The sequence below is a fragment of the Martinezella miluonensis genome (assembly GCF_900094545.1).
Lineage (GTDB): Bacteria > Pseudomonadota > Alphaproteobacteria > Rhizobiales > Rhizobiaceae > Rhizobium > Rhizobium miluonense.
The window spans coordinates 1-111,423 of record NZ_FMAH01000016.1 but is presented as its reverse complement, the minus strand read 5'-3'; the positions used below and the strand labels follow the sequence as shown (position 1 = coordinate 111,423).

At 61.1% G+C, this 111,423-nt stretch carries 113 protein-coding genes (1 of these 113 only partly in view); 42 read left to right on the top strand and 71 right to left on the bottom strand.

The window, feature by feature from the left end; translation table 11 throughout:
• The 6 genes from fdhF to GA0061102_RS15205 all read right to left on the bottom strand — a co-directional run.
• On the bottom strand, window positions 1-1,970 hold the 5' portion of the coding sequence (gene fdhF, locus GA0061102_RS15230; RefSeq protein WP_092849912.1) for a formate dehydrogenase subunit alpha. 910 nt of this gene lie to the left of the window's left edge; 1,970 of the gene's 2,880 nt are visible here — the first part of the coding sequence; its start codon is at window positions 1,968-1,970; its stop codon lies off the left edge, out of view.
• A 5-nt stretch (window positions 1,971-1,975) separates the two neighbouring features.
• Window positions 1,976-3,532, bottom strand: coding sequence for a formate dehydrogenase beta subunit (locus GA0061102_RS15225; RefSeq protein WP_092849904.1), 1,557 nt, complete (start codon window positions 3,530-3,532; stop codon window positions 1,976-1,978).
• Window positions 3,529-3,948 carry a formate dehydrogenase subunit gamma gene (locus GA0061102_RS15220; RefSeq protein ID WP_425348533.1) on the bottom strand — a complete coding sequence of 140 codons (420 nt, stop codon included), beginning with the start codon at window positions 3,946-3,948 and terminating at the stop codon, window positions 3,529-3,531. Before GA0061102_RS15220 ends, GA0061102_RS15225 begins: the two co-directional genes overlap by 4 nt.
• Window positions 3,949-4,170: 222 nt before the next feature.
• Window positions 4,171-5,064, bottom strand: coding sequence for a LysR family transcriptional regulator (locus tag GA0061102_RS15215; protein ID WP_092849890.1), 894 nt, complete (start codon window positions 5,062-5,064; stop codon window positions 4,171-4,173).
• A gap of 63 nt (window positions 5,065-5,127) precedes the next feature.
• Entirely contained in the window at window positions 5,128-5,472 is a 345-nt protein-coding gene (locus GA0061102_RS15210) for an ArsR/SmtB family transcription factor (RefSeq protein ID WP_092849882.1), read from the bottom strand.
• Window positions 5,473-5,574: 102 nt separating this feature from the next.
• A complete protein-coding gene (locus GA0061102_RS15205) occupies window positions 5,575-6,345 on the bottom strand; it encodes an SDR family NAD(P)-dependent oxidoreductase (protein ID WP_092849876.1) in 771 nt (256 codons plus the stop codon).
• Window positions 6,346-6,442: 97 nt separating this feature from the next.
• Between GA0061102_RS15205 and GA0061102_RS15200 the strand changes: the two genes are divergently transcribed.
• Together GA0061102_RS15200 and glpD are read left to right on the top strand one after the other, a co-directional pair.
• Window positions 6,443-7,216 carry a DeoR/GlpR family DNA-binding transcription regulator gene (locus GA0061102_RS15200; protein ID WP_092849869.1) on the top strand — a complete coding sequence of 258 codons (774 nt, stop codon included), beginning with the start codon at window positions 6,443-6,445 and terminating at the stop codon, window positions 7,214-7,216.
• A 115-nt stretch (window positions 7,217-7,331) separates the two neighbouring features.
• Window positions 7,332-8,843: a glycerol-3-phosphate dehydrogenase gene (gene glpD / locus GA0061102_RS15195; RefSeq protein ID WP_092849861.1), complete on the top strand. Its 1,512-nt coding sequence runs from the start codon at window positions 7,332-7,334 to the stop codon at window positions 8,841-8,843.
• Between the two features lie 10 nt (window positions 8,844-8,853).
• Here glpD and soxR read toward each other — a convergent pair whose 3' ends face one another.
• A complete protein-coding gene (soxR, locus tag GA0061102_RS15190; protein WP_092849856.1) occupies window positions 8,854-9,318 on the bottom strand; it encodes a redox-sensitive transcriptional activator SoxR in 465 nt (154 codons plus the stop codon).
• A 73-nt stretch (window positions 9,319-9,391) separates the two neighbouring features.
• Between soxR and GA0061102_RS15185 the strand changes: the two genes are divergently transcribed.
• A complete protein-coding gene (locus GA0061102_RS15185; protein WP_092849853.1) occupies window positions 9,392-9,967 on the top strand; it encodes an NADPH-dependent FMN reductase in 576 nt (191 codons plus the stop codon).
• Window positions 9,968-10,137: 170 nt separating this feature from the next.
• Window positions 10,138-11,349, top strand: a complete 1,212-nt coding sequence (locus GA0061102_RS15180) for an acyltransferase family protein (RefSeq protein WP_092849845.1) — start codon at window positions 10,138-10,140, stop codon at window positions 11,347-11,349.
• A gap of 35 nt (window positions 11,350-11,384) precedes the next feature.
• Here GA0061102_RS15180 and GA0061102_RS15175 read toward each other — a convergent pair whose 3' ends face one another.
• Genes GA0061102_RS15175 through GA0061102_RS15165 form a run of 3 tightly spaced genes read right to left on the bottom strand, consistent with a single transcriptional unit; the run spans window position 11,385 to window position 15,212 of the window.
• Window positions 11,385-12,506: a mandelate racemase/muconate lactonizing enzyme family protein gene (locus GA0061102_RS15175; RefSeq protein WP_092849835.1), complete on the bottom strand. Its 1,122-nt coding sequence runs from the start codon at window positions 12,504-12,506 to the stop codon at window positions 11,385-11,387.
• 59 nt (window positions 12,507-12,565) lie between these two features.
• Complete coding sequence (locus tag GA0061102_RS15170) at window positions 12,566-14,065, bottom strand: aldehyde dehydrogenase (protein WP_092849830.1); 1,500 nt, start codon at window positions 14,063-14,065, stop codon at window positions 12,566-12,568.
• Between the two features lies 1 nt (window position 14,066).
• Window positions 14,067-15,212 carry an iron-containing alcohol dehydrogenase gene (locus tag GA0061102_RS15165; RefSeq protein ID WP_092849821.1) on the bottom strand — a complete coding sequence of 382 codons (1,146 nt, stop codon included), beginning with the start codon at window positions 15,210-15,212 and terminating at the stop codon, window positions 14,067-14,069.
• A gap of 117 nt (window positions 15,213-15,329) precedes the next feature.
• On the opposite strand from GA0061102_RS15165, the gene GA0061102_RS15160 reads away from it, so the two are divergent.
• Window positions 15,330-16,235: a LysR substrate-binding domain-containing protein gene (locus tag GA0061102_RS15160; protein WP_092849812.1), complete on the top strand. Its 906-nt coding sequence runs from the start codon at window positions 15,330-15,332 to the stop codon at window positions 16,233-16,235.
• 288 nt (window positions 16,236-16,523) lie between these two features.
• Here the strand turns inward: GA0061102_RS15160 and GA0061102_RS15155 are convergent, their stop codons facing one another.
• The 9 genes from GA0061102_RS15155 to GA0061102_RS15115 all read right to left on the bottom strand — a co-directional run bounded on the left by GA0061102_RS15155 (window position 16,524) and on the right by GA0061102_RS15115 (window position 26,622).
• The gene (locus GA0061102_RS15155; protein WP_092849805.1) at window positions 16,524-16,931 is read right to left on the bottom strand and encodes a F0F1 ATP synthase subunit epsilon; all 408 of its coding nucleotides are present in this window, start codon (window positions 16,929-16,931) and stop codon (window positions 16,524-16,526) included.
• Between the two features lie 77 nt (window positions 16,932-17,008).
• On the bottom strand, window positions 17,009-18,439 hold the full coding sequence (gene atpD / locus GA0061102_RS15150) for a F0F1 ATP synthase subunit beta (RefSeq protein WP_092849798.1): 1,431 nt from the start codon (window positions 18,437-18,439) through the stop codon (window positions 17,009-17,011).
• A 23-nt stretch (window positions 18,440-18,462) separates the two neighbouring features.
• A complete protein-coding gene (locus GA0061102_RS15145) occupies window positions 18,463-19,347 on the bottom strand; it encodes a F0F1 ATP synthase subunit gamma (protein ID WP_092849795.1) in 885 nt (294 codons plus the stop codon).
• Between the two features lie 28 nt (window positions 19,348-19,375).
• Window positions 19,376-20,905 carry a F0F1 ATP synthase subunit alpha gene (atpA, locus tag GA0061102_RS15140; RefSeq protein WP_092849793.1) on the bottom strand — a complete coding sequence of 510 codons (1,530 nt, stop codon included), beginning with the start codon at window positions 20,903-20,905 and terminating at the stop codon, window positions 19,376-19,378.
• Complete coding sequence (locus GA0061102_RS15135) at window positions 20,905-21,471, bottom strand: F0F1 ATP synthase subunit delta (protein WP_092849790.1); 567 nt, start codon at window positions 21,469-21,471, stop codon at window positions 20,905-20,907. The genes atpA and GA0061102_RS15135 overlap by 1 nt, the downstream gene beginning before the upstream one ends.
• Window positions 21,472-21,732: 261 nt before the next feature.
• A complete protein-coding gene (locus GA0061102_RS15130) occupies window positions 21,733-22,116 on the bottom strand; it encodes an AGROH133_08824 family phage infection protein (RefSeq protein WP_092849788.1) in 384 nt (127 codons plus the stop codon).
• 109 nt (window positions 22,117-22,225) lie between these two features.
• Complete coding sequence (locus GA0061102_RS15125) at window positions 22,226-24,457, bottom strand: primosomal protein N' (RefSeq protein ID WP_092849785.1); 2,232 nt, start codon at window positions 24,455-24,457, stop codon at window positions 22,226-22,228.
• Window positions 24,458-24,514: 57 nt separating this feature from the next.
• On the bottom strand, window positions 24,515-25,651 hold the full coding sequence (locus GA0061102_RS15120; RefSeq protein ID WP_092849779.1) for an AAA family ATPase: 1,137 nt from the start codon (window positions 25,649-25,651) through the stop codon (window positions 24,515-24,517).
• A gap of 26 nt (window positions 25,652-25,677) precedes the next feature.
• Window positions 25,678-26,622, bottom strand: a complete 945-nt coding sequence (locus tag GA0061102_RS15115; RefSeq protein ID WP_092849771.1) for a GNAT family N-acetyltransferase — start codon at window positions 26,620-26,622, stop codon at window positions 25,678-25,680.
• Between the two features lie 243 nt (window positions 26,623-26,865).
• On the opposite strand from GA0061102_RS15115, the gene GA0061102_RS15110 reads away from it, so the two are divergent.
• Both GA0061102_RS15110 and GA0061102_RS15105 read left to right on the top strand, forming a co-directional pair.
• Window positions 26,866-27,801 carry a tyrosine recombinase XerC gene (locus GA0061102_RS15110; RefSeq protein WP_092849993.1) on the top strand — a complete coding sequence of 312 codons (936 nt, stop codon included), beginning with the start codon at window positions 26,866-26,868 and terminating at the stop codon, window positions 27,799-27,801.
• Window positions 27,802-27,931: 130 nt separating this feature from the next.
• On the top strand, window positions 27,932-29,113 hold the full coding sequence (locus GA0061102_RS15105) for a TraB/GumN family protein (RefSeq protein ID WP_092849764.1): 1,182 nt from the start codon (window positions 27,932-27,934) through the stop codon (window positions 29,111-29,113).
• On the opposite strand, the gene GA0061102_RS15100 is transcribed toward GA0061102_RS15105, so the two are convergent.
• From GA0061102_RS15100 to sdhC, 19 genes are all read right to left on the bottom strand, one after another.
• Complete coding sequence (locus tag GA0061102_RS15100; RefSeq protein WP_092849990.1) at window positions 29,091-29,603, bottom strand: DUF2867 domain-containing protein; 513 nt, start codon at window positions 29,601-29,603, stop codon at window positions 29,091-29,093. The genes GA0061102_RS15105 and GA0061102_RS15100 overlap by 23 nt on opposite strands.
• A gap of 99 nt (window positions 29,604-29,702) precedes the next feature.
• Window positions 29,703-32,564, bottom strand: coding sequence for a M16 family metallopeptidase (locus tag GA0061102_RS15095; RefSeq protein WP_208858654.1), 2,862 nt, complete (start codon window positions 32,562-32,564; stop codon window positions 29,703-29,705).
• Window positions 32,565-32,679: 115 nt separating this feature from the next.
• Complete coding sequence (gene lpdA / locus GA0061102_RS15090) at window positions 32,680-34,086, bottom strand: dihydrolipoyl dehydrogenase (RefSeq protein ID WP_092849756.1); 1,407 nt, start codon at window positions 34,084-34,086, stop codon at window positions 32,680-32,682.
• 28 nt (window positions 34,087-34,114) lie between these two features.
• Complete coding sequence (locus GA0061102_RS15085) at window positions 34,115-34,753, bottom strand: LysE family translocator (protein ID WP_092849748.1); 639 nt, start codon at window positions 34,751-34,753, stop codon at window positions 34,115-34,117.
• 18 nt (window positions 34,754-34,771) lie between these two features.
• Window positions 34,772-35,527 carry an SDR family oxidoreductase gene (locus GA0061102_RS15080; RefSeq protein WP_092849745.1) on the bottom strand — a complete coding sequence of 252 codons (756 nt, stop codon included), beginning with the start codon at window positions 35,525-35,527 and terminating at the stop codon, window positions 34,772-34,774.
• Window positions 35,524-36,051 (bottom strand): hypothetical protein, encoded by a 528-nt coding sequence (locus tag GA0061102_RS15075; protein WP_092849743.1) that lies wholly within the window; start codon window positions 36,049-36,051, stop codon window positions 35,524-35,526. The genes GA0061102_RS15080 and GA0061102_RS15075 overlap by 4 nt, the downstream gene beginning before the upstream one ends.
• A complete protein-coding gene (locus GA0061102_RS15070; RefSeq protein ID WP_092849740.1) occupies window positions 36,048-36,797 on the bottom strand; it encodes a DUF4241 domain-containing protein in 750 nt (249 codons plus the stop codon). Before GA0061102_RS15070 ends, GA0061102_RS15075 begins: the two co-directional genes overlap by 4 nt.
• A gap of 15 nt (window positions 36,798-36,812) precedes the next feature.
• Complete coding sequence (gene odhB / locus GA0061102_RS15065) at window positions 36,813-38,048, bottom strand: 2-oxoglutarate dehydrogenase complex dihydrolipoyllysine-residue succinyltransferase (RefSeq protein WP_092849737.1); 1,236 nt, start codon at window positions 38,046-38,048, stop codon at window positions 36,813-36,815.
• A 243-nt stretch (window positions 38,049-38,291) separates the two neighbouring features.
• On the bottom strand, window positions 38,292-41,276 hold the full coding sequence (locus GA0061102_RS15060; RefSeq protein ID WP_092849987.1) for a 2-oxoglutarate dehydrogenase E1 component: 2,985 nt from the start codon (window positions 41,274-41,276) through the stop codon (window positions 38,292-38,294).
• 173 nt (window positions 41,277-41,449) lie between these two features.
• The gene (gene sucD, locus GA0061102_RS15055) at window positions 41,450-42,352 is read right to left on the bottom strand and encodes a succinate--CoA ligase subunit alpha (protein WP_092849735.1); all 903 of its coding nucleotides are present in this window, start codon (window positions 42,350-42,352) and stop codon (window positions 41,450-41,452) included.
• Window positions 42,353-42,364: 12 nt separating this feature from the next.
• A complete protein-coding gene (locus GA0061102_RS15050) occupies window positions 42,365-42,856 on the bottom strand; it encodes a DUF1579 family protein (RefSeq protein WP_092849730.1) in 492 nt (163 codons plus the stop codon).
• A 5-nt stretch (window positions 42,857-42,861) separates the two neighbouring features.
• Window positions 42,862-44,055 carry an ADP-forming succinate--CoA ligase subunit beta gene (gene sucC / locus GA0061102_RS15045; RefSeq protein ID WP_092849724.1) on the bottom strand — a complete coding sequence of 398 codons (1,194 nt, stop codon included), beginning with the start codon at window positions 44,053-44,055 and terminating at the stop codon, window positions 42,862-42,864.
• Window positions 44,056-44,082: 27 nt separating this feature from the next.
• Window positions 44,083-45,045, bottom strand: coding sequence for a malate dehydrogenase (gene mdh, locus GA0061102_RS15040; protein WP_092849721.1), 963 nt, complete (start codon window positions 45,043-45,045; stop codon window positions 44,083-44,085).
• Window positions 45,046-45,225: 180 nt separating this feature from the next.
• Window positions 45,226-46,389, bottom strand: a complete 1,164-nt coding sequence (gene zapE / locus GA0061102_RS15035) for a cell division protein ZapE (protein WP_092849720.1) — start codon at window positions 46,387-46,389, stop codon at window positions 45,226-45,228.
• Window positions 46,390-46,451: 62 nt separating this feature from the next.
• Window positions 46,452-46,973, bottom strand: a complete 522-nt coding sequence (locus GA0061102_RS15030; RefSeq protein ID WP_092849983.1) for a protease inhibitor Inh/omp19 family protein — start codon at window positions 46,971-46,973, stop codon at window positions 46,452-46,454.
• Window positions 46,974-47,264: 291 nt separating this feature from the next.
• A complete protein-coding gene (locus GA0061102_RS15025) occupies window positions 47,265-48,044 on the bottom strand; it encodes a succinate dehydrogenase iron-sulfur subunit (protein WP_092849717.1) in 780 nt (259 codons plus the stop codon).
• 17 nt (window positions 48,045-48,061) lie between these two features.
• Window positions 48,062-49,918: a succinate dehydrogenase flavoprotein subunit gene (gene sdhA, locus GA0061102_RS15020; protein WP_092849712.1), complete on the bottom strand. Its 1,857-nt coding sequence runs from the start codon at window positions 49,916-49,918 to the stop codon at window positions 48,062-48,064.
• A gap of 7 nt (window positions 49,919-49,925) precedes the next feature.
• Window positions 49,926-50,306, bottom strand: a complete 381-nt coding sequence (gene sdhD, locus GA0061102_RS15015) for a succinate dehydrogenase, hydrophobic membrane anchor protein (protein ID WP_092849709.1) — start codon at window positions 50,304-50,306, stop codon at window positions 49,926-49,928.
• A 66-nt stretch (window positions 50,307-50,372) separates the two neighbouring features.
• Window positions 50,373-50,771 carry a succinate dehydrogenase, cytochrome b556 subunit gene (sdhC, locus tag GA0061102_RS15010; protein WP_092849701.1) on the bottom strand — a complete coding sequence of 133 codons (399 nt, stop codon included), beginning with the start codon at window positions 50,769-50,771 and terminating at the stop codon, window positions 50,373-50,375.
• 302 nt (window positions 50,772-51,073) lie between these two features.
• Here sdhC and GA0061102_RS15005 point away from each other — a divergent pair, with 302 nt between their 5' ends.
• Complete coding sequence (locus GA0061102_RS15005; protein WP_092849698.1) at window positions 51,074-51,475, top strand: hypothetical protein; 402 nt, start codon at window positions 51,074-51,076, stop codon at window positions 51,473-51,475.
• Between the two features lie 84 nt (window positions 51,476-51,559).
• Here GA0061102_RS15005 and GA0061102_RS15000 read toward each other — a convergent pair whose 3' ends face one another.
• From GA0061102_RS15000 to tsaD, 7 genes are all read right to left on the bottom strand, one after another.
• Entirely contained in the window at window positions 51,560-52,210 is a 651-nt protein-coding gene (locus GA0061102_RS15000; protein WP_092849695.1) for a class I SAM-dependent methyltransferase, read from the bottom strand.
• A 17-nt stretch (window positions 52,211-52,227) separates the two neighbouring features.
• The gene (locus GA0061102_RS14995; protein WP_092849691.1) at window positions 52,228-52,659 is read right to left on the bottom strand and encodes an EVE domain-containing protein; all 432 of its coding nucleotides are present in this window, start codon (window positions 52,657-52,659) and stop codon (window positions 52,228-52,230) included.
• A gap of 3 nt (window positions 52,660-52,662) precedes the next feature.
• Window positions 52,663-52,956, bottom strand: a complete 294-nt coding sequence (locus GA0061102_RS14990) for a YciI-like protein (protein ID WP_092849682.1) — start codon at window positions 52,954-52,956, stop codon at window positions 52,663-52,665.
• Window positions 52,957-53,025: 69 nt separating this feature from the next.
• Entirely contained in the window at window positions 53,026-53,457 is a 432-nt protein-coding gene (locus GA0061102_RS14985; protein WP_092849676.1) for a PIN domain-containing protein, read from the bottom strand.
• Entirely contained in the window at window positions 53,454-53,753 is a 300-nt protein-coding gene (locus GA0061102_RS14980; protein WP_092849974.1) for a hypothetical protein, read from the bottom strand. The genes GA0061102_RS14985 and GA0061102_RS14980 overlap by 4 nt, the downstream gene beginning before the upstream one ends.
• Window positions 53,754-53,805: 52 nt before the next feature.
• Window positions 53,806-54,795, bottom strand: coding sequence for an NAD(P)H-dependent glycerol-3-phosphate dehydrogenase (locus tag GA0061102_RS14975; protein WP_092849667.1), 990 nt, complete (start codon window positions 54,793-54,795; stop codon window positions 53,806-53,808).
• On the bottom strand, window positions 54,792-55,889 hold the full coding sequence (tsaD, locus tag GA0061102_RS14970) for a tRNA (adenosine(37)-N6)-threonylcarbamoyltransferase complex transferase subunit TsaD (protein ID WP_092849658.1): 1,098 nt from the start codon (window positions 55,887-55,889) through the stop codon (window positions 54,792-54,794). Before tsaD ends, GA0061102_RS14975 begins: the two co-directional genes overlap by 4 nt.
• A gap of 84 nt (window positions 55,890-55,973) precedes the next feature.
• Between tsaD and hemC the strand changes: the two genes are divergently transcribed.
• The 6 genes from hemC (at window position 55,974) to GA0061102_RS14940 (ending at window position 61,866) form a co-directional block, all read left to right on the top strand.
• Window positions 55,974-56,903, top strand: a complete 930-nt coding sequence (gene hemC, locus GA0061102_RS14965) for a hydroxymethylbilane synthase (protein ID WP_092849655.1) — start codon at window positions 55,974-55,976, stop codon at window positions 56,901-56,903.
• 6 nt (window positions 56,904-56,909) lie between these two features.
• The gene (locus GA0061102_RS14960) at window positions 56,910-57,638 is read left to right on the top strand and encodes a uroporphyrinogen-III synthase (RefSeq protein ID WP_092849649.1); all 729 of its coding nucleotides are present in this window, start codon (window positions 56,910-56,912) and stop codon (window positions 57,636-57,638) included.
• Window positions 57,639-57,717: 79 nt separating this feature from the next.
• Window positions 57,718-58,995, top strand: a complete 1,278-nt coding sequence (locus GA0061102_RS14955; protein ID WP_092849647.1) for a COG4223 family protein — start codon at window positions 57,718-57,720, stop codon at window positions 58,993-58,995.
• A 15-nt stretch (window positions 58,996-59,010) separates the two neighbouring features.
• Window positions 59,011-60,612 (top strand): heme biosynthesis protein HemY, encoded by a 1,602-nt coding sequence (locus GA0061102_RS14950; protein WP_092849644.1) that lies wholly within the window; start codon window positions 59,011-59,013, stop codon window positions 60,610-60,612.
• Between the two features lie 50 nt (window positions 60,613-60,662).
• Window positions 60,663-61,148, top strand: coding sequence for a tellurite resistance TerB family protein (locus GA0061102_RS14945; protein WP_092849640.1), 486 nt, complete (start codon window positions 60,663-60,665; stop codon window positions 61,146-61,148).
• Entirely contained in the window at window positions 61,141-61,866 is a 726-nt protein-coding gene (locus GA0061102_RS14940; RefSeq protein WP_092849966.1) for a glutamine amidotransferase, read from the top strand. The genes GA0061102_RS14945 and GA0061102_RS14940 overlap by 8 nt, the downstream gene beginning before the upstream one ends.
• A gap of 42 nt (window positions 61,867-61,908) precedes the next feature.
• Here the strand turns inward: GA0061102_RS14940 and GA0061102_RS14935 are convergent, their stop codons facing one another.
• Window positions 61,909-63,165 (bottom strand): MFS transporter, encoded by a 1,257-nt coding sequence (locus tag GA0061102_RS14935; protein WP_092849632.1) that lies wholly within the window; start codon window positions 63,163-63,165, stop codon window positions 61,909-61,911.
• A 112-nt stretch (window positions 63,166-63,277) separates the two neighbouring features.
• Between GA0061102_RS14935 and GA0061102_RS14930 the strand changes: the two genes are divergently transcribed.
• The gene (locus tag GA0061102_RS14930) at window positions 63,278-63,601 is read left to right on the top strand and encodes a YggT family protein (RefSeq protein WP_092849629.1); all 324 of its coding nucleotides are present in this window, start codon (window positions 63,278-63,280) and stop codon (window positions 63,599-63,601) included.
• Window positions 63,598-63,912: a DUF167 domain-containing protein gene (locus GA0061102_RS14925; RefSeq protein WP_092849626.1), complete on the top strand. Its 315-nt coding sequence runs from the start codon at window positions 63,598-63,600 to the stop codon at window positions 63,910-63,912. The genes GA0061102_RS14930 and GA0061102_RS14925 overlap by 4 nt, the downstream gene beginning before the upstream one ends.
• On the opposite strand, the gene ppa is transcribed toward GA0061102_RS14925, so the two are convergent.
• From ppa to GA0061102_RS14900, 5 genes are all read right to left on the bottom strand, one after another.
• On the bottom strand, window positions 63,913-64,449 hold the full coding sequence (ppa, locus tag GA0061102_RS14920) for an inorganic diphosphatase (RefSeq protein ID WP_092849624.1): 537 nt from the start codon (window positions 64,447-64,449) through the stop codon (window positions 63,913-63,915).
• 97 nt (window positions 64,450-64,546) lie between these two features.
• On the bottom strand, window positions 64,547-65,053 hold the full coding sequence (locus tag GA0061102_RS14915) for a GNAT family N-acetyltransferase (RefSeq protein ID WP_092849621.1): 507 nt from the start codon (window positions 65,051-65,053) through the stop codon (window positions 64,547-64,549).
• 201 nt (window positions 65,054-65,254) lie between these two features.
• On the bottom strand, window positions 65,255-67,072 hold the full coding sequence (gene typA, locus GA0061102_RS14910) for a translational GTPase TypA (RefSeq protein WP_092849619.1): 1,818 nt from the start codon (window positions 67,070-67,072) through the stop codon (window positions 65,255-65,257).
• Window positions 67,073-67,245: 173 nt separating this feature from the next.
• On the bottom strand, window positions 67,246-69,309 hold the full coding sequence (locus GA0061102_RS14905; RefSeq protein ID WP_092849611.1) for a M3 family metallopeptidase: 2,064 nt from the start codon (window positions 69,307-69,309) through the stop codon (window positions 67,246-67,248).
• A gap of 99 nt (window positions 69,310-69,408) precedes the next feature.
• Window positions 69,409-70,050, bottom strand: coding sequence for a LysE family translocator (locus GA0061102_RS14900; RefSeq protein WP_092849604.1), 642 nt, complete (start codon window positions 70,048-70,050; stop codon window positions 69,409-69,411).
• 161 nt (window positions 70,051-70,211) lie between these two features.
• Between GA0061102_RS14900 and GA0061102_RS14895 the strand changes: the two genes are divergently transcribed.
• Window positions 70,212-70,694, top strand: a complete 483-nt coding sequence (locus GA0061102_RS14895) for a MarR family winged helix-turn-helix transcriptional regulator (protein ID WP_092849601.1) — start codon at window positions 70,212-70,214, stop codon at window positions 70,692-70,694.
• A 79-nt stretch (window positions 70,695-70,773) separates the two neighbouring features.
• Here the strand turns inward: GA0061102_RS14895 and GA0061102_RS14890 are convergent, their stop codons facing one another.
• Window positions 70,774-71,997 (bottom strand): argininosuccinate synthase, encoded by a 1,224-nt coding sequence (locus GA0061102_RS14890; protein ID WP_092849592.1) that lies wholly within the window; start codon window positions 71,995-71,997, stop codon window positions 70,774-70,776.
• A 180-nt stretch (window positions 71,998-72,177) separates the two neighbouring features.
• Between GA0061102_RS14890 and GA0061102_RS14885 the strand changes: the two genes are divergently transcribed.
• Together GA0061102_RS14885 and GA0061102_RS14880 are read left to right on the top strand one after the other, a co-directional pair.
• Window positions 72,178-73,032: an SDR family NAD(P)-dependent oxidoreductase gene (locus GA0061102_RS14885; RefSeq protein WP_092849587.1), complete on the top strand. Its 855-nt coding sequence runs from the start codon at window positions 72,178-72,180 to the stop codon at window positions 73,030-73,032.
• Window positions 73,033-73,095: 63 nt separating this feature from the next.
• Window positions 73,096-73,737: a LysE family translocator gene (locus tag GA0061102_RS14880; RefSeq protein WP_092849584.1), complete on the top strand. Its 642-nt coding sequence runs from the start codon at window positions 73,096-73,098 to the stop codon at window positions 73,735-73,737.
• Here GA0061102_RS14880 and GA0061102_RS14875 read toward each other — a convergent pair.
• The 5 genes from GA0061102_RS14875 to GA0061102_RS14855 form a co-directional block, all read right to left on the bottom strand.
• Window positions 73,721-74,149 (bottom strand): hypothetical protein, encoded by a 429-nt coding sequence (locus GA0061102_RS14875; RefSeq protein WP_092849581.1) that lies wholly within the window; start codon window positions 74,147-74,149, stop codon window positions 73,721-73,723. The genes GA0061102_RS14880 and GA0061102_RS14875 overlap by 17 nt on opposite strands.
• Window positions 74,150-74,154: 5 nt before the next feature.
• The gene (rlmN, locus tag GA0061102_RS14870) at window positions 74,155-75,390 is read right to left on the bottom strand and encodes a dual-specificity RNA methyltransferase RlmN (RefSeq protein WP_092849572.1); all 1,236 of its coding nucleotides are present in this window, start codon (window positions 75,388-75,390) and stop codon (window positions 74,155-74,157) included.
• 289 nt (window positions 75,391-75,679) lie between these two features.
• Window positions 75,680-76,234: an invasion associated locus B family protein gene (locus GA0061102_RS14865; RefSeq protein WP_092849472.1), complete on the bottom strand. Its 555-nt coding sequence runs from the start codon at window positions 76,232-76,234 to the stop codon at window positions 75,680-75,682.
• A 333-nt stretch (window positions 76,235-76,567) separates the two neighbouring features.
• A complete protein-coding gene (locus tag GA0061102_RS14860; RefSeq protein WP_092849469.1) occupies window positions 76,568-76,957 on the bottom strand; it encodes a YkvA family protein in 390 nt (129 codons plus the stop codon).
• Between the two features lie 66 nt (window positions 76,958-77,023).
• Window positions 77,024-77,329 (bottom strand): 4a-hydroxytetrahydrobiopterin dehydratase, encoded by a 306-nt coding sequence (locus GA0061102_RS14855; protein WP_092849467.1) that lies wholly within the window; start codon window positions 77,327-77,329, stop codon window positions 77,024-77,026.
• A 35-nt stretch (window positions 77,330-77,364) separates the two neighbouring features.
• Between GA0061102_RS14855 and GA0061102_RS14850 the strand changes: the two genes are divergently transcribed.
• Window positions 77,365-77,847, top strand: a complete 483-nt coding sequence (locus tag GA0061102_RS14850; protein ID WP_092849464.1) for a low molecular weight protein-tyrosine-phosphatase — start codon at window positions 77,365-77,367, stop codon at window positions 77,845-77,847.
• Here the strand turns inward: GA0061102_RS14850 and thpR are convergent.
• Window positions 77,778-78,374 (bottom strand): RNA 2',3'-cyclic phosphodiesterase, encoded by a 597-nt coding sequence (thpR, locus tag GA0061102_RS14845; protein ID WP_092849461.1) that lies wholly within the window; start codon window positions 78,372-78,374, stop codon window positions 77,778-77,780. The two genes, GA0061102_RS14850 and thpR, sit on opposite strands and share 70 nt — an antisense overlap.
• Before the next feature lie 68 nt (window positions 78,375-78,442).
• Window positions 78,443-79,093: an arylesterase gene (locus tag GA0061102_RS14840; protein WP_092849458.1), complete on the bottom strand. Its 651-nt coding sequence runs from the start codon at window positions 79,091-79,093 to the stop codon at window positions 78,443-78,445.
• Between the two features lie 81 nt (window positions 79,094-79,174).
• Here GA0061102_RS14840 and GA0061102_RS14835 point away from each other — a divergent pair, with 81 nt between their 5' ends.
• The 4 genes from GA0061102_RS14835 to GA0061102_RS14820 all read left to right on the top strand — a co-directional run bounded on the left by GA0061102_RS14835 (window position 79,175) and on the right by GA0061102_RS14820 (window position 84,043).
• Window positions 79,175-79,885, top strand: a complete 711-nt coding sequence (locus GA0061102_RS14835; RefSeq protein WP_092849455.1) for an ABC transporter ATP-binding protein — start codon at window positions 79,175-79,177, stop codon at window positions 79,883-79,885.
• Complete coding sequence (locus GA0061102_RS14830) at window positions 79,882-82,431, top strand: ABC transporter permease (protein WP_092849453.1); 2,550 nt, start codon at window positions 79,882-79,884, stop codon at window positions 82,429-82,431. Before GA0061102_RS14835 ends, GA0061102_RS14830 begins: the two co-directional genes overlap by 4 nt.
• 195 nt (window positions 82,432-82,626) lie before the next feature.
• Window positions 82,627-83,367 carry a Bax inhibitor-1/YccA family protein gene (locus GA0061102_RS14825; protein WP_092849450.1) on the top strand — a complete coding sequence of 247 codons (741 nt, stop codon included), beginning with the start codon at window positions 82,627-82,629 and terminating at the stop codon, window positions 83,365-83,367.
• 118 nt (window positions 83,368-83,485) lie between these two features.
• A complete protein-coding gene (locus GA0061102_RS14820) occupies window positions 83,486-84,043 on the top strand; it encodes a GNAT family N-acetyltransferase (RefSeq protein WP_092849447.1) in 558 nt (185 codons plus the stop codon).
• A gap of 66 nt (window positions 84,044-84,109) precedes the next feature.
• Here GA0061102_RS14820 and GA0061102_RS14815 read toward each other — a convergent pair whose 3' ends face one another.
• The 3 genes from GA0061102_RS14815 to acnA all read right to left on the bottom strand — a co-directional run bounded on the left by GA0061102_RS14815 (window position 84,110) and on the right by acnA (window position 88,559).
• Complete coding sequence (locus tag GA0061102_RS14815; RefSeq protein WP_092849444.1) at window positions 84,110-84,511, bottom strand: DUF2794 domain-containing protein; 402 nt, start codon at window positions 84,509-84,511, stop codon at window positions 84,110-84,112.
• A gap of 358 nt (window positions 84,512-84,869) precedes the next feature.
• Entirely contained in the window at window positions 84,870-85,613 is a 744-nt protein-coding gene (locus GA0061102_RS14810) for a DUF1223 domain-containing protein (protein WP_092849441.1), read from the bottom strand.
• Window positions 85,614-85,868: 255 nt separating this feature from the next.
• Window positions 85,869-88,559, bottom strand: coding sequence for an aconitate hydratase AcnA (gene acnA / locus GA0061102_RS14805; protein WP_092849438.1), 2,691 nt, complete (start codon window positions 88,557-88,559; stop codon window positions 85,869-85,871).
• Window positions 88,560-88,822: 263 nt separating this feature from the next.
• Between acnA and ccmA the strand changes: the two genes are divergently transcribed.
• The 5 genes from ccmA to GA0061102_RS14780 all read left to right on the top strand — a co-directional run bounded on the left by ccmA (window position 88,823) and on the right by GA0061102_RS14780 (window position 92,115).
• Entirely contained in the window at window positions 88,823-89,470 is a 648-nt protein-coding gene (gene ccmA / locus GA0061102_RS14800; RefSeq protein ID WP_092849434.1) for a heme ABC exporter ATP-binding protein CcmA, read from the top strand.
• A 361-nt stretch (window positions 89,471-89,831) separates the two neighbouring features.
• Window positions 89,832-90,491: a heme exporter protein CcmB gene (gene ccmB / locus GA0061102_RS14795; protein ID WP_092849431.1), complete on the top strand. Its 660-nt coding sequence runs from the start codon at window positions 89,832-89,834 to the stop codon at window positions 90,489-90,491.
• Between the two features lie 79 nt (window positions 90,492-90,570).
• Window positions 90,571-91,332: a heme ABC transporter permease gene (locus GA0061102_RS14790; RefSeq protein WP_092849429.1), complete on the top strand. Its 762-nt coding sequence runs from the start codon at window positions 90,571-90,573 to the stop codon at window positions 91,330-91,332.
• A gap of 1 nt (window position 91,333) precedes the next feature.
• Complete coding sequence (gene ccmD / locus GA0061102_RS14785; protein WP_092849426.1) at window positions 91,334-91,507, top strand: heme exporter protein CcmD; 174 nt, start codon at window positions 91,334-91,336, stop codon at window positions 91,505-91,507.
• Complete coding sequence (locus tag GA0061102_RS14780) at window positions 91,504-92,115, top strand: DsbE family thiol:disulfide interchange protein (protein ID WP_092849423.1); 612 nt, start codon at window positions 91,504-91,506, stop codon at window positions 92,113-92,115. The genes ccmD and GA0061102_RS14780 overlap by 4 nt, the downstream gene beginning before the upstream one ends.
• A gap of 40 nt (window positions 92,116-92,155) precedes the next feature.
• On the opposite strand, the gene GA0061102_RS14775 is transcribed toward GA0061102_RS14780, so the two are convergent.
• From GA0061102_RS14775 to GA0061102_RS14745, 7 genes are all read right to left on the bottom strand, one after another.
• On the bottom strand, window positions 92,156-92,551 hold the full coding sequence (locus tag GA0061102_RS14775; RefSeq protein WP_092849420.1) for a Rap1a/Tai family immunity protein: 396 nt from the start codon (window positions 92,549-92,551) through the stop codon (window positions 92,156-92,158).
• A gap of 124 nt (window positions 92,552-92,675) precedes the next feature.
• Complete coding sequence (locus GA0061102_RS14770; RefSeq protein WP_092849417.1) at window positions 92,676-93,266, bottom strand: DUF2585 domain-containing protein; 591 nt, start codon at window positions 93,264-93,266, stop codon at window positions 92,676-92,678.
• Window positions 93,263-93,982, bottom strand: a complete 720-nt coding sequence (locus GA0061102_RS14765; RefSeq protein ID WP_092849414.1) for a septation protein A — start codon at window positions 93,980-93,982, stop codon at window positions 93,263-93,265. Before GA0061102_RS14765 ends, GA0061102_RS14770 begins: the two co-directional genes overlap by 4 nt.
• Window positions 93,979-95,463: a signal recognition particle-docking protein FtsY gene (gene ftsY, locus GA0061102_RS14760; protein ID WP_092849411.1), complete on the bottom strand. Its 1,485-nt coding sequence runs from the start codon at window positions 95,461-95,463 to the stop codon at window positions 93,979-93,981. The genes GA0061102_RS14765 and ftsY overlap by 4 nt, the downstream gene beginning before the upstream one ends.
• 18 nt (window positions 95,464-95,481) lie before the next feature.
• Entirely contained in the window at window positions 95,482-96,756 is a 1,275-nt protein-coding gene (gene mtaB, locus GA0061102_RS14755; protein ID WP_092849408.1) for a tRNA (N(6)-L-threonylcarbamoyladenosine(37)-C(2))-methylthiotransferase MtaB, read from the bottom strand.
• Complete coding sequence (gene dapF / locus GA0061102_RS14750) at window positions 96,753-97,658, bottom strand: diaminopimelate epimerase (protein ID WP_092849405.1); 906 nt, start codon at window positions 97,656-97,658, stop codon at window positions 96,753-96,755. The genes mtaB and dapF overlap by 4 nt, the downstream gene beginning before the upstream one ends.
• 216 nt (window positions 97,659-97,874) lie before the next feature.
• On the bottom strand, window positions 97,875-98,327 hold the full coding sequence (locus GA0061102_RS14745; protein WP_092849402.1) for a PACE efflux transporter: 453 nt from the start codon (window positions 98,325-98,327) through the stop codon (window positions 97,875-97,877).
• Window positions 98,328-98,414: 87 nt separating this feature from the next.
• Between GA0061102_RS14745 and GA0061102_RS14740 the strand changes: the two genes are divergently transcribed.
• Complete coding sequence (locus GA0061102_RS14740) at window positions 98,415-99,329, top strand: LysR family transcriptional regulator (RefSeq protein ID WP_092849399.1); 915 nt, start codon at window positions 98,415-98,417, stop codon at window positions 99,327-99,329.
• A gap of 202 nt (window positions 99,330-99,531) precedes the next feature.
• The gene (locus GA0061102_RS14735; RefSeq protein WP_092849396.1) at window positions 99,532-99,975 is read left to right on the top strand and encodes an SRPBCC family protein; all 444 of its coding nucleotides are present in this window, start codon (window positions 99,532-99,534) and stop codon (window positions 99,973-99,975) included.
• Window positions 99,976-100,058: 83 nt separating this feature from the next.
• Here GA0061102_RS14735 and GA0061102_RS14730 read toward each other — a convergent pair whose 3' ends face one another.
• Together GA0061102_RS14730 and GA0061102_RS14725 are read right to left on the bottom strand one after the other, a co-directional pair.
• Complete coding sequence (locus GA0061102_RS14730) at window positions 100,059-101,066, bottom strand: MBL fold metallo-hydrolase (RefSeq protein WP_092849393.1); 1,008 nt, start codon at window positions 101,064-101,066, stop codon at window positions 100,059-100,061.
• Complete coding sequence (locus GA0061102_RS14725; protein WP_092849390.1) at window positions 101,063-102,040, bottom strand: hypothetical protein; 978 nt, start codon at window positions 102,038-102,040, stop codon at window positions 101,063-101,065. Before GA0061102_RS14725 ends, GA0061102_RS14730 begins: the two co-directional genes overlap by 4 nt.
• A gap of 375 nt (window positions 102,041-102,415) precedes the next feature.
• Here GA0061102_RS14725 and ffh point away from each other — a divergent pair, with 375 nt between their 5' ends.
• The 11 genes from ffh to leuC all read left to right on the top strand — a co-directional run bounded on the left by ffh (window position 102,416) and on the right by leuC (window position 111,293).
• Window positions 102,416-103,984, top strand: coding sequence for a signal recognition particle protein (gene ffh, locus GA0061102_RS14720; RefSeq protein WP_092849959.1), 1,569 nt, complete (start codon window positions 102,416-102,418; stop codon window positions 103,982-103,984).
• A gap of 19 nt (window positions 103,985-104,003) precedes the next feature.
• Window positions 104,004-104,306 (top strand): chorismate mutase, encoded by a 303-nt coding sequence (locus GA0061102_RS14715; RefSeq protein ID WP_004107967.1) that lies wholly within the window; start codon window positions 104,004-104,006, stop codon window positions 104,304-104,306.
• Between the two features lie 108 nt (window positions 104,307-104,414).
• Window positions 104,415-104,774 (top strand): 30S ribosomal protein S16, encoded by a 360-nt coding sequence (gene rpsP, locus GA0061102_RS14710; protein WP_092849387.1) that lies wholly within the window; start codon window positions 104,415-104,417, stop codon window positions 104,772-104,774.
• A gap of 222 nt (window positions 104,775-104,996) precedes the next feature.
• Complete coding sequence (gene rimM / locus GA0061102_RS14705) at window positions 104,997-105,569, top strand: ribosome maturation factor RimM (protein WP_092849951.1); 573 nt, start codon at window positions 104,997-104,999, stop codon at window positions 105,567-105,569.
• A gap of 24 nt (window positions 105,570-105,593) precedes the next feature.
• Window positions 105,594-106,286: a tRNA (guanosine(37)-N1)-methyltransferase TrmD gene (gene trmD, locus GA0061102_RS14700; protein ID WP_092849384.1), complete on the top strand. Its 693-nt coding sequence runs from the start codon at window positions 105,594-105,596 to the stop codon at window positions 106,284-106,286.
• Window positions 106,287-106,445: 159 nt separating this feature from the next.
• Window positions 106,446-106,865, top strand: a complete 420-nt coding sequence (locus tag GA0061102_RS14695; protein WP_092849380.1) for a DUF1801 domain-containing protein — start codon at window positions 106,446-106,448, stop codon at window positions 106,863-106,865.
• Window positions 106,866-107,140: 275 nt separating this feature from the next.
• Complete coding sequence (gene rplS / locus GA0061102_RS14690) at window positions 107,141-107,686, top strand: 50S ribosomal protein L19 (RefSeq protein WP_092849372.1); 546 nt, start codon at window positions 107,141-107,143, stop codon at window positions 107,684-107,686.
• A 211-nt stretch (window positions 107,687-107,897) separates the two neighbouring features.
• A complete protein-coding gene (locus GA0061102_RS14685; RefSeq protein WP_092849363.1) occupies window positions 107,898-108,695 on the top strand; it encodes a basic amino acid ABC transporter substrate-binding protein in 798 nt (265 codons plus the stop codon).
• 34 nt (window positions 108,696-108,729) lie between these two features.
• Entirely contained in the window at window positions 108,730-109,608 is an 879-nt protein-coding gene (locus GA0061102_RS14680) for an amino acid ABC transporter permease (RefSeq protein ID WP_092849354.1), read from the top strand.
• 83 nt (window positions 109,609-109,691) lie between these two features.
• Complete coding sequence (locus GA0061102_RS33890; protein ID WP_280949825.1) at window positions 109,692-109,814, top strand: hypothetical protein; 123 nt, start codon at window positions 109,692-109,694, stop codon at window positions 109,812-109,814.
• Between the two features lie 69 nt (window positions 109,815-109,883).
• Complete coding sequence (gene leuC / locus GA0061102_RS14675) at window positions 109,884-111,293, top strand: 3-isopropylmalate dehydratase large subunit (protein WP_092849344.1); 1,410 nt, start codon at window positions 109,884-109,886, stop codon at window positions 111,291-111,293.
• Window positions 111,294-111,423: the final 130 nt, after the last annotated feature.

Genomic DNA, 111,423 nt, shown 5'->3' with positions numbered 1-111,423 from the left:
TGGAGTATATCCTCGCCCTGGATATAGAGACCCTTGAAGCTGCCGTCGACGGCAGCATCGAGCATGTTCGGGATGCGCAGACCCGGCTCGTTGTTGAGCTTCACGCCCCAGAGCTTTTCGAAGATATCGCGGGTCGCATCGTCGGAGATGTGGCGATAGCCCGGCAGCTCGTGCGGGAAGGAACCCATGTCGCAGGAGCCCTGCACGTTGTTCTGGCCGCGCAGCGGGTTCACGCCGACACCCGGACGGCCGATATTGCCCGTGACCATGGCGAGGTTGGCGATCGCCATGACGGTGGTCGAACCCTGGCTGTGTTCGGTAACGCCAAGACCGTAATAGATGGCGCCATTGCCGCCCTTGGCAAAGAGACGAGCGGCACCCCGTACGAGCTCCGGAGAAACACCGGTATATTTCTCGGTTTCTTCCGGGCTGTGCTGCGGCTCGGCGACGAAGGCTGCCCAATCCTCGAACTCGGACCAGTCGCAGCGCTCGCGGATGAACTTTTCGTCGAACAGGCCTTCGGTGACGATGACATGGGCGAGCGCCGTCATCATAGCGACGTTGGTGCCCGGCTTCAGCGGCAGATGATAGCTGGCCTCGACATGCGGCGTGCGCACCAGATCGATGCGGCGCGGATCGATGACAATGAGCTTGGCGCCCTGGCGCAACCGCTTCTTCAGGCGCGAACCGAAGACCGGGTGTCCATCCGTCGGATTGGCGCCGATCACGATGACGACATCGGAATGCTCGATGCTATCGAAATTCTGCGTGCCGGCCGAGGTGCCAAAGGCCTGGCCGAGCCCGTAGCCGGTGGGCGAATGGCAGACGCGGGCACAGGTATCGACATTGTTGTTGCCGAAGCCGGCGCGCACCAGCTTCTGCACCAGGTAGGTCTCTTCATTGGTGCAACGCGACGAGGTGATGCCGCCAACGGAATCGCGACCATATTGGTACTGCAGCCGCTTGAACTCGGTGGCGATATGGGCAAAGGCCTCGTCCCAGGTCACTTCGCGCCAGGGGTCGCTGATCTTCTCGCGGATCATCGGATTGAGGATGCGGTCCTTATGGGTCGAATAGCCATAGGCGAAGCGACCCTTGACGCAGGAATGACCGCGATTGGCCTGGCCGTCCTTCCAGGGCACCATGCGTACCAGCTCCTCGCCGCGCATCTCCGCCTTGAAGGAACAGCCGACGCCGCAATAGGCACAGGTGGTGACGACCGAATGTTCCGGCTGGCCGATCGAGATCACCGATTTTTCGGTCAGCGTCGCGGTCGGGCAAGCCTGCACGCAAGCGCCACAGGAGACGCACTCGCTATCGATGAAATTCTCGTGCATGCCGGCCGACACGCGCGAGTCGAAGCCGCGACCTTCAATGGTCAGCGCGAAGGTGCCCTGCACTTCCTCGCAGGCGCGCACGCAGCGCGAGCAGACGATGCACTTCGAGGAATCAAACGTGAAATAGGGATTGGACTCGTCTTTCGGCGTCCATTTCAGATTGATGTCGCCGTTGTTGCGCGCCTTGACGTGATTGTCGCCCTCATAGCCGTAGCGCACGTCACGCAGGCCGACCGCGCCGGCCATGTCCTGCAATTCGCAATCGCCATTGGCCGCGCAGGTCAGACAGTCGAGCGGATGGTCGGAGATATAGAGCTCCATCACGCCGCGGCGGATGTCCTTCAGCCGGCCCGTCTGCGTGTGCACGACGATGCCGGGCGCGACGGGCGTCGTGCACGAGGCCGGCGTGCCGTTGCGGCCTTCGATTTCGACGAGGCAGAGCCGGCAGGAGCCGAAGGCATCGATCATGTCGGTGGCGCAGAGCTTCGGCACTTCAATGCCTGCTTCCATTGAGGCACGCATAATCGACGTGCCTTCCGGCACAGTAATCTGCTGCCCGTCGATGGTCAGCGTCACCATTGTTTCGGACTGGGAGGCCGGCGTACCGTAATCGATTTCTGGAACGAGGAACATGGCTCTTACTCCGCCGCTTCAATCAAGGGAGCCGGAGAAAAGTCCTCCGGGAAATGGGTCATTGCGCTCATGACGGGATAGGGCGTGAAGCCGCCGAGCGCGCAGAGCGAACCGAACTTCATCGTATTGCAGAGATCGGCTAGCAGCTCTCTGTTTTTCTCCGGCTCGATGCCGCGCGCGATCTTGTCGGCCGTCTCGACGCCGCGCGTCGAGCCGATGCGGCAGGGCGTGCACTTGCCGCAGCTTTCGACCGCACAGAATTCCATCGCGAAACGCGCTTGTTTCAGCATGTCGGCAGTATCATCGAAGACGACCAGGCCGGCATGGCCGATCAGGCCGTCCTTGGCCGCGAAGGCTTCATAGTCGAATGGAGTGTCGAACAAGGCGCGTGGGAAATAGGCGCCGAGCGGCCCACCCACCTGCACCGCCTTGACCGGCCGCCCGGTCGCCGTGCCGCCGCCGATCTTGTCGACGATATCGCCGAGCGACAGGCCGAAGGCCGTCTCATAAAGACCGGCATGTTTGACATTGCCGGCGATCTGCAGCGGGATCGTGCCCCGCGAACGGCCCATGCCGAAATCGCGGTAGAAGGCAGCGCCCTTGTCCATGATGACGGGAACGGAGGCGAGCGAAATCACGTTGTTGATGACGGTCGGACGGTCGAACAGGCCCTTATGCGCCGGCAGCGGCGGCTTGGCGCGCACGACGCCGCGCTTGCCCTCGAGGCTGTTCAGGAGCGCCGTTTCCTCGCCGCAGACATAGGCGCCGGCGCCGGTGCGGATCTCCATATCGAAAGCCTTGCCGGAACCGAGCACCGAGGCTCCGAGAATGCCGGCCTTGCGCGCGATTTCGACCGCTTCGGTCATCGCCGCGATCGCATGCGGATATTCCGAGCGTGTATAGACGAAACCCTTGGTCGCCCCCGTCGCAAGGCCGGCAATCACCATGCCTTCGATCAGCACGAAGGGATCGCCTTCCATGATCATCCGGTCGGCGAAAGTGCCACTGTCGCCCTCGTCGGCATTGCAAACGATGTATTTGCGGTCACCCGGCGCATCGAGCACCGTCTTCCATTTGATGCCGGTCGGAAAGCCCGCACCACCACGGCCGCGAAGGCCGGAATCGGTGACTTCCTTGACGATATCGCTGGCCGCTATGCCAATGGCACGGCGCAGCCCCTTGAGGCCTCCATGCGCTTCATAATCGTGCAGCGAAAGAGGATCGGTAATGCCGCAGCGGGCAAAGGTCAGGCGCGTCTGTTCCTTGAGGAAGGGGAGGTTTTCGACCTCCCCAAGACAGAGCGGATGCCCGCCGCCTTCAGCGAGCCCGGCATCGAACAAAGCCGACACATCCTTTGCCTTCACCGGCCCATAGCCGATGCGCTTGCCTTCGATCTCGACTTCGACCAGGGGCTCGAGCCAGAACATGCCGCGCGAGCCGTTGCGCACGATGCGCGCATCGAGACCGCGTTTGGCAATTTCCTGCGCGACTGATTTCGCCACCTTCTCCGCACCCAGCGAAAGGGCGGCAGCATCGCGGGGGATATAGATGGTCAGGGTCATTGGCGCGCCTCCTTCACGAGGTCTTCGGCGCTCTCAGCATCCAGCCGGCCATGAAGCTCTCCATCCAGCATCGCGGCCGGAGAGCAAGCACAGAGGCCGAGGCAGTAGACAGGCTCGAGCGTAACGCTGCCATCGAGCGTCGTCTGATGAAAATCGATGCCCAGCAGCTGCTTGACGCGCTCTGCTATCGCATCGCCGCCCATCGACTGACAGGCCTCGGCGCGACAGAGCTTCAGGACATGGCGACCGGCGGGGTGGTCGCGATAGTCATGATAGAAGGTCATGACGCCATGCACTTCGGCGCGCGACAGGTTCAGAGCCTTGGCGATCACCGGCAGCGCGTCCGGCGGCACATAGCCGAATTCCTCCTGAATCCCGTGCAGGATCGGCAAAAGCGGCCCTTCCATCGATTTCATGCTATCGATGATGGTGCCGGCACGGGCTGCAATCTCGCCCGCACCCAGATTCAAACTCATATACAGCCTCCCACGCATAATCCGGCAATCGCTGCAGCAATCCCGGAAAGGCTTATGCGGCATCTCCACTGGGTGCGCGATCGGCGCACACCTGGAACAAGCGTCGCAGGCGAGAGGCAAAGGATCAATAAGGCAGTCCCGTCGCTTGATAGAAAATTTCTATCAAGCATGAGCGCCTTCCGCAAGCAATCGTGCCTCATGCAGCAGGGCGGAGACGAGCGGCGTGAAGGGCTCGCGGTGCGTGGCAACCAGCCCGACCAGATGCTCGGCATCCGGCTCCGTAATGGGAATCTTGCGGATATCTGCCGGAAAACCGAAGGAATCGGCAATATTCTTCGGCATAATGCTCGCCCAGCGGCCGGTCTGGACGTGAGAAAACAGCACGATCATCGAATTGGATTCGAGCGTCGGCTTTGCGACGACCTCGGCTTCGGCCAGATGCCGGTTGATGATTCGGCGATTTTGCATGTCCGCCGTTAATAGGCAAAGCCGAAGAGCGCCGACTTCCTTCCAGGTCACGCTCGCACGCTCCGAGAGCGGGCTGCCTGCTGCGGTGATGAGGTGGTAGCGTTCGGCATAGAGCGGTACGCTGGTGACGCGGCCGAGCGGCTCGTTTTCCAGATAGGTAATGCCGGCATCGATCTCGAGATTTTCGAGCAGGCTCAGAACCTGGAGCGAGTTGCGTGATAAAATGGAAAAGGTGACGTCCGGATGCCGTTCCTGGAAAGGCGTGGTGATCTTCTGCACCATGGCAAGCGCCGTCGGAATGGCAGCGATCCGGATGTGGCCGGCAAGGCCCTTGCGGGCCGCCCGCATCTCCTCGCGCATCGTCCGGCTGTCGCCAACGATGCGCCTGGCCCATTCCAGCACGCGCTGCCCTTCCGGCGTCAGCCCCTGGAAGCGCGAACCGCGGCTGACGAGCATGACGCCGAGCTGATCTTCCAATTGCCTGATGGCGGCCGACAATGTCGGCTGCGTCACGCCACATTCCTCGGCGGCGCGGCCAAAATGCTTCTGATTCGCAAGCGCGATGAAGAATTCCAGCTTATCGATCATGCTACTCTCCCGACACGAAAGAGTTAGACCGGCAACTTTGCGAGCGCAACATGCAAACCTGCTTCAAGCCTCAACAATCGCCGGACAGAAAGCCTCCCGCAGCGCATCGACCACAGAACAGATTTCCGAGCTTGCAACCGCATAGTGAATGAGCCGCCCCTCGCGACGCGTATCGACGAGCTTGTCCAGGCGAAGACGCGCCAGATGCTGTGAAACCACCGCCTGCGGCAGGTCGAGAAGCGCTTCGAGCTCCATCACGGTCTTTTCACGCTTGGCCAGCATGAAAAGAATAGCCAGCCGGGTTTCATGCGAGAGAGCCTTCAGCAAAGCGCTCGCCTTGCGCGCCTTCTCTGTCATTTCCTCGACATTGTGCTCCGCAGCACCACCTTGCAGTGGAGACGACGACATATCACTGCCTCTAGTGAGAACTCACATAGAGATATGCTTATAATATCATCAAACCCTACGTTGATTTAAAAAAGACCCGAAAACCAAAAAAGGTCCGACTTTTCAGCATATAAGCTGGCCGCCATTGATCTCGATCACTTGCCCGGTAATGTAACCGGAGAGCGTCGGCGCGGCGAGAAAAAGGTAGGCTGGAGCGCAGTCTCCGGGCGTTCCCAGGCGCTGAAGCGGGATGGATTTGCGCGTCTGCTCCAGCTTTTCCCTGGACGAATAGCGCTCGTGGAAGTCGGTCGATATCGTGCCGGGCGAAACACAATTCACCCGAATGCCGTCGGGCGCCAGCTCCCGCGCCAGTGCTTTCGAATAGGTTGCGACGAAGGCCTTCGATGCGGAATAGATGGCGGAGCCGGGGCTGCCGCCGGTCAGCGCGGAAATCGACACGGTATTGACGATCGCGGCCTCTCCCGCTGCCCGCAGCAGCGGCAACAATCCCCGTGTTACTTCCATGACGGACGTCTGGTTGAGATGAACGATCTTCTCATACTGCTCGTCCGTCAACTCGCCGGCAGGAAAGCGGCCAACCATGGTGCCGGCATTGTTGACCAGCACATCGACTCGATCGAAGCGTTCGCCCGCGGCAGTGACGAAATTGCGTACACCATGGCCGGCGGAGAAATCACCCGCGATGAGGAAGGCGCGGCGATCCGCCGCCGCTTCCATCAGATAATCCGGCAGCTCGCGATCTGAGTCGCGACCGATATGGACGAGAACATGGGCACCGCAATCGAGAAACTGCCTCGCGACTTCCAGTCCGATGCCTCGGCCGGCGCCGGTGACCACGACGTTGCGATTTTCGAATAGCTTCGGATGAAACACGATAACCTCCCCAATCGCACTATTCGCGCGCCGGTAATTGCGGAATTTTCACTTTACCATATGATGACAAAAAAACGAAAGAAGGGGAGCGAAAGCCATGTTCCTGTCCGGACGCCAGACCGAAATCCTCGAAATCGCCAAGGCGGAAGGGCGCGTGCTGGTTGAAGAATTGGCGGCGCGCTTTTCGGTCACGCCGCAGACCATCCGCAAGGATCTGAACGACCTCTGCGACGGCCGCGTGCTGTCGCGCGTGCATGGCGGCGCGATTTTCCCCGGCGGCACCGAGAATGTGAAGTATGAGGCGCGCCGGTCGATCGCCGCACCCGAAAAGCAGGCGATTGGCCGGGCGGCTGCCGGCTTGATCCCCAACAACAGCTCGCTCTTCATCAATATCGGCACGACGACGGAGGCCGTCGGCGAGGCGCTGCTCGGGCACCACGAATTGATGGTGATTACCAATAATATCAACGTCGCCAATAAGTTGCGCATTTTCCCGTCGATCGAAGTCGTCATTGCCGGCGGTGTCGTGCGCGGCTCCGATGGCGGTATCGTCGGCGAAGCGGCCGTCGATTTCATCCGGCAGTTCAAGGTCGACTATGCCGTGATCGGCGCATCGGCAATCGATACCGATGGCGCGCTTCTCGATTTCGATTTTCGCGAAGTGAAAGTGGCGCAAGCCATCATCGCCAATGCCCGGCATGTCATCCTCGTCGCCGACGGCACCAAGTTCGAACGCACCGCCCCGGTGCGGATCGGCCATCTCTCGCAGGTTCACACCTTCGTCACGGACGAATGCAACATCGAATCCGTGCGCGCCATCGCAGCCGAACATGGTGTGCGCCTCGTGGAAACCTCCCGCCGGCCGGTCTGATTGGCGCGGTTTCGGTCACGAAACCTTCGTTTGACATTCGTATCTGTTTCGTTTTAGATGGATTATCTTTCGATTTTCCATCTTCAAGAGATGGCTGGCCTTTGCGGAGGGGCGAGTGAGCGAACAGGTCTACGACATTTTCGTGATCGGCGGCGGCATCAATGGATGCGGCATCGCCCGTGACGCCACCGGGCGCGGCTATAAGGTCGCACTTGCCGAAATGAACGACTTCGCCTCCGGCACGTCATCCGGCGCCACCAAACTCATTCATGGCGGCTTGCGCTATCTCGAACACTACGAATTCCGCCTCGTGCGCGAATCCCTGATGGAGCGCGAAGTGCTGTGGGCCATGGCGCCGCACATCATCTGGCCGATGCGCTTTGTGTTGCCCTACCACAAGGGCGGCATCCGGCCGGCCTGGCTCATCCGTCTCGGCCTCTTCCTCTACGATCACCTCGGCGGGCGAAAGCTGCTGCCGCCGACGGCGACGCTGGACATGAAAAGGGATCCAGCCGGCAAGCCGCTGAAGGCGCTTTTCACCAAAGCGTTCGAATACTCCGACGGCTGGGTCGACGACGCCCGGATGGTGGTGCTGAACGCGCGCGACGCCGCCGATCGTGGCGCGACGATCATGCCGCGAACGAAAGTGATTTCCGCTCGGCGCGAAGGCACCGTCTGGGCAATCGAAACGGAAAACACCATTAGCGGCGAGAAGCGCCTGTTCCGGTCGCGCATGCTGGTCAACGCTGCAGGCCCCTGGGTCGATCACGTTCTCTCCGACGCCTTCGGCAAGAACCAGGTGCATAATGTCCGCCTGGTCCAGGGCAGCCACATCATCGTACGCAAGAAGTTCGACGACCCCCGCGCCTATTTCTTCCAGAACCCGGACAACCGCATCATCTTCGCCATTCCCTATGAGCAGGATTTTACCCTCATCGGTACCACGGATCGCGACTACAACGACGATCCGAAGGATGTGAAGATCAGCGACGAGGAAGCGACCTATCTATGCAACGCCGCCAGCGAATATTTCAAGGAGCCGGTACGGCCGGAGGATATCGTTTGGACCTATTCGGCCGTGCGCCCGCTTTATGACGACGGCGCCTCGAAGGCGCAGGAGGCAACGCGCGATTACGTTTTGAAGGTCGAAGGCGAAGAGGGCCAGGCGCCGCTGCTGAATGTCTTCGGTGGCAAGCTCACCACCTATCGCCGCCTGGGCGAACACGCGCTGGAGAAGATCGGCGAAGCCATCGGCCTGAAAGGCACACCCTGGACGGCCAAGAGTTCGCTGCCGGGCGGCGACTTTCCGGTACGCGGCTATGAGGCGGAAGTCTCGAAGCTGAAATCACGCTATCCGTTCCTGACCGATTCGCATGCCCGCCGCCTCGTCCGCCGCTATGGGACACGGGCAGCAATGATCCTTGGCGATGCGAAGGCGATTGCCGATCTCGGCCGCTGCTTCGGAAGCGACCTCTACGAGGCAGAGGTGCGATATCTGATCGAACACGAATGGGCCTACACCGCCGCCGACATTCTCTGGCGCCGCTCCAAGAAGGGCCTCTATCTGTCGAAAGAGGAAGCCGCCGCGCTCGACGATTACATGGCCGGCAGCCGCGTTCACGCATGAAGCTTTCGGCTCAATCTTCGGGATCGAGCAAGCGCGGGCCTGCGCCTTCTTCGGAAAGCCTGTCCCAGGGGTTTCGCAACGGGCAGCTGTCCATCGAGAGGCAGCCGCAACCGATGCAGCCGTCGAGCTGATCGCGCAGCCCCTGCAGGCGTCGGATCCGGGCATCAAGATCGTCCTTCCAGCGGGCTGACAGCACTTTCCAATCAGCAGCCGACGGCGTGCGCCCCTGCGGCAGCGATTGCAGAGCCGCTTGAACCTCCGCAAGCGGAATGCCGACTCTTTGCGCCACCTTGATGATCGCCACCCGGCGCAGCACCTCACGGGGATAGCGCCGTTGGTTGCCGCGGCTGCGCTGGCTCTCGATCAGCCCTTTCGCCTCGTAAAAATGCAGCGCCGAAACGGCCATACCGCTTCGCGCCGCCACCTCGCCGACCGTCAGCAGTTTGGAAAATTGACCGGACTCGATTTTTCCCATTTGCTCTATTGACCTCAACCTCACTTGAGGTTCTATAAACCCAGCTCCAAACCGCGTAAAGCAGGAGCAAGGCATGACAGAATCGACCCGGCTGGCAATCATTTATGGCAGTACCCGCCCAGGCCGCTTATGCGATCGGGTTGTCAATTGGGTCGCCCGAGAGCTGGTGCATTATCCGCTTATCGAGATCGACGTGATCGATCCCCTCGCATTCGATCTGCCATTCCAGCATGACCGCGAGCACGCTGGCGTCACAGCCCTTTCCGCTCGGCTTTCGGACGCAGATGCCTTCATCATCGTCACGCCGGAATATAATCACAGCTTCACGGCCTCGCTGAAATTCGTGCTCGATCTCGTCTATGAGCCGTGGCACGGCAAACCGGTCGCTTTCGTTTCCTATGGCGGCATCTCCGGCGGCTTGCGCGCCGTCGAGCAATTGCGGCTGGTCTTTTCCGAGCTGCACGCCGTGACAGTGCGCGACACGGTCAGTTTCGCCAATCCCTGGGGCAGGTTTGCCGAAGATGGCACGCTTGCAAATCCGATCGAGGCGCGTCAGTCGCTGGTTCGATTGATCGCGCGACTGAATTGGTGGAGCGCCGCGCTGAAACCGGCCCGCGCCATGCGCCCCTATCGCTCGATCGCGGCCTGACCCTTTTCCGCAACATAAGAATCCGGTCTTTCGTTTCTGGCAGGTGCGAAAAACCGGCTTGACGCCCGGACCTCGCACAAAGGTTCGGGCGTCATGCTTTCAAGGATCTGCCTTGCCGAAATCGCCGCGATGACCTAACCCAATAGAGAGGCAGTTGCAGCGGTGCTGGGATGGACAACGACAAGCGCCTGGGAGGAGCGGATTTCATGCGCGCCGTCGCATGTCTGATGGTGCTTGTGCATCATCTCGTTCTTCGAATGAATTTCTACAAAATTCCGCCAGCTCTGGACATGACCTTTATAATCGCGCGCTTCGGTAATCACGGCGTCTCGGTTTTCTTCGTTCTCAGCGGCTTTCTTCTCTCGCGCCCCTTCTGGCTGGCGCTGGATAGAGCCCAGCCGTTACCGTCACTGAGGATCTACACCATGCGCCGCGCGGCACGTATCCTGCCGGGCTTCTGGTTCGCCCTGACAGTCGGTTTCGCGATCAGCTTCACGGTCTACGGCTTTCCGCTCGATGCAGAACTGGTCGGCCGCTACATCGCCGGCTTCTTCCTGATGAGCCAATGGCATTGGCGCACCTTTTTCCCGGTGCAGGGCGACGGGCCCCTATGGTCGATTCCCTTCGAGACGACCTGCTATGTCCTTTTGCCGATCGGCTTTCTGCTGCTGTTCAATGCCAAACTGAGATCACGTTCCGTCTTCGTCAACCGCCTGCTCTGGATCGGTATCATCGCAATATCGCTGGTTGGCCACTGGCTGGTCGTTACCTATCTCCCGACAGACAGCGCCGGGCGGGGATGGCAATATAGCTTCCAGGGCGGTGCCAAGGAATGGATGCCGCGCTACAACCCGATCGGCTTCTTCGCGATTTTCGCGATCGGCGTATTGGCGGCCGGAGTCCAGACCATAGTTCCCGCGCGCCGCTCCGTGATCTACGACATCATTGGGGCGCTCGCGATCGTCATGGGAGCATGGCAGTTGCCGCAGTCCATCGGCGGTCCGGGAGAAGGCTATGCGTGGCTCGGCATTCCCTATCAATTTCCGCTGCTGCCTCTGGCCGTCGCCGCCGCCCTCTGCACACTCCCGCAGTCGCGACTACTGGCAAGGCTGCTGGACAACAGCCTCAGCCGTTATATCGCCACCGTCTCCTTCGGTGTCTATGTCTGGCAGGACATCGTTCTGACAATGATGCAGAAGCTCATGCCCTGGACCTTCGGCACCGGCTCGGATGACGTGCTGGGTGGCTGGATCACCTCGAGCCTCGTCGCGACCGCCATCATCTTTGCCATCGGCACACTGAGCTATGTGCTGCTCGAACGCCCCGTCATGCGATGGGCTCGCACCAGGGAAAACAGAATGACACGACCCGCCATCGCATGACGGGCCGGTAAAGGATAACGCGGGCGCAGGTTCCCTTAAATGCGCGTCGCCTTCAAGCGCTCCTCATCGAGAACGATGCCGAGCCCCGGGGCAATACCCAGATCCAGCCAGCCGGCATCGTGCTTGAGCGGGGACGCCATCGGATAGTCGCGGCGGGCCTCGCTCCACTCCGGATTGTCGTAGGGGTATTCGAGCCATGCGGCATCGCCGACGCCGGCAGTCAGATGCGCATTGGCCAACACACCGATGCCGTTCGTCCAGGAATGCGGCGTGAACTGCACGCCCGCCTCGCGGGCCTGATAGACCAATCGCCTGCAACCGGTAATACCGCCGACAAGCGCGACATCAGGCTGGATGACATCGAAGGCACGCTCTTCGATGATGTCACGAAACTCGTAGAGTTCGCGCGTCATCTCGCCGCCGGCGATCCTGACCGACGTTGCCTGCTTCAATTCCTTCATGCCCTTGCGGTCAGAGCGATAAAGCGGCTCTTCCATCCAGTAGACGCCGAGCCGTTCCAACTCCTTGGCAACGGCCAGCGCGTCCTTGAAGGTCCAGGGCAAGGTCGTATCCCAGGGCATGCGCCAACCCTGATTGCAGTCGACCATGAGCTCAAGCCGGTCGCCGACGCAGGCCCTAATCGCTTCCAGCGCCTTGACGTCCTCGCGCCAGCCGCCACGGCCGCCCGAAGACGAGGAGAAGCGCACCTTCATGGCCGGGAAGCCTTCGTCGATATAGCGTTCGGCCTGATCGGCCATGGCCGAGGGTTCGCGCAGCACACCGGAAGACGCGTAGAGCCGCACGCGGCTGGCACGCCCGCCGAGCATCCGCCACACCGGCTCGCCGGTAATCTTGCCGGAGAGGTCCCACAGCGCCAGGTCCATGGGCCAGCAGCGGCCATAGTGGAAGTTGATATGCGACAGGACTTCATAATGGCGCTCGAGGTGCCGCGGATCGTGCCCGATGAACAGGTCTTCATGGCCCTCGAAGCCCTTCATGAGATCGCCGGAGCCGATACCTTCCCGGCCCTCGTCGTCCCTGACGCGGACGATGGTCGCATCGAAATGCTTGCGCGGACGCCCATCCCAGCTCGCCTTGAACGCCGGATCGAGCGGCAGGCGGTGATGGGTGATTTCGATGGAAACGATCTTGCTCATGGTGGCTCCCCTCTCCCAAAGCTTGATCCTCCAGACAGGATCAAGCCGATTTCAATCTATCAACCGAACTGCTGCCAGATCGTCTTGTAGTCGCAATATTTGTCGACCGCATGCACCGAGCGGTCGCGGCCGAAACCGGACTGCTTGAAGCCGCCGAAAGGCGTGGCGAAGTTCGACATGTCGTAGGTATTGATCCACACCGTACCCGCATGGATCTCTTCGGAAAAGCGATGAGCGCGATCCATGTCCTTGGTGAAGACGGCGCCTGCAAGCCCGTAAATCGTGTCGTTGGCGATCCTCAGCGCATCCTCCTCCGTATCGAAGGGGATGGCAGCGAGTACGGGCCCGAAAATTTCCTGTCGCGCCAGGCTCATATCATTGGTCATGTCGACGAAGACGCCCGGCGAGACGTAGTAGCCGCCGGTTTCGCTCAAGACGCGCTCGGCACCGAAGGCACGGCGCGCGCCTTCCTTCTCGCCGGCTGCGATCATCGCCAGCACCTTGTTCATGTGCTCTTCCTCGATCAAGGCGCCGATCTGCGCCGAGGGGTCAAGAGGATGCTTGAGCGCGATATCGGAGCGGGTGACCGCCTCGATTTTCTCGATCAGCTTGTCCTGCACCGAACGCTGCACGATCAGACGGGTCGAAGCGTGGCATGTCTCGCCGGAATTATAGAAGCAGCCCCAGGCCGCAGCGACGGCGGCGGCATCGAGATCAGCATCTTCGAAGACGACGAGCGGCGACTTGCCGCCGAGCTCCAGTGCCACGCGCTTGACGTTCGATTGCGCCGCATAGCCCATGATCAGCTTGCCGACTTCGGTCGAGCCTGTGAAGGCGATCATGTCGACATCCATGTGCAGCGCCAGCGGCTTGCCTGTCTCTTCGCCATAGCCCGTCACCACGTTGAAGACGCCGGCCGGAAGGCCCGCTTCGACTGCAAGTTCGGCAAGGCGGATCGCCGAAAGCGAGGATTGCTCGGCCGGCTTCAGCACCACGGAATTGCCCGCGGCGATTGCCGGTCCCAGCTTCCAGGCATCGATGATCATCGGATAGTTCCACGGCGTGATTGCCCCGATTACACCGAGCGGCACCTTGCGCACCAGCGCCCGAGCGTTCGGGCCGGTCGGCGCAATCTCGTCATACATCTTATCGATCATTTCGCCATAAAACTGGATGCCGTCGGCGCAGAGGCGCACGTCGACACCAAGCGACGCCATGACCGGCTTGCCGACATCAATGGTCTCCAGCATGGCCAGCTCATCGCCGTGGGCGCGAATAAGCTCGGCCCATTTCAGCATGATCTTCTTCTTTTCCAGCGGCTCCTTCTTGCGCCAGACGCCGCTTTCGAAGGCGGCGCGGCCAGAAGCGACCGCAGCGTCGATATCGGCGGCATTACCGCGAGCGAGCTGTGCACCGGGCTTGCCGTCCATCGGGCGGATCCGGGTGAAGGTCTCGCCCGAAGTGGCGCCGCGATGGGCACCGTTTATGAAGTGACGCCCTTCGGGCTTCAGGCCGGAGAGAACGCTTTCCCAATAGTCGCGCGTATAGTTCTTGGTCATCTCAGATTCCTTTCGGCAGCGCCATGATGGCGGCGGCAAAGCGGTCGATGTCGGCATCCGTCACATCGCGGATCGTCGAGCGCCGCATGGGCTGGTTTTCAGTTGCGCGCATCTCGCGGGCAAGATCGGTGTCATCGAAGGGCTTGAAAGCAGCAGGAAGCGAGCGCGTGATACCGCAGCGATCCATCCAGCCGGAGACGAACGCGGGGAGTTCAGCGGCACTCTCGACACCGCATGCCTTCGCGGCCGCATTGAGGTCGACGGTATCCGCCTCAACCAGCCAGGCAAGTGTCGCTTCAAAGCCGAGCGCGGTCGCGAGGCCATGATGGACTGGACCAAGGCCTGCCAATGCGTGGCTGACATTGTGCGCGATCGCTGTGCCGCAATTGTCGATGGCAATGCCGGCAAAGCAGGAGCCGAGCAATACGTCGCCGCGCGCTGCCATATTCTCGGGCTGCTTGACGGCCGTCTCCAGGGCGTCGGTAATCAACCGCAACGCCTGATGCGCATAGAATTGCGCGCCGCGATGCGTGTTGCGGTTCGTTGCCGCCTCGAAGGCATGGATGAAGGCATCGAGGCCGCACCATGCCGTCAGGTTGGCAGGCAAGGTTTTCGTCAGAGCCGGATCGAGAATGACGAGATCGGCCTTCGTCTCCGGTCCCCAGATCCAGAGCTTCTTACCTTCGGGCCCGGCGAAGATATTCGTTGCCGATGTCTCCGAACCCGTGCCGGCCGTGGTGGGTATCATGATCTTCTTCAGCGGATTCTTCGGCAGCGGATTGGCCGCCAGTGCGTAATGCATCGGATCCTCGCCGGAAGCGATGCAGCAGGCGACGATCTTGCCGATGTCGAGCGCCGAGCCGCCGCCAACGCCGATCACCATATCGGCACCCTGCCCCGCGGCTATCGCCGCATGCAGATGCGCAAGCTTCGGCTCACCGGCAAAATCGGAAAAAACCTGCGTCTTCACGCCCGCTTCGGCAAGCTCGCCACTGATCCTGGCCGCAAGGCCCGACTGTGCCAGGAAGGCATCGATCACGAGCAGAACCGTGCCAACGCCATCGAAGGATTTGACGGCCGCGGGAAGGCCGGAGAGCGCATTCTCACCGAAGCGAATGTCAGGAATGGCGGAAATGGAAAAGGACACGAGGGATCCCCTTGGAAAAGCGGCTGAAAATGATGTCACAATCCTGCATCACAATTTCAGATCTTCAAATCCGGGCAATTATCAGGAATATTGATAATCTGAAGTTATGGAGAGCCGATGCTAGAGAAAATACCGCTGGAGGCCTTTCGCGTTTTCGACGCGGCCGCGCGCGCAATGAACTTCTCCCGTGCCGGCCGGGAGCTGAATATCACCCAGGCTGCCGTCAGCCGCCGCATCAAGGGGCTTGAGGATCATCTCGGCGCAACCCTCTTCACCCGGCGCGGCCGAAATCTGGCGCTGACGCCGGATGGCGAGCGGCTGTTCCAGCGCGTGCGCGCTACGCTCGAATATCTCGAGGAGAGCCTGGAGCCTTTTCGCACAGGCACGGGCGAAATCATCTCGATCGCGGCGAGCGGTTCGATCTCGCATCTCTGGCTTGGGCAAAGGCTCAGGGATTTCGGCAAGGAGAGCCCGGGCATCTCCGTGCGCCTGCTGACGACGGACGTCCATTCCGAACTTGCCTCGGAGAACAACGATCTCATCATCATCTATTCCACAGGCGAACATCCGCGCTGGAGCCTGACGCCGCTGATGAAAGAGGTGCTGGTGCCGATCGCCTCGCCGGACTACCTGGCGGTCCGCGGCCTCGACCCGCAGGCACTGACGGCAGTCGATATCGCCGCGCTCGATCTCATTGATTACGAACGCGCTAACGCCCACTGGATCAGCTTCCGCCAATGGTTCGGCCGCATCGGCGATCCTTTGAAGGGCAAGCTGCCGAGACCGCGGCTTTCCTTTTCGACCTACATCATGGCGGTGGAAGCCGCACTCAGGAGCGAAGGCATAGCGCTCGGCAGCCTTGGCCTCATTGAGGAATATCTGCAGTCTGGTGCGCTCGTCACGATCGGCAACGACCGCGTGGAAAGCGGCTTCGGATACTATCTCGGCGCACCGCGCTTCCGCTCGTTGTCTCCCGAAGCAGTCCAGTTGCACCGGTTCCTGCTGCGGGGCCAACAGGTCTGATACGAATTGGGGAGGAATATCCTTGCTGCCTCCGCCGTGAGAGTCGGCGATTCGAACGAGGTGCGGCCGCTCGCCAACCCGCTCTTGTGGTTCGAGGGCGCTTGCGCGCCACCTCACCTTGAGGGCTGCTCTTCTCACACTGCCGCCAAAGAGCGGCAAGCCGTGTTGAGGACAGGATCCGCTCCATCCTCGTCCTGAGCCTGTCGAAGGACGGGGATGGCCCGGGTCTTCTAACAAAAAAGCGGCCCATAGGACCGCTTCTATTTCATTCGGTGATTTTGGATCGCATCAATCCTGCGGGATCGAGCCGCGCAGATGTGAGAGTTCCATGATGAAATGCTCCAGGCGCGACTTGTGCTCGTGATGCAGCGCATCTTCGAGTTCGGCCTTGGCAGCATTGATGCGACGATCCAGCTCGTCGCGGCTCATGTCCTCAACCGGAACGGCTGATTCGGCAAGCAGAGTGCAGCCGGTCGGCAGGATATCGGCAAAGCCGCCGAAAACGACGTAATCCTGTTTGCTGCCCGAAGCCGAATGCACCTTGACGAGGCCCGGCTTGATGGTGGTCATGGTCGGCGCATGATGTGCCATGATGGTCATCTCGCCTTCGGTCGCGGGGATGACGACATCGATGACCTGTTCCGACAGCAACAGACGCTCCGGGGAAACCAGTTCGAAATTGAAATTGTCAGCCATGGCCCGTCACTTCTCGATTGTCTTATTCGCAAGGCAAGGGCGCGCGGGCAATGCCGCGCGCCGATGGATTGGCCTGATTAGGCAGCCAGCTTCTTGGCCTTTTCGATCGCTTCGTCGATCGAGCCAACCATGTAGAAGGCAGCTTCCGGCAGGTGATCGTATTCGCCGTTGACGAGGCCCTTGAAGCCCTTGATCGTGTCTTCGAGCGCAACGAGCTTGCCCGGCGAGCCGGTGAAGACTTCGGCGACGAAGAACGGCTGCGACAGGAAGCGCTCGATCTTGCGGGCGCGGGCAACAGCCAGCTTGTCGTCTTCGGAAAGTTCGTCCATGCCCAGGATGGCGATGATGTCCTGCAAGGCCTTGTAGCGCTGCAGCGTCGACTGAACCTTACGAGCAATTTCGTAGTGCTCTTCGCCAACGACCAGCGGGTCGAGCATGCGCGAGGTGGAGTCGAGCGGGTCGACGGCCGGGTAGATGCCCTTTTCAGCGATCGAGCGCGACAGAACCGTCGTTGCGTCCAAGTGGGCGAACGAGGTAGCCGGCGCCGGGTCGGTCAAGTCGTCGGCAGGAACGTAAATGGCCTGAACCGAAGTGATCGAGCCCGTCGTCGTCGTGGTGATGCGTTCCTGCATCTGGCCCATGTCGGTGGCGAGCGTCGGCTGATAGCCCACGGCCGAAGGAATACGGCCGAGCAGAGCCGACACTTCCGAACCTGCCTGGGTGAAGCGGAAGATGTTGTCGACGAAGAACAGAACGTCCTGGCCTTCATCGCGGAAGTTTTCAGCAACGGTCAGACCGGTCAGAGCGACACGAGCGCGAGCACCCGGCGGTTCGTTCATCTGGCCGTAAACGAGCGCGGCCTTGGAGCCTTCGCCGCCGCCATGCTTGTTGACGCCCGATTCGATCATTTCGTGGTAAAGGTCGTTGCCTTCGCGGGTACGTTCACCCACGCCTGCGAAGACCGAGTAACCACCGTGCGCCTTGGCGACGTTGTTGATCAGTTCCATGATGAGAACGGTCTTGCCGACGCCGGCGCCGCCGAACAGGCCGATCTTGCCGCCCTTTGCGTAAGGAGCGAGAAGGTCGACGACCTTGATGCCGGTGACGAGGATCTGCGCTTCCGTGGATTGCTCGACGTAGGACGGAGCATCCTGGTGGATCGCGCGCTTCTTTGCGGTGTTCAGCGGACCTGCTTCGTCAACCGGCTCGCCGATGACGTTCATGATACGACCCAGCGTCTCATGTCCGACCGGAACCGAGATCGGCGCGCCCGTGTCCTTGACGTGCTGTCCGCGAACCAGACCTTCGGTCGAGTCCATGGCGATCGTGCGAACGGAGTTTTCGCCGAGGTGCTGTGCGACTTCGAGAACCAGACGATTGCCGTTGTTGTCAGTTTCAAGCGCGTTCAGGATCGCCGGGAGTTCGCCGTCGAAAGCAACGTCCACAACGGCGCCGATAACCTGCGTAACCTTACCGACAGAACCTGCGGGGGTAGCTGCGTCAGCCATATTCTTACCCTCTTTCCCTAACCTCAGAGCGCTTCCGCGCCCGAAATGATTTCAATCAATTCCTTGGTGATCTGTGCCTGACGCTGACGGTTGTAGCTCAACGTCAGCTTGTTGATCATCTCACCAGCGTTGCGCGTCGCATTGTCCATCGCGCTCATCTTGGCACCCATCTCGCCGGCGACGTTTTCGAGCAACGCGCGGAAGATCTGGACGGAGATGTTGCGCGGGATCAGGTCCGCGAGGATCGAAGCCGCATCCGGCTCGTATTCGTAGACGGCGCCCTTGTGGGCCGCATCTTCTTCGACGACGGCGGGAGCCGAAGCCGGAATAAGCTGCTGCGCCGTCGGCACCTGGCTGATCACCGACTTGAATTCGGAATAGAACAGCGTGCAGACGTCGAATTCGCCAGCTTCGAACATTTCGATGACGCGCTTACCGATGGCGTCGGCATTGTCGAAGCCGATACGCTTGACGTCGCGCAGTTCCTTGCGCTCGACGATCAGCGATGCGTATTCGCGGCGAAGCACGTCATAGCCCTTCTTGCCGACGGTGAAGATCTTCACCGTCTTGCCTTCGGCCAGAAGCTTGCGGGCATGATCACGAGCGAAACGCGAGATCTGCGAATTGAAGCCGCCGCAAAGGCCGCGTTCGGCCGTGCAGACGACGAGCAGATGCACATCGCTCTTGCCGCTTCCGGTCATCAGCAACGGCGCACCGTCAGCATCGCTGACCGCAGCCGAGATGTTGGCCAGAACAGCGGCCATGCGCTGCGAGTAAGGCCGGGCGGCCTCGGCCGCCTCCTGCGCACGCCGAAGCTTCGCCGCGGCGACCATTTTCATCGCCTTGGTGATCTTCTGCGTCGCCTTGACGGAGGCGATCCGGTTTTTCAGATCCTTTAGTGAAGGCATCCTTGGTCCGTCCTAGAGCTTAGCCCGATTACGTGAAAGACTTGACGAAGCTGTCGAGAGCAGCGGTGAGCTTGCTCTTCGTCGCGTCGCTGATAGCCTTTTCGGTGCGGATGGTGTCGAGGATTTCCTTACCTTCCGAGCGGAGGTACGACAGGAAGCCTTGCTCGAACTTACCGACCTGGTTGACGGGCAGCTTGTCGAGGTAGCCATTGACGCCAGCGAAGATCACAGCAACCTGCTCTTCCGTCTTCAGCGGCGAGAACTGCGGCTGCTTCAGGAGTTCCGTCAGGCGCGAACCGCGGTTTAGCAGGCGCTGCGTTGCGGCATCGAGGTCGGAACCGAACTGGGCGAAGGCGGCCATTTCGCGATACTGGGCGAGCTCGCCCTTGATCGAACCGGCAACCTGCTTCATCGCCTTGATCTGCGCGGACGAACCGACGCGCGAAACCGACAGACCGACGTTAACAGCCGGACGGATGCCCTGGTAGAACAGGTCGGTTTCGAGGAAGATCTGGCCGTCGGTGATCGAGATCACGTTGGTCGGAATGAAGGCCGAAACGTCGTTGCCCTGCGTTTCGATGACCGGAAGAGCGGTCAGCGAACCGGCGCCCTTATCGTCGTTCATCTTGGCAGCGCGCTCGAGGAGACGCGAGTGCAGGTAGAAAACGTCGCCCGGGTAAGCTTCGCGGCCCGGCGGGCGGCGCAGCAGAAGCGACATCTGGCGGTAGGAAACGGCCTGCTTGGAAAGGTCGTCGTAACCGATCAGGGCGTGCATGGCGTTGTCACGGAAGTATTCGCCCATGGCGCAGCCGGCGAACGGAGCCAGGAACTGCATCGGAGCCGGATCGGAAGCGGTCGCGGCAACGATGATCGAATATTTCAATGCGCCGCGCTCTTCGAGCACCTTGACGAACTGGGCAACGGTCGAACGCTTCTGGCCGACGGCGACGTAGACGCAGTACAGCTTTTCGCTGTCCGGACCGGCATCGTGGATGGCCTTCTGGTTCAGGATCGTGTCGAGAATGATGGCGGTCTTGCCGGTCTGGCGGTCGCCGATGACGAGCTCGCGCTGACCGCGGCCGACCGGGATCAGAGCGTCGATGGCCTTGAGGCCGGTCGACATCGGCTCATGAACCGACTTGCGCGGGATGATGCCCGGAGCCTTGACGTCGACGCGCGAACGACGGGTCGCGTTGATCGGGCCCTTGCCATCGATCGGATTGCCGAGCGCGTCGACAACGCGGCCGAGCAGTTCCGGACCAACCGGAACGTCGACGATCGCGCCGGTGCGCTTGACGGTGTCGCCTTCCTTGATGTCACGGTCCGAGCCGAAGATAACCACACCGACGTTGTCGGCTTCGAGGTTCAGGGCCATGCCGCGAATGCCGCCAGGGAATTCGACCATTTCGCCGGCCTGGACGTTGTCCAGACCGTAGACGCGGGCGATACCGTCACCGACGGAGAGAACCTGGCCGACTTCGGAGACTTCAGCTTCCTTGCCGAAGTTTTTGATCTGATCTTTCAGAATTGCGGAAATTTCCGCGGCGCGGATATCCATCAGCCGACCTCTTTCAATGCAAGCTTAAGGGTGGAGAGTTTGGTGCGAAGGGACGTATCGATCTGACGCGAACCGACCTTGACGATCAAACCACCGAGGATCGACGGATCGACCGTGACGGCAATTGCCACGTCCTTGCCGGTGACGCCCTTCAGCGCCGCCTTCAATTCATCTTCCTGCGCCTGAGTGAGCGCATGCGCCGAGGTGACCTCGGCGGAAATCTCGCCGCGATGCTTAGCGGCGATGATACGGAAAGCCTTGATCATGCCCGGCAGCGCAAAGAGGCGCCGATTGCTGGCTACAAGCTTCAAGAAATTGGTGACGTAGGCGCCGAAGCCTGCCTTCGTTGCCAGCGCCTGGATCGCGCCGACCTGCTCATCGGCCGAAAAGACCGGGCTGTGAACGAAACGCTTCAGATCGTCGCTCTCGTCGAGCATGGCTTGAAACCGATCGAGATCGGCGGTCACTGCCGGCACGACACCTTCTTCAAGGGCCAACTCGAACAGCGACGAGGCATATCGTTCTGCAACGCCAGAAACATGCTGGGATGTGTCTGCCACGGGCACAAAATTCCCTGATTTCAACCCAAGAACTCGACTCCCGGATAACGGAAGCCATATGCCCTTGAATTCGTTTTGATTTCCCCCAGAAATCAGCAGGAGTGTGCTCCCGCTTCATCCGAAATTCGGGGTTCGTCTAACATAGGATATTGAGACTCGCAACACGCGTATTCGCCGAATGCGCCATTCGGGCGAATTTATGATGGCAAAAATTCAAAAGCATGGGGATAGCGCGGGAAAATAAGGCTCGCCAAAGCTGTTTTCAGCTCAAATATAGCCGAGCCCATAGAGAAAAGGTAGCGCGGCGAGAATCGCCTGTACAACCAGAAGGAGAAGGCTCAAAAATATACTGCCACGATCAGACATAAGCGACAGGATGCGGCCGAAACCCGCGACGCCGAAGGAGGCGCCGAGGGCAAGGTAGATCATCGGCTGCGCCAAAAGGATCGCCATCAACCCGAAACCGAGCATAAAACCGCCCGCTGAGCGAGCCTCGCCGTAGGCCTCGGTTTGGCCTTCGCGCACCTGAAGCTTGAGGATGCGATAGGTATAGCCCGGAGCGAACATCAGGAAGAGGCCGATCAGTGCCGCGACGGCGGCTGAACAGTAGGCAAGCCGCTCGCCGAGATCTGTCGGAAAATAAAGCTCCATCGGTCGCCCCCAATATCAGCCGCGCGCAAATCACGTAAGTAAGACGGCCGACTTATGGCATGATCCGGTCAAACAGGGAAAGGCGCAGTCAAGATATCTGCCGCATCAATCACAGAAAGCTTTGCGGATCTATATCGAGCTGCACCTGCACGGAGCCGCGCTCCTTCGGTGACTGCGCCAGCATGGCTCGAAGGAAGCCCTGCATGTCGGAATTGCGCCGGCCGTGCACGAGCAAGCGGAAACGATGCCGCCCGCGTACAAGCGCGATCGGTGCTTCTGCCGGGCCGAGTACCGATATGCCCGAAACTTGCGGCGCGGCATTGCGCAAGCCGCGCGCGTGGGTCTCCGCATCCTGCCTGCTATCGGCTGAGACGATGATCGAGGCGAGCCGGCCGAAGGGCGGCAATATGGCTCTTTCACGCTCCAAAATCTCGCGTTCGTAAAAGGCGCCGGCATCGCCTGAGACGATCGCCTGCATGACGGGATGCTGCGGCTGGTACGTCTGCAGCAATCCGTGGCTCTTCAATCCGGTTCGCCCGGCGCGTCCCGTCACCTGCGAAAGAAGCTGGAACGTCCGCTCGGCGGCACGCGGATCGCCATTGGCAAGGCCGAGATCGGCGTCGACGATGCCGACCAGCGTCATCAGCGGAAAGTTATGCCCCTTGGCGACGAGCTGTGTGCCGATGACGATATCCGCCTCGCCCTTGGCGATGGCATCGAGCTCCAGCCTCAGCCGCTTGACGCCGCCCATGATGTCGGAAGACAGCATGATGGTCCGCGCTTCGGGGAAATGACGCTCCACCTCCTCGGCGATGCGCTCGACGCCCGGTCCGCAGGCAACGAGATGATCGAGCGTGCCGCATTCCGGGCAGGCTTCTGGCGTGCGCTCGGCATAACCGCATTGATGGCACTGGATCTGGCCGCGAAACCGGTGCTCCACCAGCCAGCTCGAACATTGCGGGCACTGGAACCGGTGGCCGCAAACCCGGCAAAGCGTTAGCGGCGCATAGCCGCGCCTGTTGAGAAACAGCAGCGCCTGCTCGCCCTTGGCAACCGTCTTGCCGATCGCGCGGATCAGCACCGGCGAGAGAAAGCCGCCGCGCTCCGGCGCGTGCCGTCGCATGTCGATCAGATGCAGGTCGGGAAGCGCCGCATCGCCGTAGCGCGTCGGCAGGTGGATGGTGGTGTAGCGCCCGCTTTGGCCGTTGACCTGGCTTTCGACCGAAGGTGTGGCTGACACCAGCACGACGGGGAAATCGCCGATGCGACCGCGCACCACGGCCATATCGCGCGCATTATAATAGACGCGATCCTCCTGCTTATAAGCGGGGTCATGCTCTTCATCGACAATGATCAGGCCGAGATCCTCGAAAGGCAGGAAGAGAGCAGAGCGCGCGCCGGCGACGACTCGCACCTCGCCCGTCACGGCCTGACGCCAAACCTTCTCGCGCATGCGCGGCGGGAGATCCGAATGCCATTCGGCCGGTTTGGCACCGAAACGATCCTGAAAGCGTTCGAGGAAGCTTGCCGTCAGCGCGATCTCCGGTAGGAGGATCAGCACCTGCTTGCCGCGCCGCAAAGTTTCGGCGATGGCCTCGAAATAGACTTCCGTCTTGCCGGAGCCGGTGACGCCATCAATCAGGGAAACCGCGAACTCGCCCTTGCGCACGTCCACCAATATCTCGTCGGCCGCATCCTTTTGCGGGCCTTCCAGCCGTGAGCCTATGTAGTCCGGATCAGGCAGGGCGACGACGGGCGGCGGCGGTAGAAAGATGGTTTCGAAAATGCCTTGCGAGATCAGCCCGTCGACGACGCTGGTGGACACACCGGCTGCATGCGCCAAGCCGATGCGCGTCCACGAAAGCCCGTCTGCGGCAATCTCCATCACCTTGGCGCGCGCCGGCGTCAGCCGCTCCGGCTGACCGCCGACGAAGCGCAATCCCTCGATCATCGGTTCGGGATCGAAAGCAGCCGGCGCCCTGAGCGCCATGCGCGCCACCAGCCCTGGCGGCGACAGCGTATAGCCGGCAACCCAGTCGATGAAATCGCGCATATGCTTGCCGAGCGGCGGGCAATCGAAGACATGGCTGATCGGCCGAAGCTTCTTCGGATCGACACCGCCATCATCGTCGCCATCCCAGACGACGCCGATGACCTGCCTTGGCCCAAGCGGTACCTGCACGACCGACCCCGGCTCCAACGCCATGCCTTCAGGCACGGCATAGGAATAGGCCCTCGGCGCCGGCATCGGCACGAGAACGGGAACCGTACGGCTCATCACAGGTTTTGCGGGCGCCGCCTCGAAAAGCGCACCAAACAGATCGGAAGAATCTTTGTTCATTGCGCCAAACCATGCCTCGGACGAGCGCAAAAGAAAACCCGCATTGCCGGATTGCCGCTATTCATCGTCATCGTCGATCGCGCCGGTCAGCCGCATGCCGTCGATCCAGGTGGAGCCGTCTTCGCGGATCACGCGGCGTGGCTTTGCGCCGCAACGTTCACGCACGGCCTGCGCCAGAACCTCCGAATGGGTGACGATCCAGATCTGGCTGGTCTTTGCCGCCTGCGCGATCATATCGGCAAGCGGCGGCAACATGTCCGGATGCAGGCTCGCCTCCGGCTCGTTAAGCGCGATCAGCGGCGGCAGGCGATAGGACATCAGCGCTGCGGCAAGACCAAGAAAGCGAATCTGGCCATCGGACAGCTCGCGCGGCTGGAAGACGCGGTTGGGAAATTCCGGCAGCATCAGACCGAAATCCGCCGTTTCCTGCGGCTCCGGCACGACAAGCCGCGCCCCGCCGAGCGCTGCGGCAAGAACCCGATCAAGCTCGACGGTATCTTCCCGCGTATGCGCCAGAGTGGCAAAGACAGCGGCGATATTGGCGCCGTCTTCGTCCAGCATGGGAGAAGTCACCGCAAGGCACGGCGCGCGCAACGGTGAGCCGCGATCGGTACGGAAGCCATGATAGAAGCGCCAGGCATCGACGGCGCGCCGGAAGGCGCCGACCTCGGGATAATACCCGGCATCGCCCAGCAGAGCGATCGCCGTTTCAGACGTCAAAGCCTGCTCGCGGTGCTGCTCCATGCGGCCGCTCTCTCCCCGCACCGAAATACCGGAGCCGTCGCGCTTCATCATCGTCACCGGCCGACCGCCAGCCTCAACGGAAAGCTCCTCGGTCTTGATCTGCGGCTCCAGCGGAAAGCCCGCTGCAGGAGGCGGCGGCCGCATGCCCGCCTCGATCGAATAACGGAAGGTCGCCGCCCGCTCCATGTCGAGCAGCTCGACGTCGAAGCGGATGCGCGCCGACTCATGCGAGCGCCGCTTGCCCGACCACATGGCTGAGAACATGCCGCCCTCGCTGGAAATCTCATGCGCCAGCCTGCCGCGAACGGCAGCCTGCACGAGCTGCAGCGAGCGATAGAGGTTGGACTTGCCGACACCGTTCTCGCCGATGAACAGATTGACGCCGGCGAGATCCATGCGGATCGAGCGCAGGGAACGATAATTCCGGGCAAACATGGAGCGTAGCTGCATGCCACGCGGTTTAGCCGATTCCCGTATCAAAGAGAATGCGAAACCAGGGTTTCGTCCCGCCTGGGTAGAACAAGCGGCGAAAAGGTTGCATTGCTGTCGGCTGCAAGATCGAAGACCGTATGCTTCTCCAGCGCTTTCGTCACTTCGTTGACATCGCCGTCCAGATGCTCGACGGGAATGAGGTTGCCGACAAGGAAATCGAACTGGTCGCCGCGCTTGTTGAGCAGCTCGTGAAAGACGGTCATGTCGCGCAGCTCGGTCGACCATTTTGCGAACCAGTAGAACAGGCCGGAATTGCGCGCCGTCAGATGCACGGGCAGGATCGGCAGATTGTATTTTCGCGCCAGCCCAACGGCCGATGTCTTCCAGGGACGCTCGTTCAACTTGCCGTTCGCCCAATAGGCGATGCGGCCGGACGGAAACAACACCGTGACCTTACCGTCGGCAACAGCGCGATTGGTCAGCTGCAGCGTCTCGCGCGTCTTCGGCTTGCTCTTGTGCTCCTCGCGCCACTCCACCGGAATGATCATCTCGGCGAAACGCGGATTGACCCGCACCGCATCCCGGTTGGCAAAGATCATCATATCGGGCCGGCGCGACTTCAAGAGATCGAAGACGGCGACGCCATCGGCAATGCCGGTGGGATGATTGCTGACGAGAATGAAGCCGCCAGCAGCCGGTATGCGGTCGGCATGGGTAACGCCGATGTCGAGCCGCAGCAGATCGCTCATATATTCGAAGCACTGGAAGCCCGAAAGCTTGGCGACGTCATCGGCAAATTCGATCGCCTTGTTATAGCGCAGCAGCGTGTAGAGAAACGGGCGCATCAACGGCCAGAGCGGATTGCGAACGATCTTCTGACCGCGCTCGGCGATCAAAGTATCGACTATATGTCCCGGTTGCCCCTGGGACACCAAAGCGATCGCCTCTGCCAACTGTCCCAGTGCAGTTATCGAGCCGCGACGCGCCATGAAGTGTCCTGAATGGTTGGGATATATTCTATCGCAATCGAATATGATCGAAGCATGACGAACGCCTCGCACATGACAACCGAACCGCTGAAGATCCCGGATCGGCCCATATGCCGTTTTTAAATGTAGCAGTACTCGCAGCACGAGGGGGAAACGCGCCGGAAGCAGCGGGAAAGTTAGTGATTCCATAACCTTCCTTCGCTCAAAGTGGCAGAAGGAATCCGAATTTCAAGGGGGTTTCCACTGAACGATTTGTTGATCATCGCCGACTCAGGGTTGATGGCGGAACGCAACCGCTGGCTCGAAGCGCTTGGCCAGGAACGGCGGCTCGCTGCTCACACTCTGAATGCCTATGAGCGCGATACCAGGCAGTTTCTGATGTTCCTGACCGGCCATCTCGGTGGTCCGGCGACCATCAAGGACATCCAGGCTCTGCGCCCCGCGGACTTTCGCGCCTTTCTCGCAGCGCGTCGCAAGGATGGCGCGGGCGCGCGTTCGCTTGGCCGCAATCTTGCCGGCCTTCGTTCACTGTTGCGTTACCTCGAAAAGAAAGGCCTGGTGAATGCAGCCGGTGCAGCCGCGGTGCGTTCGCCGAAACAGCCGAAATCGCTGCCCAAGCCGCTCTCGGACACCCAGGCGATCACGGTCGTCAGCGACGAGGCGCAGCTGCATGAGGAGCCCTGGATCGCCGCACGCGACGCGGCCGTGCTGACCCTGCTCTACGGCTGCGGCTTGCGCATTTCCGAAGCGCTGGATCTGAAGCCGCAGGACATGCCGCAAGACGCAACCTCCCTGCGCATCACCGGCAAGGGCAACAAGACGCGGCTGGTGCCGCTGCTGCCGATCGTCGTCGAGGCGGTCGATCATTACCGGGCGATTTGCCCCTATCATCTCGATGCCGACGGCCCGCTTTTCCGTGGCGCGCGCGGCGGCAAGCTACAGCCGGGCATCATCCAGCACGGCATGCAGAAACTGCGAGGCGCCTTCGGCCTGCCGGATACCGCGACGCCGCATGCGCTTCGCCATTCCTTCGCGACCCATTTGCTGGCAGGCGGCGGCGACCTGCGCACCATTCAGGAACTGCTCGGCCATGCCAGCCTGTCGACGACCCAAGTCTATACCGGCGTCGATTCCTCGCGGCTTCTCGAAGTCTACGACCGCGCCCATCCCCGCGCGTAAGGAAAGATTAACCCCTTGCGTTAAGGGAATCTCCGTCTGGTGCGCATAAAGCAGAAGCCAGTCCCGGCATGCCTCCCGAAAGCCGCTTTCGAGCGCTAAGGATCATGCCCTCTGCGAACGGAAGGTTTTGATGATTTCTGCCCTCGGATCCAAGGCGATGCGGTCGACAAAGCCGACGCTCGGCGACATCCTGCTCTGGCTTGCCACAGCCTTTCCGTTCGCGCTTGCGATCCTGCTGATTGCGACCATGCTGACACTGCAGCCGGCCCAAGCCGACCAGACGACATCCGATAGCCGCAGCGACAAAAATCCGTTGGCAAGTCTCAAGAAAGACGACATAGCCAAAATCGCAACCTTACTTGCTAGTGAGACAGCTTCCGACAGTTGCGGCGGCAAGGATCTGATGGCGGAGCTGCAGAAGAGCGATCCCGCCAAGTATGCCTCCATCATCGCCGCCGGTGACAAGGTGGAAAACGGCAAGGGCATCTTCTGGAAGATCGAAAAGCCCGGCCTGAAGCCCTCATGGCTGCTCGGCACCATGCACGTCTCCGATTCGCGGGTGCTCACCATGCCGAAGGGCGCGGCGGAGGCTGTGGCCTCAGCCGATACGATCGTCGTCGAATCCGATGAGATTCTTGATGACAAGAAGGCGGCTGCCACCCTTTTCGCCAATCCGTCCCTGACCATGCTCACCGATGGCTCGATCATCAGCCAGCATCTGTCGCCCGAAGACAATGCGCGTCTCGAAGCAGGGTTGAAGGAACGCGGCATTGTCCTTGCCGCCGTTTCCCGCATGCAGCCCTGGCTGATCGCGAGCTCTTTCGAAATGACTGGCTGCGAAATTCGCCGCAAGACCGCCGGCGCGAAATTCCTCGATCAGAAGCTGGCAAGCGACGCCGCAGCCGAAGGCAAGCAAGTCAAGGGCCTCGAGACACTGGCCGAACAAGCCAAAGCCATGAGCGACCTGCCGACCGAACTGCATCTGAAGTCGCTGATCCAGACGCTCGAGCTCGGCAACAAGATCAACGACGTCAATGAAACGATGACCGACCTTTATCTCGCCGGCAATATCGGCGCGATGGTGCCGATGCTGAAGGTCATCGAGCCGAACCAGAAAATCACGGACGGCGACAGCGCCGCCTTCGAGCAGCGCATCATCCTCGACCGCAACAAAGTGATGGCTGATCGCTCCGCCCCGATCCTCGACAAGGGCAACGCCTTCATGGCCGTCGGCGCGCTTCATCTTGTCGGCGACCAGGGCCTGGTCGCGCTGCTGCGCAAGCAGGGCTTTACAGTGACGTCCGTAAACTGACCGTGCTCATACGCTTGCCGAAGCTGGCGAGCATGTTTGCAACGATCAGCCGGTGGAACGGCGCAATCACCGCGATATAGATCCGCCCGAGCAGTATCTTGCGTCTCACGAGCGTCGTCGCATCGACCAGCCGGTGGCCCTGGGCATCATCCCGCACGTCGATGACGACGCGGAAATCGAGATGACGATCGTCAAATCCGAGCACGACCTGATTGTCCGATTTGCTGACGACGGGAAAAAAGCCGATCGTTTCCACGCCATCCCCAGCCGCGCTGCCGGACGACTTCAATCCGAACATGGACGTCACCGAATCGCGCAACTTCAGCAATAACCGCACCCAGAGCGGAAAGCGAACGAGCATCGCGCGCGCCGCGGCAATTGCCGTAAAATCCGATTTCGGAACCTGCAACTCGTAACAATCCGCCCAGTCCGCGCCCGGCAACGCCGGGTGTGGCATAAGCGGTTTCACCATCAAGGGTCTTGCAGACATCATCTCACCTGTCGCTTCGATGTCTGCAAGCTACCACATCGGCAAATCTACCAGAACGCGCAAATGCCAGCTGCGACAATTTACCAGAGGTGCGGCCGGCTAGCGAACCGCCGCTCCATTCGCCGGCAAAATCTTCAGGCGCCATGCCGTCTCCGGCTTCAGGTATTTCGTCGCGATCGTGCGGACGTCCTGCGCGGTCAGGGACTGGTAGTTGTCAATGCTGCCGCGAATCCGTTCCAGACGCCGTGGGTCGGTCTGGGCATTGCTGAGACTCTCCAGCCAATAATTATTGGTCTGTTGCGAGCGCTTGATCTCCTCAACGATTGGAGCCCTTGCCCGCGTGAGTTCGTCCGGCGAAACATCCTTGTCCCGCAAATCGGCGGCAATCCTGTCCACAAGATCGAAGAAATGGTCGACCTTGGCCGGAGTCGTCTCGACATAATAATAGGTAAAACCATAGCCCGGTATCGCTCTGGACAGATCGACATCGCCCTGGGGACTATAGGTCGCGCCCTCGGCAACGCGGAACTGATCGATCAGACGATTGCGGAAGATCGCTCCGGCGATGTTGGCCGCAGCAGCGCGCGGCAGGTCGGAGAGAAAATCGCCGATCGGCATGGCGACCAGCGCGCCGGCATTGTCGCTTCGCCCGTCCTGAAGCCGCACGACCGGTTCTGCGGTCGGCGCCGGAAAGAGCCTGTCGCCATTACCGGCCTGTCCCTGCGCATCGGGCCGGGCCGGCAGCGCGCCAAAGGTCTCGGCCGTCATGCGGATGGCGTCATCCACTTCAACATCGCCGGCGATGACGACTTCGATCTGCCCCTTGGAAAGATAGGGCCGCAAGAACACCTCGAAATCCTCCGGCTTGGCATCGAGCAGTTGCGCCCGCTCCGGGAAGGTCCAACGCGGATCGCCGGAATGCAGAAGGCCGGGAAGATCACGGCCAACCACGCTGCCCGGCGTTGCCTGAAGCTGCGGAAGACTGTTCAGATAGGCCTGCTGCACCCGCTTGAAGACGTCGGGGCGATAGACAGGATCGGACACATAGGCCGTCAGAAGCTGCAATTGCGTCGCCAGGTCGCTCGGTCGCGTGGCCCCTTCGAACCTGAAGGCGTTATCCCGGATGGAGAAATCACTGCCGACGACCTTTCCGGCCAAAGCCTTCTGCATCTCCTCGTAGCCGATGGCCTTCAGACCGGAGAGCGGAACCGTCGACGACGCCCAGATCGGCAGCGGCCGGTCATGCGGCAGATCGAGCCGACCACCGCCGATATTGGCGCGGACCAGTATCTCGTCAGCGCGAAGCTTGGTCGGCTTGACGGTCAAGCGCACGCCATTGGCAAAACGCACCATCGTGGCGCCGAGGTCATCGACCACGCGCCGCTCGACGACAGCTCCCGCCTTTCCAAAATCGGTGTAGGGCCATTCGACGGCTGCCGTTTGCGATGGAGCCGTAACCGGCGTAGCGCGGGAGTCGGCATAGGCCTTTTCCACGGCAGCGAGGCCGCCTTCGGGCATTTGCGAAATCTGCAGCACCAGTTGCGGACCATTGCCTGCAAAGGCACGCTGGAGACTTTCGTTGACCTCGGTCGCAGTCAGCCCCTTGGCTGCCGCATCGAACAGCGAAAGGTCGTCCGCCGGCGACGTAAAGACGACACTCTCGCCGACACTCCAGACCAGGGATCCCGCGATGTCGGGACTTGTACGCGTTGCCGCACCGCCGGCAGCAGCCTGCAGCATCGACCGGTATTCGGCAATTTCGCGGTCGATCTCGCTTTGCGCGGCACCGAACTCTGCAATCCGTCGCTGCTCCCGATCGATGGCGGCAAGGGCCGCCTGCCATTTGTCCGGATTGGTATCAGCGGCAATCATCGTGACGCGAGCGGATTTCAGGACATCCTGAGCGCCGGCCTGCGCGGTGACGAAGGGCGCATCGGGCTGCTGTGCCAAAACGGAGATACGTCTGTTGAGGACCGCAAGACCGATCCCCTCGATCACTTGCTGGCGGCGCTTGGCAACCGTATCCTGGGACGCATCGTATGGTCGAGTCCAGGCGATCTGCACACGGGTGGCGCTGCCGGGCACGACGACGGTTCCGACGCGCTCACCGTGTTTTTCGAGAACGCCCAGATCGGTTGCGGCCGGTGCTGGTGTATTCGATGTCCAATTGCCGAAACGGTTGCGGATATCGGCTTCGATAGCCGCGGCATCGATATCGCCAACCACGATCAGCGTGGCGCGCTCCGGCCGATAGTTGGTGCGATAATAGTCCCGAACCAGATCGATGGGGGCATTGCTGATGATATCGGTCTTGCCGATAGGCGGCCGCTGCGTCACCAACTGGCCCGGCAGCAGCTGATTGAGGAAGCCGATCCCGCCGCGATATTGTGGCGTGTCGCGCAGCTTCTCTTCGGAAAGGATGACGCCACGCTCGCGGTCGAAGGCACCGGCATCGAGCGTCAGTTCGCTCGCCGTCTCGCGCATCAGCATCAGGCCGGTGGACACCGTTCCGACATTGGCTTCGGGCAGATCCAGCGAATATACGGTTTCGCCATAGCTCGTCGAAGCATTGGTATCCGCACCAAAGGCCAGACCGAGGCGCTGGAGCGTGCGGATCATCTCGCCTTCGGGAACGTGCGTCGAGCCCTTGAACGCCATATGCTCGAGGAAATGCGCCAGGCCCTGCTGGTCATCGCGTTCCTGCAGCGAGCCGGCGCCAATGCGGAAGCGGATCGCCACCTGACCTGCCGGCGTCGCATTGTGCATGATCGCAAAGCGCATGCCGTTGGGCAGCATGCCGAAGCGGACACCGGATTCCGCGGGCAGATCGCTGGCGGCCTGCGGCCAGCCGACGAAGGGTGTTTCGGCATGAGCCGGAAACACACCATTCAGCAGGATTGTGAAGGCCGCGACAATGAAAAGTTGTAGGAATGCGGAAATAGCTGGGATTTGGCGTGACATGCTGACTTCGGTGAGTGGGAGAGCTTCGATGATGCGATGCACAAGAGCCCCTGTTCATCGCATCATCAAGCTTGCATTGCAATCCCAGCACCCGGCTCGGCTGGGATCCCGGTTCTTACATGTGGATCGGCTTGAAGAAGGTCGCGAGCGCGGCCTCCTTGACGGCTTCCGACATGGTGGGATGCGCATGGCAGGTGCGGCCGAGATCTTCCGACGAACCGCCGAATTCCATCAGAACGGTAATCTCGTGAATCATTTCGCCGGCGCCGAACCCGACGATATGGCCGCCGAGAACGCGATCCGTTTCCTTGTCGGCGAGGATCTTGACGAAACCGTCCGTTGCCAGCATGGCGCGGGCGCGGCCGTTGGCGGTGAACGGAAACTTGCCGACCTTGTAGGCGATGCCTGCGGCCTTCAGCTCTTCCTCGGTCTTGCCGACGGAAGCGACTTCCGGCTGCGTGTAGACGACGCTCGGGATGACGTCGTAATTCACATGGCCGGCCTGGCCGGCGAGGATTTCGGCAAGGGCAACGCCCTCGTCTTCCGCCTTGTGCGCCAGCATCGGGCCCTTCACGACATCGCCGATGGCATAGATGCCGGCAACATTGGTCTTGAAGTGACCGTCGATCTCGACGCGGCCGCGATTGTCGAGCACAACGCCGGCTTCTTCCAGCCCAAGGCCTGCCGTGTAGGGCTTGCGGCCGGTGGCAACGAGAACGACATCCGCATCAAGCACGACCTTGTCGCCGCCCTTGACCGGCTCGAAGGTAACCTTCGCGCCATTGCCGGACTTCTCGACGCCGACAACCTTGGCGCCGAGATGGAATTCGATGCCCTGCTTGGCCAGCATGCGCTGGAACTGCTTGGAAACTTCGCCGTCCATGCCGCCGAGGATCGTGTCGAGATATTCGACCACGGTGACCTTGGCGCCGAGGCGCGACCAGACCGAGCCGAGCTCGAGGCCGATGACGCCGCCGCCGACCACGATCATCTTGCCCGGCACCTTGTCGAGCGCGATGCCGCCGGTCGACGAGATGATGACTTTCTCGTCGATTTCGAGAGGAACGCCCGGAATACCGGCAACGTCGGAGCCGGTGGCGATGACGATGTTCTTGCCCTCGATCTCGGTCACCTTGCCATCGTCAGCCGTCACGGCAACCTTACCGGCGGAAACTATCTTGCCGGTGCCCTGGAAGGCATCGATCTTGTTCTTCTTGAACAGGAAGGCGACGCCGTCGACATTCGACTTCACGGTCGCATCCTTATGCGCCAGCATCTTGCCGAGGTTCAGCTTCGGTGTAGCAACCTCGACGCCGAGCGCATCCATGCCATGGCCGGCATGATGGAACATTTCGGAAGCGTGCAGCAGCGCCTTGGACGGAATGCAGCCTATATTGAGGCAGGTGCCGCCATAGGTCGCCCGCTTTTCGACGACCGCGACCTTCAGGCCGAGCTGTGCTGCCTTGACTGCGCAAACATAGCCGCCGGGGCCGGTTCCGATAATGATCACATCGTAGGACATGTCTTAATTTCCTTGTTTTGTATCTCTGTTAGTCGGCCGCCCGCGCCAGGGCGAGGCGGATGCCGAAGCCGACGAGCGCCGCTCCGGTGATGCGGTTGAACCATTTGCCTGACGCGATAAAGCGATCGCGAACAGGCTTGACGGTGAAGAAGGTGGAGACGCCTGCAAACCAGGCGACGAGCGCTGTCGCCATGCCGATGCCGTAGCTGAACTGGATCAGCCCCGGCGTGTCGTGATGAACGAGTGTCGAGAACAGCGACAGGAAGAACAGTACCGGCTTCGGATTGAGCGCATTGGTGATGAAACCCGTCGCCAGGCAGCGCCAGACGGAGACCGGCTTGCGATCCGCATCGGTGATCTCGATTTCATTGACCTTGAAGCCCGGCTCGCGGAAGGACTTGATGCCGAGATAGACGAGATAGAGCACACCGGCCCACTTGATCATGCTGAACAGCATGAGCGACTGCGACACGATCAGGCCGAGACCGAGGATGGTGTAGCTGATGTGAAACAGCAGCGAGAAGCCCATGCCGAGCCCGGTCATGACAGCGGCGCGGCGGCCATGCACGATGCTTTGGCGCAGAATGACGGCGAAATCAGCGCCGGGAACGACGATGAAAATCGAGAACACCGCCATCAGGCCGAGGAATTCGAAAATATACTGCATGTCACCTACCCATTCTGATCAACGGCCGCCGCTCACATCGAGCAGGGCACCCGTTATATAGGATGCATGAGGGCTGAGCAGGTAGAGGACCGCATCGGCCACCTCGTCGGAGGTTCCCGCACGCTTCATCGGCAATTGCGGCGCGATGTCCCGAGCCCGGTCCGGCAAGCCGGCGGCGGCATGGATATCCGTATCGATGATGCCGGGTCGAACGGCATTGACGCGGATGCTTTCGGCCGCCACCTCGCGCGCCAAGCCGACAGTGAAGGTATCGATCGCCCCCTTGGAGGCGGCATAATCGACATATTGCCCGCCGCCGCCGAGCGTGGCAGCCATGGACGAGACATTGATGATCACCCCGCCCCTGCCGCCATGCCGGGTCGACATGCGGCGCACGGCTTCCGCCGCCGCCAGCATCGAGCCGGTGATATTGATGCGGAACATGCGGTCGATCCGCTCCGGCGTCATCTCATCCAGGCGTTGTATGGCGTCGACGATGCCGGCATTGTTGACGAGCCCGTCGATGCGGCCGAAATGCGCGTCGATTTTGGCGAAAATGGATTTGATATCCTTGGGCTTGCCGACATCGCCTGCGATCGCAATCGCCTTGCCGCCGGCATCGTGGATCGTCCCCACCACAGCCTCGGCGGCTTCCTTGCTGGACGCGTAATTGACCGCCACGGCCCAGCCATGCTGGGCGGCGGCCAGGCAAATCGCAGCACCGATGCCGCGGCCGCCGCCAGTTACAAGGAGAACAGGCGCATCGTCGGTCATTGATTGCATCCTTTCAAACTGAGAACATCCCAGGGCGCGACAGTCGCCTTGCCTTTGCCCCAGAGGGACGACTTCTTAATGGAGGGGCCGAGCGCCGGCAGAAAGAGTCGATCCGCCGCGCTTTCGCCTTCGCCTGGCAGCGCGCGAATATGGCCCTTCAGATCGGAGGCGTAAACCATGCCCTGCCAGACGGTGCAGGCCCTGAGATCCGCCCCGGTCACATCACCCTCGGGGCACTCGAACATGATCCGGCCATCGGCGCGCAACTGATCGTCGGTGCGCATGACGACGCCCTCGGCTACGACGGCGGTATTGCGCACGGCCAGCTTGAATCTGTTGCTGACGGATGATTCCGACCCCATGGGCTCGAAGCGCAACTCATAGGCATTGTCCATGTCGACATAGACGGCCTTTTCCTGCGCACATTCAGCCGCAAAAGCAGGCAGCGGATTGACCGCGAAAACGGATATCGCCCCGCACAGAGACGTCTGTCTTATGATCGTCGATATCGCCGGCATGATCATTCGCCTCCCGGCTCGCGTCGGCCATCGGCATTCTCGGTTACGCCGAAATCAGTAAACAGAACCAGGGGCCGGCCGCTAGCGTCGAGTCCCCAGAAAACCGGATAGAAACCATCGCCCCAGCCACTCCAGAAAATCGCGACATTGCCGCGCTTGCCTGCTACCGGCCGGTGCATGGCATATTTGTCGCTGTTTATCTGCAACTCCGACGCCAGAACATCGTCATAATAATTGATATCGAACGACGCCTTCTCCGCCTGAACCTGCTTTTCGCGCTCCTGGATCAGTGCGTAAGTGTCAGCATCCATATAGCAGCCGAGACCGGCATCGACGGGATAGCCGAAGAACTCGTCGCCCTTCAGCGAATTGATATCCTGGCCCGGGATCAGGGCCAGTTCCCAACGCACCGGCTTGCCTTCGGCAAAGCGCAGGCCGGCCGCAGCGATGCGGCCGAAGGCTTCATAAAGCGTCACGGGATAGTCGCCGGGGGCAACGGTGCGGACGAGCGCTGCCCGGTCAGGCCCGACAAGCGGATCGCTGGCGACGATACGCCCGGAGGTCAATTCCACCTCGCCGATGCGAAGGACCTTGATCGAGCGAGCGGTAAGATCGGCGTCGCTGAGCGACGCCAGATCGAGATTGCTGCTGAGCTTGGAAATGTCGAACTCACCCGCATTGGCGGAGGATGGCACCCATGCGGTGACGGCGCACAACAATCCGCGCAGCGTCCGCATGGGCCATGTCGACATGATCCAACGCTCCCCTTAGAGATCGAGAACGAGACGTTCCGGATCTTCCAGGCTTTCCTTGACGCGCACGAGGAAGGTAACCGCTTCCTTGCCGTCCACCATACGGTGGTCGTAGGAGAGCGCCAGATACATCATCGGACGGATGACGACCTGGCCGCCGATGGCGACCGGACGCTCCTGGATCTTGTGCATACCGAGAATGCCCGACTGCGGTGCATTCAGGATCGGCGAGGACATCAGCGAACCGTAAACGCCACCATTGGTGATGGTGAAGGTGCCGCCCTGCATGTCGGCCATCGACAGCGTGCCGTCGCGAGCAGCCTTCGCCAGACGGCCGAGCTCCTTCTCGACTTCGGCAATCGACATCTGGTCTGCATTGCGGATAACAGGAACAACGAGGCCCTTGTCGGTGCCGACAGCCATGCCGATGTGGCAGTAGTTCTTGTAGATGATGTCGGTGCCGTCGATCTCGGCGTTGACAGCCGGCAGTTCCTTCAGCGCGTGGGTAACGGCCTTGGTGAAGAAGCCCATGAAGCCGAGCTTCACGCCGTGCTTCTTCTCGAAGACGTCCTTGTACTTGTTGCGCAGGTCCATGACAGCCTTCATGTCCACCTCGTTATAGGTGGTGAGCATGGCGGCGGTGTTCTGCGCATCCTTGAGGCGGCGAGCAATCGTCTGGCGCAGGCGCGTCATCTTCACGCGCTCTTCGCGGCTGACATCCTCGACGGCGGTCGGGGCACGGGCGGCAACGGGTGCAGCCGGTGCGGCGGCAGGCGCCGAAGCAGCCTTGGCGACAGCGGCGATGACATCGCCCTTCAGGACCTGGCCGCGCTTGCCGCTGCCGTCGACCTGATCGGCGGAGAGATTGTTTTCAGCAAGCAGCTTTCCAGCAGCCGGCGCCGGCGGCATGGAAGAAGCCGGCGCAGAGACGGCGGGAGCTGCAACCGGAGCAGCAGCGGCCGGGGCCGGAGCGGCGGGTGCAGCAACCTGTGCCGGAGCAGCCACAGCGCCGTTGCCGGCGGAGATCTGGCCGAGCAGCGCGCCGAGGCCTACGGTTTCGCCGGCCTGGGCAACGATTTCGGACAAGGTGCCGGCCGACGGTGCGGGGACTTCGATCGTCACTTTGTCGGTTTCAAGTTCGAGAAGCGGCTCATCGGCCTTGATGGCATCGCCGACCTTCTTGAACCAGGTGCCGACAGTCGCTTCGCTGACGGATTCGCCGAGGGTAGGAACGCGGATTTCAGTGGCCATTGTTCAAATCCTGATTTTCGTCATTATGAGTTGGATGGAATTCCGGCGACAGACGGCCGGGGAACGGGTGATACGCCTCGACGCGAGTGCCCGGACGACGACAGCGGTCGACCGGGCATTTGCTTGATCTTGGCGATAGGCTGCGTGCTGCATGGCGGCCAATCTTCTCCCCCGTCGCATCATGCGGAAGGCTGGGGCGCGACGACGCGATCTTCAAACGAAAACCGGTCATCGCGCAACCCCTCAACCGCCGAGCGCGTCCTCGAGGAACGCCGCAAGCTGCGACAGATGCTTGGACATCAGGCCTGTCGCCGGAGAGGCGGCAGCCGGACGGCCGGTGTAGCGAACGCGCTGGTACTTGGCATCGATATGGGCGAGCACCCATTCCAGATAAGGATCGATGAAGGACCATGCGCCCATGTTCTTCGGCTCTTCCTGGCACCAGACCATCTCCGCATTGCGGAAGCGGCTGAGCTCGTTGATGAGCGCCTTGGCCGGGAACGGATAGAGCTGTTCGATACGCAGCAGGTAGACATCGTCGACGCCGCGCTTCTCGCGTTCTTCCAGCAGATCGTAGTAGACCTTGCCCGAGCAGATGACGACGCGACGGATCTTGTTGTCCTTCTGCAGCTTGATCGGGCCGTCCTTGATCACTTCCGCATCGTCCCACAGCAGTCGATGGAACGAGCTCTCGCCAGCCATCTCCGCAAGGGTCGACACGGCGCGCTTGTGGCGCAGCAGCGACTTCGGGGTCATCAGGATCAGCGGCTTGCGGAAGTCGCGCTTCAGCTGACGGCGCAGGATGTGGAAGTAGTTCGCCGGCGTCGTGACGTTGGCGACCTGCATGTTGTCCTCGGCGCAGAGCTGCAGATAGCGTTCGAGGCGGGCGGAAGAGTGTTCCGGACCCTGGCCTTCATAGCCATGCGGCAGCAGGCAGACGAGGCCGGACATGCGCAGCCACTTGCGTTCGCCCGACGAGATGAACTGGTCGAACACGACCTGCGCACCGTTGGCAAAGTCGCCGAACTGGGCTTCCCAGAGCGTCAGCGCATTCGGACGGGCCAGCGAGTAGCCGTATTCGAAGCCAAGAACCGCTTCTTCCGACAGCATCGAGTTGATGACTTCGTAGCGGGCCTGGGTCGGCGACAGGTTGGCGAGCGGGATGTAGCGCTCTTCGGTTTCCTGATCGTAGAGAACCGAATGACGCTGCGAGAAGGTGCCGCGTTCGCAATCCTGGCCGGACAGGCGGATCTTGTGGCCTTCGACGACGAGCGAACCGAATGCCAGAGCTTCCGCCATGGCCCAGTCGATGCCCTCGCCCGTCTGCACCATGTTGGCGCGATTTTCCATGAAGCGCTGGATGGTGCGGTGCGCATGGAAGCCGGCCGGGATTTCAGACAGCTTGCGGCCGATTTCCTTCAGCGACTTCATCGGCATGGCGGTCTTGCCGCGGCGCTGCTCGTCGGCATTATCTGCCGTGTGCAGACCGGACCACTCGCCGTCAAGCCAGTCGGCCTTGTTCGGCTTATAGGACTGGCCGGCCTCGAACTCCTGCTCGAGATGCGCACGCCAGTCGGCCTTCATCTTTTCGACTTCGCCTTCGGTCAGCACGCCTTCGTTGATCAGCCGCTGCGAATAGAGCTGCAGCACCGTCTTGTGAGCGCGGATGACCTTGTACATGTTCGGCTGCGTGAAGGACGGCTCGTCGCCTTCATTGTGGCCGTAGCGGCGATAGCAAAACAGGTCGACCACAACGGGCTTGTGGAACTTCATGCGGAATTCGGTCGCGATCTTCGCGGCATAGACGACCGCTTCCGGATCGTCGCCGTTAACGTGGAAGATCGGCGCTTCGATCATCTTGGCGACGTCGGACGGATAGGGCGACGAACGCGAGAAGGCCGGATTGGTGGTGAAACCGATCTGGTTGTTGATGATGACGTGCATCGTACCGGCAACGCGGTGGCCGCGCAGACCGGAGAGGCCGAGAATTTCGGCAACGACGCCCTGGCCTGCGAAGGCCGCGTCGCCATGGATCAGCAGCGGCACGACCTTGGAGCGCTCGGACAGCGGAATGATGTCGCCATCCCAGACGGTGGCACCCATGTCCTGCTTGGCGCGGGCCTTGCCCATGACCACCGGGTTGACGATTTCGAGATGCGACGGGTTTGCCGTCAGCGACACGTGCACCTTGGCGCCATCGAAATCGCGGTCCGAGGAGGCACCGAGATGGTACTTCACGTCGCCCGAACCTTCGACTTCGTCCGGCGCATACGAGCCGCCCTTGAACTCGTGGAAGATGGCGCGATGCGGCTTGCCCATGACCTGGGACAGCACGTTCAGGCGGCCGCGATGGGCCATGCCGAAGACGGCTTCTCTCAGGCCAAGCTGGCTGCCGCTCTTCAGGATCTGCTCAAGCGCCGGGATCAGCGATTCACCGCCATCGAGGCCGAAGCGCTTGGTGCCCTTGAACTTGACATCGAGGAACTGCTCGTAGCCTTCGGCTTCGATGACCTTCTGCAGAATGGCCTTCTTGCGCTCGGGATTGAAAGCAATCCCCTTGTCGACGCCCTCGATGCGCTCCTGGATCCAGGCCTTCTCCTCGGGATTGGAGATATGCATGAATTCGACGCCGAGCGTGGAGCAATAGGTACGCTCGAGGATCTCGATCATCTCGCGAATGGTTGCGAATTCGAGGCCGAGCACGTTGTCGATGAAGATCTTTCGGTCGAGGTCCGCCTCGGTGAAGCCATAGGCTTCCGGCGACAGCTCCTTGTAGTCTTCGACCGGTACGGCGATGCCGAGCGGGTCGAGCTTGGCGTGCAGGTGGCCGCGCATGCGATAGGCGCGGATCATCATGATAGCGCGGACGGAATCGCGTGTCGCCCGCAGGACGTCGGTCGTGTCGGCCGGGGCGCCGGAGACCTCGGCCTTCGCCTTCAGCTTGGTCTCGATGACCTTTTCGACAATGCCCCAGTCGCCGTCGAGCGCGGAAACCAGATCGCCCTTTGCGGGGATCGGCCAGTTCTTGCGCTGCCAGGAGGCGCCCTTGGCTGCCTTCTTCACATCGTCGGGGTTATCCTCGAGCGCCTTGAAGAAAGACCGCCACTCGTCGGAAACCGATGAAGGATCGCCCTCATAACGCGCATAAAGCTGCTCGATATAGGCAGCGTTGGCGCCATCCAGGAACGAGGTGATCTGAAATTGCTCGTTGGCTTCTTGCCTTGCCATGGTGAATCTGCGGACGCTTTCGCCCGTCTCCCAACTTGTTTGCATTGCCGGTTTTCGGATCCCCAGCGACCGTATTTCGTTCGCGGCCGTCAAGCCGCAGGTCTGCACTTGCGAATGTCGAAGCCGGACGGGAGAAGCGAATGCCGTCCCGTCCGGCCTTGCTATAGGTAGGCTCAGCCCTTCAGGACTTCCACCAGCGTCTTGCCGAGACGCGCCGGCGACGGCGACACGCGGATGCCTGCCGATTCCATCGCTGCGATCTTGTCTTCCGCGCCGCCCTTGCCGCCGGAGATGACGGCGCCGGCATGGCCCATCGTGCGGCCGGGAGGTGCCGTACGGCCAGCGATGAAGCCGACCATCGGCTTCTTGCGGCCCTTCTTGGCTTCGTCCTTGAGGAACTGTGCGGCATCTTCTTCTGCCGAACCGCCGATTTCGCCGATCATGATGATCGACTTGGTTTCGTCGTCGGCGAGGAACATTTCCAGGACGTCGATGAATTCAGTGCCCTTGACCGGGTCGCCGCCGATGCCGACAGCCGTCGTCTGGCCGAGACCTTCATTGGTGGTCTGGAACACGGCTTCGTAGGTCAGCGTGCCGGAACGCGAGAGAACGCCGACCGAGCCCTTCTTGAAGATGGAGCCCGGCATGATGCCGATCTTGCATTCGTTCGGCGTCAGAACGCCCGGGCAGTTCGGTCCGATCAGGCGCGACTTGGACTTGATGAGACGGTCCTTGACCTTGACCATGTCGGCGACCGGAATGCCTTCCGTGATGCAGACGATCAGCGGGATCTCGGCTTCGATCGCTTCGAGGATCGCAGCCGCAGCGCCTGCCGGCGGTACGTAGATGACCGAAGCGTTGGCGCCGGTTGCTTCCTTGCCTTCGGCGACCGACTTGAAGATCGGCAGCTTTTCGCCCTTGGAACCGGTCCAGGTTTCACCGCCCTTGGAGGGGTGGATACCGCCGACCATCTTCGTGTCGTGATAGGCAAGCGCCTGTTCAGTGTGGAAAGTGCCGGTCTTGCCGGTCAGGCCCTGAACCAGAACCTTGGTGTCTTTGTTGATGAGAATAGACATGCGAGGCCTTTGTTACGAGAGGTTGGAAGACGCGGAGGCAACGCGACGATAGACGCCGCTGACGACCTCCTGCCATGTATCGCTGCCGGTGGGCGAGAAAGTGACGCCCATGCGGTAGCAGTCTTCATTTTCGAACTGGAAGAGAGTGCGCTGCACACCGCGCGGCGAGACCTTGGTCAGGACAAGCTCGTCGTCGATCCACTCGCCGGAAGCCGGCGAGGCGGGCACGAAGCCCACGGTATCGAACTGATAGAGCTTGTAAGCCTGGTCCGCCGCATCGAAGCCGAGAATGTTCCGGGCTTCGAACGATGTGCTGCCGTCCCGCGTCTGCACGTAGCGCTGTTCGACGAAAAATCCGCCGAACAGACACTCGGCCGTGAGCTGCGCGGTTGCCGTTCCTTCCTTCGTCCAGGCCGAAGCCGCGACACGCTCTTCCCCTTCCCAGGCGCCTGCAAAGGCACCGAGGCGAAGATGAGCAGTCGTTGGAGCGAAGGAAGAAGCCATCCCGATCAGCCCTTGACTGCCTTCACGATCTTCTGGGCGGCATCGTCCAGGTCATCTGCGGAGATGACGTTGAGACCGGATTCGTTGATGATCTTCTTGCCAAGCTCGACATTGGTGCCTTCAAGGCGAACGACGAGCGGAACCTTCAGACCGACTTCCTTGACGGCTGCAAGCACGCCTTCGGCAATGACGTCGCACTTCATGATACCGCCGAAGATGTTGACCAGAATGCCCTGGACAGCCGGATCGGCAGTGATGATCTTGAAGGCGGCCGTGACCTTTTCCTTGGTAGCGCCACCGCCGACATCGAGGAAGTTCGCCGGCTCAGCACCGTAGAGCTTGATGATGTCCATAGTCGCCATGGCAAGACCGGCGCCGTTGACCATGCAGCCGATATTGCCGTCGAGGGCGACATAGGCGAGGTCATATTCGTGCGCCTGGATTTCCTTTTCGTCTTCTTCCGACGTGTCGCGGAGCGCGCGGACGTCTTCATGACGGAAGAGGGCGTTGCCGTCGAAGGAAACCTTGGCGTCGAGGACGCGCAGGTGGCCGTTGGTCATGACGATCAGCGGGTTGACTTCGAGCAGCGCCATGTCCTTCTCGACGAAGGCCTTGTAGAGAATCGGGAAGAGCTTTGCGGCGTCTTCGCGAGCAGCCCCTTCGAGCTTCAGCGCGTCGGAAAGGGCGGCAGTGTTCGCAGCCGTAACACCCGTCGCCGGATCGATGGCAACGGTGATGATCTTTTCCGGCGTATCGTGTGCGACGGTCTCGATGTCCATGCCGCCTTCGGTCGAAACGACGAAAGCAACCTGGCCGACGGAACGGTCAACCAGGATCGAGAGATACAGTTCGCGGTCGATATCGGCGCCGTCTTCGATGTAGAGGCGGTTGACCTGCTTGCCGGCCGGGCCGGTCTGCTTTGTCACCAGCGTGTTGCCGAGCATGTCCTTGGCGTTGGCGACGACGTCGTCAACCGACTTGGCGAGACGAACGCCGCCCTTGGCGTCCGGGCCGAGTTCCTTGAACTTGCCCTTGCCGCGGCCGCCAGCATGGATCTGGCTCTTGACGACGTAAAGCGGGCCTGGAAGCTGCTTGGCAGCGGCGGCGGCCTCGTCGGCGGAGAAGATGGCAACGCCGTCCGCGACGGGTGCGCCATAGCTCTTCAACAGCGCCTTGGCCTGGTATTCATGAATGTTCATGGACTTATCCCTGTTGGAACGCGGAAATTACTTCAGCGACGGCGCGATCGTGGCGCAAGCTTCGCAGAGGCCGGCGACGGCCGCGACCGACTTGTCGAAGGCTTCCTTCTCGGCCTTGTTCAGGTCGATCTCGATGACACGCTCGATACCGCCGGCACCGATGACGGTGGGAACGCCGACATACATGTCCTTGACGCCGTACTGGCCGTCGAGGTGAGCGGCGCAAGGCAGAACGCGCTTCTTGTCTTTGAGGTAGGATTCGGCCATCGCGATGGCCGAAGCGGCCGGAGCGTAATAAGCGGAACCGGTCTTGAGCAGGCCGACGATTTCGGCGCCGCCGTCACGGGTGCGCTGGATGATTTCTTCGAGGCGCTCGCTGGTGAGCCAGCCCATGGTGACGAGATCCGTCAGCGGGATGCCGGCAACGGTGGAGTAGCGAGCAAGCGGAACCATCGAGTCGCCATGGCCACCGAGAACGAAAGCGGTGACGTCTTCGACGGAAACGTTGAATTCCTTGGCGAGGAAGAGACGGAAGCGCGACGAGTCGAGCACGCCGGCCATGCCGACGACCTTGTTGGCCGGGAGGCCCGAGAACTTCTGCAGCGCCCAGACCATGGCGTCGAGCGGGTTGGTGATGCAAATCACGAAAGCATTCGGGGCATACTTCTTGATGCCGGCGCCGACCTGCTCCATGACCTTGAGGTTGATACCGAGAAGATCGTCGCGGCTCATGCCCGGCTTGCGGGGAACGCCGGCGGTGACGATGCAGACGTCGGCGCCTTCGATCGCGGAATAGTCGCTGGCACCGGTGAGGTTGGCGTCGAAGCCTTCGACCGGAGAAGACTGGGCGATGTCGAGACCCTTGCCCTGGGGGATGCCGTCCGCGATGTCGAACAGGACGATGTCGCCCAGTTCCTTCAGGCCGGCGAGATGCGCCAGCGTGCCACCAATCATGCCAGAACCAATAAGTGCGATCTTGTTGCGCGCCATTTCGGTGTATCCTTTGCGATCAAAATCCGTGGCGGGACGCCGAGCAAGGCATCCACAATAGCCGCCAATCGCATAGACCCAAAGGCGGAAATTGGCAATTGATTATTTTGAGAGCAGCGATTTCAATCGGTTAGATCGAAAAATTCTTACGTAAACGTAAGTCATCATGTCACCGAAATGTTATTCGGCGGCCCGTCTTGCCGGAGTCTGTGCAAGATACTCGGCGCTGCGCATCTCGAAAAGCCGCGACGCCGTGCGGTCGAATTCGAAACCTTCCGTCCCTCGCCGCACCTCCAAGAGATGCTCCGGCATGGCGGCCGCAGACACATAAAGGCGGATGCAGTGATCGTAGAGCGTGTCGATGAGGATGATGAAACGCTTCGTCTGGTTGCGCTTTTCCGGCCCTAACATCGGCACTCGATCGAGGAAGATCGTGTCGAAGCGTTCGGCGATGGCGAGGAAATCGGCAGGCCCCAGCGGTGCCTCGCAGAGATCGGCGAAGGAGAACCGCGCCATGCGGTCGACCGCGAGCGGCACATGGATGGAGCGCCCCTTCATCGGAATCTCCATCGGCTGTGCCTTGCGCCCATGCAGCGCCTGCACCCAGGACGCATCCATCGCCATATCGGTGCGCTGGTCGAGCGGCGTCAGATAGACGGGCTGGCTGTTCAGTTTCTCCATGCGGTAGTCGGTCGGCGAATCCAGCGTCACCACATCGACATGGCGCTTCAGCAGATCGATGAAGGGCAAAAACAGGCTGCGATTGAGCCCGTCGCGATAGAGATTGTCCGGCTCGACATTCGAGGTCGCGACCAGCACGCAGCCCAGCGAGAACAGCTCGGCAAACAGCCGCGACAGGATCATCGCATCGGCAATGTCGGTGACGGTGAACTCGTCGAAACAAAGCAGCTCGGCTTCGGCGTAGAGGTCAGCGGCAACGGGCGGCAGAGGATCGGTCTGCTTGGTCTCGCCGTTCTTGAATTTCCGCCGCTGAGCCGCGATGCGATTATGCACATCGGTCATGAACTCGTGAAAATGCGCCCGGCGCTTCTTCTGGCAGGGCGCCATAGAGAAGAACATGTCCATCAACATGGTCTTGCCGCGTCCGACGCTGCCGTGAATATAGAGACCTTTGGTCGCCTCGACCGACTTTCTGCGGGCGGCAAACATCCAGCCGAGCGCGCTGGACTTGGCGGCAGGCCGCTTCCGCTTGAGATCGGCAAGCACGCGATCGAGCATTTTCGCCACATCCATCTGCGCCGAATCCACCTGCAAGGATCCGGATGCCGTCAGCGCCTTCAGATGTTCGCAGACGCTGATCGAGTAGTCTGGCATGGGCTGCATGGGGAAATATCCGCCTGTGCAAATGGGGGCGCACGCAAGCGGTGCAGCCCCTTAAGATAAGCTTATCGGCTGAGGCTGAGCGGCTGACCGGACGCGGTCGAGCCATCAAAGCGCGAATCGGCCGTCTTGTAGATCGTGCCGATCGTGGAGCCGTCGCGATTTTTCAGGAGAACCTGCTTGCCGGAAACTTCCCACGAACCCATCGCGGTGAGTTCGCCCGAGCAACCGCGCGTACCACCGCGCGAGCCGCTACCGAGATTGGTGAGCGTCAGGAACATGTCGCAGCTCGATCCGCCGTTGCTCACCTTCCAGCTGCCGACCATCGATTCCTTGGTAACGTCCATGGCGGAAGCGGCCATCGCCTGCTGCTGCTGCGGATTGCCTGCATTCGGGGCGCCCGTCGGTGCGGCCGGGAATTGCGAACCGTTCGCACCGCCTGCGGGAGGAAGCTGGCTGGATTGTACGGGATTAACAGGCTGGGCCTGCAGTGGCGGGGCTGAATAACTGTCGTTGTATGCCGTGCGCTGGCAACCGGCAAGCGACAAACCTATCGCCGCAGCCGTCACTGCATATCTGAACTGCATCATCACACTCCTAATTATTTGTCCACCGCTGACACTTGCAAAGTGATGCTCAATGACGTGGGAATTATCGTATTTCACTTTGGTTAATCAAGTCGATACCGCCATAAATTGCCACAAGGCCATAGCTGGACAAGAATCGGGTGGTTTCAAGGCTTGATCTGGCAAACCTTACGCAAACAAAATCGGAAGACGAATTCAGCATCTTATGGTCATCCCAGCCAATCTAGCAGGACTGCGATCCGGCCTCGCCTCGCAGACGGATCCGAATGCGAGGCAAACCCAAACGGCGGGTTAGATCCGCCGCTCGACCATCATCTTCTTGATTTCGGCAATTGCCTTTGCCGGGTTCAGACCCTTCGGGCAAGTCTGGGCGCAGTTCATGATCGTGTGGCAGCGATAGAGGCGGAAGGGATCCTCGAGGTTGTCGAGGCGCTCGCCCTTGGCTTCGTCTCTGGAGTCGATGAGCCAGCGATAGGCCTGCAGCAGGACGGCCGGACCGAGATAGCGGTCGCCGTTCCACCAATAGCTCGGACAGGAGGTCGAGCAGCAGGCGCACAGGATGCACTCGTAGAGACCGTCGAGCTTCAGGCGGTCTTCATGGCTCTGCTTCCATTCCTTGGCCGGCGGCGGCGATACCGTCTTCAGCCAGGGCTCGATCGAGCGATGCTGCGCGTAGAAGTTCGTCAGATCCGGCACGAGGTCCTTGACGACGGGCATGTGTGGCAGCGGATAAATCTTCACCGTGCCCTTGATCTCGTCCAGACCCTTGGTGCAGGCGAGCGTGTTCGTGCCGTCGATGTTCATCGCGCAGGAGCCGCAAATGCCTTCGCGACAGGAGCGGCGCAGCGTCAGCGTCGGATCGATCTTGTTCTTGATGTAGAGCAGACCGTCGAGCACCATCGGGCCGCAATCGTCGATATCGATATAATAGGTATCGATGCTCGGATTCTGGCCGTCATCCGGGCTCCAGCGATAGACGCGGAATTCGCGCGTATTCTTGGCGCCAACCGGCTTCGGCCAGACCTTGCCTTCGCGCATCTGAGAGTTCTTGGGGAGAGCGAGTTCAACCATGGTCAGTTCCTCTCAGATCAGTACACGCGTGCCTTCGGCTCGATCTTGTGCGGATCGATGCCTTCGGCGATCAGGTCGGTGTGAACGGGACGATAGTCGAGCTTCACGTCGCCGGCGTCGTTGACCCAGGCAAGCGTATGCTTGCGCCAGTTGTCGTCGTCGCGACCGGCGAACTTGCCCTCGGTGTAATCCTCGCGGGCATGCGAGCCGCGGCTTTCCTTGCGGGCCTCGGCGCCGTAGATCGTCGTGATGGCGTTGGCCATCAGATTGTGCAGTTCGAGCGTCTCGACGAGGTCGGAGTTCCAGATCAGCGAACGGTCGGTGACCTTGATGTCGGGCAGGTCCTTCCAGATTTCCGAAAGGCGGCGGCAGCCGGACTCCAGCGATTCCTGGGTGCGGAACACGGCGGCGTCTTCCTGCATGGCGCGCTGCATCTTCTCACGCAGCGCCGCTGTCGGCGTCGAGCCGCTGGCGTGACGCAGGCGATCGAAGCGATCCATGATCTTGTCGCAGGCTGCAACGTTAACCGCCGGCACCGGACCATCGCGGTCGATGACCTGACCGGCGCGGATGGCAGCGGCGCGGCCGAAGACGACAAGGTCGATCAGCGAGTTGGAGCCAAGGCGGTTGGCACCGTGCACCGAGGCGCAGCCGGCTTCGCCGACGGCCATCAGGCCTGGCAGGATGCGCTCGGGATTGTTGCTGTCGGCGTTCAGCACTTCGCCCCAGTAGTTCGTCGGAATGCCGCCCATGTTGTAGTGAACGGTCGGCAGCACCGGGATCGGCTCGCGGGTCACGTCGACGCCGGCGAAGATGCGGGCGCTCTCGGAAATACCCGGCAGGCGCTCGTGCAGCACGGCCGGATCGAGATGGTCCAGATGCAGGAAGATGTGGTCCTTGTTCTTGCCGACGCCACGGCCCTCGCGGATTTCCAGCGTCATGCAGCGCGAAACGACGTCACGCGAGGCAAGGTCCTTGGCCGAAGGAGCATAGCGCTCCATGAAGCGCTCGCCTTCCGAATTGACGAGATAACCGCCTTCGCCGCGTGCACCTTCGGTAATCAGGCAGCCCGAACCGTAGATGCCGGTCGGATGGAACTGCACGAATTCCATGTCCTGCAGCGGCAGGCCGGCGCGGGCCACCATGCCGCCGCCGTCGCCGGTGCAGGTATGGGCCGAGGTCGCCGAGAAATAGGCGCGGCCGTAGCCGCCGGTCGCCAGCACCACCATCTTGGCGGCGAAGCGATGGATCGTGCCGTCATCGAGGCACCAGGCGACGACGCCGGTGCAGCGGCTGCCATCGTCGGACATGATAAGGTCGAGCGCGAAATATTCGATGAAGAATTCAGCGTTGTTGCGCAGCGACTGGCCATAAAGCGTATGCAGGATGGCGTGGCCGGTACGGTCGGCCGCCGCGCAGGTGCGTTGCACCGGCGGTCCTTCGCCGTAGTTCTGCATGTGGCCGCCGAACGGGCGCTGATAGATCTTGCCTTCTTCGTTGCGCGAGAAGGGCACGCCGTAGTGCTCGAGTTCGTAGACGGCCTTCGGCGCTTCCATGACCATGTACTGCATGGCGTCGACGTCGCCGAGCCAGTCGGAGCCCTTGACGGTGTCGTAGAGGTGCCACTGCCAGCTGTCGGGCGTCATGTTGCGCAGCGAGGCGGCAATGCCGCCCTGGGCGGCGACGGTATGCGAACGGGTCGGGAAGACCTTGGTGATGCAGGCGGTGCGGAAGCCCTGTTCGGCCATGCCGAGCGTGGCGCGCAGGCCGGCGCCGCCGGCGCCGACGACGATCACGTCATAGGAGTGATCGACGTACTTATAGGCTTTCCCATTTTGAGCAGGCCCATTCTGAGCGGATGAGTTCGGTGCCATGATGCATTTATCCTACGAACGCGATCTTCAGAATGGCGAAAAGACAGAGCCCCGCCAGAATGACCGAGAAAAACGTGTTGAGCATGAGAAGGACGATCTTGCCGAATTCGCCGTGCACATAGTCCTCGATGATGACCTGCATACCGAGCTTCATGTGAATGATGCCGGAGATCACCATCAGGCCCATGATGACCGCGACGATCGGGTTCGACAGCGCGTGCACGACTTCCGCGTAGGGCGCGCCGGCATAGATCAACAGGAAGATGACGAAGAAAATGAAGAGCGGAACGTTGGCGACGGCGGTCAGGCGCTGGCGCCAGAAATGATCGGTGCCTTCCTTGGCGGAACCGAGACCGCGGACTTTGCCCAAAGGGGTGCGCATATCCATGAGAAATATCCTCTAAAGCATAATCCCGAAAGGCATCCCTGCGCTTTCGGAAACGATCATGCCAGTTCAACCCAGCCGGATGGCGATGCCGATGACCCAGACCAGTACGGTCAGACAGATCGAGGCGATGATCGTGATCTTGGCCATCTTCGTCGAAACGGCAGGGTCGAAACCATAGCCGAGATCCCAGACGAAATGGCGCATCCCGCCGAGCATGTGATGCAGCAGCGCCCAAGTATAGCCAAACAGGATGATCCGGCCGACGATCGTGCCCATGATCCAGTTGACCAGGTCGAAATAGCCCTGACCGGTCGCAGCGGCAATCAGCCACCAGGCAACCAGCACCGTGCCGAAGTAGAGCGCGCCGCCGGTAATACGGTGGACGATCGACATGACCATGGTGGGAATGGGTTTGTAGATTTGCAGGTGCGGCGACAGGGGCCGGTTTTGTGTGACGTTCGCCATCAGAACCTCGCGGCGTTACGATACGCTGAGAACCCGGATCTCCGGGGCAACGCGCGCACAGGGACGTGCAGTGTGCGTTGCATCATTGCGACCATTAATCGCCGAAATGCCTATCGACAAGCACTATTGATGCCTGCATCGAATTTAATCGATTCGGATCGCGCTGCACTTTAGCGAGCATGCAGCGACGGACTCCTCATTCCGGGCTATTTACCATTTCATCAACCCTGACGTGGACTTCGAGCCGTTCTTGGGGCAATCTGCCGTTAAGATTTCATTAACGGATGGAAACGGGACGAATCATGAGGCCGCATCTTTTCAAGGCAGCAGCGCTCGTTTTGACGGCAGCCGCCGCTTTTTCCTCGACATCGGCGCTCGCAGGCGAATTTCGCCACTGGCGTCACCACGATCGTTCAGGCCTCGTGCGCCTGGCGCAGATATCGTCTCCGCAGGGCTTCGGGCAACAGCAACCGGCCAGAATCATCCTTATGGAGCGGCATGAGGCCGCAAGCGCCGGCACCTATGCCGGCACTGCGGACGTCTATCAGGCCAATGGCGGCACCTATATTGTCGGCTACGGTGGCTACAATCCCTATGCGCGTCCTGTCGCAGTACAGCCAAGGCCGCGCGCCAAGGTCATCAATGTCCGCTACGCCGCCGATCCCTGCTCGCATGAAGCCGGCGTCTGCGTGATTCGGCCCTAACGCCGTCCGATCCAAGCCAGGAAAGTTGCGTCGCGGTTTTCCGCCCAGAATGCTGCGAAAGCGATTGCACGACGCTTGACCGCTCTACCCGGCGAGAAATCGCCAGACGGTCGTCTTCTTGACCTCGCTATCCTCCAGTGCCCGCGTGACCGGCACCTGATAGGTCGCCTTTGCCTCGAGGCGATCCTTGGGAAGATAGGCCCGGCCGGGATCGCCGACCAGAGCGGTCCTCCCTTCGCCCGCCAACCGGCGCAGCCAGGGAACGAGGCTTGCAGCAAAATCGCGATCGTAGAAGACGTCACCGGCGAGAATGACATCCGTCTCCACAGCACGGCCGATAATATCGTCGCCGGAAAACTCCAGATCGACGCCATTTTCAACGGCATTGAGCTGGATTGCCGTGCCCGCCCACGGATCGATATCGACGGCAAGCACATGGCTTGCCCCTGCACGCCTGGCCGCGATGGCGACAAGCCCGGAGCCGCTGGCAAAATCCAGAACGGTTTTGCCCGTCACGGTCTCCGGATGATCGAGGATGTAGCGCGCCAAACCCTGGCCACCCGCCCAGGCAAAGGCCCAGAAGGGCGGCGGCAGACCGATCTCTTCCAGCTCCTCCTCGGTCTTCAGCCAGAGTTCATGGGCTTCGCTCGCGAGATGCAACCGGATTTCCGGCACATGCGGCGGCGCCATCAGGCTGGTGTTAGCACGGATAAAGCTTTCCGGATCGGTTTTCACAACGTCCTTCAGCCGGGTTAGACCGGCGGGTTGTCCAGACCGCCCATGCGGCAGACTTCGAGCCATTCCTCATCCGTCACCGGCTGCACCGAAAGCCGCATGGAGGTGACCAGCGCCATTTGCGAAAGCTTCGGATTGGCTTTGACGTCCTTCAGGGACACGGGCTTGGGCATGTCGCGGACGGCGCGGATGTCGACGCATTCCCAGCGAAGATCGTCCTTGGCGGTCGAATCCGGATGCGCCAGCGCGCAGACTTCGACGATGCCGACGACCTCGAGCCCATCATTGGAATGATAGAAGAAGCCCTTGTCGCCGATCTGCATGGCCCGCATGTTGTTGCGGGCGAGATAGTTGCGCACGCCGGTCCACTCGGTCCCCTTGTCGCCGGCATCCTTTTGCTGCTGCCAGGACCAGGAGGCCGGTTCGGATTTATAAAGCCAGTGCGCCATTCCTCATGCCTCCGGATTGTTGAAGACCCAGTTGAACGGCTTGATTTCGACGCTCTCGAACAAGCCGGCCTTGGTATAAGGGTCGGCATCCGCGATCGCGACCGCCGCTTCGACGCTATCGACCTTGACGACCACCAGACTGCCGTTCGGCTTGCCTTCGGCATCGAGGAACGGACCTGCCATCTTCAGCGTGCCTTCGGCATTGAGCTTGTTCAGATACTCCAGATGCGCCGGGCGCGTCTCCATGCGGACGTTCAGGTAACCGGGCTTGTCCTTGCAGACAAAGGCGAACAGCATGACTTAATTCTCCCAAGGAAATCGAAATCTATCGACGATGACGGATAAAGGTTCAATCGCCCCAGGTCATCACATTTCTGCGCGAAGGGGATTGATGATATCGAGGCCCCAGAAGTCGGCTTCATTACCCGTGGCGATAGTGCATTCGTTCGCGATTGCGGCAGAAGCGATCAACATGTCCATCGGGTCACGCTGCCTTCCCACCGCCCTGCCTTCGGCCATAAGCTGCGCCCAAATCAAAGCGGCATTCTCATCAAAGGGAAGAATGCGGCCTGCAAAATACGCTTGAGGTCCCTGACCGCCGAGAAACCATGCCTCAAGATCATCACGCTTGCGTCCCACCGGCATGATCAGGATGCCACGCTGAATTTCAGCGATCGTGGACGCTGCGATGAAAAGATCGTCATCCAGTTGAGCCTCGAACCATCGCACGAGGTTAGGCGACGGTTCGGGTTTGATCGTGTTGCTGATGATATTGGTATCGAGCAAATAGCGGGTCAAAGATCGATCTCGCGCACCTTGCCCTTAACCCTTTCAAGATCGATATCGGTCCCGACAAGGGGCGAGCTGCGTAGCCAGGCGTAAACGCCGCCTTTTTTCGGCGGGTCTCCTGAAACGGTCTTGGTCAGTACATCGCGAAGTCGGGCCGATTCAGTTCCGCCTTCTGCCAATCGCCGTGCCATCTCTCTAATAAGAGTACGGTCGGCATCAAGCCCGAGCACCTCGAAGCGAGCGAGACCGCGCTCTCCGAGACGAGAACGGTAGTTCTGAATTGCGCGCTTTTGCGAGTTACTCATAGCCGCTCCCTGTATATCCAGTAATATATCCAGGGCGACGCCGACATTCAAGCTATTCCGTGGTAATCGGCCGCGTCATCAATTGCCCGATGGCGGCTGTTATGTCGAGCTTGCCATCGATGATGGCCGAAACTGCGTCGGTAATCGGCATGTCGACGCCGAGTTCGCCGGCGAGCCGCGCGGCGATGGAAGCAGCATAAGCGCCCTCGACCAAGGTGCCATGCGCCGGATCGACGGTGTCTCCCTGGCCAAGCGCGATACCGAATCTGAGATTGCGGGATTGATGGCTGGTCGCCGTCAGCACGAGGTCTCCGAGGCCCGAAAGCCCGCGCACCGTTTCCGCCTTGCCGCCCTTGGCCGCGACGAAGCGCGACATTTCGGCAAGCCCGCGGCTGATCAGTGCGGCGCGCGCAGAATCGCCGATGCCCCGCCCCTCGACGATGCCGCAGGCAATGGCCAGCACATTCTTCAGCGCGCCGCCGAGCTGCACGCCGATACGGTCATCCGATGCATAGAGACGGAAGGTCGGGCCGGAAATTGCCTGGGCAAGCCTTTCGGCCACGGCCATGTCGGCAGCGGCGATCGCCATGGCCGTCGGCAGGCCCTTGGCGATATCGGCGGCAAAGCCCGGCCCGGAGAGCACGGCGATCGCATGCTGCGGCAGCTCGCGCTCCAGCATGTCAGTCAGAAGATCGCCGGAAAGCTTGTCGATACCCTTGGCGCAGGTAACGACGATGGCATCCTTGGCGAGATAAGGTCCATAATGCCGGGCAGCATCGGCCTGCGCCTGCGAGGGCATGGCGAAAAGGACGATACCGGCATTGGAAACGGCATCCGCATCGGCCGAGAACTGCAGCGAATCCGGAAGCTCGATCCCGGGCAGAACGGCATCATGCATGCGATCGGCGGCAAGATCCGTCATCAGCCCCGCATTGCGCCCGACGAGCGTCACGTCGCTGCGGCCGGTCAGCGCGATGACGGCCGCGAGCGCCGTGCCGAAGGCACCTGCACCGATGACTGCGATCCTCTCATTGCCGCTCATGCCTTCGCTCCTCGTTTGCCGTGGCCCAGTAGGGTTTCAGCCTTCTGATCCAGCGGCCAGCGCGAGCGCGGCTGCACATCGAGATCGTCAGGAGCAACACCCGTCGCCATGCGCTCGAGCCCCGCCCAGGCGATCATGACGGCATTGTCAGTACACAATCTCAATGGCGGCGCGATGAAACGAAAGCCATTAGCATCGCAAAGCTCCTGCAGCGTGCGGCGCAGTTCGAGATTGGCGGCAACGCCGCCGGCCACGACAAGCGACGGCTTTTCCGCCGTCTTGGGAAACTCCGTCTTGAAGCGCTGCAAGCCGCGGCCGATCCGGTCCTTCAACGTGCGCGAGATCGCCTTCTGGAAGGAGGCGCAGATATCGGCGATGTCCTGCTCCGTCACCGGCGCGATTGCCGTAGCCGCCTGTCGCACGGCCGTCTTCAGGCCGGAAAAGGAAAAATCGAGGCGCGTTTCGCCGACCAGCGGTCGCGGCAGATCGAAGCGGTCCGGATTGCCGTTCTTGGCGGCTGCCTCGACCGCCGGGCCACCAGGATAGGGCAATCCCAGAAGCTTGGCCGTCTTGTCGAAGGCTTCACCAAGGGCGTCGTCGATGGTCGTGCCCCAACGCTCATATTGGCCGACGCCGCGCACGAGGATAAGCTGGGTATGGCCGCCGGAAACGAGCAGCATGAGATAGGGAAAGGCTAGCCCGTCCGTCAGCCGCGCCGTCAAGGCATGGCCTTCCAGATGGTTGATGGCGTATAATGGTTTGCCTGTCGCACGCGAGATCGCCTTGCCGGTCATCAAGCCGACGAGCAGCCCACCGATGAGACCGGGACCGGAGGTGGCGGCAATGGCATCGACGTCCGAGAGCGACACATTGGCGCGTTTCAATGCTTCGTCGATCAGCGTATCCAGCGCCTCGACATGCGCCCGCGCAGCGATTTCCGGCACGACGCCGCCATAGGCGCTATGTTCGTCCAGCTGGCTGAGGACGACATCGGAACAAACCGTGGGCGTGCCGTCATCCCGGCGTTCGACAATGGCTGCAGCGGTTTCGTCACAGCTTGTTTCGATGCCGAGAATACGAAGAATGGACGCCATGGAGAAAGTTCGTTGCCTACAGGTCGATTGCGATAAAGCGGAAATATGGTTACGGGAACTGTCGGTAACAACGGATCAAAGCGGATGCAAACAAAACCTTTCCGGATCGGCACGCGGGGCAGCCCGCTGGCGCTCGCCCAGGCGCACGAGGCGCGTGACCGCCTGATGGCAGCGCATGGCCTTCCGGAGGAGATGTTCGAAATCGTCGTTCTCACCACCAAGGGCGACCGCATCACCGACCGGTCGCTGGCGGCAATCGGTGGCAAGGGCCTGTTCACGGAGGAGCTCGAAGAAAAGCTGACCTCCGGCGAACTCGACTTTGCCGTGCACTCGGCCAAGGACATGGCGACGAAGCTGCCCGACGGGCTGGCGCTTAACGCCTACCTACCCCGCGAAGACATTCGCGATTCCGTCATTGGCCGCACAGCACCGAAATTGATCGACCTGCCGCACGGCGCAACCGTCGGCTCGGCCTCGCTGCGCCGCCAGGCGCTGGTCCGCCGCCTGCGCCCGGATATCAACGTCATCACCTTCCGCGGCTCGGTCCAGACCCGCCTTCGCAAGCTGGAAGAGGGACAGGCGGATGCGACGCTGCTCGCCGTTGCCGGCCTGAAGCGGCTCGGCAATGTCGAGGTCATCACCGAAATCCTCGATCCAGACGAATTCCCGCCGGCGCCGGCACAAGGCGCGATCACCATCGAAAGCCGCATCGACGACAAGAGGACGAGCGACCTGCTGGTCGCCATCAATGATGCACAGACCTTCGATGCTGTATCCTGCGAGCGCGCCTTCCTGGCGGCACTCGACGGTTCCTGTCGCACGCCGATTGCCGGCTACGCGATCTGCGAGGGGGATCATCTGCGGTTCTTTGGCATGATCCTGACGCCGGATGGCAAGCAGGTGCACACCACCACTATCGAGGGCCATCGCCGCGATGCCGAGGCGCTCGGCGTCAATGCCGGCCAGGCGATTCGTACCGAAGCGGGCAGCACCTTCTTCGAAGACTGGGTCTGACATCCAATGCGCGTCGTCGTCACCCGCCCGCTACTTTCGGGTGAACGCACCATCGGACGACTGGCGCGGATGGGCCACGAAGCATTGTTGCTGCCATTGGCAGAGCCGATCCATCATGTCGACGATGCGAGACGCGCACTCCTGGAAACCCGGGGCGCCATCGCCGTCACCAGCGCCGAAGCGGTTCGGGTTCTGGCCGCGTTGGGGGCCGATGTCGCACAGCACCTCGGCCGCCCGGTCTTTGCCGTCGGCAAGGTAACGGCCAAGGAGGCAGCCGCCCTCGGCTTCATCGATATTGCCGCATCGGAAGGCGGCGGCACCGAGCTGGCGGCTCTGATTTCCGGTCATGCGGCCAACCCTGCCGAAAGCCCCCTCCTCTATCTCGCGGGCCACCCCCGCGCTGCCGGTTTCGAAGCCGGATTGACTAAGCTGAAGCGACCTTTCCGCACGGTGGAATGCTATAGGATGCGCGATGTCATCCCCGAGGATGGTGCCCTTCGCCGACTTTTCGTCGACCCGCAGGCAGACGCGGTATTGTTTTATTCCCAGCAGACGGCGCAGCGCTTTTTCAGCTTGCCCTTCGTGCAGGAAAACCCAGCGATCTTCGCGGGGACACGTTTCCTCTGCCTGAGCGAAGCCATTGCCGAAGCGGTTCCGGCCGGCATGCGTCCACACATCGCCATCGCCGACACGCCGGATGAAGACCGACTTCTGGCGCTGCTTGTCGCAGGGTAAGGCCGCAATTTTGATCTAAGCTCTTTCCATAATCGCGTTGTCTGTCTAACTTCGTTGCAGCGCATGAAAAGAGGACCTCATGGTACCGGGAAAACCGCCTAACCATTCGAAGCCCAACAACGAGCCGGTCACGATCGATCTGGAAGCCGAAAAAACTGCGCAGAGCGCAGCCTCCGAGGATATCACGGAGCGCAGCCACGGCGAATTCGGCTCATCCTCCGCCAATGAAGTGGAAATGCCGCTCGAAACGGACAAGGAGCCGCTTCGCGAGGAAGCTCGGGGGTCGATCTTCGCCTCCGCCCCGGAAGAACAGCAAACGACGGCACAGCAAGCAAAGCAGGCGGAGCCTGCGCCTTCCGTTGCCGAGCGGCCACAGCAGCAGCTACGGCGTGAAGGTTCAACCTCCGGCCTGATCGCCGCCGGTATCGTCGGCGGCCTGATCGCACTCGTCGGCGCCGGAGCCCTGCAATATGCCGGTTTCCTGCCCGGCGGCCGCGCCGGCAAGGACGCATCTGCCGATATCACGGCATTGAATGCAGAAATCGACGGTCTCAAACACAGCATCGCCAATCTCGCCGCAGCACCTGCAGCAAAGCCGGACGAGGCGCTTGTCGCCCGCGTATCGGCGCTCGAGACGCGTGCTGCCGGCGCCTCTTCGGCAGGCGGATCAAGCGGAGCCGCAAATCCGGCTTCCGATCAGAAGATCGCTTCGCTGAGCGGCGAAGTTGAGCAGCTGAAAGCCGATCTCAGCAAGGCCACCCAGAGCCAGGCCACCTCCGATGCCGAAGTCAGCAAGCGTCTCGACAACGCCGAAAAGAAGCTGAGCGGGCCAAGCCAGGAAAGCGCCGTTGCCCGCGCTATCGCGGCGGCCGCCCTGAAGGCTGCGATCGATCGCGGCGGCCCCTTCCGGCCAGAACTCGATACCTTCGCCAATGTCGCGTCTGACGACCCTGCCGTCGCCGATCTCAAGAATTTCGCCCAGACCGGCGTTCCCTCGCGCGCCGATTTGATCCGCCAGGTCACCGATGTCGCGACCGCCATCGTCGCCACCGCGCAGAACGACAATCCGAACCAGAGCTGGAGCGATCGGCTGATGTCGAGCGCCAAGTCCCTGGTGCAGGTGCGCCCTGTCGGCAACTTCCCGGGCGACAGCGTCGATGCGATCGCCGCGCGTTTCGAAGACAAGGTGAAGAATGGCGATCTGCCGGGCGCGGTCAACGAGTGGAACAGCCTGCCCGATGCCGCCAAGTCGGCCTCCGCCGCCTTCAAGCAGTCGCTGGAAGCCCGCATCCGAGTTGAGGATCTGGTAAGCGATGCGCTGTCGAAGGCAATCGCCAATACCGGAAAGCAGAACTAGGGACGGAGCGCAGCAATGATCAGACTGCTTATCTTCGCCATTCTCGTCCTCGCTCTCGGCTATGGTTTTTCCTGGCTGGCGGATCGGCCCGGCGACCTCTCGCTGGTTTGGGAAGGCCAGCTTTACCGGACCAGATTGATCGTTGCCGCAGCGATCTTGATCGCATTGGTCGCGGCCGTCATGATCCTCTGGTGGTTCGTGCGGCTGATCTGGACTTCGCCACATTCCGTCACCCGCTATTTCCGCGCCCGCACGCGCGATCGCGGCTACCAGGCGCTGTCCACGGGGCTAATTGCCGCCGGCGCCGGCAATGCCCTGCTCGCCCGAAAAATGGCGGCGCGCACGCGCGGCCTGATCCGCGCCGATCAGGAGCCGCTCATCAATCTGCTTGAGGCCCAGGCGGCATTGATCGAAGGCAAACATGACGAGGCTCGTCAGAAGTTCGAGCTGATGGCGAACGATCCCGAAACGCGCGAGCTCGGTCTGCGCGGCCTCTACCTCGAAGCCAGGCGTCTCGGCGCGCATGAAGCCGCGCGGCAATATGCCGAGAAGGCGGCCGACCAGGCCCCCTACCTGCCCTGGGCGGCACAAGCGACGCTGGAATATCGCAGCCAGTCCGGTCGCTGGGATGATGCCATCAAGCTTCTCGACCAGCAGAAGGTTGCCCACGTCGTCGACAAGACCACGGCCAATCGCCAACGCGCCGTGCTTTTGACGGCACGCGCCAACGACAGACTGGAGAGCGATCCGGCCGGCGCGCGCGACGATGCGCTGGCTGCACTGAAGCTTGTGACCGATTTCGTGCCTGCGGCGCTGATCGCGGCCAGGGCCTTGTTTCGCGAGGACAAGGTGCGCAAGGCGGCGTCCATGCTCGAACAGGTCTGGAAGGCGGATCCAAATCCCGAGATCGGCAAGGCCTATGTGCGTGCCCGCAGCGGCGATTCCGTCACCGACCGCCTGAAGCGTGCCGAGCGGCTGGAAGCCATCCGCCCGAACAATGTCGAGGCGCTGCTGCTGACCGGAAAGGCGGCGCTGGATGCTCGCGACTTCAGCAAGGCCCGCGCCAAGGCCGAAGCAGCAGCCAGGATCGATGCCCGCGAGGGCGCCTTCCTGCTTCTGGCCGATATCGAAGAGGCCGAAACCGGCGATCAGGGGCGTATGCGCCACTGGATGGCGCAGGCGCTGCGAGCTCCGCGCGATCCGGCCTGGGTCGCCGATGGCTTCGTCTCCGAAAAATGGCTGCCGCTGTCGCCGGTCACGGGCCGCCTCGACGCCTTCGAATGGAAGGCGCCTTTCGACCAGATCGAGGGCCCGGTGGAAGAAGGTTCGGCCGTATCCGTCGATGCGGCGCTGAAATCGCTGCCGCCGGTACGCGAGACCGCAACCGTGGCCGAGACGGCGGCTTCACCGAAAGTTGCATCGCCAGCAACTAATACCTATGTCATGGAATTGGAACCGACGGCGGCGAAGTCCGCGCCGAGCGCGTCCGCTGCGTCGCGGCAGCAGATACAAAGGGAGCCGGAACCACGGCCCTTTTTCGGCGGTGCTCCCGACGACCCGGGCGTGAAAGATCGAAAACTTGAACCGGAACCCAAGACGCGGCTCAAGTTGTTCTAGAGTGCGGTACCCCAAGAACCCTACTCGGCTTGCTTTGAGAATGGATACGGATGTTCGAACGCTTTCAGGAATTCCTTCATAACCTGACCCAGGACCACCCCAAATCCGGCTTTGCACCCGACGACCCGCGCGTCGCAGTGGCAGCGCTCTGTATCCAGGTCATGGAGGCGGACGGCAAGATCGAGAACAGCGAGAAGAAGAGGCTGCGCAAGCTGCTGAAGAGCCAATATGGCCTCGAAGGCCGCCAGCTCGATGCACTGATCGCCGCCGGCCAAGAAGCCGAAAGCGAAGCCGTCGATTACTATCGTTTCACATCGGATCTGAAGCGCCATCTCGACAGTGCTCAGCGGCTCGAGCTGCTCGGCATACTCTGGGATATCGTCTATGCCGACGGCGAGCGTAGCGAGATGGAAGACCATGCGATCTGGCGCATTGCCGACCTCATGGGCATTTCCGATCGCGAGCGCATCATGAAGCGCCAGGAAGCAGCCGCACGCGTGCCCGGTTCCAGGGTGGAGACAGGCAATGATGATTGAAGCACCGAGGAGCGCCGGCCGACCGATATTGATCGTCCTGCACCAGGAGCGCTCCAGCCCCGGCCGTGTGGGCCAAATGCTGCTGGAGAAGGGCTACGATCTCGATATCCGCCGCCCGGTTCTCGGCGATCACCTGCCTTCGACGCTTTCGGCTCATGCCGGCGCCGTCATCTTCGGTGGCCCGATGAGCGCCAACGACCCGGAGGAGTTCATCAAGAGGGAGACCGACTGGCTGAAGGTTCCCCTCAAGGAGAACCGGCCCTATCTCGGCATCTGCCTCGGGGCGCAGTTGCTCGCCCGCCATCTCGGCGCCAAGGTGAAGGCGCGCGATGACGGCAAGACCGAGATCGGCTGGTATGCGCTTCAGCCGACGGAAAAGGGCCGGCTGCTGATGCGCTGGCCGCAGATGGTCTATCATTTCCATCGCGAGGGCTTCGAGCTGCCGCACGGCGCAGATCTGCTTGCCACGGCCGAGACCTACCCGAACCAGGCCTATCGCTATGGTGCCAACGCCTGGGGCCTGCAGTTTCACGCCGAACTCACGCGCGCCATGATGCAGCGCTGGGTCGTGCATGGCGAACATCGCTTCTGCATGCCGAACGCCCAGCAGGGCCGCGAGCATCTGGAAGGTCGGATGATCTTCGACGCCGCGCTCAGGGCCTGGCTGTCGGAATTCCTCGATCTCGTCTTCGAGGGCAAGCAGGCGATGGCTGCCTGAGGCGACGAAAACCTTAAATCGAAAGGGCCGCTTCCGGCAGCCTCAAGCCGGTTGCGGCTCGCCCTTGCGATCCGGCGCGTTCAAGCTGTCGATCTGGCGAAGCTGCGGGAACCCGGCCGCCCAGAGAATAGCGACCGTCAGCGTGCCGAGACCTCCGATGACGACGGCGGGGATCGCGCCGAAATAATGCGCCATGATGCCGGCTCGAAACTCGCCAAGCTCATTCGACGCCCCGACGAAGACCATGTTGACGGCATTGACGCGGCCGCGGACGTGATCCGGCGTCCAGAGCGTGATTAGGGTTTCGCGGACATAGACCGAGATCAGGTCGGATGCCCCCATGACTGCAAGAGCTGCTATCGACAGCCACGGCGTATGCGAGATGCCGAAGACCAGCGTGCCCACACCGAACAGGGCGACACCGACGAACATATAGAGGCCGGCACGGTGCCGGATGGGATAGGTCGCCAGAAACAGGCCCATGGCGATCGCGCCGAAGCTGGGGGCAGCGCGCAGGAGGCCGAGCCCCCAAGGCCCAAGCGTCAGGACATCGCGCGCATAGACCGGCATCAGCGCCACCGCACCACCGAGCAGCACGGCGAAGAGATCGAGCGAAACAGCGCCAAGCACCACTTTCTCCGACCAGATGAAGCGGAAGCCTGCGAGGATCTCGTTCATGCTTTTCGATTGCTGCGCGGCACGCTGATGCGGCTTCGGGATCAGGAAAGTCAGGATAGAGCCGGCGGCCAGGAACATCACGGCCACCGTGTAGGATGCGCTGGCACTGACGCCATAGAGCAAACCACCGGCGACAGGGCCGAGAACGGCGGCGGCATCCCAGGACATCGAGTTCCACGTCACCGCATTGGACAGATCCTGCGGCGGAATGAGGTTGGGCGCCAGCGACTGCATCGACGGTGTCATGAAGGCACGCTCGACGCCGAAAACGGCGAGGATCATGAAAACCGGCAGGGGCGCAAATGTGCCGCTGACGGTGAGGAAGAGAAGTGCCGCCGTGCACAGCATGCCGACGAAGATGCAGATCGCCGCAACCCTGCGCCTGTTATAGCGGTCGGCCACCGTACCGGTGACCAGGATCAGCAACAGGGAGGGGAGGAACTGCACAAGGCCGATCAAGCCAAGATAGGCGGGATTTCCGGTGTGGTCATACATCTGCCAGCCGACCGAGACGCTGACGATCTGGGTGGCAAAAGCTGTCAAAAACCGAGCGAAGAAGAAATAGGTATAGGCAATGTGCCTGAAGGCGGCAAACCGGTCTCCGCTGGCAGCGAACGACATGGGACGAGACTTTCCGGCGCGACAGCCGGCGCAAATGCAGACACCGGCCTTTTAAACATGATTCAACATGCTTCGGAGCATGGGACTTGCCCGTTTAGTCGTCAATGTCTACATGTCTGTCAACCGCGAAATGGAGACGGACATGCTCGCTTTATTTCAAACCATTGATCTGGCTTTGAATCTTTACACCTGGGTGCTGATCGGCAGCGCTATCTTTTCCTGGCTCTATGCTTTCAACGTCATCAATTCGAGCAATCAGTTCGTCAGCTCCATCGGCAGCTTCCTTTATGCGGTCACCGAGCCGGCATTGCGCCCGATCCGCCGCATCCTGCCCGATCTCGGCGGCATCGACATCTCGCCGGTCATCCTGCTGCTCATCATCTTCTTCATTAGGTCGCTGATGTGGAACTCGCTGGTTCCGCTGTTCCTGCGGTGAACAGGCCCTGGCAGGCGTCCTCGGATCACCTGCGACTATCCGTGCGTCTCACGCCCAATGGCGGGCGCGACGCGATTGATGGCGTTGAGACCGGCAGCGATGGCGAATGCTATCTGAAGGCGCGCGTCTCGGTCGCGCCGGAGAAGGGCAAGGCCAACAAGGCGCTGATCGCGCTGCTTGCCAAGAGCCTCGGCATCCCCAAATCCTCGCTCGAGCTGCTCAGCGGCGATACCGCTCGTAAAAAAATCCTCCGGATCGATGGCGACCCGGAGGATTTGGCAGAAAGATTAAACGCTATCGCGAAGGGCTGATCAGGCCTTTGCCTTCTTGGCGCGCTCGATAGCTTCGATGATGAGTTCGCCAGCTTCCTTGGAACCGCCCCAGCCGAAGATCTTGACCCACTTGCCGGGTTCCAGATCCTTGTAGTGCTCGAAGAAGTGCTCGATCTGCTTCACCGTGATTTCCGGAAGATCGGTATATTCCTTGACCTTCTCGTAGCGCAGCGTCAGCTTCGGCGACGGAACGGCGATGATCTTCTCGTCCTTGCCGGAATTGTCTTCCATCTTCAGCACGCCGATCGGGCGAACATTGATGACGCAGCCGGGAACCAGCGGACGGGTGCTGGCGATCAGCACGTCGATCGGGTCGCCATCTTCGGAGAGGGTGTGAGGAACGAAGCCGTAATTGCCCGGGTAGGTCATCGGCGTATAGAGGAAACGGTCAACGACCAGCGTGCCGGCCTCCTTGTCCATTTCGTACTTGATCGGATGACCGCCGACCGGCACTTCAACGATGACGTTGACGTCTTCGGGCGGGTTCTTGCCAATGGAAATCGCGTCGATACGCATACATGTCCCCTAATAAGGATGGTTGCCGCCCGCCAAATAATAGGATTCATGCCGCAACGCAACAACGCATCGGAAAAGCGGCGGATTTAGTTGGCGCTTACGGCCAGACGAAACCGATCTTCTTAAGCCGTCTGTGATCGAAGGTCTCGATGCCTTCGCAGAAATCGACACCGCCCTGGCCGCGATAGAAGCGATCGGCATTTTCATTTTCTTCTAGGCACCAGACCACCAGCCCCTTGCAGCCGAGCGACTTCAACAGCCGGCGGGCCTCGCCGAAAAGCATGCGCCCCATGCCCAGACCCTGATATTGCGGACGCAGATAAAGCTCGTAGATCTCGCCTTCCTGCGGAAGGGCGCGGGCACGGTTGAGCCCGAGCGTGGCATAACCGGCAATTTCGCCGGCAACGTCCAGAACCAGCAGCGTAGCCGGCCCGCTGGTCGCCTTGCGCCACCAGCCTTCGCCGCGGCGCTCGATCATCTGGCCAAGAGCGCGATGCGGAATGATGCCGGCATAGGTGTACTGCCACGACTGGCGGTGCACCTCCGAAATGGCTCGGGCATCATGGGGTTCTGCCCGCCGAACATCAATCGACAACGTCTTCATAACGTCTACTCTGGTCTCGCGAACGCGAATTAACCATCCTCATTCATAAAGATGGCAAACTTGCCCACAGGCTTTATCCGTGGATCGTCCCTAAAAATTAACGACTTTTTAACCTTTAGGACAAGGGCTCAAAAACCGAACACACAAAATAAAAACCCCGGCACAATGGCCGGGGTCGTACGATTCCAGGCAGTTTGGCTATCAGGCCAGACGGGCCTTCTCGAAGCGCTTACGCTCGTTCGGATCGAGATACATCTTGCGCAGGCGGATCGACTTCGGCGTGACTTCGACCAGTTCGTCGTCCTGAATCCAGGAGAGAGCGCGGTCGAGCGTCATGCGGATGGGCGGCGTCAGCTTCACGGCTTCATCCTTGCCGGCGGCGCGGATGTTGGTGAGCTTCTTGCCCTTCAGCACGTTGACTTCGAGGTCGTTGTCGCGGGTGTGGATGCCGATGATCATGCCGGCATAGACCTTCTCGCCGGCGTCGATGATCATCGGGCCGCGGTCTTCCAGGTTGAACAGGGCATAGGCCACGGCTTCGCCGGACTCGTTGGCGAGCAGAACGCCGTTGACGCGGCCGACGATATCACCCTTGTAGGGCTGGTAGTCGTGGAACAGGCGGTTCATGACGGCGGTGCCGCGCGTGTCGGTCAGAAGTTCCGACTGGTAGCCGATGAGACCACGGGTCGGCGCCCAGAACACGAGACGGACGCGATTGCCGCCGGACGGACGCAGCTCGGCCATTTCGGCCTTACGCTCCGACATCTTCTGCACGACGATACCCGAATGCTCTTCATCGACGTCGATGACGACTTCTTCGATCGGCTCAAGAAGCTGGCCGCTCTCGTCCTTGTGCATGACGACGCGCGGACGCGACACGGCAAGCTCGAAGCCTTCGCGGCGCATGGTTTCGATCAGAACTGCGAGCTGCAATTCGCCGCGGCCGGAGACGTAGAACGAATCCTTGCCTTCGGCTTCTTCGATCTTCAGCGCGACGTTGCCTTCGGCTTCCTTGAACAAACGGTCGCGGATGACGCGCGAGGTAACCTTGTCACCCTCGGTGCCGGCATAGGGGCTGTCGTTGACGATGAACGACATGGTGACGGTCGGCGGGTCGATCGGCTGCGCGATCAGTGGCTCGGTGACCTGCGGATCGCAGAAGGTGTCGGCGACGGTGCCCTTGGAAAGGCCGGCGATGGCGACGATGTCGCCTGCCTGCGCTTCTTCGATCGGCTGACGCTCGATACCACGGAAGGCGAGGATCTTCGAGATACGGCCGGTTTCGATGAGGTTGCCGTCGGCACCCAGAACCTTGACGGCCTGGTTCGGCTTGATCGAGCCGGAATGGATGCGGCCGGTGATGATGCGGCCGAGGAAGGGGTTGGCTTCGAGGATGGTGCCGATCATGCGGAACGGACCTTCGCCGACGGTCGGCTGCGGAACGTGCTTGACGACAAGATCGAGAAGCGGGCCGAGGCCTTCTTCCTTCGGACCCTCGGGCGAATAGTTCATCCAGCCGTTACGGCCGGAACCGTAGAGGATCGGGAAGTCCAGCTGCTCGTCGGTGGCGTCGAGATTGGCGAAGAGGTCGAAGACTTCGTTGATGACTTCGTCGGCGCGGGCATCCGGACGGTCGATCTTGTTGATCGCAACGATCGGGCGCAGGCCAACCTTCAGAGCCTTGCCGACGACGAACTTTGTCTGCGGCATCGGGCCTTCAGCGGCGTCGACGAGAACGATCGCGCCATCCACCATCGAGAGAATACGCTCGACTTCACCGCCGAAGTCGGCGTGGCCGGGTGTGTCGACGATGTTGATGCGGGTATCCTTCCAGACGACCGAGGTCGCCTTGGCGAGAATGGTGATGCCGCGTTCCTTTTCGAGGTCGTTCGAATCCATGACGCGTTCGGCAACGCGCTGGTTCTCGCGGAAGGAGCCGGACTGCTTCAGGAGCTCGTCGACGAGGGTGGTTTTCCCATGGTCAACGTGCGCGATGATCGCGATGTTGCGAAGTGCCATATGTCTTTATCTCTGAGGCTGGGGCGCAGTGTGTAGTAAACACGCCAATTGCATTTGGCGCGCTCATACCCTTTTTTTCGCGAATGCGAAAGGGGGGAGGCGCGAAAGCTCGTTCGCAAGCCTCTTTACATGACGCAAGGCAATGCCGAAACCCCAAACTCCAGGGGCGAAGATCAGGCCGCCAGCCCCTTCTTCTTCAGCATCGCATCCGGGCTCGGCAGCTTGCCGCGGAAGGCCTTGTAGGTTTCTTCCGGGTCGATCGAGCCGCCGACGGAATAGATATTGGCCTTCAGCTTTTCGGCCATATCCGGATTGAAGGCATCGCCGGTATCCTCGAAGGCGGCGAAGGCATCAGCGTCAAGCACTTCCGACCACATGTAGGAATAATAGCCCGCCGAATAGCCGTCGCCGGAAAACACATGCTGGAAGTGCGGCGTCGCATGGCGCATGACGATCGACTTCGGCATACCGATCTCCGAAAGCACCTGCCCTTGCACCGCCATCGGATCCTCGACCGCGCCGCGGGTATGGAAGGCCATGTCGACCAGAGCCGAAGAGGTGAACTCGACGGTATTGAAGCCGGCATTGAAGGTGCGGGCCGCCAGAACCTTGTCGAGCAGCGCCTGCGGGATCGGCGCGCCGGTCTCATAGTGGACGGCATATTCCTTGAGGATGGCGGGCACCGTCAGCCAATGTTCATAGAGCTGCGACGGCAGTTCGACGAAGTCGCGGGAAACGCCGGTTCCGGAAACCGAAGGATAGGTAACGTTGGAAAGCATGCCGTGCAGCGCATGGCCGAATTCATGGAATAGCGTACGCGCATCATCGAGCGACAGCAGCGCTGGCTTGCCTTCGGCCGGCTTGGCGAAATTGCAGACATTGTAGATGATCGGCAGCTCGCCGACATGACCGTTCTTCAGCGGCAGCTTATGCTGCGACTGGAACGAACTCATCCAGGCGCCGGAGCGCTTGGAGCCGCGGGCAAAGTAATCGCCGAGGAACAAAGCGACGAGCTTGCCTGAGCGATCGCGGATCTCGAAGACGCGCACGTCGGGATGATAGGCGGGAATGCCCTTCTGCTCGACGGCCTTGATGCCGAACAGCCGGCCGGCGACGTCGAAGCAGGCGACGATGATCTTCTCGAGCTGCAGATAGGGCTTCAGCTCAGTTTCGGAGAAATCGAATTTCCGTGTGCGGATCTTCTCGGCATAGTGCCGCCAGTCCCAGGGCATGACCTCGTGATTGCGACCCTCTTCGGCGATCAGGGCGGCAATATCCCTTTCTTCCTCACCGGCACGAGCCGCCGCCTTGGACCATACGGCCACCAGCAGATCGTTCACCGCCGTCGGCGTCTTCGCCATGGTGTTGTCGAGCTTCAGCTCCGCGAAGTTGGCATAGCCGAGCAGCTTGGCCTTCTCCGCCCGCAGCGCCAGCGTCTCGCGGATAATCTCGCGATTGTCGGTCTTGCCGCCATTGGCACCGCGCGCAACCCAGGCGTTGAAGGCCTGCTCGCGCAGATCACGGCGCTCTGATGATGTCAGGAACGGCTCGATGATCGAGCGCGACAGCGTAACGGCATATTTGCCCTCTTCGCCGCGTTCACGCGCAGCTGCCGCCATCGCATCGCGCAAATAGTCTGGGAGACCGGCGAGATCCGCTTCCTCCGACAGCAGAAGTGCCCAGCTCTTTTCATCGGCAAGCACGTTCTGACCAAATTGCGCACCGAGGCCGGCGAGCGTCTCGTTGATCGCGGAAAGCCGCTCCTGCTCAGCTTTCGGCAGCTTGGCGCCTGCCTTGACGAAGCCCTTCCAGTGCCGCTCCAGCACGCGGGTCTCTTCCAGCGTCAAGGCAAGTTTGTCACGGCCGTCCCAAAGGGTGTCGATGCGCGCAAAGAGCGCCGCATTCGTGCCGATCTTCGAATAGTGCCGCGCCATCTTCGGCGCGATCTCGCGCTCCAGCGCCTGGATGGTCTCGTTGGTATGAGCGCCGGCCTTGTTCCAGAAGAGCGCCGAAATGCGCGACAGCTCGTCGCCCGCGAGTTCGAGCGCGATCACGGTATTGGCGAAGGTCGGCGCCGCGCTGTCACCGGCGATGGCATCGATCTCTGCTTCATGCGCCGCGAGCGCCGCATCGAAGGCCGCGGCAAAATCCGTATCCTTCACCGCATCGAAACGCGGCAGCCCCTGATGTCCGGTCCATTCGATAAGAGCGGGATTGACGGCGGCAAGTGAAGACATTCAGGGCATCCTTTCGACAGACATCTGATCGAAGCACGATATAAGACGACCCCCGCCGAATTGGTATGGCGCAAGCCGAACAAATTCAAAGAGGAGCGATCAAGCCCTGCGCCAGCCGAGCAGGCCCGGAGTGGCGTGCCAAAGAGCCTGCACCGCAAAACCCATGAAGAGCACGCCCGAGCAACGCACGATCAGCCGCTCATGGGCGCGGTAGAAGCGCCGCACGGCACTCGCTCCGATGATGCTGATCAGGATGAGATCGGCAGTTATGAAACCAATGAAAGAAACGATGAGCAGCAGCGGCAAGGCGCTGAAAGTGAGCGCACTGGCGGAGCCCGCCACCAAGGCGGTAAACGTTGCCAACGCGACAGGGTATCCCTTGGGATTGGTCACGCCGAAGATCAGGCCGCGGCGGAAAGGGCGGTCGACGGTGACGAGCGACTTGCCATCGCCCTTCGGCTTGGCTGTTACTGCGCTCCAGCCGATCCAGGCAAGATAGAAGCCACACAGCAATCCAAGGAGATCGAAAACGAAGGTTCCGATGGTTTTGGCGCCGACGATGGCGACCAGGGCAAGCGTCGACCAGACGAGATCGCCCAGAAGGTGGCCGCTGACGAAAAACGCACCCGCCTTGCGCCCCTGCCCGGCGCCGATGCCGAGCAGCGCCAGGAAGGCAGGGCCGGGAATCAGCACATAGAACAGCGCCGCCAGAAAAGCGCCGACAACAAGCGATTGCGTCATGATTGGGGGTCCCTACTGCTGATCGCGCGAGAGTAGCAATATCCTGAATCCGGTCAAGCCGCCGCTCATTTATGGCCCAAGAAGGCGTTGTGTTCATAGGTCTAAACCAATAAGAACGTGGGTGGGGCCTAAAACTGAAAAGCGTAGGTAGGGAAACGCTTATGAACAGCAGGATTAATACGGATTCGCTCGCTTTTCTTGTGAGCGACTGCGCCCGCTTGATCAGAACGGCCTTTGAGCGACGCATTCTTGTCGCAGGGCTCGGCCTGACGGCGGGCGAAGCGAGAACTCTGATGCAGGTTGCCGCCATCAACGGAAGTCGCCAGCTTGACATCGCCTCCAGGATGGGGTTGGAGCCGATGACAGTCAGCGCCTTTTTGGACAAGTTGCAAGCACGAGGTCTGATCGAACGTCAACCGGATCCGCTCGACCGCCGTGCCAAGCGGATCGTGCTTTCGGAATCGGCGGAAGCCAAGCTGACGCAGATCGACAGAGAAGTCTGCGAAGTCGAGCGAAATGCGACGCAGGGCTTCGGCAAGGATCTGCAAATTCAGTTGCACGACGCGCTCTGCGCCTTTCGCAGCAATCTTCAGAAGGCCGAAGCGCCTGCAGAGGTCGAACGCGAATTGAGGCCGGTGGACTAATTCCAGCAGCAGCGCCTTCTACAAAAGAAAAGCCCGCTTCCGACGACCGGAAGCGGGCTTTTCTGCATCTGGATATCAGTTACTTCGACAGGTTGCGCTTGGCGAGCGTGCGCAGGCGCAGTGCGTTGAGCTTGATGAAGCCGGCTGCGTCCTTCTGGTCGTAGGCGCCCTGGTCGTCCTCGAAGGTGACCAGCTTGTCGGAATAGAGCGACTTCGGGCTCTCGCGGCCGATGGTCATGACATTGCCCTTGTAGAGCTTCAGCGTCACTTCGCCTTCGACATGCTCCTGGCTCTTGTCGATCAGCGCCTGCAGCATTTCGCGCTCCGGCGAGAACCAGAAGCCGTAATAGATCAGCTCGGCATAGCGCGGCATCAGCTCGTCCTTGAGGTGCGCGGCACCGCGGTCGAGCGTGATGGATTCGATGGCGCGGTGCGCTGCGAGCAGGATCGTGCCGCCGGGGGTCTCGTAGACGCCACGCGACTTCATGCCGACGAAACGGTTCTCGACAAGGTCGAGGCGGCCGATACCGTTGTCGCGTCCGTATTCGTTCAGCTTCGCAAGCAGCGTTGCCGGGCTCAGGCGCTGACCGTTGATCGAAACGGCATCACCCTTTTCGAAGCCGACCTTGATGATCGTTGCCTTGTCGGGCGCAGCTTCCGGGGAAATGGTGCGCATGTGCACATATTCCGGGGCTTCCTGGGCGGGATCTTCCAGAACCTTGCCTTCAGAGGAGGAGTGCAGCAGATTGGCGTCGACGGAGAACGGCGCTTCGCCCTTCTTGTCCTTGGCAACTGGAATCTGGTGCTTCTCGGCGAATTCGAGCAGGTCGGTACGGCTCTTGAACGACCAGTCGCGCCAGGGAGCGATGATCTTGATGTCCGGGTTCAGCGCGTAGGCCGAAAGCTCGAAGCGGACCTGGTCGTTGCCCTTGCCGGTGGCGCCATGCGCGATGGCATCGGCGCCGGTCTTCTTGGCAATCTCGATGAGGTGCTTGGAGATCAGCGGACGGGCGATCGACGTGCCGAGCAGGTAGACGCCTTCATAGACGGCATTGGCGCGGAACATCGGGAAGACGAAATCGCGCACGAATTCTTCGCGCACGTCCTCGATGTAGATTTCCTTGATGCCGAGCAGTTCGGCCTTCTTGCGCGCCGGCTCCAGCTCTTCGCCCTGACCGAGATCGGCGGTGAAGGTCACGACTTCGGCGCCCAGCTCCGTCTGGAGCCACTTCAGGATAATCGAGGTGTCGAGGCCGCCGGAATAGGCGAGAACGACTTTCTTCACGTCTTTATGTGATGCCATGGTGAGTTCCGTTTCAAGGCGAGCCAGGGGAGAGGCCCGCAAACCTGTATCGCGGAACTTTTAGCGAGATTATCGTGAGGCGCAAGGGGAAGCGCTGCATCGCCGCCTCCGGCGGGTTTGACACGCCTTCGGAAAGCTCCATATTCGGCGGCGAGCAAGCATTGCCTGGAGGGCACGCCTTTGACCGATATTCAAGACATTTTCAAGAAATCCAATGTTGCCGTCGTCACCGGCGGCGCATCCGGCATCGGCTTTGCCGCAGCGAAATATTTCGCCTCGCTCGGCATGAGCGTCGCCATTGCCGACCTCGGCGGCGATCGGCTGGCACAAGCGGCCGCCGAACTCAAGGCGATCACGGGGGAAGAGCACGTCCTGGCCATCGAGACCGACGTTGCGAGCAGGGAAGCGCTGGAAGCGTTGGAGCGCACGGTCCTGCAGCGTTTCGGCCGCGTGCATGTGCTGATGAACAATGCGGGCATCGGCCCGGAAACCTCGATCTTCAGCGCCCAGGCCGGCTGGGACGCCATCCTCGGTGTCAATCTGCTCGGCGTCATCAACGGCACCCGCGTCTTTGGACCGGGCATGCTCGCGCATGGCGAACCGGGCCTGATCATCAACACCGGCTCGAAGCAGGGCATCACCACGCCTCCCGGCAATCCCGCCTACAATGTCTCGAAGGCCGGCGTGAAGGTGTTCACCGAAGCGCTGCAGCACGAGCTGCGCAATACGGAAGGCGCAAAGATATCCGCGCACCTGCTGATCCCCGGCTTCGTCTTCACCGGCCTGACTAAGGGCGAACGCAAGGAAAAACCCGCCGGCGCCTGGACGCCGGAGCAGACGGTCGATTTCATGGTGGAAAGCCTTAAGCGCGGCGATTTCTACATTCTCTGCCCGGACAACGACGTCGCCCGACCTGTCGATGAACGCCGCATGTTGTGGGCAGCCGGCGATATCGTCGAGAACCGCCCGCCGCTGTCGCGCTGGCACCCCGACTATGCTGATCAATTCAAGGCATTCCTCGAAAAGAAGGATTGATTTGCAATCCCTCCAAAGCCGGATAGAAACACGCATCCCCTATCCGGTTTTCGGAGCAGCCCCGTGGACTTCATACCTAGCCTGCCGACCCTTCTTGCCTTTTCCGCAGCAAGCCTGCTGCTGGCGATGACGCCTGGCCCCGACATGACGCTGTCGATCAGCCGCGCGCTGGCGCAGGGCAAAAAGGCGGCGCTTTTCGTCGTGCTCGGCACCACGCTCGGCGTTGTCGTTCACACCTGCCTTGTGGCCTTTGGCATTTCCGCGCTGATTACGGCCTCGCCCATTGCCTTTACCGTCCTGAAGACCGGTGGCGCTGCCTATCTGCTGTGTCTGGCGATCCAGGCGATCCGCTTCGGCTCCAGCCTGTCGGTCAAGAAGGTCGATGCGGTCGGCGGAACGCCACTCGCCAACATCTCCAACGGCTTCTGGGTCAATCTGCTGAACCCGAAGGTCATCATCTTCTTCATGACCTTCCTGCCGCAGTTCGTCACGGCGGGCGATCCGGCCGTCACGCATAAGCTGCTCTTCCTCGGCTTCTTCTTTATCGTGATCGGCATGCCGGTGAACATGCTTGTCGTTCTTGCCGCCGATGGCCTGTCGTCCTGGCTGCAGAGAAACCGCGGCGTGATGCGCGGCCTGGATTACACCTTTGCCAGCGTTTTCTCGATCTTCGCGGTGAAGATCTTCTTCACTCAGGCTCGCTGAGAACAGCGCGACGCCCGGCAAACCGACCGGCGATCCACCAGTAGACGGTGGCACTGACGGCACCCAGGAAGGCGAAGCAGACTACGATAGTGATTAGATTGAGGGTCTGCGGCCGCTCCACGCTGCCTGAAATCAAAATGGAGGCGACGGCCGACAGGACGGCGCCGTAGATCGCGTAACCGTACCAGCGGCGCATACCGAGCCATTCCAGGATCAGGATGATCACGATGGATGGCAGGATGCTGACGATCATGGCGAGCTTGGTCAGCGCGATCGTCAGTGCGAAAAGCTCGGGCGCCGCCGTATCCGGCATCGTCCATGCGGCAACGCAGGCAAGCACGAAGCCCATCATAGCGCAAGCAGCGACATAGCCCCATAAGAGGCGTATCGGCTTGCGCAGTCCGACGAGCATAGAGCTCAATCCTCGCCGTGATTGGCGATCATCATTGCTTCGAAAGCCAATCTCTCCGTCTTGCGCATGCGTTCCGACTCCGACTTCAACTGGCCGCAGGCGGCGAGAATGTCACGCCCGCGCGGCGTACGGATCGGCGAGGCATAACCGGCCGAATTGATGAAATCGGCGAACTTCTCGATCTGCTCCCAGTCCGAACACTGATAGTTCGTGCCGGGCCAGCGGTTGAAGGGGATCAGGTTGATCTTGGCCGGAACGCCCTTCAAGAGCTGGATCAGCCCCTTCGCGTCCTCGAGGCTGTCGTTGACGCCCTTCAGCATCACATATTCGAAGGTGATGCGACGCGCATTCGACAGGCCCGGATAGGCGCGGCAGGCGTCCATCAGCTCCTTCAGCGGATATTTCTTGTTGATCGGCACCAGCATGTCACGCAGATCGTCGCGCACGGCATGCAGCGAGATCGCCAGCATGACGCCGATCTCGTCGCCGGTGCGGTAGATTTCCGGTACGACGCCAGAGGTCGAAAGCGTGATGCGCCGCTTCGAGAGGGACAGGCCGTCGCCGTCGGAGGCAATCAACAGCGCCGTCTTGACGCTGTCGAAATTATAAAGCGGCTCGCCCATGCCCATCATGACGATGTTGCTGACCTTGCGGCCTTCCGCCGGCATGATCGTGCCCTGCGGCGCTTCACGATCCGGAAAATCGCCAAGCCGGTCGCGCGCCAGCAGCAGCTGCGACAGGATCTCTTCCGCCGTCAGGTTGCGCACCAGCCGCTGCGTGCCGGTATGACAGAAGGAACAGGTCAGCGAGCAGCCGACCTGGCTGGAAATGCAAAGCGTGCCGCGGCCCTCTTCCGGAATATAGACGGCCTCGATCTCGACCGGGCGGCCGGCGCCGCGCGGCGGGAAGCGGAGCAGCCACTTGCGGGTGCCGTCATTGGAGACCTGCTCCTCGACGATCTCAGGACGAGCGATAGTGAAATGCGTCTTCAGCATCTCTCGCATGTCTTTTGAGACATTCACCATGGCATCGAAATCGGAGACGCCGCGCACATAGATCCAGTTCCAGAGCTGGCTGACGCGCATCTTGATCTGCTTGTCGGCGACGCCCTTTTCCTTGAGAGCGGCACCCATTTCCTCGCGCGTCAGGCCGATCAGCGACGGTTTCGGCGAAAGCTCGACCGGCTGCGATACGGGCATCGGCTTGAGCTTGGAGGGGGTCATGACATCGGTGGCAGACATAGGATCATTCCAACGGTTCACATCGGCAATGCCGCAAAAGCTGACGAAAGCTGCGGATGCGGGCAAGGCACGGAAATCTGAAGATTCGCGCGGTGGCGGGACACACGGTCTGCCGGACACCTGCTGTTGGCGCGGCCTTTAGCATTAATTTCCGCCCGCGTCATCCCTTTCCCTCAAAAGCAAAGGCTGGGCCTTCAAAAGCAAAAGGCCGGTCGTCTTGACCGGCCTTGTTCATTGCGGTCGCGGCAACGGGAGGATCACATTAGCGTGATCCCTCGGCCCCTCGATCTTACTTGCAGTTCTCGATCTGCTTCAGCGCAGCGCTGACGCCCTTCAGCGAATAGGTATAGGACGTCGCCGTACCCTTCTTCGAAGTCGCCGTAACCTTCAGCGAGTGACCGGACTTCAGGGCGGCAACCAGCGCAGGCTCCTGCGCGGCATTCTCAACCCAGGCGGCCTTGTCCTTGGTGAACATCACGAAGGTCTTGTTGTCGATGACGACGTTGACCTTGGAGCTCTCCTTGAGCGGATAGCCCATCATCGCCTGCGGTTCATAGGAAATGTTCTGGCCCGGACGCTGGGACACGATGAAGAAGTTCTCGCCATGGTCGATACCCGATGGCGGCGCCTTGGCCGTCGGCACCGAGAGAACGTAGCAGACCTTGCCACCGGCGGACTGGTAGGAGTAGGCGCCCCAGGCGTCAAACTGCTGGATGCGCGAAGGAGAGGCCGGCGCCGCCGCTACAGGTGCCTGCGGCTGCTTCTGCTTTTTGGTCTGCGCGGACGCGATGCCGGTTCCGGCCAGAACGAGCGAGAGGGCGATTGCGAAGCTTTTTACAAACATGGTTTCCTGCCGATTTCTTGCGGTCCAGAGCTCATGGCGATTCGATTAACGCACGCCTATGCTCGTGAGCTGCCCTATTTTGACTTTATTCAGGTTACCAAACCGTCAACGGAGCGCTGACCACTCTTGGCTCCGTTCCATTTCAATCAAGGTATCGAACGGAGCTTGAAACGCGTCAGAAGGAGTTGGAAAACCCGGATGGTGAAATACCACCCTACGGATTCGATTTAAGACAGAAAGATTCAGGCAAGAATTTGACCTCGCTAAAATCAGGGGAGCCTCATAAAGCTCTGGAAACCCGAGAGGATTCGGACCAGCCCCATAAAGCGGGCATCAGGCCGTCTTCATGGCCTCGGGTTCGCTCTCCAAAGCCCGATCGGCAGCATCGTAATGTTCCTGGCGGATATGGCCCCTGATCATGCTGAAGGCGAGCGTCAGCACGGCGATGTCGTCCGTATAGCCGATGACGGCAAAGAAATCGGGGATGATGTCGACAGGCATGACGAAATAGCCGAGCGCCGCCAGCAGGATGCCGCGAACGCGGGTCGGCGTTTGCGGATCGAGCGCACAATAGAAAGCGGCTACGACATCGCGCGAAAACGGAATATGACGAGCCGCTTTCCGTAAAGTCGGCCAGAATTTCCGGCGCACCGATTTCTCCTGCTCTTTTTGGGTCTCTTCATCACCAGGCATCAGGATTTCCCCGTACTTGATGTCATCCATTCCGTTCACCTCTATTCGCGCCCGTCGCCCGGACCGTGTAAACATATGGTGATCGCCTGACGCGATTCAATCGAGCCGGCGCGCGGCCGCCTTTTCCATCGCTTTTGCCAGCTTGACGTCGTAATCGGTCAGGCCGCCGGCGTCGTGCGTCGTCAGCTTCACCTCGACGCGGGAATAGACATTGAACCACTCCGGGTGATGGTTGAATTTTTCGGCGGCAAGTGCTGCTTCCGTCATGAAGCCGAAGGCCTCGACGAAATTGCGGAACTTGAAAGTCTTCGAAATCGAAAGTCCGTCGGACGCGAGTGCCCAACCGCCGAGTTCCGACAGGTTTTGATCGATTGCCGCGCGGTCCAGCTTCTCGTATTTCATGACACGTCACTCCTCTCTAGCGGTTGAACGATAGCATGGATCGTCACAGGGTTCTTTTCGTCTGCGCCGGCAATATCTGCCGGTCGCCCCTTGCCGAAGGCATCTTCAGGCACCTGGTTGCGCAGGCCGGTCGCACTTCAGAGTTTGAAATCGATTCGGCCGGCACCGGCGGCTGGCATCAGGGCGAGCAGCCGGATCGCCGCTCGATCGCCGCCGCGGCCGGACATGAAATCGACATTTCAGGCCAGCGAGCCCGCCGCATCGAACCAGCCGATTTCGGCCGGTTCGATCTGATCCTGGCGATGGATCAAGACAATTTGAAGAACTTGCGCAAGGCCGCGCCTGCCGATGCTCTCGGCAGGCTGCACCTCTTCAATGCCCTTGCGCTCGGCAGCAACAGGGACATTCCCGACCCCTATTATGGCGACCGCGAGGATTTCGAGGCTGTCTACACCATGCTCTTGGCTGGCTGCATCGCGCTTTTGCCCAAGGCCGGGAAGGCGCTGCGGGCTTCGTGAAGCGGGAATATCTCTTCGGTGAGATAGGGACCGCCGCCGACCGATTCGCGCGAGGACAGAAGCACGAAACGCCCCACCGTAAACGGTGACGTATAGAAGTTGCCGCGGCCGGAGAGATAGTGCACGACATCGTCGACCCGCGAGGATTTCAGCCTGGCGAGCGTGACATGCGGCGTGAACTTGCGGGGATCGGGCTGCAGACCGATGCGCTGGCAGATGCGCTCAATCTCGCCTTGCAGCGCGTGCATTTCCGGCGTCTGCGAGACTCCGGCCCAAACCGAATGCGGTTTCTTGGAGCCGAAGGAACCGATGCCCTCCAGCCGAAGCTGGAACTCAGGGCGATCTATCCGGTCCAGCCGGTCGACGATCTCATCCGCCGTGCGGCCATCGACATCGCCGATGAAGCGCAAAGTGATGTGATAGTTTTCAACGTCGATCCACCTGGCTCCCGGGAGACCACCGCGCAACAATGACAGGCTCATCGCCGCGTTGCGCGGAATTTCGAGGGCGGTAAAAAGTCTCGGCATCACGAGCACTCCCCGAATCTCTTGCAGGTATAAGTAGGGAATCACGCATTTGCAGTCGGTGCAAGCACCTATTTCGCACCTGCGTCAATCATCCCTACAAAACTTATAACGGCCGGTAAGATGCGCTCGACCACCACATCGACCCCCTTGGGGTTCGGATGCATGCCGTCCGAGAGTTGCAAATCCGCATGCGTGGCGACGCCATCGAGGAAGAACGGATAGAGCGCAAGCTGGTATTTGTCGGCCAGGCGCTTGTAGATCGGGTTGAACTTCTCGGCATAGTCCGAACCCATGTTCGGTGGCGCCAGCATGCCGACAAAGAAGATCGGGATCTTTCTGCCCTTCAACCGCTCGATCATCGTCTCGAGGTTCTTTTCCGTCTGCTCCGGCGGAATACCGCGAAGCGCGTCGTTGGCGCCCAGTTCCAGGATCACGCCGTCGGTGCCGTCGGGCACCGACCAGTCTATGCGCGAGAGCCCGCCGGAGGTCGTATCCCCGGAAACGCCGGCATCGGCGACGGCGGCATCCAGCCCCTTGGCCTTCAACGCCGCTTCCAGCTTGGCAGGAAAGCCGTCGCCGGGAGGGAGTTGATAGCCCGCCATCAGGCTGTCGCCGAGGCCGACCAGCTGGATCGCCCGCGCATTCGCAGCACCCGCCGCGCCAAACAAAAGACCGAAAGTGATGACAGCGAATTGAAGCGCAGCAACTTTAAAACCCATGATCCATTCCCTAAATTCGCTGTTCGGGCTCATCGCGCCCGCCATTGTCTCTAATGTTCTCTGATATATAGGGCGTTCGCATTGGCAAAAACCATCATCGAGCTGAAGAAGGCGGATTTGACCCTCGGCAACGCTGCCGCCTCAGTCCATGTGCTGAAGAGCATCGACCTCACCGTCATCGAGGGTGAGGCCGTCGGCATCGTCGGCCCGTCCGGCTCCGGCAAGTCCACCCTGCTGATGGTCTTGGCCGGCCTCGAAAAGCTCGACAGCGGCGAGCTTCTGATCCGCGACACGCCGCTGCATAACCTGAGCGAGGATCGCATCGCCGATTTCCGCGGCCGCAATATCGGTATCGTCTTTCAATCCTTCCATCTAATCGCCAATATGACGGCGCTCGAGAATGTCGCAGTGCCGCTGGAACTCGCCAATGTGCGTGACGCCTTCGATATCGCCCGACGGGAGCTGGAAGCAGTGGGGCTGGGCGAGAGGCTCAATCATTATCCCGGCCAGCTTTCCGGCGGCGAACAGCAGCGCGTGGCGATCGCCCGCGCGCTGGCGCCCTCCCCGGCGGTGCTGATCGCCGACGAGCCCACCGGCAATCTGGATACGGATACTGGACGGCAGATCGCCGACCTGCTCTTTACCCAGCAGGCCGAGCGTGGCACCACCATGCTGCTCGTGACCCATGATCCGGCGCTTGCCGCCCGTTGCTCGCGGCAGATCCGCGTTCGCTCCGGCGAGATCGAGAACGACAGTGCCCGGACGCGCGTCAATCAGGCGGCAATAGCATGACAGGCGCGGTGCGAACGCGCCTGACGCTCGCCTTCCGCCTTGCCCTGCGCGAGCTGCGCGGCGGCCTTGGCGGCTTCTACATCTTTCTCGCCTGTATTGCGCTCGGCACCGGCGCGATCGCCGCCGTCAATTCCGTTTCCCGCTCGATCACCGACGCCATCTCGACACAGGGCCAGTCGCTGCTTGCCAGCGACGCCCGTTTCGTGTTGCGCAATCGCGAGGCCACTCCCGAGGAGCTGGCCTATCTCCAGGGCCTCGGCAAACTCTCCCGCTCGACGAGCCTGCGCTCCATGGCCCGCCTGCCCGACGGCTCCGACCAGGCGCTGGTCGAGGTCAAGGCGGTCGATGGCGCCTACCCGCTCTACGGCGCCTTCGAAGCCGAGCCCAATCAGCCGCTGTCGACTCTGCTGGCCGCCAAGGATGGCAGCTTTGGCGCCGTTGTCGCGCCGCTGCTGCTCGAACGCCTCAACCTCAAGGTCGGCGGCGAGTTGCTGCTGGGCAATACGAAGCTGCGCATCACCGGCACCATACAGAGCGAGCCGGATGCCGTCTCCGAAGGCTTCGGTTTTGCGCCCCGCCTGTTTACCAGCCGCGATGCACTCTCCGCCTCGGGCCTGATTGCAACAGGCAGCCTCGTCGAACAGGCCTATCGGCTCCGCATGGATGATCCCGCAATCGGCCTGCGCAACATCGGTGATCGGGCCAATGCAGCTTTCCCGCAGGCGGGTTGGTCGATCCGCACCAGCGCGCGTGCCGCCCCCGAACTCGCCGACAACGTTACCCGCTTCTCGCAGTTCCTGACGCTCGTCGGCCTTGCGGCACTCATCGTCGGCGGCGTCGGCGTCGCCAATGCTGTGCGGGCCTTCCTCGATTCGAAACGCACCACCATCGCCACCTTCAAATGCCTGGGCGCGCCAGCCTTCGTCGTGGTGCTGATCTATCTCATTCAGATCGCCGTCATCGCGCTGGCAGGCATTGTGATCGGCCTTGGTCTCGGCGCCATTGCGCCGATCATCGCTTCACAATTCATGGCCGAATTCCTGCCGATTTCGACCGCGCCGCGGCTCTATCCCGGCGCGCTGACACTGGCTGCGCTCTTCGGCCTGCTGACGACGCTTGCCTTTGCCATTCCGCCGCTCGGCCATGCCCGCGAGGTGCCGGCGACGGCATTGTTCCGGGAACAGGGCTTCGAAGCACGCCGCCTGCCCGGCTGGCCCTATCTGCTTGCCGCCGGCTTGCTGATGATGGCACTTGCGGCTCTGGCGATCGTCACCGCTTATGATCGCTTCATCGCCATCGTCTTCGTCGTCTCGATCGCCGGAGCTTTCGTCGTGCTGCGCGCCGTTGCCGCTTTGCTCTCCTGGCTGGCCCGCCGCAGCCCGCGGGTACGCTCGCCGGCGCTAAGGCTGGCGATCGGCAATATCCACCGGCCGGGTGCGCTCACCTCGTCCGTCGTGCTGTCGCTTGGCCTCGGTCTCGCGCTGCTGGTCACCCTGACGCTGATCGACGGCAATATGCGCCGCGAACTGATGGGGCGCATGAGCGAGCAGGCACCAAACTTCTTCTTCGTCGACATTCAGGGACCGGAGCTGGAAGGCTTCCGCAAGATCGTGCTTGCCGAAGACCCGAAGGGCAAGCTCGTCGAAGCGCCGATGCTGCGGGGCCGTATCGTCGCCTTCAACGGCGAGGATGTCACCAAGATGAAGGTGCCTGCCGCCGGACAATGGGTCCTGCGCGGCGACCGCGGCATCACCTATGCCGAAACCCTGCCCGAGAATGCCGCGCTCACCGAAGGCCAATGGTGGGACAAGGATTATAGCGGCGAGCCGCTGGTGTCCTTTTCGGATGAGGAAGGCAAGGCGCTCGGTCTGAAGCTCGGCGACAAGGTCACCGTCAATGTGCTTGGCCGCAACGTCACCGCCAAGATCGCCAGCTTCCGCAAGGTGCAATGGCAATCGCTGTCGATCAATTTCGTAATGATTTTCTCGCCCAATACCTTCAAGGGCGCGCCGCATGCCTGGCTCGCGACCCTGACGGATGCTTCCGCCTCCTCGGAGCAGGAGGCCGCGATCCTGCGGAAGGTCAGCAATGCCTACCCGACCATCACCAGCGTCCGCGTCAAGGATGCGCTCGATGTCGTCAACACGCTTGTGGGACAGCTCGCCGCCGCTATCCGCGCGGCAGCCTCGGTCGCGCTCATCGCCTCGGTGCTGGTGCTGGCGGGGGCATTGGCGGCCGGCAATCGAGCCCGCACGCATGATGCCGTCATCCTCAAGACGCTCGGCGCGACGCGGGCGACGTTGATTCGCGCCTTCAGCTACGAATATCTGATCCTGGGGGCGGCAACCGCCGTCTTCGCGCTGATCGCCGGCTCCGCCTCCGCCTGGTACATCGTCAGCCGCATCATGCACCTGCCATCGGCCTTCCTGCCCGACGTCGCCATCTCCACCCTCATCATCGCCCTGGTACTGACGGTCGGGATAGGCCTCATCGGCACCTGGCGCATTCTCGGCCAGAAGGCGGCTCCCGTTCTGCGCGAGCTGTGAGCCCTTAGGCGCATTAACCGAACGCCGCGAAAACGACCCGATATTACATCGATTTAACATGGGTCCGCCCGCTGGACCCTTGTGTACAAGGCTCGAAAGCCTCATATTCTCTGCAGGCATGCTGGAGCTCCGCAGCGGCGCCTGGGCCTGAACGGCCCGACACCGTATTCACATCGGAGCTTAAAAGAGGAAAACATGGCTGACTTTCGCAACTACCAAAACCGGGCGCAGAGCGGCGCGCAATCCGGTGCGATAATAGACGAGGGCCTTCGAGCCTACATGCTCAAGGTCTATAACCTGATGGCGCTGGGTCTGGCGATCACGGGTGTTGCCGCCTATCTCTCCTTCTCGCTCGCTTTCGCTAACGGACATCTGACGGCCTTCGGCCAGGCGATCTATCTGAGCCCGCTGAAGTGGGTGGTCATCTTCGCTCCGCTCGCAATGGTCTTCTTCCTGAGCTTCAGGATCAACCGCATGAGCGTGGCTGCCGCGACGACGACCTTCTGGGTCTACGCTGCGCTGGTGGGGCTGTCGCTGTCGTCGGTCTTCATCATCTACACCGGCCAGAGCGTCGTGCAGACCTTCTTCGTGACCGCCGCTTCGTTCGGCGCGCTGTCGCTTTACGGCTACGTCACGAAGCGTGATCTCTCCGCGATGGGCTCGTTTATGATGATGGGTCTCTTCGGTTTGATCATCGCGTCGCTGGTCAACATCTTCCTGGCTTCGTCCGCCGTGCAGTTCGCGATCTCCGTGATCGGCGTCCTGATCTTCGCAGGCCTCACCGCCTACGATACGCAGCGGATCAAGGAAATGTACTTTGATGCTGACGACGTGACTGTAGCCGGCCGCAAGGCGATCATGGGCGCCCTGTCGCTCTACCTGGACTTCATCAACATGTTCATGTTCCTGCTGCAATTCCTCGGCGATCGCCGTTAACAGCACGGTTTGAACGAGATATCGGAAGGCGGCTTCGGCCGCCTTTTTCGTTTGCCTGGTGGCCAACCCTGCTATTTGATAGCGACGTTCGCAAACCGCATATCAGGCAATGAAAACAATGTCCGTCAGCCTTCGCAGCGCTACTCTAAACGACCTTCCCCACATCACCGCCATCTACCGCGATTCCGTGCTGAACGGCACGGCAAGCTACGAGATCACGCCTCCGAACGAGGAGGAGATGGCTGGCCGCTTCCAGGCGATCCAGGAAAAAGCCTATCCCTATATCGTCGCCGAGGACCGGGACGGAACGTTTCTCGGCTATGCCTATGCCTCGGCATTTCGCACGCGGCCGGCCTATCGCTGGATGGTGGAGGATTCGATCTATCTTGCGCCGGAGGCACGGGGGCGCGGCGTCGGCAGGCTGCTGCTCGATGCCTTGGTCGAAAGCTGCGAGACGCTCGGCTTTCGCCAGATGATCGCCGTTATCGGCGGCGCCCATCCGGCCTCCGTCGCCGTACACCGCGCCGCAGGCTTTACCGAAGCCGGCCTGCTGAAAGGCACCGGCTACAAGCATGGCCGATGGCTGGATACCATGCTGATGCAGAAGGCGCTGGGCGAGGGCGCTGAAACCGATCCGGATCCGTCGGTCTATCCGGGGACGTTGTTTGAGAGGTAGATCTGCGCTCGTGTTGAGCCTCTGATACCCCCCTCTATCCTCATCCCCCACCATCAATGAAGAGAACTACTTCTCCACCAGCTTCAGCTGCTTGTCGAAGACCTTCAGCACTTGCTGCAGGTCATGTCCGCGCTTCAAGGTCATCCCGTTGGTATTGATGACGGAGAAGGCGCCCTGCTTGACTGAAAGTTTCGGGTTCTTTTCGATGCGAAAGAGCGGCATCTCGCCGGAGCGCTTGAAGACGGAGAAAACCGCCTTGTCCTTGAGATGGTCGATGGCGTAGTCGCGCCACTCGCCCTCGCCCACCATGCGGCCGTAGATCCAGAGAATCGCATCCAGTTCGCGGCGATGGAAAGTGACCGGTAGCGGGTCCTTGCTCTGCTTGTACTCCCTGAGATCGACGACAACGGAAGAATTCGTATCGACGGAACGGCTTTCGCCGTGTCGCAAATCCGGCTGATCAGTCATCAATCCCCCAGGGGTTATCTCATGACAGGAGAATGACAGTTTGCCTCAGCCACACCAAATTGCAAGACGGCTGACGGCTCACAATTTTTTTCCCATGCCTGAAAGCATCTCGGCAGCGCCGCATTTCAGTCAAAACGACGCCCAATTTACAGGAAGTATAGGGGGCCGTTTGGCGCCGCCGCGCCAAACGGCCCGGCCGGGGCGCATCGACTAAACCCCAGCCCCGAATGCGTCCTCGCCGGGCACCCTCTCTTTTTGGCGTTAGCCAAAATAGAGATATTTTTGGCTTACGCCAAAATAAGGAATCTTTTCAGCATTAATTGAAACAGTGAGCTTTCCGGCCAGCTGGACAAGCCGCTCAGCCGTCAGAACCGACCGTCAGAACCGTCGCGCCGATGATCGCGGCAGGATCGCCTGATGTCGACGACGACTGCAGAAGGACTGCAAGCCCCCGCCGCCCGGCCTTGCTTAACACATTGGCAGGCAACACGATATTCATCGCCTTGCCATCCCACATCCCGACGGTTTCGACATCGGAAACCGCATGCATGTAGGCGATCTGCTGGCCGTTGTTTTCGCCGCCCTTCGGAGCCACCATCTGCTCCTTGTCGAAATAGACGACGACCACATTGGCCTTGCCCTGACCGGCGCCGATCTTGATCGAAAGCTCGTCATCCTTCATGGCGGCATTTACCTGAACCGTCAGTCCTTCGCCATCGTGCTGGAAGGAATCGAGCTTGACGTTGATCGCGTTGAGGTCCGAGCCATTCATGTGAACCCGGCCGTTGACGATGGCCTGCGGCGTATAGACCCCGCTGCGGCCGAATGTGCGGGCATAGGCATATTGGCGCGCCGTATTTTCCTTGGTCGCCATAGTGTCGTTCCAGCCGAGATAGTTCCAATAGTCGACATGATAGGCAAGTGCGACGACATCGCCCTGGCGAATCAGCTTGCGGAAAGCCGCATCGGCCGGCGGACAGGAGGCGCAGCCCTGCGCGGTGAAAAGCTCGACCACGCCCTTGATCTTCGCAGCCTCCTGCGCATGCAGCGAACTTGCGAGCGCGATGCCTGCCAGAAGTGGAACCGAAAATCGAAGGCACATTTCTATCTTACCTTTGCATCAAATCCTAAGAGCCGCCTGCCCCACAGACTCCAAACGCTCACGCCTTGGATGATCATATCCACATCAAGCCGGAAAAATCTGAAACAAGAGATAATAGTTTAGTGCGATGACGCAAAGTCACGATGGGGTGAGGCCAAGGTCCGGTACCGGGCGCGCAGTACACATCACCGTGAAAAAGAAGAGGCCGCCGGGAGACTTTCCCCCGGCGGCGCACAAAATTAGCTCAGACGTCCGTTAGGCAGCGAGATCGCGCAGAACGGTCTGCAGGATGCCACCATTATTGACGTAGACGACCTCATCCAGCGTATCGATACGGCAGATGATCGGAACATCCTTAACCGTGCCATCGCCATAAGTGATCTTGGCGATCTTGCGCTCGCGCGGCTTGATGTGTTCCAGGCCTTCGATCGAGACGAGTTCGTCGCCCTTCAGGCCGAGGCTCGCCCAGGTGGTGCCTTCCTCGAAAACGAAGGGGATGACGCCCATTCCCACAAGGTTCGAGCGGTGGATACGCTCGAAGGACTGGGCGATCACGGCGCGCACGCCGAGCAGGTTCGTGCCCTTGGCAGCCCAGTCACGCGACGAGCCGTTGCCGTATTCGACGCCTGCGAAGATGACGAGCGGAACGCCCTCGGCCTTGTACTGCATGGCCGCATCGTAGATCGACGTCTCTTCCTTGGACGGATAGTGGATGGTGTAGCCACCTTCCTTGCCGTTCGGGCCGAGCATGTGATTGCGGATGCGGATGTTGGCGAAGGTGCCGCGCATCATGACTTCATGATTGCCGCGGCGCGTGCCGTACTGGTTGAAGTCGGCAACGCCGACACCATGGCCGATGAGGTAGGAGCCGGCCGGCGAGGCAGCCTTGATCGAACCGGCCGGGGAAATGTGGTCGGTGGTGATCTTGTCGCCGAAGAGGCCGAGAACGCGGGCGCCCTTGATGTCGGAAATACCGGCGCCGGTCTTGCCCATGCCCACGAAGTAAGGCGGGTTCTGCACGTAGGTCGAGTTGTCGTCCCAGGCATAGGTCTGGCCCGGAGGAACCTGCACAGCCTGCCAGTTGGCATCGCCCTTGAAGACGTCGGCGTACTTGGATTCGTAGAGCTCGCGGGTGACGTATTTCAGGATGAATTCCTGGATCTCGTGCGAGGTCGGCCAGATATCCTTCAGATAGACCGGCTTGCCGTTCTGGTCTTCGCCGATCGGCTCCTTGGTCAGGTCCATCTGCACCGAGCCGGCCAACGCATAGGCGACGACGAGCGGCGGCGAGGCCAGGTAGTTTGCCTGGACGTCAGGAGAAATACGGCCTTCGAAGTTGCGGTTGCCCGAAAGAACGCCTGATACGATCAGGCCCTTGTCGTTGATCGTCTTCGAGATCGGCGCCGGCAGCGGGCCGGAATTGCCGATGCAGGTGGTGCAGCCGAAGCCGACCAGATTGAAGCCGAGCTTATCGAGATCGGCCTGCAGACCGGACTTGGCGAGGTATTCGCCGACGACCTGCGATCCGGGAGCCAGAGACGTCTTGACCCAAGGCTTGCTCTTCAGTCCCTTGGCAACAGCGTTGCGGGCCAGCAGGCCGGCGGCGATCAGCACCGAGGGGTTCGAGGTGTTGGTGCAGGACGTGATGGCGGCGATTGCAACGTCGCCATGGCCGAGATCGAAGTCCGTGCCTTCGACCGCATAGCGGTTGGAAAGCTGGCCCGGCTTCTTGTATTCGGTTTCCAGCGAGGTGGCGAAACCGGAGGCGATGTTTTCCAGAGGAATACGGCCTTCCGGACGCTTCGGGCCTGCCATGGCCGGTACTACGTCGCCAAGGTCGAGTTCGAGCGTATCGGTGAAGACGAGGTCGGAACCGTCATTGTCACGCCACATGCCCTGTGCCCTGGAATAGGCTTCGACGAGCGCGATACGATCCTTCGCGCGGCCGGACATGTTGAGATAGTTCAGCGTTTCCTTGTCGACCGGGAAGAAGCCGCAGGTCGCGCCGTATTCCGGACCCATGTTGCCGATGGTGGCACGGTCAGCGAGCGGCAGCGCGTCGAGGCCAGGGCCGAAGAATTCGACGAACTTCGAGACGACGCCTTTCTTGCGCAGCATCTGCACGACGGTCAGCACAAGGTCGGTCGCGGTGACGCCTTCCTTGAGCTTGCCGGTCAGCTTGAAGCCGATGACTTCCGGCAGCAGCATGGAAACCGGCTGGCCGAGCATTGCAGCTTCAGCTTCGATACCTCCCACGCCCCAGCCGAGAACGCCGAGACCGTTGATCATGGTCGTGTGCGAATCGGTGCCGACGCAGGTGTCTGGATAGGCGATCGTTTCGCCGTCCTCTTCCTTCGTCCAGACGGTCTGGCCGAGATATTCGAGATTCACCTGATGACAGATGCCGGTGCCGGGGGGAACGACGCGGAAGTTCTTGAACGCCTGCTGGCCCCACTTCAGGAAGCGGTAACGCTCGCCGTTGCGCTGGTACTCCAGCTCGACGTTGCGGGCAAAAGCCTGCGGCGTACCGAATTCGTCGACGATGACGGAATGGTCGATGACGAGGTCGACGGGAACGAGCGGGTTGATCTTTTCCGGATCGCCGCCGAGGGACACCATCGCGTCGCGCATGGCAGCAAGGTCAACCACGGCCGGAACGCCGGTGAAGTCCTGCATCAGCACGCGCGCCGGGCGATAGGCGATTTCGTTCTCGACGGTACCCTTGTTGGTCAGCCATTCGGCGACGGCGAGGATGTGTTCCTTGGTCACCGACTGCCCGTCTTCAAAACGCAGCAGGTTTTCCAGAAGCACCTTCATGGAATAAGGCAGCTTGGAAACGCCGGGCAGACCATTCGCTTCAGCCTTCGGCAGGCTGAAATAGACATAATCTTTCCCGCCCACGGTCAGCGTGGAACGACAATTAAAACTGTCAAGAGATTTAGACACGAGATACCCCGTTTCTGATAGCCAACACAGTCGTGCGAACGCCTATGCACTTTATGCACATCAGGATGCGGGTGCGGCCATTTCCGCTGTCCGCACGTAAGGCAGAAAACCTTAAGTTCGGCGCAAGGATGAAATTCACGCCGACCGCTGGCGTGGTTGCAGGTCTTATAGATAATTTCGTAAAGACTTGCCAGAGTGAGAAAGCGCAAAATTGGACAATTTTTTGCGCACTGCGGCAACGAAAACGGGGAAAGCCTAAGCGAATGCATCTATGCGCTGAAAATCTGGCGGCAAGGCGGGGCGAAGACCTGATTTTCTCGAATGTTTCCTTTGACTTGCGGGATGGTGACGCCCTCGTTTTGACCGGTCGCAACGGGTCGGGAAAGTCAACACTTCTGCGCGTCATAGCAGGCCTTCTCAGACAGGAAAAAGGCCGCGTCACATTGAGGGGTAAGGACGACGAATCGAACCGTCCGCCAGGCGAAGCCAGCCATTATCTCGGCCATCGCAACGCGATGAAATCCGAGCTGACCGTGACAGAAAATCTGACCTTCTGGAAAACCTTCTTCGGCGACATGGCGGGCGGCTTCGGCTTGGATGTCGATGAAGCCGCTGACGCCGTCGGGCTCGCCGGCATCATCCATCTGCCCTTCGGCTACCTTTCCGCCGGCCAGCAGCGGCGAATCGCTTTCGCGAAACTTCTCGTCGCCTACCGCCCGATCTGGATCCTCGACGAACCGACGGCAGCGCTGGACAGCTCGGCAGACCAACTCTTCGCACAACTGATCACGGCGCATCAGAAGAGTGGCGGCATTGTCCTTGCTGCAACACACCAGCCGTTGGGGTTGGAGAATGTGCAGGAAATGCGGATGACAGGGTTTGCCGGGGTGAGCGAAGGGGTTTGGGGATGAGGCCGACAATGCGGAGTTTGCCGAGCCTGCGATACCCCCCTCGCGCTGCACGCCTTCATGACATGTCCCTCCGAAAAAGCTCATCGCTAGGCGATGAGTTACCCCCCTCTGTCACTATCGTGACATCTCCCCCGCAAGGGGGGAGATCGTGGGTGGCGGCACCCTGCCTCAAGCGACTTCGATATGATCTGCAAATGCCGGAAGCCGTTACTTGGTCTCTAGTGAGCGACAAGTTACCGATCTCCCCCCTTGTGGGGGAGATGCCCCGAAGGGGCAGAGGGGGGTGGCGAGAAGCAAAGGCTTCTCGCGCCCTGAGCCAAGCGAAAGGCAATCTCTCCCCGCAGTTTGAAAGTCATCACCTATGACCGCCCTCTTCCTCCGCGACCTGAAACTCTCGGTCCGCGCCGGCGGCGGGGCGTTGATCGGTATCCTCTTCTTCCTCACCGTCGTCGCCATCATTCCCTTCGGCGTCGGTCCCGACCTCAAGCTTCTCTCGCGCATCGGCCCGGCCATCGTCTGGATCGGCGCGCTGCTTGCGAGCCTCCTCGGCCTCGACCGGCTATTTCAAGCCGAGCGTGACGATGGCTCGCTCGATCTGCTGGTCATGCAAGAAACGCCATTGGTGCTGACGGTCTTCATCAAATGTGCGGCACATTGGGTGGCGACCGGCCTGCCCCTCGTCATCGCCTCACCGCTTCTCGGCCTCTTTATGAATATGAACGAGACCGCGATCGGCGCGACGGCGCTCACCCTGCTCGTCGGTTCGCCGGCGATCACTTTCATCGGCGCAGTCGGCGCGGCCGTGGCCGTAGCGCTGCCGCGCGGCGGCCTGCTCGTCTCCATTCTGGTGCTGCCGCTGACCATCCCGGTGCTGATCTTCGGCGTCAGCGCCACCTATGCCGCCGTCGCCGGGCCGCAGCCCTTCCTGCCGCCGTTCCTGATCCTGATCGCGCTCACCTTGTTCTTCGCCGTCCTCGGCCCGGCTACCGCCGCCCTCGCCTTGCGAAACACGACTGATTGATCGCGATGAGATACTGTTTCGTCGATCTGAGACAATGCGGTCGATTGCCGGAAAAGCCATATCGGGTTAAACAAGCCGCATGAGCGATATCAGCCCTGCGATCAGCCGATTTTCCGACCTCGCCAACCCCACGCGGTTCTTGGCGTTTTCGTCGCGTCTCATTCCCTGGCTGGCTGTTATCTCGGCTGTGCTTTTCGCGATCGGCCTTTATCTATCGTTTACGACCCAGGGCGACTACCAGCAGGGCGATACCGTCCGCATCATGTATATTCATGTGCCCGCCGCCTGGCTTTCGATGATGTGCTACACGATCATGAGCATGTCGGCGATCGGCACGCTTGTCTGGCGCCATCCGCTGGCCGATGTCGCCGGCAAGACCGCCGCTCCGCTCGGCGCCGCCTTCACGCTGATCGCACTGGTCACCGGCTCGCTTTGGGGCAAGCCGATGTGGGGCACCTATTGGGTCTGGGATGCGCGCCTGACCTCGGTCTTCATCCTGTTCCTTATGTATCTCGGCCTGATCGCGCTGAACCGCGCCATGGACGATCCGTCCAAAGCGGCCCGCGTCGCCTCCATCCTGACGCTGGTCGGCTTCATCAATATTCCGATCATCAAGTTCTCCGTGGACTGGTGGAACACGCTGCATCAGTCGGAAAGCATCATGCGCATGGATGGCCCTGCCATCGACGCGGAATTCCTCCGGCCGCTCTTCATTATGGCGCTGGCCTTCACGCTGCTGTTCTTTACGCTGCACCTGATGGCGATCCGCAACGAGATCTGGCGACGCCGAATTGCCGCACAGCGCCGCATCGCCGCACGCATGGCAGCCCGGGAGGAGTAAGATGAGCCATCCCTTTTACGTCTTCGGCTCCTACGGCTTTGCTGCGTTTATCATCCTCGCCGTCATCGCCTGGGTATGGATCGACGGACGCCTGCGCCGTCGCGAACTCGCCGCATTGGAAGCCTCTGGCATCCGCCGCCGCTCCCAGCGCGCGCCCGAAGGCGAAACGAAGTGACTGCCGATGCCGACAATAAGGACCAGCCGAAATCGGGCGGCACCGCACGCTATCTGCTGGCGCTGATCCCGCTGATCGTCTTTGGCTGTATCGCCCTTGCCGTTGGCAAGGTCATGTACGACCAGGAAGTCCACGGCACCGACATATCGGCCATTCCCTCGGCCCTGATCGGCACGAAGGCGCCCAAGCTTGCAATGGCGCCGCTCGAAGGTTCCAACCTGCCAGCGTTGACTGATGACGCCATCAAGGGCAAGCTGACGCTCGTCAATGTCTTTGCCTCCTGGTGCATTCCCTGCCGCGACGAACATCCGGTGCTGAAGGAACTCGCAAAGAGCGGCCAGCTCAACATCGTGGCCATCAATTATAAGGACACGAGCGAAAACGCCTTGCGCTTCCTCGGCGAGCTCGGCAACCCCTACAATGCGATCGGCATCGACCCGAACGGCTCTGCCGCCATCGACTGGGGTGTCTACGGCATTCCGGAATCCTATCTCGTCTCCCCGGACGGCACGATCCTCTACAAGCAGGTCGGCCCCTTCACGCCCACCAGCCTGAAGGAAGGGCTCTATCCGGCCATAGCGAAAGCTCAGGGAAAGCCCGTATCCTAGACCGAGTCTCTCTCCTCGCTCCTTCTGGGTGATGAAGAAGCTATTTTGGATCGCACGGGAAATTCAATCCGGCGAACGTGCTCATAACTTCCTCTGCCGGAACATCCTTAAGTGTTGGGTTGCGATTCAGAAAACTACAGAGCATGTCGCTGATCTTTGCGGCATCGACCTGGGTCGGAATACACATATCGACGCCGACGGAGTCGCCGAAATATGCCCAATTCGTCATCGCTCTGGCGTTGGGAATTGACTCGGCTATCCCGCGACGAGCAACAAGGTCATCGCGATTCCACTTATCCAGCCAGCCGATAACGTAACCGGAGACAAATTGCCGAGAACCGCCGCAATCGGCAAGTAGCCGACCGGCATCTGAAAAACCTGCCGGCGATTTGGATGCGATGACAGCCAATAGAGTCGCAACTGCAATGCTCGACATATGCCTCGCAAGATCATAGGCGTCAGAGTAATTCCGCGCCGACGCAATACTGACGAGTGTAGATGCAATTTTATGGCGATTTTTGGCAGCGACCAGAACCGGCGCCACTAAATTCAGAGACCCGTTAAATCCCACTCTGCCAGGTCTTGATCGCCTCGACCGGCCAGACCAGCATCAGAACATTCAGCGTGAGATTGTCACGGATCAGCCAGCCGGTGAGCAGCTCGAAGAAAATGGCAATGGCAATCGTGACGGCCACCGGCGCGCGCCAGGCAAACAGGAAGCCGACCACCATGAACACGGCGTCCATCGCCGAGTTGAGAATACTGTCGCCGACATAGTCGAGCGAGATCGTCGCGGCGCGGTAGCGGTTGATGATAATGGGCGAGTTTTCCAAGAGTTCCCAGCCGGATTCGATCAGCATGGCAACGAACAGGCGCATCGACAGCGGCTTGCGGCGCATGATCAGATGCGTCAGCCCGAAGAACAGGAAGCCGTGGATTATGTGCGACGGCGTGTACCAATCGGCGATATGCTGCGAATTGCCGCTGGATTTCACGACGGGCTCGAACAGCTTCACGTAGCCGCATGTGCAGATCGGCACGCGGCCCATCATATATTCGGTAACGATCTGCACGAGCAGAACGAGGGCGCAAGCGATGAACCAGAAGCTCTGCTGCTGGTAGCGGCTTCGGCTATCGACTGCTTCGATCATTTGCCGTTTTCCGCCGGCTGCTCGATCGTGTGCTTCATGATCAGCGGCAACTGCGACAGGGTGAAGAGGAAGGTGATCGGCATCGTTCCCCAGACCTTGAAGTTCACCCAGAGATTGTCGGCAGCCTTGACGTCAGGCAGGTAGTACCAGTTCGACAGGCGCCAGACGACCTCATTGAGCACGGCAAGGACCAGAAAAAAGATACCCCAACGTAGCGTCAGCTTACGCCAACCTTCGGCATCGAGCTGAAAGGCGGCATTGAAGACATAGCCGAGCAGCGACTTGCCGAAGGCAAGGCCGCCGAGCAGCACGACGCCAAGGAGGGCGTTGATGATGGTCGGCTTCATCTTAATGAAGGTTTCGTTCTGCAGATAGATGCCGATAGCACCGAAGACCAGCACAACGATACCGGAAACGAAGGGCATCAGCGGCAGGTGGCCGAGCATGACTTTCGAAACGATGAGCGAGATCACCGTTGCGGCCATGAACAGGCCGGTGGCGACGAAAAGCGGGCCGCCGAGCGCCGCCAGCTGCGGAAAATGCTGCACCAGCCACTCGCCGCGCAAATTGCCGAAGAAGAACACCAGCAGCGGCCCAAGTTCCAGCACCAGCTTTAGCATGGGATGATGCTTGTCTGCTGCACTTGGGGTGAGTTCATTGTCGCTGGTCGTCATCGCGGCACTTTCACTATCGTCGAGTTTGTTCTTGTCGTTCATTGGCTGCTTCCGGCGCCAGTGCCTGCGATGGCGTTGGCGAAATCCTCAGCCTCGAAAGGCTCAAGATCGTCTACACCTTCGCCGACGCCGATGAAATAGACCGGCAGCTTATGCTTGGCCGAGATGGCCACAAGGATGCCGCCGCGCGCCGTACCGTCGAGCTTGGTCATGATCAGCCCGTTGACGCCGGCGACGTTGCGGAAGATCTCGACCTGGTTCAAGGCGTTCTGGCCTGTGGTCGCATCGAGCGTCTGTAGCACGGTATGCGGCGCGTCCGGATCGAGCTTGCCAAGCACACGCACGATCTTCTCGAGCTCGGCCATCAACTCCGCCTTGTTCTGCAGGCGGCCGGCGGTGTCGATGATCAGCACGTCACTCTTGCTGGCCTTGGCCTGCTGGAAGGCATCGAAGGCAAGACCGGCGGCATCGGCGCCGATCTTGGTGCCGATGAATTCCGACTTGGTGCGGTCGGCCCAGATCTTCAATTGTTCGATGGCGGCGGCGCGGAAGGTATCGCCGGCGGCAACCATGACCTTCAGACCGGCGCCCGACAGTTTCGCCGCCAGCTTGCCGATCGTCGTCGTCTTGCCGGTGCCGTTGACGCCGACGACGAGAATGACATGCGGCTTGTGGCTGAGATCGAGCTGCAAGGGCTTGGCGACCGGCTTCAGCACCTTGGCGATTTCCTGCGCCATGATGCGGCCGACGTCTTCGCTCGTCACATCCTTGCCATAGCGCTCCGAGGCCAGCGTATCGGTGACCCGCATCGCCGTCTCGACGCCAAGATCGGCCTGGATCAGCAGATCCTCCAGATCCTGTAGCGTCTGATCATCAAGCTTGCGCTTGGTGAAGAGCGCGGCGATCTGCCCGGTCAGCTGCGACGAGGTCCGCGCAAGGCCGGCGCGCAGGCGCTGGAACCAGGAGAGTTTCTGCTTGGGCGCTTCCGGAGCCGGCGCCGGAGCGGAGGCGGCGGTGGAGAAGCCCTTGGGGAGGATGGGGGCGGTATCGGCATCTTTCGACGCTACGTCCGTATCTGCCGCACCTTCGCCACCCCCCTCTGTCCTCTCGGACATCTCCCCCACAAGGGGGGAGATCGGTTCAGGGGCTGACTCTTCCGAAACGACATCGGCTTCAGCGTCTTTGGCTTGCTCCGGCTCAACAATTTCACTCTCGTCGGTCCGCTCCAGAGCAACCGACTCGTGCGACGCAGCCACCTCTACTGCCTCTTCAGCCAACCGTTCTTGCTCAGCCGGCGCGGCATCCTCAAACTGATCTCCCCCCTTGTGGGGGAGATGTCCCAAAGGGACAGAGGGGGGTGACGCATGCTCGCCAGGTTCGGAAGCCGGAGAAACATCCGCGACAGGCGCTTCCTGCTCCGGGGCAATTACCTCAACCTGCTGCGAAACCTCTGCAGGCGCCTGCTCCTCGGCCTGCTTTTCGCGGCCGAAGGTGAAGACTTTTTTGATGAAACCGAGCGCCATGAAGTATCCGTTGAAGCATTAAGCCGCGTCGGCGGCCAGAAGTTGCATGTCGAGGTGCTTGCCATTGTGGCCGGTGATTGCGACCTGCACAAGGTCGCGGGGGCGAAGGCCGGGTGTAGCGACAAGCGTGAAGTTTTCCGTATGGGCCAGCCCGTTATTCTCCACAAGCAGCCATTGCCGCGTGCCGACCATCTTGTCCAGATGGGCCTGGTGCAATCGTTGTCCAGCCGCGCGCAGGCGGGCAGCACGGTCTTTGATCAGGCCGCGATCGAGCTGCGGCATCCGGGCGGCCGGCGTGCCGGGGCGCGGGCTGTAGGGAAAGACGTGCAGATGCGCGATACCAGCCTCCTCGGCCAGCCCGACGGCATTGGCGAACATCTCTTCCGTCTCCGTGGGAAAGCCAGCGATCATGTCGGCGCCGAAGCTCGTCTCGGGCCGCAAGCGGCGCACATCCTCGATGAAGCCGATGGCATCGGCGCGCGAGTGCCGCCGCTTCATCCGCTTCAGGATCATGTCGTCGCCATGCTGCAGCGACAGATGCAGATGCGGCATGAAGCGCGGCTCGTCGGCGATGAGATCCATCAGATGCCGGTCGGCCTCGATACTGTCGATCGAGGAAAGCCGCAGCCGGCGGATCTCCGGGATCTGGTTCAGCAGCGTCTTGGCAAGCAAGCCGAGCGTCGGCGTTCCCGGCAGGTCGGCACCGTAGCTCGTAGCATCGACGCCGGTCAGCACGATCTCGCAATAGCCGCTTTCGACCAAGTTACGCGCCTGATCGACCACTGCGCCCATCGGCACCGAGCGGGAATTGCCGCGACCATAGGGAATGATGCAAAAGGTGCAGCGATGGTCGCAGCCGTTCTGCACCTGGATGAAGGCGCGCACATGGCCGTCAATATGGCGGATCATCTGCGGCGCCGTCGCCCGCACGCTCATGATGTCGTTGACGCGCAGCTTCTCTTCCGCCGAAACGCCGAAATCCGGCAGCGCCCGGTAGGAGGAACTCTTCAGCTTTTCCTCGTTGCCGAGCACGGCGTCCACTTCGGCCATCTCGGCAAAGGTCTGCTTCTCCGTCTGCGCGGCGCAGCCTGTGACGATGATGCGTGCATGCGGATTGTCGCGTCGCGCCCGGCGGATTGCCTGCCGCGCCTGGCGCACGGCCTCGCCCGTCACGGCGCAGGTATTGACCAGGATGGCATTGTTGAGCCCGGCTTTCTCTGCCTCGGCCCTCATCACTTCGGATTCATAGGTATTGAGGCGACAGCCGAAGGTAATGACCTCGACCCCGCTCACCGCGCCTGAGCCCCCTGCTCTGCATCGCGCGTCCAAAGCCCCGTGACTGGGTCGACCATGCCAGACCATTCCCACTCGGCTGGTCCAGTCATGACCACGTGGTCGTTGCTCTCAAGCCATTCGATGGTGAGCTTGCCAGGAGCAGGCGCGGAGGCGACGTCGATAGTCACCTTGCGGCCGGTACGGCCGGTGCGGGCGGCACTGACGGCCGTCGCGCAAGCCGCCGAACCGCAGGCAAGCGTCAAGCCGGCGCCGCGCTCCCAGGTGCGGGTGCGGACAAACGTCGGAGAAAGCACCTGCGCCAGCGTGATATTGGCGCGTTCGGGAAACATCGGATGGTTTTCCAGCAGCGGGCCGAAACGATCAAGATCGAAGGACATCGGGTCCTTGTCTACCCAGAAGATCGCATGCGGATTGCCCATCGAGGCGACCGAAGGCGAATGCAGGATCGGATTGTCGATCGGCCCGATCTGCAGCTCGATGCGGCTGGTATCGGCAAATTCCTCGGCAAGCGGGATCTTGTCCCATGCAAAGACCGGCTTGCCCATATCGACCGATATCGTGCCGTCTTCGTGCTCTCTCGCATTCAGAATGCCGGCGACGGTCTGGAAGGTGAAAACCTTCTTGCCGGTTTCGGCCGCCAGCGCCTGCACAACGCAGCGCGTGCCGTTGCCGCAAGCCTGCGCCTTCGTGCCATCGCAGTTCAGAATATCGATCCAGGCATCGGTGCCCTCTGCCTTCGGATCGTGGATCGCCATGATCTGATCGAACTGGGTGGCCGGATCGGCATTGAGCGCAATCGCCGCCGCCGCCGTCACCACATCCTTGCGGCCGCGCATGTCGACAACCAGGATCTTGTTTCCAAGCCCGTTCATCCTCGCGAATTCGACCGTATTGCTCATGGGATCATTCCTATTGTCGAGCTGTATATGGCGGAAACGCGGGGGAATTACCAGTGGGATGATCGTCTCTCGACGTCACGCGACAAGAGACAGTAAGCGATAGCGGAGGGATCGTCATCGGCGTATCCGCCCGAGCGCGATCATTGCCCGACACGGTACACGGCGCTGTCGAGCACTTGAACACGACAGCACCGGGATCTTAGTTGTTGGACCCAGTTACCGGGCAGCGGCCGCTATGGCGCGCTCGTCTTGAGACGTTGCCTTGATCGGAAACACCCAGTCATAGGCGATGTTGAAGACGAAGGCGTAGACCAGATAGAAGGTGACCACGGCAATATCCATCAGAAGCGCCGCGACGAGCGTTATCTCGAGATACCAGGCGATGAACGGGATCAGGATCACGACAAGGCCCGCTTCGAAAAGCACCGCATGGACGATCCGGATACCGATGGTTTTCTGGACCCTGCCGCGCAAGCGCATCAGCGCACGGTCGAAGCCGAGATTGTAGATGAAGTTCCATAGTGTCGCCACGGTCGCCCCGACCACGCCGATGACGCCCATATGGGCGATGGGCTGATTGAAGACGATTGCCGCAAGCGGCGTGAATGTGGCCAGGCCGATAAGTTCAAACAGGACGGCGTGCCGAACACGATCTCCGAAACTGCGCATTTTTCAAGTTCCTACATTTGTTGTCGGCCGTCCTTCTATCAGATAGATTGAGGTAACAAAGTTAGAAACTATCTGGAATTACGATAGATGGGTGTTTCCCTTGAGCAGTTGGAAGCCTTCGTGTCGGCAGCCGAAAACGGATCCTTCTCGGCCGCCGCACGCCGCCTTCGCAAAGCGCAGTCCGCGGTCAGCCTCTTGATCTCTTCGCTGGAAGACGATCTGGGGATCAAGCTGTTCAGCCGGATGACACGAAACCCGACCCTCACCGAAGCAGGAACAAGGCTGCTGCCCGAAGCCAAGCTGCTGCTGGATCGCCGCGAACATCTGATCGGCGTTGCCAGAAGCTTTGACGAACACATCGAGACCCGGCTCGTCGTCGCGATCGACGAGCTCTATCCGGAGCCTGCGATCGGAAACCTGTTTGCCGCCTTTGCAGACCGATTTCCGCATGTCGAGCTGGAACTGCTATCGCCGCATTCACAAGCCATCACCGGAATGGTCCTCGAAGGAGAAGCCGATATTGGCGTGATGTGGCGGGAAGAACAGCTCCCGCCCGAACTGGATTTCGTCACGATTGGCTGGGTTCCGCTCGTCATGGTCTGCGGTCGAGATCACCCTCTGGCGGAAAGCCCGGTGAGCTGGGACGACCTGAAGCGCTATCGCCAGATCATGGTCACCAAGCGGCGCGATGTTGCCAGAAGGCACCAGGTGAGAGTTGCCGCCGAAGTCTGGTGGGTCGAAAGCCATTGGGTTATTCTTCAGATATTGCGACAAGGCATCGGCTGGGCGCTCATTCCCGCCCATATCCTGGCAAACTCCCCACTGGCATCAGAGCTGGCGACGCCCTCGCTTCAATTCGATAGCGGCACGCATCCAGTCGCGCTTGAACTTGTCTGGCACAAACAGCGGCCGGCCGGCCCGGCAGCAAAATGGCTGCGGGAACATTTCGTCGCAAACGGAAACAAGCATGGAATACTGGAGGCGCGCGCCGCTCGATTATAGGTACGCCAAGGTTAGGATCGCCTTTTCGGGAGATTGATGATCGTCGAGGCATGGCAACTGCCGGCTTCCGACATATGTCATGCCAATGCATGCATGGCGCGGGCAGAATATTTTTCGAAAAAATAATCATTCCCGTGTCGGATTGCCGAATGCACGCTCGTCCTAGGCTCGTCCACTCCGTCCATTCAGAAGGAACATAGCCATGCCGAATACCATACGTCTGCACCGCGTCCTGGCCACCAGCCCGCAGAAGGTCTATCGCGCATTCATCGAGGCGGACGCGCTCGCCAAGTGGCTCCCGCCGAACGGCTTCGCCTGCACAGTGCATCACCTCGAGCCGAGCGTCGGCGGCACGTTCAAAATGTCCTTCCGCAATTTCACGACCAACGAAAGCCACTCCTTCGGCGGCGATTTCCGCGAGCTTATCCCGGGCGAGCTGGTGCGCTACACCGACAAGTTCGATGACCCGAACCTGCCGGGCGAAATGGAAGTGACCGTGACGTTGAAGAAGGTCATGGTCGGGACCGAAGTGAACATCACCCAGGCGGGCGTGCCCGACGTCATTCCGCCGGAAGCCTGCTATCTCGGCTGGCAGGAATCGCTGCGCAACCTGGCAAAGCTCGTCGAGCCCGAGATCAATCAGTAAGCCACCACGACCCACTCAAATTCGCATTTGATTGACAGCCGCCCTGTCTTGCAGGGCGGTTTTCGCCCCTCACGCATCCTCGTTCAAACGACAGGCACGTCGAAGACCTCGCCTGCCCGGAGCGGACGAAACCGGCCGGCCTCCACGCCCTCCGCCTTCAACGCCGCATCCAGGGCATGAACGGGCGCATCGATCCCCTCGTCCGTCAGCTGGAAGGTCGCAAAGTGATGCCCGGCGACATAGGCGGCGTTGCAGAGCTTCATGCCCTTGACCGCCTCTTCCGGATTCTGGTGCTGCCCCTTCATGAACCAGCGCGGCTCGTAGGCGCCGAACGGCAGGATCGCGAGGCGGAAGCCGCCGTGCTTGCGGGCCGCCGCCTCATAATTGATGCCATCGTGAAAGCCGGTGTCGCCGACATGATAGATCTTGCCCGATGGCGTGGTGAGCACGAATGCCGCCCATAGCGCCATGCGCCGGTCGCCCATGCCCCGCGCCGACCAGTGGTGGCAGGGCTCGACATCGATGGTCACTCCCGCCTTGAAGGCGATGTGATCGCCCCAGTCGACAACGGTGATCTCGGCGTCGGGAACGGTGCGACGGATGATCGTGTCGTTGCCGAGCGGCGTCACGATTTTCGGCCGATGCGCCTGATGCAGGCGCGCAAGCGTTTCGAGATCGAGATGGTCATAGTGATTATGCGTCACCAGCACGAGGTCGATATGCGGCAGGTCCTCGAAACGGATGCCGGGCGGCACCACGCGCTTCGGCCCGACGGAACGGAAGGGGCTGACCCGTTCCGACCAGACCGGATCTGTCAAAATGCTCAGCCCGGCAATCTGCACCAGCATCGAGGCATGCCCGACCATAGTCACCCGCATTTGCTCGCCAAAGACATGTCGGTCGGGCCTTGCAGGAGGAAAGGCGCTGATGACAGGATTGGGCCAGCGCACCCGGCCGCCACTGAGCTGCCATCTCAGCAGATCGAACGCATTGCCCGGCGCGACGCCGCCGGGATTGAAAAATCGCCGGCCGTCGAAATGGTCCGAAACCGGGCCTTGATAGTACGGGTTCTTCTTGCCGGAGCCCGTCATGGCGTATTGGCTTCCTGCGATCCCGTCGGCACGCCGACTTTCGCGAGCCATTCCTCCGCTTCTTGCGCCGTCAGCATCTCCTCAAGCACTACATTCGCCGGCATGGCGAAAAGTTGCGGCGTGAAGAAGCTCGTATCCCAAAGCGCCGCCCCTTCGACCGGAGCCGAAAGCAGGATGACCTGCCGGCCATCGATGCGGGCAATCGTCTCGACGGGCGCCTCGCCGGAAATCTCGACGAGGCCCGGTGCTTCCGGCTGCACCGTCTCGTAGCGCCACCAGGGCTCGTCATTGCCCTCTTCGGCCATCGTCACGCAGCGCGCCATGTCGACGATGAACCGGTTGGGCGCACGGCCGCCGGGCAATGTCTCGCCGAATGCCGCCTGAATCAGCGTGAACAGATGGAAGCAGTTGACGATATTGTCGTAGCGCAGACGAAAACCCTGCCTGCTCGGCAGATGCAGCAGGAGAAGAGCGTCGCTGCGGCTCAAGAGCACCTGGCGAACCCAGGCCGCACCCGGCGTATAATCCTGCAGCTCGGCAAGCTGCGCCATCAGCTCCTTGTTGCCGGCTGCGAGCTTGCGTTCCTGCGGCATGGCGGAAAGATGCGAAACGGCCGACTGGCCGAGCAGCTGAAAAACATCGAGCAACTGCCTTTGCCGCGGGCTCAGCTCCTTGCGGCCGGCAAAACCGCGATGGATCTGCGGCAACCACGCCAGATAGAGCTCCCACACGGCTACACCGCTGCGCTCCACCGCCCCGCCCTTTTCGACGATGGTGCCGAGCATGTTGGCAAGGATCGCAGCACCCGGTGGCGGCAGGCGGCTAAGCTCGCGCGCCGCCCGCGCTGCGATCTTGGGCTGTGCCTTGGCGCTCGCATAGAAGGCTTGCGCCGCCGCATTGAAACTTGGGTCGACGCGGCCGCCGACGTAAGCGCGGCAGGCGGCAAGAAGATCGGTCAGGGCTGCGTCATTCATTCGGAACTATCTCGGGGAATCGCGTCGTGGTGAGGATCGATACAACAGTTGCAGGGCGGCATTGCCGCTAAAACGACATTCATATAGCGATCTAAACTGCACATCCCAGGCATTTCCGCCGCGTTGGGTTGACTTTGCCGGGCTTTTCCTGTTTATCGCCCGCAATCTGCGACGAGCACAAGCCTCCGAGCCACCGACCGGGACCCGTAAAGGTATAAAGAGATCCCGGAGGTCAACACCCGACAGCGCGATGCGCCCTCGGGTGCTTTTCGGCTTTGCGTCTTGTTTTCGTCATGGAAAAGCACGACGTTTTTGGGCAATGACCTGCGCATATGCGCAAATCCAAATCCCCGAGCGATCGATAAGGAAGAATTGATGTTTGAAAACCTCCAGGACCGTCTTGGTTCCATTCTGAATGGACTGACAGGCCGCGGCGCGCTTTCGGAAGCCGATGTTTCCGCAGCACTTCGCGAGGTTCGCCGCGCGCTCCTCGAAGCCGACGTGGCGCTGGATGTCGTTCGCTCCTTTACTGACCGCGTTCGCGAAAAGGCCGTCGGCGCCGAGATCCTGAAGTCGATCAAGCCCGGCCAGATGGTCGTCAAGATCGTCCATGACGAGCTGATCGAGATGCTCGGCGGCGAAGGCGTGGGCATCGACCTCAACGCTCCGGCCCCGGTCGTCGTCATGATGGTCGGTCTGCAGGGCTCCGGTAAGACTACCACGACGGCCAAGATCGCCAACCGCCTGACGAGCCGCGACCGCAAGAAGGTCCTGATGGCCTCGCTCGACACGCGCCGCCCGGCCGCACAGGAGCAGCTGCGCCAGCTCGGCGTGCAGACGGGCGTCGACACGCTGCCTGTTATCGCCGGCCAGTCGCCGACCGATATTGCCGCCCGCGCCGTGCAGGCCGCCAAGCTCGGCGGCCACGACATCGTCATTCTCGACACCGCCGGCCGCACGCATATCGATGAGCCGCTCATGGTCGAGATGGCGGATATCAAGAAGAAGTCCAATCCGCACGAAATCCTGCTGGTCGCCGATAGCTTGACCGGTCAGGACGCCGTCAATCTCGCCCGCAATTTCGACGAGCGCGTCGGGATCACCGGCCTCGTGCTGACCCGCATGGACGGCGACGGCCGCGGCGGTGCCGCCCTTTCGATGCGCGCCGTCACAGGCAAGCCGATCAAGCTGATCGGTGTCGGCGAAAAGATGGGCGAGCTGGAGGAATTCCATCCCCGCCGCATCGCCGACCGCATCCTCGGCATGGGCGACATCGTTTCGCTGGTCGAGAGGGCCGCCGAGAATATCGACGCCGAAAAGGCGGCTGCCATGGCCGCCAAGATGGCCAAGGGCAAGTTCGACCTCAACGATCTCGCCGACCAGCTCGGCCAGATGCAGAAGATGGGCGGCATGGGCGGCATCATGGGCATGATGCCCGGTATGTCCGGCATGAAGGACAAGATGGCCGCCGCCGGCCTCAACGACAAGCTTTTCGGCCGCCAGATCGCCATCATCTCCTCGATGACCAAGGCAGAGCGCGCCAACCCGGATCTTCTCAAACATTCCCGCAAGAAGCGCATCGCCGCCGGCTCCGGCACCGACGCCTCCGACATCAACAAGCTTCTGAAGATGCACCGTCAGATGGCGGACATGATGAAGATGATGGGCGGCAAGGGCAAAGGCGGCATGATGAAGCAGCTGATGGGCGGCCTCGCCGGCAAGATGGGCCTCGGCGGTGGGATGGGCGGCATGCCCGACCTGTCGAACATGGACCCCAAGCAGCTCGAAGCCCTGCAGAAGCAGGCCGAAGCCGCCGGCCTCGGCCGTCCCGGTGGCCTGCCGGGCCTGAGCGGCGGCGGTGGATTGCCAGGTCTCGGTGGCGCCAAGCTGCCAGGCCTCGGCGGTGGTTTCCCGGGGCTTCCCGGTTTGCCGAAGAAGAAGTGAGAAGGGATCGTTGACCCCCATGATAGATCCAGACGTCAAAGCCCAATTGGGCAACTATCGCCAGTCGATCGACAATATCGATGCCGCACTGGTGCACATGCTGGCCGAACGCTTCCGCTGCACCAAGGAAGTCGGTGTGCTGAAGGCCAAGTACGACCTGCCGCCGGCTGATCCGGCGCGCGAAGAATACCAGATCGAACGCCTGCGCCGTCTGGCAAAGGACGCCAATCTGGACCCGGATTTCGCCGAGAAGTTCCTGAACTTCGTCATCAAGGAAGTCATCCGGCATCACGAACAGATCGCTGCCGATCTGAAGGCGTGATCCCGAAATGCGTGCAGCGGCTTATCGAGAGAGCGCCTGCGACACGTACGATAGAAACGAACATACCGCCCAAACGAAGCGGTCAAGAAAAGCCTAAGGAGATTTAACATGGCACTGAAAATTCGTCTCGCCCGCGGTGGCTCCAAGAAGCGCCCGTACTACCACGTTGTTGTTGCCGACGCACGCTCGCCGCGCGACGGCCGCTTCCTGGAGACCCTCGGCTCCTGGAACCCGATGCTCGCCAAGGACGACGCCAAGCGCGTTGAACTCAAGGCCGAGCGCATCAAGCATTGGCTCGACCACGGCGCGCAGCCGACCGACCGCGTTCTGCGCTTCCTCGCCGAAGCCGGCATCACAACGCGCGAAGCCAAGAACAACCCGGAAAAGGCAAAGCCGGGCAAGCGCGCTCAGGAACGCGCTGCTGAAAAGGCACAGAAGGCCGCTGACGCAGCTGCTGCTGCCGAGTAATCGGACCTCGCATTCATTGAAAACGGGTGGCATGGCGACATGCCGCCCGTTTTTCATTTCCCATCGGCAGACGTTCAGCCTATGAGAGAACGCAACTACAGCGCCGCGCGTCACATGTGACGCGCAAAGGTCGCTGTAGCACTTTAGATCTGCTGCATAATTCCTTAAATCGATTCCGATTTAAGGAATTATGCAGTGATCCCGGCAATCGGCGAAGAGACCATGACGAAACTGCAAAACCCGGTATTGATGGCCACCATCGGCGCAGCACAGGGCCTGAGAGGCGAGGTGCGCGCGCGCGCCTACACATCGGACCCGGCCGCACTCGGCGACTATGGTCACCTGCACAGCACGGACGGCCGCAGCTTTGAAGTTCTCGAAATCCGCGAAGCCAAGAACGTGGTCGTGGTGCGCTTTCGCGGCGTCAACGACCGCAATGCCGCCGAGGCGCTGAACGGGCTGGAGCTCTATATCGAGCGCGACAACCTGCCGGATGACGAACTCGACGACGACGAATTCTTCTACACCGATCTCGAAGGGCTGGAAGCCGTCGACGACGAGGGCACTGGCTACGGCACGGTCAGCGGCGTCTATGACTTCGGCGCCGGCGACCTCCTCGAGTTAAAGGGGCCGGGCAAGCGCCCCGTGCTGATCCCCTTCTCTGAAGCCGCCGTACTCGAAATCGATCTCGAGGGCGGCAAGATCCTGATCGATCCGCTGGCCGCCGGTCTGGTCGACAACCCCGACGACCTCATCGGCAAGCCGGAGAAGCCGCAGGGCAAGCCGAAAAAGTGATCCTCGTTTGGAAGTGACCGCGCCATGAGTTTCCGGGCGACCATTCTGACGCTTTACCCCGAGATGTTTCCCGGCCATCTCAGCACGTCCCTTGCCGGCAAGGCGATGGAGCGCGGGCAATGGGCGCTCGATACCCTGCAGATCCGCGATTTTACCACCGACAAGCACCGCACCGTCGACGACACGCCGGCCGGCGGCGGGGCTGGCATGGTGCTGAAGCCTGACGTGCTTGCCCGCGCCATCGACCATGCCAGCGAAAACGACAACCGCCCGCGCCTGCTGATGAGCCCGCGCGGCAAGCCGCTGACGCAGAAGCGCGTGCGCGAACTCGCTGATGGCGACGGCGTCATCATCGTCTGCGGCCGCTTCGAAGGCGTAGACCAGCGCGTCATCGACGGCCGCGACCTCGAGGAAGTCTCGATCGGCGACTACATCCTTTCGGGCGGCGAGCCGGCCGCTCTGATCCTGCTCGATGCCATCGTGCGCATCCTGCCAGGCGTCATGGGCAATGACCTCTCGGGCCTGCACGAAAGCTTCGAAGGCGGCATGCTGGAGCATCCACACTATACCCGCCCGCAGCTATGGGAAGGCCGCGAGATCCCGGCCATACTCACCTCGGGCAACCACGCGGCGATCGCCAAATGGCAGAGGGAGCAGGCCGAACAGCTGACGCGAGCGCGCCGGCCGGATCTGCTCGACAAAAAGGCTGAAAAATAGCTGCGCCGGCCAGCGCGGCGGCACTTGATCGGCAAGATTGCGTGAGAACCACCTGTTTCAGCCAAATGGATTTCCAGGCCGCCGAAGCGGTATGGCGCCCAACACTCTCAAGCGCTAAAGAGGCAAGGCGGGTATGGAAGAGCGAGGAGGCTCCGGAGGATGGCAAAGGACAACGCAACGGAAGCCGAACAGGCGGGTTCCGCTTCTCGGCTGATCGACGACGGAATCCGGGAACTGGGCGACTGGCGCGGTGAGACGTTGGCCAAGGTCCGGGCTCTCATCAAGCAGGCCGACCCGGATGTGGTCGAGGAACTAAAATGGCGTGGGGTGCCGGTGTGGTCGCATGACGGCATCATCTGCACCGGCGAGACCTACAAGAGCGTCGTGAAGCTGACCTTTGCGAAGGGCGCCGCGCTGGAGGATCCCGCTCATCTCTTCAATTCGAGCCTTGAGGGCAACACGCGGCGTGCCATCGATATCCACGAGAAGGAGGATATCGATGAAGAGGCGCTGAAGGCGCTTATTCGTGCAGCCGCGGCCTTGAACGCCTCGACACGAAAAAAGCCGAAGAAAGTCTGAACGGCATCCAGGCGATGGGATTCATGATAAATTGCCGTTCCAGGCCGCTTGCGGGCCAATAAAGACCACTTAATTCGGCCGCAAGGGGTGACAAAGACGCGACAATAGGGTATGTGCGCGCCCGGCATGGGAAATTTCCCATCAACCACCAAAGAAGAGCAGACGTATCCGCCCCTGCCGTAACAGGCATATATCGCGCGGCGAGACCTTCGGGTCCGACCAAGGATAGATCGTTCGGGCGCTCTGGCTGTTGAAGCAACAACGAGGTTGATACTATGAACATCATTCAGCAGTTGGAAGCCGAACAGGCTGCCAAGATCGAAGCCAAGCGCACGCTTCCCGAATTCTCCGCTGGCGACACCGTTCGCGTCAACGTGAAGGTCACGGAAGGCAACCGTACCCGCGTTCAGGCCTATGAAGGCGTTTGCATCGCTCGCTCCGGCGGCGGTCTGCAGGAAAACTTCACGGTCCGCAAGATCTCCTACGGCGAAGGCGTCGAGCGCGTATTCCCGGTTTACTCGCCGATGATCGAAAGCGTCGAAGTCGTTCGCCGCGGTAAGGTCCGTCGCGCTAAGCTCTACTACCTGCGCGACCTGCGCGGTAAGGCTGCCCGTATCGTCGAAAACACCGGCACCCGCGCCCGCAAGCTCAACGACGCCGAGCGTCAGGCTCTGGCCGAAGAGAAGGCACGCATCGAAGCCGAGAAGGTTGCAGCTGCTCAGGCGCTCGCAGCTGAAAAGGCAGCAGCCGAAGCCGCAGAAGCAAAGGCAGCGGCCGAAGCTGCTGCTGCAGTCGCTGCAGCGGAGCCGGCAGCGGAATAATTTTCGATCCACACGGATCGCGAAGCTTGAAGGCGGCCCTTGGGTCGCCTTTTTGCTGCCTGCCGCAGGCATTGGGCGAAAAGAATATTTCTCAATTCGCTGCCCACTTTAGAGTTGCTTTTCCATTTTTATGATCGCGGCCGTGGCAATAGCCTTGCCATCCCCTTCACAAATATGACACTTTTCCGCCGCGCTAATCGGGGAGATTTCCATGGCATTCCGTCGTTCGTTCCTTTTGGGCCTCAGCGCCCTCGTGCTTGCACCCTTCGCCTCCTTCGCCGCCGATCTTCCGAACCTCAGCGGCAAGACCGTCGTCGTCGTCACCGAGAATGCCTATCCGCCGCTGCAGTTCATCGACCCGAAGACGAGCAAGGCGATCGGCTGGGAATATGACGCGATGAACGAGATCGCCAAGCGCCTGAACTTCAAGGTCGAGTACCAGAACACCAGCTGGGATGCGATGATCCAGGCCGTCTCGGAAGGCCAGTACAACATCGGCATGACCGGCATCACCATCAAGGATGAGCGCAAGCAGAAGGTCGACTTTTCCGATCCCTACATGCGCTCCGAGCAGTTCATGCTCGTGCGCGGCGACGAGAAGCGCTTCACCGATGCCAAGAGCTTCGCAGCCCTCAAGGAAGGCCTGATCGGCGCGCAGCCCGGCACGACGCCCTTCTACACTGCCGTGTACTCCGTACTCGACGGCAACGAGCAGAATCCGCGCATCAAGACCTTCGAAACCTTCGGCGCCACCGTGCAGGCGCTGAAGACCGGCGACGTCGACATGGTGCTGACGGACGGTACGGCCGGCAAGGGCTATGTCGACGCCTCCAATGGCGGCCTGAAGCTGATCGGCGGTCCGCTCGGCTCCGAAGATTTCGGCTTCATCTTCCAGAAGGGCTCCGATCTTGTCGCCCCGGTCAATGCGGCGATTGCCAGCCTCAAGGCCGACGGCACGCTCGAAGCACTGAACAAGAAGTGGTTCCTCGACTATAAGATGGGCCAATGAGCCCTGCAGATCGACATACTGGAAGCCCGCTCTGATGGCACTCCTGGCAGGCCCGGGCGGGCACCGCGGCAAGGATGACTTTCCCTGGTGGTTGGTCGCCCTTGCTATTTTCGGCGTCGTCGCCTCGCTCGCAATCGCGGCGAATGGCCTCTACGCTCAGATCTTCTCTCTTCTGCTTAACGGCATCGGCGTCACGATCTTCGTGACGCTGGTGGCTTTTACGCTTGCCATGCTGCTTGGCCTTGGGCTCGCACTGCTCGGCCTGTCGGACTTCCTCGTGCTGCGGCAGGTCGCGCGCTTCTATATCGAGATCGTGCGCGGCATTCCGATGCTCGTGCTGCTTTCCTACGTCGCCTTCGTCGGCACGCCGGCCTTCGTAGCGGCCTATAACTTCGTCACTTCCCCGCTGGCCTCCACCGGCTGGACAAGCCCGCTCGTCGTCCGCGACGTGCCGTTCGTCTGGCGCACGATCATCGCGCTGACGATCGGCTACTCGTCCTTCATCGCCGAAATTTTCCGCGCCGGCATCCAGGCGGTCGACCAGGGCCAGATCGAAGCAGCAAAGGCATTAGGGCTCAGCCGCTTCCAGCGCTTCCGGCTTGTCGTCTTTCCGCAGGCGATCCGCGTGATCCTGCCGCCGCTGTCCAACGACTTTATCGCGATGGTCAAGGACAGCTCGCTGGTTTCCGTGCTCGGCGTCGCCGATATCAGCCAGCTCGCCAAGCTCTACTACTCGGCCAATTTCCGCTACTTCGAAACACTATCGATCCTCGCCTTCATCTACCTGCTGCTGACGATCGGCCTGTCACTGTTGCTGCGGCAGCTCGAAGCCTTGATGCGCCGCCGCTCCGGCAGCGACCGCTCCGCCTTCCCCCGCATGGCAGCGGCCCAGCCGCCGGGCGCGCAAGTGTGATCGGTGCGGCCAAATGTCGGGCGTACCGACACGCCCTATCGTCGCCATTGCCGAAGGTTTTGAAAATTGATATGAGCATGCCCATGAGTAAGATCATGAGCAAAGACGGACAATACGTCACGGCTTTCGTGCTGCAGGACCACAAGCGCCTGCCGGCACGTTTCTTTGCCATGATTTCGGGCGCGCTCAACAGCCGACTTCGCTGATCACACCCGAGGCCGGCGGTCCTGATCCGTCACCCCCACTTTCGACAATGCCAATATGGATCTGTAGCCATGAGCGCTCCACGCACACTTTACGATAAAATCTGGGATGACCATCTGGTCGACGCGCAAGACGACGGCACCTGTCTTCTCTATATCGACCGCCACCTCGTTCACGAAGTGACGTCGCCGCAGGCATTCGAAGGCCTGCGGATGACCGGTCGCAAGGTTCACGCGCCGCAGAAGACGCTGGCTGTCGTCGACCATAACGTTCCGACCTCGGCCGATCGCCACCTCGGCATCAAGAACGAGGAAAGCCGTATCCAGGTCGAGCAGCTCGCCAAGAACGCTGCCGAATTCGGCGTGGAGTACTACTCCGAAAACGACAAGCGTCAGGGCATCGTCCACATCATCGGCCCCGAGCAGGGCTTCACCCTGCCCGGCATGACCATCGTCTGCGGTGATAGCCACACGTCTACCCACGGCGCCTTCGGCTCGCTGGCCCATGGTATCGGCACCTCCGAGGTCGAGCATGTGCTCGCCACGCAGACGCTGATCCAGAAGAAGGCGAAGAACATGCTGGTGCAGGTCGACGGCCAGCTGCCGCCGGGCGTCACCGCCAAGGACATCATCCTCGCGATCATCGGTGAAATCGGCACCGCCGGCGGCACCGGCTACGTCATCGAATATGCCGGCGAAGCCATTCGCTCGCTGTCGATGGAAGGCCGCATGACCATCTGCAACATGTCGATCGAAGGCGGCGCCCGCGCCGGCCTGATCGCTCCGGATGAGATCACCTTCGAATACATCAAGGGCAAGCCTCGTGCGCCGAAGGGCGAAGCGCTGGAACAGGCGATCGCCTACTGGAAGACGCTGCAGTCGGACGAAGGCGCGCATTACGACCGCATCGTCAAGCTCGATGCCGCAAGCCTGCCGCCGATCGTTTCCTGGGGCTCCTCGCCGGAAGACGTCATCTCCATCCAGGGCATCGTTCCTAATCCGGATGAAATCCAGGACGAGACCAAGCGTACCTCCAAGTGGCGCGCCCTTGACTATATGGGCCTGAAGCCGGGCACGCCGATGACCGAGATCAGCATCGATCGCGTCTTCATCGGCTCCTGCACCAACGGCCGCATCGAAGACCTGCGGGCCGTCGCCAAGGTCGTCGAAGGCAAGACCGTGGCTTCCACGGTCGACGCCATGATCGTTCCGGGCTCCGGCCTCGTGAAGGAACAGGCGGAAGCCGAAGGCCTCGACAAGATCTTCAAGGCTGCCGGGTTCGATTGGCGCGAGCCTGGCTGTTCCATGTGCCTCGCCATGAACGACGACCGCCTGAAGCCGGGCGAACGCTGCGCTTCGACCTCGAACCGCAACTTCGAAGGCCGCCAGGGCTTCAAGGGCCGCACGCATCTGGTTTCCCCGGCCATGGCCGCAGCCGCCGCGATCGCCGGTCACTTCGTCGATATCCGCGAGTGGAACTGATCTGCCTAAAGGCATGAATGACGAAGGGCGGCCCGTTGCAGCCTGTGTGGAAACGTTTGGAGGCTCCGGTTTGACCGGGGCCTCTTTTGGTTTCTGGGTCTATGCGGGTTTTGATGTTATGTTTATGGTG

Excerpts from the sequence above, each read along its gene's own strand:
- GA0061102_RS15225 (WP_092849904.1), bottom strand. The coding sequence starts at position 3,532 with ATGACCCTGACCATCTATATCCCCCGCGATGCTGCCGCCCTTTCGCTG.
- GA0061102_RS15220 (WP_425348533.1), bottom strand. The coding sequence starts at position 3,948 with ATGAAATCGATGGAAGGGCCGCTTTTGCCGATCCTGCACGGGATTCAG.
- GA0061102_RS15215 (WP_092849890.1), bottom strand. The coding sequence starts at position 5,064 with ATGATCGATAAGCTGGAATTCTTCATCGCGCTTGCGAATCAGAAGCAT.
- GA0061102_RS15210 (WP_092849882.1), bottom strand. The coding sequence starts at position 5,472 with ATGTCGTCGTCTCCACTGCAAGGTGGTGCTGCGGAGCACAATGTCGAG.
- GA0061102_RS15200 (WP_092849869.1), top strand. The coding sequence starts at position 6,443 with ATGTTCCTGTCCGGACGCCAGACCGAAATCCTCGAAATCGCCAAGGCG.
- soxR (WP_092849856.1), bottom strand. The coding sequence starts at position 9,318 with ATGGGAAAAATCGAGTCCGGTCAATTTTCCAAACTGCTGACGGTCGGC.
- GA0061102_RS15185 (WP_092849853.1), top strand. The coding sequence starts at position 9,392 with ATGACAGAATCGACCCGGCTGGCAATCATTTATGGCAGTACCCGCCCA.
- GA0061102_RS15180 (WP_092849845.1), top strand. The coding sequence starts at position 10,138 with ATGGACAACGACAAGCGCCTGGGAGGAGCGGATTTCATGCGCGCCGTC.
- GA0061102_RS15175 (WP_092849835.1), bottom strand. The coding sequence starts at position 12,506 with ATGAGCAAGATCGTTTCCATCGAAATCACCCATCACCGCCTGCCGCTC.
- GA0061102_RS15170 (WP_092849830.1), bottom strand. The coding sequence starts at position 14,065 with ATGACCAAGAACTATACGCGCGACTATTGGGAAAGCGTTCTCTCCGGC.
- GA0061102_RS15160 (WP_092849812.1), top strand. The coding sequence starts at position 15,330 with ATGCTAGAGAAAATACCGCTGGAGGCCTTTCGCGTTTTCGACGCGGCC.
- GA0061102_RS15155 (WP_092849805.1), bottom strand. The coding sequence starts at position 16,931 with ATGGCTGACAATTTCAATTTCGAACTGGTTTCCCCGGAGCGTCTGTTG.
- atpD (WP_092849798.1), bottom strand. The coding sequence starts at position 18,439 with ATGGCTGACGCAGCTACCCCCGCAGGTTCTGTCGGTAAGGTTACGCAG.
- GA0061102_RS15145 (WP_092849795.1), bottom strand. The coding sequence starts at position 19,347 with ATGCCTTCACTAAAGGATCTGAAAAACCGGATCGCCTCCGTCAAGGCG.
- atpA (WP_092849793.1), bottom strand. The coding sequence starts at position 20,905 with ATGGATATCCGCGCCGCGGAAATTTCCGCAATTCTGAAAGATCAGATC.
- GA0061102_RS15130 (WP_092849788.1), bottom strand. The coding sequence starts at position 22,116 with ATGGAGCTTTATTTTCCGACAGATCTCGGCGAGCGGCTTGCCTACTGT.
- GA0061102_RS15125 (WP_092849785.1), bottom strand. The coding sequence starts at position 24,457 with ATGAACAAAGATTCTTCCGATCTGTTTGGTGCGCTTTTCGAGGCGGCG.
- GA0061102_RS15120 (WP_092849779.1), bottom strand. The coding sequence starts at position 25,651 with ATGCAGCTACGCTCCATGTTTGCCCGGAATTATCGTTCCCTGCGCTCG.
- GA0061102_RS15115 (WP_092849771.1), bottom strand. The coding sequence starts at position 26,622 with ATGGCGCGTCGCGGCTCGATAACTGCACTGGGACAGTTGGCAGAGGCG.
- GA0061102_RS15105 (WP_092849764.1), top strand. The coding sequence starts at position 27,932 with ATGATTTCTGCCCTCGGATCCAAGGCGATGCGGTCGACAAAGCCGACG.
- GA0061102_RS15100 (WP_092849990.1), bottom strand. The coding sequence starts at position 29,603 with ATGTCTGCAAGACCCTTGATGGTGAAACCGCTTATGCCACACCCGGCG.
- GA0061102_RS15095 (WP_208858654.1), bottom strand. The coding sequence starts at position 32,564 with ATGTCACGCCAAATCCCAGCTATTTCCGCATTCCTACAACTTTTCATT.
- lpdA (WP_092849756.1), bottom strand. The coding sequence starts at position 34,086 with ATGTCCTACGATGTGATCATTATCGGAACCGGCCCCGGCGGCTATGTT.
- GA0061102_RS15085 (WP_092849748.1), bottom strand. The coding sequence starts at position 34,753 with ATGCAGTATATTTTCGAATTCCTCGGCCTGATGGCGGTGTTCTCGATT.
- GA0061102_RS15080 (WP_092849745.1), bottom strand. The coding sequence starts at position 35,527 with ATGACCGACGATGCGCCTGTTCTCCTTGTAACTGGCGGCGGCCGCGGC.
- GA0061102_RS15075 (WP_092849743.1), bottom strand. The coding sequence starts at position 36,051 with ATGATCATGCCGGCGATATCGACGATCATAAGACAGACGTCTCTGTGC.
- GA0061102_RS15070 (WP_092849740.1), bottom strand. The coding sequence starts at position 36,797 with ATGTCGACATGGCCCATGCGGACGCTGCGCGGATTGTTGTGCGCCGTC.
- odhB (WP_092849737.1), bottom strand. The coding sequence starts at position 38,048 with ATGGCCACTGAAATCCGCGTTCCTACCCTCGGCGAATCCGTCAGCGAA.
- GA0061102_RS15060 (WP_092849987.1), bottom strand. The coding sequence starts at position 41,276 with ATGGCAAGGCAAGAAGCCAACGAGCAATTTCAGATCACCTCGTTCCTG.
- sucD (WP_092849735.1), bottom strand. The coding sequence starts at position 42,352 with ATGTCTATTCTCATCAACAAAGACACCAAGGTTCTGGTTCAGGGCCTG.
- GA0061102_RS15050 (WP_092849730.1), bottom strand. The coding sequence starts at position 42,856 with ATGGCTTCTTCCTTCGCTCCAACGACTGCTCATCTTCGCCTCGGTGCC.
- sucC (WP_092849724.1), bottom strand. The coding sequence starts at position 44,055 with ATGAACATTCATGAATACCAGGCCAAGGCGCTGTTGAAGAGCTATGGC.
- mdh (WP_092849721.1), bottom strand. The coding sequence starts at position 45,045 with ATGGCGCGCAACAAGATCGCACTTATTGGTTCTGGCATGATTGGTGGC.
- zapE (WP_092849720.1), bottom strand. The coding sequence starts at position 46,389 with ATGCAGCCCATGCCAGACTACTCGATCAGCGTCTGCGAACATCTGAAG.
- GA0061102_RS15030 (WP_092849983.1), bottom strand. The coding sequence starts at position 46,973 with ATGCAGTTCAGATATGCAGTGACGGCTGCGGCGATAGGTTTGTCGCTT.
- GA0061102_RS15025 (WP_092849717.1), bottom strand. The coding sequence starts at position 48,044 with ATGGTTGAACTCGCTCTCCCCAAGAACTCTCAGATGCGCGAAGGCAAG.
- sdhA (WP_092849712.1), bottom strand. The coding sequence starts at position 49,918 with ATGGCACCGAACTCATCCGCTCAGAATGGGCCTGCTCAAAATGGGAAA.
- sdhD (WP_092849709.1), bottom strand. The coding sequence starts at position 50,306 with ATGGATATGCGCACCCCTTTGGGCAAAGTCCGCGGTCTCGGTTCCGCC.
- sdhC (WP_092849701.1), bottom strand. The coding sequence starts at position 50,771 with ATGGCGAACGTCACACAAAACCGGCCCCTGTCGCCGCACCTGCAAATC.
- GA0061102_RS15005 (WP_092849698.1), top strand. The coding sequence starts at position 51,074 with ATGAGGCCGCATCTTTTCAAGGCAGCAGCGCTCGTTTTGACGGCAGCC.
- GA0061102_RS14995 (WP_092849691.1), bottom strand. The coding sequence starts at position 52,659 with ATGGCGCACTGGCTTTATAAATCCGAACCGGCCTCCTGGTCCTGGCAG.
- GA0061102_RS14990 (WP_092849682.1), bottom strand. The coding sequence starts at position 52,956 with ATGCTGTTCGCCTTTGTCTGCAAGGACAAGCCCGGTTACCTGAACGTC.
- GA0061102_RS14980 (WP_092849974.1), bottom strand. The coding sequence starts at position 53,753 with ATGAGTAACTCGCAAAAGCGCGCAATTCAGAACTACCGTTCTCGTCTC.
- GA0061102_RS14975 (WP_092849667.1), bottom strand. The coding sequence starts at position 54,795 with ATGAGCGGCAATGAGAGGATCGCAGTCATCGGTGCAGGTGCCTTCGGC.
- tsaD (WP_092849658.1), bottom strand. The coding sequence starts at position 55,889 with ATGGCGTCCATTCTTCGTATTCTCGGCATCGAAACAAGCTGTGACGAA.
- hemC (WP_092849655.1), top strand. The coding sequence starts at position 55,974 with ATGCAAACAAAACCTTTCCGGATCGGCACGCGGGGCAGCCCGCTGGCG.
- GA0061102_RS14960 (WP_092849649.1), top strand. The coding sequence starts at position 56,910 with ATGCGCGTCGTCGTCACCCGCCCGCTACTTTCGGGTGAACGCACCATC.
- GA0061102_RS14955 (WP_092849647.1), top strand. The coding sequence starts at position 57,718 with ATGGTACCGGGAAAACCGCCTAACCATTCGAAGCCCAACAACGAGCCG.
- GA0061102_RS14950 (WP_092849644.1), top strand. The coding sequence starts at position 59,011 with ATGATCAGACTGCTTATCTTCGCCATTCTCGTCCTCGCTCTCGGCTAT.
- GA0061102_RS14945 (WP_092849640.1), top strand. The coding sequence starts at position 60,663 with ATGTTCGAACGCTTTCAGGAATTCCTTCATAACCTGACCCAGGACCAC.
- GA0061102_RS14940 (WP_092849966.1), top strand. The coding sequence starts at position 61,141 with ATGATTGAAGCACCGAGGAGCGCCGGCCGACCGATATTGATCGTCCTG.
- GA0061102_RS14935 (WP_092849632.1), bottom strand. The coding sequence starts at position 63,165 with ATGTCGTTCGCTGCCAGCGGAGACCGGTTTGCCGCCTTCAGGCACATT.
- GA0061102_RS14930 (WP_092849629.1), top strand. The coding sequence starts at position 63,278 with ATGTCTGTCAACCGCGAAATGGAGACGGACATGCTCGCTTTATTTCAA.
- ppa (WP_092849624.1), bottom strand. The coding sequence starts at position 64,449 with ATGCGTATCGACGCGATTTCCATTGGCAAGAACCCGCCCGAAGACGTC.
- GA0061102_RS14915 (WP_092849621.1), bottom strand. The coding sequence starts at position 65,053 with ATGAAGACGTTGTCGATTGATGTTCGGCGGGCAGAACCCCATGATGCC.
- typA (WP_092849619.1), bottom strand. The coding sequence starts at position 67,072 with ATGGCACTTCGCAACATCGCGATCATCGCGCACGTTGACCATGGGAAA.
- GA0061102_RS14905 (WP_092849611.1), bottom strand. The coding sequence starts at position 69,309 with ATGTCTTCACTTGCCGCCGTCAATCCCGCTCTTATCGAATGGACCGGA.
- GA0061102_RS14900 (WP_092849604.1), bottom strand. The coding sequence starts at position 70,050 with ATGACGCAATCGCTTGTTGTCGGCGCTTTTCTGGCGGCGCTGTTCTAT.
- GA0061102_RS14895 (WP_092849601.1), top strand. The coding sequence starts at position 70,212 with ATGAACAGCAGGATTAATACGGATTCGCTCGCTTTTCTTGTGAGCGAC.
- GA0061102_RS14890 (WP_092849592.1), bottom strand. The coding sequence starts at position 71,997 with ATGGCATCACATAAAGACGTGAAGAAAGTCGTTCTCGCCTATTCCGGC.
- GA0061102_RS14875 (WP_092849581.1), bottom strand. The coding sequence starts at position 74,149 with ATGCTCGTCGGACTGCGCAAGCCGATACGCCTCTTATGGGGCTATGTC.
- rlmN (WP_092849572.1), bottom strand. The coding sequence starts at position 75,390 with ATGTCTGCCACCGATGTCATGACCCCCTCCAAGCTCAAGCCGATGCCC.
- GA0061102_RS14865 (WP_092849472.1), bottom strand. The coding sequence starts at position 76,234 with ATGTTTGTAAAAAGCTTCGCAATCGCCCTCTCGCTCGTTCTGGCCGGA.
- GA0061102_RS14860 (WP_092849469.1), bottom strand. The coding sequence starts at position 76,957 with ATGGATGACATCAAGTACGGGGAAATCCTGATGCCTGGTGATGAAGAG.
- GA0061102_RS14855 (WP_092849467.1), bottom strand. The coding sequence starts at position 77,329 with ATGAAATACGAGAAGCTGGACCGCGCGGCAATCGATCAAAACCTGTCG.
- GA0061102_RS14850 (WP_092849464.1), top strand. The coding sequence starts at position 77,365 with ATGGATCGTCACAGGGTTCTTTTCGTCTGCGCCGGCAATATCTGCCGG.
- thpR (WP_092849461.1), bottom strand. The coding sequence starts at position 78,374 with ATGCCGAGACTTTTTACCGCCCTCGAAATTCCGCGCAACGCGGCGATG.
- GA0061102_RS14840 (WP_092849458.1), bottom strand. The coding sequence starts at position 79,093 with ATGGGTTTTAAAGTTGCTGCGCTTCAATTCGCTGTCATCACTTTCGGT.
- GA0061102_RS14830 (WP_092849453.1), top strand. The coding sequence starts at position 79,882 with ATGACAGGCGCGGTGCGAACGCGCCTGACGCTCGCCTTCCGCCTTGCC.
- GA0061102_RS14825 (WP_092849450.1), top strand. The coding sequence starts at position 82,627 with ATGGCTGACTTTCGCAACTACCAAAACCGGGCGCAGAGCGGCGCGCAA.
- GA0061102_RS14820 (WP_092849447.1), top strand. The coding sequence starts at position 83,486 with ATGTCCGTCAGCCTTCGCAGCGCTACTCTAAACGACCTTCCCCACATC.
- GA0061102_RS14815 (WP_092849444.1), bottom strand. The coding sequence starts at position 84,511 with ATGACTGATCAGCCGGATTTGCGACACGGCGAAAGCCGTTCCGTCGAT.
- GA0061102_RS14810 (WP_092849441.1), bottom strand. The coding sequence starts at position 85,613 with ATGTGCCTTCGATTTTCGGTTCCACTTCTGGCAGGCATCGCGCTCGCA.
- ccmA (WP_092849434.1), top strand. The coding sequence starts at position 88,823 with ATGCATCTATGCGCTGAAAATCTGGCGGCAAGGCGGGGCGAAGACCTG.
- ccmB (WP_092849431.1), top strand. The coding sequence starts at position 89,832 with ATGACCGCCCTCTTCCTCCGCGACCTGAAACTCTCGGTCCGCGCCGGC.
- GA0061102_RS14790 (WP_092849429.1), top strand. The coding sequence starts at position 90,571 with ATGAGCGATATCAGCCCTGCGATCAGCCGATTTTCCGACCTCGCCAAC.
- ccmD (WP_092849426.1), top strand. The coding sequence starts at position 91,334 with ATGAGCCATCCCTTTTACGTCTTCGGCTCCTACGGCTTTGCTGCGTTT.
- GA0061102_RS14775 (WP_092849420.1), bottom strand. The coding sequence starts at position 92,551 with ATGTCGAGCATTGCAGTTGCGACTCTATTGGCTGTCATCGCATCCAAA.
- GA0061102_RS14770 (WP_092849417.1), bottom strand. The coding sequence starts at position 93,266 with ATGATCGAAGCAGTCGATAGCCGAAGCCGCTACCAGCAGCAGAGCTTC.
- GA0061102_RS14765 (WP_092849414.1), bottom strand. The coding sequence starts at position 93,982 with ATGAACGACAAGAACAAACTCGACGATAGTGAAAGTGCCGCGATGACG.
- ftsY (WP_092849411.1), bottom strand. The coding sequence starts at position 95,463 with ATGGCGCTCGGTTTCATCAAAAAAGTCTTCACCTTCGGCCGCGAAAAG.
- dapF (WP_092849405.1), bottom strand. The coding sequence starts at position 97,658 with ATGAGCAATACGGTCGAATTCGCGAGGATGAACGGGCTTGGAAACAAG.
- GA0061102_RS14745 (WP_092849402.1), bottom strand. The coding sequence starts at position 98,327 with ATGCGCAGTTTCGGAGATCGTGTTCGGCACGCCGTCCTGTTTGAACTT.
- GA0061102_RS14740 (WP_092849399.1), top strand. The coding sequence starts at position 98,415 with ATGGGTGTTTCCCTTGAGCAGTTGGAAGCCTTCGTGTCGGCAGCCGAA.
- GA0061102_RS14735 (WP_092849396.1), top strand. The coding sequence starts at position 99,532 with ATGCCGAATACCATACGTCTGCACCGCGTCCTGGCCACCAGCCCGCAG.
- GA0061102_RS14730 (WP_092849393.1), bottom strand. The coding sequence starts at position 101,066 with ATGACGGGCTCCGGCAAGAAGAACCCGTACTATCAAGGCCCGGTTTCG.
- GA0061102_RS14725 (WP_092849390.1), bottom strand. The coding sequence starts at position 102,040 with ATGAATGACGCAGCCCTGACCGATCTTCTTGCCGCCTGCCGCGCTTAC.
- ffh (WP_092849959.1), top strand. The coding sequence starts at position 102,416 with ATGTTTGAAAACCTCCAGGACCGTCTTGGTTCCATTCTGAATGGACTG.
- GA0061102_RS14715 (WP_004107967.1), top strand. The coding sequence starts at position 104,004 with ATGATAGATCCAGACGTCAAAGCCCAATTGGGCAACTATCGCCAGTCG.
- rpsP (WP_092849387.1), top strand. The coding sequence starts at position 104,415 with ATGGCACTGAAAATTCGTCTCGCCCGCGGTGGCTCCAAGAAGCGCCCG.
- rimM (WP_092849951.1), top strand. The coding sequence starts at position 104,997 with ATGACGAAACTGCAAAACCCGGTATTGATGGCCACCATCGGCGCAGCA.
- trmD (WP_092849384.1), top strand. The coding sequence starts at position 105,594 with ATGAGTTTCCGGGCGACCATTCTGACGCTTTACCCCGAGATGTTTCCC.
- GA0061102_RS14695 (WP_092849380.1), top strand. The coding sequence starts at position 106,446 with ATGGCAAAGGACAACGCAACGGAAGCCGAACAGGCGGGTTCCGCTTCT.
- rplS (WP_092849372.1), top strand. The coding sequence starts at position 107,141 with ATGAACATCATTCAGCAGTTGGAAGCCGAACAGGCTGCCAAGATCGAA.
- GA0061102_RS14685 (WP_092849363.1), top strand. The coding sequence starts at position 107,898 with ATGGCATTCCGTCGTTCGTTCCTTTTGGGCCTCAGCGCCCTCGTGCTT.
- GA0061102_RS14680 (WP_092849354.1), top strand. The coding sequence starts at position 108,730 with ATGGCACTCCTGGCAGGCCCGGGCGGGCACCGCGGCAAGGATGACTTT.
- GA0061102_RS33890 (WP_280949825.1), top strand. The coding sequence starts at position 109,692 with ATGAGTAAGATCATGAGCAAAGACGGACAATACGTCACGGCTTTCGTG.
- leuC (WP_092849344.1), top strand. The coding sequence starts at position 109,884 with ATGAGCGCTCCACGCACACTTTACGATAAAATCTGGGATGACCATCTG.